The sequence below is a fragment of the Pseudomonas sp. FeS53a genome (genome assembly GCF_000931385.1).
Taxonomy (GTDB): Bacteria; Pseudomonadota; Gammaproteobacteria; order Pseudomonadales; family Pseudomonadaceae; genus Metapseudomonas; species Metapseudomonas otitidis.
This window is the reverse complement of record NZ_JYFT01000052.1, coordinates 1-113,482: the sequence shown is the minus strand read 5'-3', so window position 1 is coordinate 113,482 and position 113,482 is coordinate 1. Positions and strand designations below refer to the sequence as shown.

The window sequence follows — 113,482 nt, the reverse complement described above, 5'->3', positions numbered from 1 at the left end:
GTGCCTCCGGCGCTTCGCGGGCGATGACGATCACCGGCACGTCGCTAACCTCCGGCACCAGGTCGTTGTGGCCCCAGTGGCCGTCCTCGCCCAGGCGCTGGCCGTGGTCACCGGTGATCACCAGGTAGCGCTCGCCTTCGAGCCGGTCGAACGCCTCCAGCACCTCACCCAATAGCTCGTCCAGGTAGTGGATGGCGTTGTCGTAGGCGTTGGCCTGGTCGGCGGCGCTTTGGTCCGGCCAGGGTGCGACGCGGGCCTCGTGGCGGTAGTTGTTTGCGTAGGGCAGGTGCGCGGTGCGCAGGTTGAGCACCACGAAGTTGCGCGGCCCCCAGTGCTGCTGGGCCAGCAGCTCGAGCAGGGTGCGGTCCTGGCGCTGGAGGAAGCGCAGCGGGTGGTCCTCGCGGGTGATCGACACGTCCAGGTAGCGGCTGCCCAGGTGCGCCAGCAGCTTGGACTCCTGGGACGAGATCCAGTGGGTGCGGAAGCCGGCTTCCCGGGCGAAGCGGAACAGGTTGACCTGGCCGGTGCGCAGCAGCGGGTCCTGGCCGGGTTCGCGGATGGGGTTGAGCAGGTACGGCAGGCTCACGTCGGTGGCTACGCCGGCCGCCACGCCAGGGCGCAGCAGGGCGTCGGGGTGGTCGCGCAGGTAGGCCTGCAGGCGCGGGGTGGTGTCGCGGTCGTAGCCGAACACGCCGAGCCGGTCGCTGCGCAGGGAGTCCGCCACCACCAGCCACACATGCCTGGCGCCGCTGGGCACGGCGCTCAGGCCGTAGGGCTGGAAGGGCGCCGGGGGCAGTTGCGCGTCCTCGCGCAGGGCCAGGCGCACCGCCCAGGCGGAGAAGGCGTTCAGGCTGTTGTGCAGGCCGCTGCGGGCCGGGCTGGGGACGAAGGCGTCGAGGTTGCGGTAGGTGGCGCGGTAGGGCTTGGACAGCAGCACCACGGCGATCAGCAGCAGCGCCCAGCGGCTCGAAGGCAGGCCCAGGGCCGGGCGCACCTTCAGGTGCAGGAGCAGCAGCGCCGTGTAGGGCAGGCCGACGCACACCAGCACCGGCCAGTGCTGGGTGAAGCTGTACAGCGCGGTGTCGCGCACCTCGGCCGAGTCGTTGAGCAGGGCCTGGATGTCGATGGCGCTCAGCGGTTCGCCGAAGAAGCTGATGTTGGCCAGCTGCATCACCTGCATCAGCGCGAACAGCAGCAGGATGCCCGCCACCAGCAGCCGTTGGCCGCAGAGCCAGAGGGCGGCGCTGAACAGCCAGAGCACCGCCACGTAGCCCAGCTCCAGCTCGGCTCGGTTGCTGGGGGTGAACTGCTGCTGGAGGAGGTCATCCGCCAGCAGCAGGCTGCAGCTCAGAGTGGCGAGCGCCGGCAGGGCCAGCCAGCGGCGCGTCGTCGGGCTGAGCATCAGTCTTTGACCTCGGTCTTCACGGCCTTGCCGCTCACCGGGTCGTGGTAGATCTCCACCTTGCGGCGGTCCTTGTCGTAGCCATAGATCTCGTAGCAGTTGCCGTCGGTGACCTTGAACTTGCGGATCTCGTAGCCCTGCTCGCGCAGGCCGGCCTGGAAGCGCTCCGGGTCCTGCCAGGTACTGCGCTCGGCTTCGGTGCAGGTGGGGCCGGCAACGGCACTGGCGCTGGCCAGCAACAGGGTGGGAAGCAGCAGGTATCGCATGGGTGGGGCTCCTTTTCAGTAAGGGGCCCACCTTGTGGCGCGAAGCTTAACGAAGGCTTAGGGGGTAATGGCGCGTTACATTTGCCGGCTTTCCAAGCCGCAGCGAATTCCCATCATGGCCGCCACCGAACGATGGAGAGCGCCCCATGCGCGTGCTGCTGGTCGAAGATGATGCCGCCCTGGCCCAGGGCATTCGCGTGGCCCTGCGCAAGGAGGGTTACACCCTCGACTGGGTGGCTGACGGCGTGGAGGCCGGCCATGCCTTGCGCAGCGAGGCCTTCGACCTGGTGCTGCTGGACCTGGGCCTGCCGCGCCAGGATGGCCTCACCCTGCTGCGCCAGCTGCGCAGCCGGCCGGAGACCCAGGTGCCGGTGCTGGTGCTCACCGCCCGCGACGGCAAGGCCGACCGCATCCAGGGGCTGGATGCCGGCGCCGACGACTATCTGGTCAAGCCGGTGGACCTGGACGAACTCAAGGCTCGCATCCGCGCCCTGCTGCGCCGTTGCCAGGGGCGAGCGCAGCCGCTGCTGGAGCATGCCGGCGTCAGCCTCGATCCGGCGACCCAGGAGGTGCGCTACCACGGGCAGACGGTGGCGATGACGCCCATGGAGTACCAGCTGCTGCACCAGTTGCTGGTGCGCCCTGGGGCGGTGGTCACCCGTGAGCGCCTCAGCCACACCCTCTACGGCTGGAACGAGAGCGGCCCCGGCAACACCCTGGAAGTGCTGATCCACAACCTGCGCAAGAAGCTCGACAGCGGTCTGATCCGCACTGTGCGCGGGGTCGGTTACCTGGTGGAGCGCGCGCCATGATCGCCATTCGCACCCGCATCCTCGCGCCGACCCTGGCGCTGTTCCTGATCGGCAGCCTGGTGCTGGGCTTGCTGGCGGTGCGTGACAGCCACCGGGAAATCGAAGGCATCTACGACGCCCAGCTGCTGCAGACCGCCCGCCTGCTGCAGGGCGTGCTGCGGCAGCCGGGCCTGGAGCGCGCCGACTGGGCGAGCCTGCGCCAGGCGCTGGACCAGGCCATGGAGCGCTCCGCAGAAGGCGTGCTGACCCACCCCTACGAGATCGACGTGGCCTTCCAGATCTGGTCCCGCGATGGCCGGCTGCTGCTGCGTTCCGACGACGCCCCGGCGCTGGAGAAACCCCCGGCGGTGGGCGTGCAGGACTTCATCGTCGACGGCCACGAATGGTGCGGTGTACTGCTGGACGACGCCGAGCAGGGCCTGCTGATCTGGGTCGGCGAGCGCGACGACCTGCGCCAGGACCTGATCCAGCGCATCGTCCAGCATGCCTTGCTGCCCAGCCTGGTGGGGCTGCCGCTGCTGGCCCTGGTGATCTGGCAACTGCTGGGCTGGGGCCTGCGCCCGCTGCAGCGCCTGGCGCGGCAACTGCGCGCCCGCCCGGTGGACAGCCTGGAACCCCTGGCACGCGGCCCGCTGCCGCCCGAGCTGGAGCCGGTGCGCAGCGCCCTGGACCGCCTGCTGCAGCAACTGCGCAACCTGCTGGAGCGCGAGCGGCGCTTCATCGCCGATGCCGCCCACGAGCTGCGCACGCCCCTGGCCATTCTCGACATCCACGCCCGCAACGCCCGTCAGGCCGACAACGACCAGGAGCGTGACGAGGCCCTGGCCTTCCTCCAGCAGGGCGTGGGCCGCGCCACCCGCATCGCCAGCCAGCTGCTCACCATGGCCCGCCTGGAGCCGGAGATCGACACCCGGCAGCCCGTGGACCTGCCGGCCCTGGTGCGCGAGGAGCTGGCGGAGCTGACGCCGCTGGCCCTGCGCCAGGACGTGGAACTGGTGCTGGAAGGGGAGCCCGCGTGCCCGGTGCAGGGCGAGGAAGCCTCGCTGTCGATCCTGCTGCAGAACCTCATCAGCAATGCCCTGACCTTCACCCCGCCTGGCAGCGAGGTGCGGGTGCAGGTGGACGCCCTCGGCCAGGGCGTGCGCCTGCGGGTGCTGGACCAGGGGCCGGGGGCCAGCGAGGCCGAACTGGCGCGCCTCTGCGACCGCTTCTACAGCGCCGGCAATCCCCAGGGTGCGGGCCTGGGGCTGGCCATCGTGGAGATGATCAGCCGTCGCCTCGGCGCTTCGCTTCGCTTGAGCAACCGCGCCGAGGGCGGCTTCTGCGTGGAGTTGTTGTTCCCGCTATTGGGCGGCGCGCGGCCGGGAGCCCCGCTGGAGGGGCTGGCCGGGCGTCGCTGAGGCTCAGTCGACGCTCAGGGTGCCCCAGAAGGTGTCGGTGGACGAATAGGGGTAGGTCTTGCCGTCGTATTGCAGGGTCTTCTTCACCGTGCGCAGCGGCTTGTCGTCGTCGTCGCTCACCTGGGCGGAGAGGATCAGGTCGGCGAACCCGTGGCTGCTCTTCGGGCCGATGGCCAGGGTCATCCGCGCGTGCTCGGAGCGGAAGCGGTCGTTGTTCACGCAACTGGTGCCCTGCACGGTGATCCACTCCCGCAGGTAGCCGGTGAACACCGGGCGCAGGGTGGCGGCCTCGCCGGGAACGAACAGCGTCAGCTCGTCGAACATCCCCGCGTCCGGACAACTGGGCCCACGGGCCTGGCTGCTGATCACCACGCCGAAGGCACGCACGTCCTTGGCCAGGCGGTAGCGCGCGGTGTCCAGCCAGAGGCTGTCGGCGCTGATCTCCAGCAGGGCGTCTTCTTCCAGGTTGCCTTCGTGGCGCTCGAGGATACGCCCGCTGGCGCTGTCCACCCGTGCCACCAGCAGGTGCAGCAGGCGTTCACCGGGCGTGCTACCGCTGGCGTCGCTGTCGTAGGCCAGGGCCACCACGCTCTGCCGGGCGTCGTCCGGCCAGCGCTTGCAGGCGGCGGCCACCAGCGGGCCTTCGCTGTCGTAGCTCGGCTGTTGCCAGCCCTTCTGGCCCAGTTGCTGGGCGATGCCGTTCAGCAACGCGGGTTCACAGGGCTGTGCATCGCGGGCCCAGGCGGGGTTGGCCAGGCTGGTGGCGGCCGCCAGCAGCCAGGGCAGGGCGCGGAACAGGGGGCGATGGAGGCGACGGTCCATGTGCGGGTGTCCTGAATGGAGAGAAGGGCGGGCATTCTAGCGCCCGGCGGGGCTTGGCGGCGTAAGCCGGTCAGCCGTCGAACACCTGGCAGCCGAAGTAGAACGTCCCGGGCGGCGACGTGCTGTCGGTGCCGACGAAGAAGGCATCCGGGAAGGGGGTGTCGTCGGAGGCCTGGCCGACCTCCTTGCGGTACTGCCCGCGTCCCCAGCCGCTGGTGGCCAGGTCCTCCTTGGGCACGGGCTGCACGCCGGTCCTGCCGACGAAGGCCGCCTGGTCGCCGGTGGCTTGCGTGTAGAACACCGCGCCGCTGTCGCCCCGGTACCAGAGGGTGCTGATCGGCACGCCCAGCACCTCGACCGGTTGCGGCAGGTGGTACTCCAGGTCGATCAGGCCGTCTTCGTCGTGGTCCACGGCGACGATGCCGTTGGCCTTGAACAGCGCCTTCACCGCGTCGTCGCGGGCATCCAACGGGGCCTGCTGGCAGGTCAGCGCCTTCTCCAGCGCACCGGCCACCTGGGCATCCAGCGCGAAGGCGGGTGAGCTGGCCCAGAGCAGGGCGAAGAGGGCAATGGGATTCCTGGGCTTCACGGGACGGTCTCCTTGACGGTCAGCGGGCGGGCATTCTAGCGCGCCCATGGCCGCGTACCGTGATGCGCTGGGCGCTTCCGCAACCGCCCCCGTCAGGCACTCAGGGGCAGGGCGCTGACCGCCGCCTCGGCCGCCACCTCGCCGATCACCAGGATCGCCGGGCTGCTCAGGCGGAAGGCGCTGGCGTCCTGCAACAGGGTGGCCAGGGTGCTGCGGCGCTCGCGCTGTTCCGGGAGCGAGGCGTTTTCGATCATCGCCAGCGGCATGCCCGGCGCCATGCCGCCGGCGAGCAGCCCGGCCTGCAAGGCGGCCAGCCGGGCGACGCCCATGTACACCACCAGGGTGGTGCCGCTGGCGGCCAGGGCGGCCCACTCCGGCTCGCTGTCGTCCTGGGTGTGGGCGGTGACCAGGGTCACGCCACGGCTGACGCCCCGAAGCGTGAGCGGGATGCCGCAGGCGGTGGCGCCGGCCAGCCCGGCGGTGATGCCGTTGACCAGTTCGCAGTCCACGCCGCGCTCCGCCAGCCAGGCGGCTTCCTCGCCGCCGCGCCCGAAGATGCACGGGTCGCCGCCCTTGAGCCGCACCACGCAGCGTCCCTGGCGGGCGTAGCGCAGCATCAGGCGGTGGATGAAGGCCTGTGGCGTGGAGCGGCAGCCGCCGCGCTTGCCCACCCGCACCACCCGTGCGCCGGGGCAGTGCACGAGCAGGGCTGGGTTCACCAGATCGTCGATCATCACCACGTCGGCCGCGCCCAGTACGCGGGCGGCCTTCAGGGTCAGCAGTTCGGGGTCACCGGGGCCCGCGCCCACCAGCCAGACCTTGCCGTTCATGTGCAACCTCCTCAGGCGCTTGCCCGTTGTGGCGCCGCCAGCAGGCGGCGGATTTCCGGTACGCAGGAGCCGCAGCGGGTGCCGCAACCGAGCTCCTCCTTCAGGCCCGCCAGGTCCAGCCCCCGGGCGATGCCGGCCAGCACCGCCGGCTGGCTGACGTTCATGCAGGTGCACAGGGTGCGCGTGGCGGCGGGGGTGCCGCTGGGCGGTGTGCTCAGGGGCGCCAGCAGCCAGCGGCGCAGGCTTTGGTCGGCGCGGCCTTCCTGCCAGAGGCCCTTGAGCCAGTCCCGCGCGGCCGTTTCGCCCGCGAGGCGCAGGGCGGTGATGCGGCCGCCCTCGATGCGCACCCGCTTGCCCACCGCGCGGCGCGGGTCGTCGTAGGCCAGCACCGGGCCGTCCAGCAGCCCCAGGGCCTGGTCGATGCGCTGCAGCAACGTCGGATCGGGGGCCTCGCCGTGGGCAGCGCGGATCACCAGGGCGCCGCGCTCGTGGCCGCTGGGCACCAGGCTGGCGTAGGCAAAGGCGTCGCAGAGCGGGCGCAGGGTGGTGAAGGCGGCCTGCAGGTCGCCCTCCACCAGGGCGAACAGCTGCCAGGGCAGCGCCACCGGCTCCACCTCCACACAGGCGTGCTTGAGCTCCGGCTGGCGCGACAGCGGGTCCCGCGCCGGGCTGGTCAGGCGGTTGCTGCCCAGCCCGGAAAGGAAGCGGTCGCCCCAGTGCATCGGCAGGAAGGCCTGGCCGGGGCGCAGCGCCTCGTCGGTGACGGCAGGCAGCAGCAGTTCGCCCCGGCGGCTGCGCACCCGCACCAATTGGCCGTCGACGAGCCGGCGCCGGCGCATGTCCTCCGGGTGCAGGCCGAGTTGCGGCCCGTCCACATGGCCGAACAGCCGGGGCAGGGTGCCGGTGCGGCTCATGCCGTGCCACTGGTCGCGCAGGCGCCCGGTGTTGAGCACCAGCGGGTAGCGCGCATCGCGGCGCTCCACCGGCGGCCGGTAGGCCTCGGTGATGAAGCGGGCGCGGCCAGTGGCGGTGGCGAAGCGCCGGTCGCCGTACAGGCGCGGCGTGTCGGCCTGGGCTCCAGTGGGAAAGGGCCACTGCTGGGGGCCGAGGCGCTCCAGCAGGGCGTGGGAGAGGCCGCTGAGGTCCAGGTCGCGGCCGGCGGTCAGCCCCTTGTATTCGTCGAACAGCGCTGCCGGGCCGTCGAAGTCGAACAGGCTCGGCTGGCCGGGACGCAGGCGGCGCTCCAGGCGGCGGGCGAAATCGCAGGCGATGGCCCAGTCGGGACGCGCCTCGCCGGGCGCCGGGACGGCCTGGCGCACACGGCTGATGCGCCGTTCGGAGTTGGTCACGGTGCCGTCCTTCTCGCCCCAGCTGGCGGCGGGCAGCAGCAGGTCGGCATGGCGGCAGGTCTCGGTGGTGGCGAAGGCCTCCTGCACCACTACGAAGGGACAGGCGGCCAGGGCCTCGTGCACCTGTGCCTGGTCCGGCAGGGACTGGGCCGGGTTGGTGCAGACGATCCACAGCGCGCGGATGCGCCCCTCGCGCACTGCTTCGAACAGCTCCAGGGCGGCCAGCCCCGGTGCTTCCGGCAGGGCCGGCACGCCCCAGTAGGCGGCCACCTCGTGCCGGTGCCCGGCATCGGCCGCTTCCCGGTGGCCGGGCAGCAGGTTGCTCAGGCTGCCGGTTTCGCGGCCGCCCATGGCGTTGGGCTGGCCGGTGAGGGAGAAGGGCCCGGCGCCCGGCCGGCCGATCTGCCCGGTGGCCAGGTGCAGGTTGATCAGCGCGCTGTTCTTGGCGCTGCCGGCGCTGGACTGGTTGAGCCCCATGCACCACAGCGAGAGCAGGCGGGGCGTGCGTCCGATCCATTCGGCGCAGCGCTGCAGGTCGGCCGCGTCGATGCCGCAGGTCTGCGCCACCTGCGCCGGCCCGTAGTCGCGCACCAGCGCCTTGAGGGCGTCGAAGCCCTCGGTGTGCGCGGCGATGAAGCCGTGGTCCACCCAGCCTTCCCACAGCAGGAGGTGCAGCAGCCCGTGGAACAGCGCCACGTCGGTGCCGGGGAGGATCGCCAGGTGCAGGTCGGCCAGCTCGCAGGTATCGGTGCGTCGGGGGTCGATGACGATCACCTTCATCTCGGGGCGCTGCGCCTTGGCTGCCTCCAGGCGCCGGAACAGCACCGGGTGGGCGAAGGCCATGTTGCTGCCGACGATCAGCACGCAGTCGGCCTGTTCGATGTCCTCGTAGGAACAGGGCGGGGCGTCGGCGCCCAGGCTGCGCTTGTAGCCGACCACCGCCGAGGACATGCACAGCCGCGAGTTGCTGTCGATGTTGTGGGTGCCCACCAGGGCCCGGGCCAGCTTGTTGAAGGCGTAGTAGTCCTCAGTCAGCAACTGGCCGGAGACGTAGAACGCCACGCTGTCCGGCCCGTGCTCGGCGAGGGTGGTGGCGAAGCGCTCGGCGGCGTGCTCCAGGGCGGTGTCCCAGTCGGTGGCGCTGCGTGCCAGGCCCTTGGCCAGGCGCAGCTCCGGCCGCAGGGCGCGGGCGGCCGGGTCGCCGCTGAGGTGCAGGCTGGAGCCCTTGCTGCACAGGCGACCGAAATTGGCCGGGTGGGCCGGGTCGCCGGCGACCCCGAGGATGCGCGCGCCGTCGTGTTCGATCAGCACCCCGCAGCCGACGCCGCAGTAACAGCAGGTGGTGGCGGTGGTCCGGGTCATGGGCGGTCCTCGTCGGGTCAGGCGCAGGCAGTGCTGCGCAGGGCCAGCAGCACGCGGCCGCCTTCCACCCGCACCGGGTGCCGGTGGGCGCAGCCCTGGTCCGGGGCCACCGCCTCGCCGGAGGCGAGTTCGATGTGCCAGGCGTGCAGCGGGCAGGCCACGCGCTTGCCGTAGACCAGCCCCTGGGACAGCGGGCCGCCCTTGTGCGGGCAGCGGTCGTCGAGGGCGAAGACTTCGTCTTCGGCGGTGCGGAACACGGCGATGTCGCCGTCGGGGCCGGCGACGATGCGCGAGCCCAGCGGGTTGATCTCGTCCAGGGCACAGATGTCGAGCCAGTTCATGGGGCGTTCTCCAGGTCGGGTCGGGTGGGCGGCACGACGCCTCAGGCGTCGGCCAGTGCCTTCACGGGGATGCGTTGGAATTCCTTCTTCAGGGCCGGTTCGGCGATGCGCGCCTGCCACGGGTCCTGTTCGAAGGACAGGGCGTATTGCAGGCGCTGGTTGAGGGCGCGGCGGTTGTCGGCGTTCTCCAGCACCGCCTGGCGGATGTGCGCCATGCCCACCCGCTGCAGGTAGTGCACGGTGCGTTCGAGGTAGAAGGCTTCCTCGCGGTAGAGCTGGAGGAAGGCGCCGCTGTATTCGCGCACCTCGTCGGCGGTCTTGAGCTTGACGAAGAACTCCGCCACTTCGGTGCGGATTCCGCCGTTGCCGCCGATGTACAGCTCCCAGCCGGAGTCCACGCCGATGATGCCGATGTCCTTGATGCCGGCCTCGGCGCAATTGCGCGGGCAGCCGGAGACGGCCAGCTTGACCTTGTGCGGCGACCACATGTTGAACAGGTCGTGCTCCAGGTCGATGCCCAACTGGGTGGAGTTCTGCGTGCCGAAGCGGCAGAACTCGCTGCCGACGCAGGTCTTCACCGTGCGGATGGACTTGCCGTAGGCGTGGCCGGAGGGCATGTCCAGGTCCTTCCAGACGCCGGGCAGGTCCTCCTTGCGAATGCCCAGCAGGTCGATGCGCTGGCCGCCGGTGACCTTGACCATGGGCACCTGGTACTTGTCCGCCACGTCGGCGATGCGGCGCAGCTCGGCGGCGCTGGTGACGCCGCCCCACATGCGCGGTACCACCGAGTAGGTGCCGTCCTTCTGGATGTTGGCGTGGGCGCGCTCGTTGATCAGGCGCGACTGCGGGTCGTCGTGGGCCTCGCCCGGCCAGGTGGAGATCAGGTAGTAGTTCAGCGCCGGGCGGCAGGTGGCGCAGCCGTCCGGTGTGTTCCAGCCCAGCGCGGCCATGGTCTGGCCGAGGTGGGTCAGGTGCTGCTCGCGGATGGCCGCGCGCACCTGGCCATGGTTCAGCTCGGTGCAGCCGCACACGGCCTTTTCGCTCTTGGGCTTCACATCCGCTGCGCCGCCGACGGTGCTGATGAGGATCTGCTCCACCAGCGGTGCGCAGGAGCCGCAGGAGCTGGCGGCCTTGGTGTGCTTCTTCACCTCGTCGACGCTGAACAGGCCGTTGGCCTGTATGGCTTTGACAATGGTGCCCTTGCACACGCCGTTGCAGCCGCACACCTCGGCGCTGTCGGGCATGCTCGCAGCGCTGCTCTGGCCCTGGTGGCCGACGTCGCCCAGGGCGCTCTCGCCGAACATCAGGTGGTCGCGGATACCACTGATGTCGGCGCCCTCGCGCACCTGACGGAAGTACCAGCCGCCGTCGGCGGTGTCGCCATAGAGGCAGGCGCCCACCAGCACGTCGTCCTTGATGACGAGCTTCTTGTAGACCCCGCCGATGGGGTCGGACAGGGTGATGGTCTCGGTGCCGTCGCCACCCATGAAGTCCCCGGCGGAGAACAGGTCGATGCCGGTGACCTTGAGCTTGGTGGAGGTCACCGAGCCCTGGTAGCGGGCGAAGCCGAGCATGGCCAGGTGGTTGGCGCAGACCCGCGCCTGTTCGAACAGCGGCGCCACCAGGCCGTAGGCGATGCCCCGGTGGTTGGCGCATTCGCCGACGGCGTACACGCGCGGGTCGTAGGTCTGCAGGGTGTCGTTGACCAGGATGCCGCGGTTGCATGGCAGGCCCGCGCGCTCGGCCAGTTCGGTGTTGGGGCGGATGCCGGCGGCCATCACCACCAGGTCGGCCGGGACCACCTCGCCACCCTTGAACTGCACGGCGCAGACGCGGCCCTCGCCGTTGTCCATCAGCTCGTCGGTGACGGTGTTGAGGCGGAAGTGGATGCCTCGCGCCTCTAGCGCGCTCTGCAGCAGCTTGCCGGCGGTGCGGTCGAGCTGGCGCTCCAGCAGCCAGTCGGCCAGGTGCACCACGGTGACGTCCATGCCGCGCTGCTTGAGGCCGTTGGCCGCCTCCAGGCCGAGCAGGCCGCCGCCGATCACCACGGCGTGGCTGTGACGCTGGGCGGCGTCGATCATGGCCTGGGTGTCGGCGATGTCGCGGTAGCCGATCACACCCGCCAGGCGGTTGCCCGGCACCGGCAGGATGAAGGGGTTGGAGCCGGTGGCGATCACCAGGCGGTCGTATTCGGCCTGGGTGCCGTCGTCGGCGGTGACCACTCGGCGGCGCCGGTCGATGGCCACCACCTTGCGGTTGAGCAGCAGCTGGATGCGCTGCTCGGCGTACCAGTTGAGGTCGTTGAGGACGATGTCCTCGAAGGCCTGTTCGCCCGCCAGCACCGGCGACAGCAGGATGCGGTTGTAGTTGGGGTGCGGTTCGGCGCCGAACAGGGTGATGTCGTAGAGGTCGGGGGCGAGCTTGAGCAGCTCTTCGAGGGTGCGCACTCCGGCCATGCCGTTGCCGATCATCACCAGCTTGAGTTTCTTCATGCGGAAGGCTCCTGCATAAAAATCCGGGCAAACAAAAAAGGCGTCCCGCTGTTGCCAGCAGGACGCCTTTGTCCAGGTCCCGTTCGATCGGGAAGGGCGCCCGCTCGCCGTTGAGCAGGGGCCTGTGAATGTGTCGAAACCTCTCTAGCAGGCAGCGTGCCAACCCGTCGGAGCCCGCCCGGCGCGGCGTTGCGGCACCCGGCACGGTAAAAACGGGGTGGCGCGTGCGCCGTCCGGGGGCGTCATGCGCCGCCGTGGTGCGCCAGCAGGGCCAGCCCCAGCAGCAGGTTGCCGGCCAGGGCCAGCAGGGCGATGGCGCGCCAGGTGGCGGCCGGCGCCCGTTGCAGCAGGGGGCGCGGGCGGCTGTCGTCGCGGCGCTCGCCGCGCTCCAGTTCCAGCAACCAGTGCTCGGCGGTTTCGTGACGCTGGGTCGGGTCCAGGGCCAGGGCCTTGTCCAGCAGGGCATCGATCCACGGCGGGACGTCCGGCCGGTAGCGGCTGGCCGGCGTCGGCGGCCCCAGGCGCGGACGCTGGAAGGCCTCCACCTCGCCCTGTGGGAAGTGCTGGGTGAGCAGCCGGTACAGGGTGACGGCGGCGGCGTAGAGGTCCAGCCCCGGTGCGGGTGCTGCACCGGCGTAGGCTTCCGGCGGCAGGTAGCCGGGGGTGCCGGGCAGGCCTGCGTCCGGCTCGGCGGACAGGCCCGGGCAGTAGGCGAGGCCGAAGTCCAGCAGGCGCAGTTGGCCGTCCTCGCCTTGCAGCAGGTTCTCCGGCTTCACGTCGCGGTGCAGCACGTTGCGCCGGTGCAGGGTGCCCAGGGCCTGCAGCAGCTGGCTGGCCACCTGCAGCCAGGCGTCCAGGGGCAGCGGGCCGTCCTCGGCCAGGCGCCGGCCGAGGTCGCGCCCGGGGTATTCGCGCTGCACGTAATAGAGGTGCTGGCGCTGGGGCAGGGGGTGCACCTCGGCGAAATGGCGGCCGGCCACCCGGCGCAGGAACCATTCCTCCTGCAGCAGGGCTATGGCCGCCTCCGGTTCGTCGTGGCGCTCGTGGGGCAGGGTCTTCAGCAGCCAGTCCTGGCCAGCGGCATCGCGCACGCGGTACAGCAACGACTGGCGCGAGGCGGCCACCTGGCCCTGCACCCACCAGCCTTCGAACCGTTGGCCGGGGCGCAGCTCGGGGGGCAGGGGGCGGTCGTCCACCTCGGCCATGGCATCGGCCAGGGCCCGTTCTGGTAACTGCTGGACCTGTACCAGCAGGGCGCTGGCGTTGTCCTGGCTGCCGGCCAGGTGGGCGGCGCTGACCAGCGCGCGGGCGGCGGCTTCGGGGTCGGCTTCGTCCTGCAGCAGGTGGCGGATGCCGTCGTCGCCGAGGCTGGCCCAGACGCCGTCGCTGACCAGCAGGAAGGCGTCGCCCTCGTGCAGGTGGCCGTCGCGGTAGTCCACCACCAGGTGCTGATCCAGGCCAAGGGCGCGCTTGAGCACATGCTGCATACCGGGCTGGTCCCATACGTGGTCCTCGGTGAGGCGCTGCAGGCGGCCTGCGTGCCAGCGGTAGGCGCGGCAGTCGCCGACGTGGGCGAGGGTGAAGCGGCGCCCGCGCAGCACCAGGGCGGTGAGGGTGGTGAGCAGCGGCTGGCCGCCGCCGTTGGCGCGCAGCCAGCGGTTGTGGGCCAGCAGCAGGCGGTCCAGGGCCTGGGCCACGGCCCAGGTTTCCGGCGTGGCGTAGTAGTCCAGGGCCAGCGCCTGCAGGGTGGCGCGGGCCGCCAGGCCACCGTCGGCGCACTGGCTGACGCCGTCGGCGAGGGCGAACAGGCTGCCCTTGCTGGCCGCCAGGGGCGCGGCGGGGGTGACCACCCGCAGCGCGTCCTGGTTGTCCCGCCGGGGGCCGGTGGCGCTGGCCTGGCCGACCCGCAGGCGCAGGCTCATACCCGCGCTGCGGTGAGGGCGGCGCTGCCCCAGGTGGTGCGCCAGCGCAGCTTGACGCCGTACAGCCCGACCCAGGCCAGCAGGCCGAGGCTGGCGAACAGCCACAGGCCCAGCTGGTAGTCACCGGTGTGCTGCTTGATGGCGCCGAGCCCGGCGGTGAGGCAGAAGCCGCCGATGCCGCCGGCCATGCCGATCAGCCCGGTCATGACGCCGATCTCCTTGTGGAAGCGTTGCGGCACCAACTGGAACACCGCGCCGTTGCCGGCGCCGAGGCTGAGCATGGCGATGACGAACAGCGCCAGGGCGGCGAAGACGCTGCCGAGGTTGAAGCCCACGGCGGCGATGCAAAGCGAGGCGAGGGTGTAGACCACCAGCAGGGTGCGAATGCCGCCGATGCGGTCGGCGAAGGCGCCGCCGATGGGGCGCATCAGGCTGCCAGCGAACACGCAGGCGGCGGTGTAGTAACCGGCGGTGACCGGCTCCAGGCCGTACTGGTCGTGGAAGTAGCCGGGCAGGGTGCTGGCCAGGCCGAGGAAGCCGCCGAAGGTGACGCTGTAGAAGAACATGAACCACCAGCTGTCACGGTCACCCAGGGCCTTGAGGTAGTCGCCGAGCGCCTTGGGTGCCGGGCGGTTGGGAGCGTTGCGCGCGGCGATGGCGAAGATCGCCAGGGTCAGCACCAGCGGCACAAGCGCCAGGCCGAACACGTTGTTCCAGCCGTACAGGGCGGCCAGCCCTGGGGCGAACAGCGCTGCCAGCACGGTGCCGGAGTTGCCGGCCCCGGCGATGCCCAGGGCCTTGCCCTGGTGCTGTGGCGGGTACCACTGGGAGGCCAGCGGCAAGGCAACGGCGAACGAGGCCCCGGCGAAGCCGAGGAACAGCCCCAGCAGCAGCGCCTGCTCGTAGCTGTGGATGCCCAGCTGCCAGGCGCCGAACAGCGCGCCGATGACGATGACCTGGCCCAGCAGGCCGGCACTGCGCGGCGAGGTGCGGTCGGCCAGCAGGCCCATCAGGAAGCGCAGCACGGCGCCGGCCAGGATCGGTGTGGCGACCATCAGGGCGCGCTGCTGGGTGGTCAGCCCCAGGTCGGTGGCGATCTGCACCCCCAAGGGACCGAGCACGTACCAGACCATGAAACTCAGATCGAAATAGAGAAAGGCGGCGAACAGGGTCGGGGTGTGGCCCGCTTTCCAGAAACTCGTCATCGAACGAACTCCTCATCTGCATCAGTGGGGAACCGGACGGACCACCCCCGGCAGTGCACGGCGGTTGCGTCCCTCCGGCACATGCGCGCCGGACCGGGTCGGGCGCGCCCGGCCGGTCATGGCCGGGGCTGGATCGGGTGATGTCACACGCGCGGGCGGACTGCGCCGCGCTGCCCCTGCGCCGGGGCTGGAACGCAAAAGGCGCCGCGATCCCGCAGCCGCTGGGCTGGGGAAACGCGACGCCTTTGTCGTTCGGTGGGCAACCGCCGTTGGCTACCTGGGGGAGGCTCAGCAAGAGCCGGGCCAAGTGCGGGGGAGGGCTGGCAGGGCTGGCGATACGCCGGTTGGCAGGCTGCCGGGGGGATTCATGCCGCTGGGACGATGCCCCGAGCAGGGGCACGCGGCCCCGGCCTGCCCGGCTTCAGTGCCCGAGCATCTCGTGCATGGCGATGATCTGCTCGGCCACCTGGATGAGCTTCTGCTGCCGGCTCATGGCCTGGCGGCGCATGAGGGTGTAGGCCTCCTCTTCGCCGCATTGCTTCATCTTCATCAGCAGGCCCTTGGCCAGCTCCACCCGCTTGCGCTCGGCCAGTTGCTGCTCACGGGCGTTCAGCTGGGCGCGCAGGGCCTGGTCGCTCTCGAAGCGGACGATGGCGACGTCGAGGATCGGCGCCAGGCGCTGGGCCTGGATGCCCTCCACCACGTAGGCGCTGACGCCGGCCTGGATGGCCTGGCGCATGATGGCCGGGTCGTGTTCGTCGGTGAACATGACGATGGGGCGCGGGCGGTCGCGGCTGACCAGCACCACCTGCTCCATCACGTCGCGGCCGGGGGATTCGGTGTCGATCAGCACCACGTCGGGGCGCACCGCCTCGACCCGGCGCGGCAGGTCGATGTCCAGCCCGGACTCGTCCACCACCTCGAAACCGGCCTCGCTCAGGGCGGCCTTGAGCCGGCCCATCTTCTTCGGGGTGTCGTTGATCAGCAGGATGCGCAGCATGGCGGCCGTCCCTGGGTCAGAGCAGCGGGGCGGTCGCATCGGCGAGCGCGTGCACGGGGAAACGGCGGGCGTAGCCGGCCGGGTCGTCGCCGGTCCAGGCGACGCCATCCATCAGCACCGCACTGCGCATCGGCGCCGGCACGGCGATGCCGAGGGCCTCGGCGGCGTCGCGGTACAGCGCCAGGCATTGCACCTGGCGGGCGATGGCCAGGTAGTCCGGGTCGTCCCGCAGCAGCCCCCAGCGGCGGAACTGGGTGAGGAACCACAGGCCGTCGGAGAGGTAGGGGCAGGTGGCGCGGCCCTCGTCGAAGAAGCGCAGGGGATGGGCGTCTTCCCAGTGGTGGCCGAGGCCGTCGTGGTAGTGGCCGAGAAAGCGCGGCTCGATCACCTCCAGCGGCGCGCCGACGTAGGCCTCGGCGCTGATCAACTGGGCGGTGCTGCGGCGGTTCTCGGGGTTCTGTTCGATGAAGCGGCTGGCGTCCAGCACCGCCATCACCAGGGCGCGGGCGCAGTTGGGGTACTGCTCGACGAAGGCCCGGGTGGCGCCCAGCACCTTCTCGGGGTGGTCCGGCCAGATGGACTGGCTGGTGGCCAGGGTGAAGCCCTGGCCACGCTCCACCGCCAGCGCGCCCCAGGGCCCGCCGGCGCAGAAGCCGTCGATGCGCCCGGCCTGCAAGTGCGCAACCATCTGCGACGGCGGCACCACCTGGGTGTCGACATCGCGCAGCGGGTGGATGCCATGAGCCGCGAGCCAGTAGGCCAGCCACATGGCGTGGGTGCCGGTGGGGAAGGTGTGGGCGAAGGTGAGCCGTGCGCCGTGCTGGTGCACATGGCGCACCAGTGCCTCGGCGTGGGTCACGCCCGCCTGGCGCAACGGCTCGGACAGGTTGATGCCCTGGCCGTTCTGGCTCAGGGCCATGAGCACCGCCATGGGCGTGGCCGGGCTGCCGATGCCCAGGTGGCTGCCGTAGACCTGCCCGTAGAGCGCCTGGGCGGCATCCAGCCGGCCGCTGGTGAGCCCATCGCGCAGCCCCGCCCAGGATGCCTGCCGATGCAGGTTGAGGGTGAGGCCGTAGGGCTGGGCGAAGCCCTGGGTGGCCGCGACGATCAGCGAGGCCGAATCGGTGAGCGGCATGAAGCCGATGTCCAGCGCGCTCTTCTCGGGCGCGTCACTGCCGGCGACCCAGGCCAGGGCATCGCGGCGGGTGGTCGGGCGGGCGTGATCCATGGTGTCCCTGTCCTCGAAATGAAAAGGCGCCGCCCGACCGTTCGCACAGTGCGATGGCCGTTGGCGGCGCCGTTGCCGTCGGGCCCCGACGGTGGGGCCTGGAGGGGGGATAGCAAGGGGTGTGCCAGGGGTGTTGGGGGTTGAAGCCGAACAGCGCCCGATCCCGACGCCACAGAGCGCCCGCTGTCCCTCGGCTCGCCCTAGTGCCGCTGTGCCAGTTGACGCTCACTCGCGCCCGTCGCTAGATTCCGGCCCTCTTCGCCGCAGGGCCTGTCGCCCCGCAGCGCTCACCGTGGCAAGGAACGGCCCGTCATGCACAAGATCACCCCCTTACTGCTCACCAGCGCCCTGGCATTCATCTGCCTGCCCAGCCACGCCGAGTACATCGAGCCCTTCAGCTGCAGGAACGGCTACTTCCCCTCCGAGGGCAAGTTCACCAAGCTCTACACCGTCGTGGGCAAGCACCAGACGCACTTCTTCAAGGACACCGAGGGCTGCCCTGAATCGGAGGGGTGCATGCAGAAGGCCTACGTCATCGAGGGCGATGAGGTGCTGGTCAACAAGATCGAAGGCGACTGGGCCTGTGCCTGGTACCAGGGCAAGAAGCGCGAAACCGTGGGCTGGATCGTGCTGGAGAACCTCGCACCAGCAGCCGATCCCGCGCCCCAGCCCACCGACTGGCTGGGCACCTGGAAGACCCCGGCAAGCTCCATCACCATCGAGCAGCAAGAGCAGGGCAATGGTCTGCACGTGACCGGTGATGCCATCTGGGGCACCGGCGCCAGCGCCCACGTCGGGGAGATCGACGGCACCCTCAAGCCAGAAGGCCGCTACGCGATGACCAAGGAAGGTGACGACAAGTACGACTGCGCTGTGGAGTTCAGCCGGGTCGGCCGCTTCCTGATCGTGGATGACAACAACAATTGCGGCGGCATGAATGTGAGTTTTGATGGGGTTTACGTCAGGGAGTAGTGGGACAAGGTGAGTGCACCGGTTCAGCGGGGGCAGGCGCCGTTTCACGTCCTGCCCGCGCTCTGATTGGCCGCTCGCACCCTGCGAGAACACCACGATCGGATCGGAGCGACTCCATAGCCCGAACACTGGAGGGGTGTACGAGACGTAGGGGCGACTTCAGTCGCCAAGGGATGCGCAGCATCCCCCGGTGGCGTCCGATGGCAGGCTTGCAGCCTGCTTGGCGACTGAAGTCGCCCCTACAGGGTGTGCTCTTAAGCGTGAGGTGTTCAGTCGAGCCTTCCTCTCTACTTCGCCCTTCATCCCAACGACTTTTAAAACGCATCTTTTTCGGCTGTTGAAAAGAGGTCGGCTGAGCTAGCAAGTGCTATCAAATAAGATCTTAGTCAAGAATTAGTCCGTAATCTCCACGTAGCTCTTTGTCTACCAAGTGGAATCTATCTAGCTTTAGTTTCTTCCAATGCGACTCTTCGATGTGCTCTAGAAGTACTATTTGGAATCCACCTTCTTGATCCATTTTTTTTACAAACTCATTCATCTCAATCAAAGCTGCGTCAAGACTGACAACATCATCGCTCGGTTTTCCTTCAGTGGAGTAATAAGGCGTACTTGGCTGATCAAGAATCATAAAAGATGGCATCCATGAAACTTTGTGCCTCTTTGCAACTTCATGTATAGAGAGGAAGTAAGCCAGGTGCAGATAAAGATAGTTGGATGCACTGCCTATGTCAGGCATTTTCTCGGTAAACGATAGGTCTTCCGAAAACAAGTGTATTAGCTTTTCCCTTTCGCTGAATCTAGCGGTAAATTTATCATATCCTTTTAGTTTTAATCTTTTGAGTTTTTCATTGATAAATTCATTGAGTTTTTGTTCGGCCAGTTCGACTTTTAAATTATCTTCTTCGATTGCGCTTCTGAGTTGCTCGGTTTTAGTGTTGTATTCTTCTGGGTCAAAATTGAAGGTATGGTTGTCCGCGCCGCTGAATAGCTGAATCTTGGTATCTAGGCGGCCAATATATTTATAGTATTCTTTTGATGTTGATCGAGCTTTTTGGTTTTTTTGAATCGCGGCTAGATCTTTCTCAAGTCTTGAAATCTCTGCGGTGTTCTCAGAAATTAATTCGGTGACTTCAGCAAGAAATGGAGCTTGCTTTTTGTTTCTCAATGATGAGCGCAGGCGAGATAGCTCCCTTTGGAGATGATGAATAAGGCTATTTGCCATTTCGGATGGAAAGACCAAATTCGGGTTTTCATTTAAAAATTCAATTGGGCGAAGAGCATCTTCTGATTGCTTTGTTGAGGTTAAAAATTCAGATCTTCTATCGGCAAATGCCTCGTATTTTTTGTTTTTTGCACGAAGCAATAGCAATTTCTTTTCTATTTCATCAATTTCATTTTTTTCCCGAGGCGGTATCTCTGAATCAATTACGACCTCTTTAAGCTGCTGCAGAAGTATATCTGTATCCAGTGGGACACTATCTAAAATTCCTAGCGCCGCTGCTTCTTGACCAAGACTTTGAAGTTCATCGGAAAACGCAAGTTTGTTTTTTTCGAATATCTCTTTTTTGCGCTCAAAGGCTAAGCGCTGCTGCTCTAGTTCGAGCAATTTTGTTTTTGCTGTAGATGTCTTGACGTTTTCGACACCAAGTGCCATTCGAAAGGTTCTTTCAATTGACTCTTGATAGCGCCCGTCAGCTGGCCTGATATACAAATATTCTGGTGCAATTATAGCGTTCTGGTCTTGATAGCTATGAGGCAGAAAGCTGCGAAAAGAAACCTTTGAGCCAGTGCGTATGTGTCTTCCTCCATACGGGATCTTTAATTCAGAATCGATGCCGAAAGCATCATTTAAAATCTTCTTAAGGTTCTCTATTTTGATGTTAAAGGATGGTATTTCAGGGATTTCGTCAGATTCTGACAAGTACGCCTGAGTCGTCTCGTTGCTCTCTCCCGATGGGCGGGCAATCAAAAATTTGCGCCCATGTATATTAATTTTCAATCCATACCAAGTTATTTTTGAGTCGATATTTGCCTTGGATATGCCCTTGGTCTCACTAGCTAGCAGGCAATAATCAATAATATAAAGGATTGATGATTTTCCTTTGCCCGAGTCACCTGTTATGACATTGACGTGATTCTCCAAGAGCTCAAGATTTCTTAGAGTTCCATTTTTTTGCCAGAGGAGAATGTTATTAATCTGTATGCCGCTCATAGCACTATCCTGAAATTTTGATAAAGTTCTTCGGCGCTTTCTTGTAATATTTTTGCGAGACATGGAGCTGCGGTAAAGATCTCACTACCTAACAGCCCAATAGATCTGGAAGAAGTTGAGGTAAAGATCTCAGTGCGCAGAGATAGCGAGTCTGCGCTTAACTCAGTGATGCCCATTTCGCACGCTAATAGGATTGTATTTATTGATGTAATTGACATGTCAAGATAATGGGCATTCACAGATGAAAAATCTTTTGGAAAAGAAAGTGCTAAGTCGCGACTTCCTAAGTGAACAACTTTTTTGCTTTTAAGAATGCTCCTGACTCTTTTGTTGTATAGCAGCGGCAAAATCAATAAGATCTTGGTCAGTTCTAGTTGCCGATTTGGAAGGCATGCCAGCGTAGCTTGTATAGCTAGCGCACCAAGTATTTCATTGGTTATAAGTGGGTTCATTTAGAATATAGCTCCTTCCAGTTCGCCTTCCACCCTATAGAAGGAATATCGGAAAGTGCGATGAATTTGCCCTTGCTAAATCCGTCGGGAAGAGAAATGTTATTTAGCTTTAGTTCTTTTCTCAAAGTGGAGTCATAGCACATTTGCGCGGCAATTAATGGCTGGTATGTCTCTTCGTTAAGTTCGCTATGCGCTCTGCGATGGATATTGTTCCAAGCAAATTCACATTGCATTGCAAGGCGGGTATCATCTTTGTGAGTGAAATCCCCTTCTTTTTTTAGCTCTTGAATTAATTCCGTCGTTGCAAGCATCTCAATCCCATGCTCAATGACGTCTTCATTAGGGAGACCGATATCTTTCAATTGATTGCTAAAGGTACTGTCTAGAAATGAAAAATTGCCCAATTGCCTAAAGTGATAATATTTATCATAGAATCGATCATAATCTATTTCATTGCTTCGCGAGGATCGCAATATTCGATCAAACCCCATTCGGATTCTAAAATCCTCATACGTTATTATTGTTTTTTTGCCACTTATGATGCTTGTGATTTTATATTCTTTATAAGCTCCTAGAACAAATTTTCGTGTGTCATCTAGCTTGCTCTCTGGTATGGCTAAGTACAAAAGCTTATTGTTTATTTGCTGAGTTGCGGAGTTCGTGTCGGTATGGAATTGGAACCGCTCCAGAATAAATTCCACGTCCTCTTTCTTTGCTGTTGCTAGTGCTTCCACGTATTTAAGTATTGGATTTGCTGGGTCTTTTTTGTCTTTCAGTGATTCTTTATTTTTTATATCTTTAAAAATATTGCCGATTGCAATTATTATGTTTTCTTTATTGGTTTTTGCGGAGGTAAGCAACGCTATCAAGTTTTGGTTATTGAGGGTTTTATTTGAGTAAATTTTAAATTTTATATTTTTCCCTTGGGGTAGTTCGGGTAGTGATTTCAGCCAGTTATATAGCGTCTTCCAGAGATCGATATCCCGCTCTGTTATATTGCCGCCTAACAGGCTATGTTTTACTTGGATGAGACACAGGTCGTTGCTGATATTTTCGGTGTGAATGTCGTCAAATACTTCAAGTCCAATTGTTTCTTCGGGTTTTAACTCCAGCAAATAGTTCACGAGTACGAGGTCTTGGTACTCAAATCCTAAAGAACTTTTGTCTGCCGCGGTTTGTTCTAAGTGCCCCATAGATATCTACCTTGATCTATAACTCAAGAATTTCTAGTGCTTGCATATTTTTAAGGCGGTCTATCAGCGAGAGTTTGGCAGTAAAGCCAATGTTTGAATCTTTCACTCTCTCTCTATATATAAATCTGGTTTTTTGTGCGATGCTCATTCAGCTTTCTGTCGTACTAAATCGGCGTCAGATCTTCGCCACATAGTTCCTAAACTAGGTAGTGAAGTGTCTAGAATTTTTCCATCTTCAATGCACGAGACACACCACCTTTCGAGTGAATTGGTGGTAGCTCTTTCACTCTACAGAACACAAATAGTTTACGGGCTTTAATGGGAAGGGGCGGCCGGTTTCCCAGCACTTAATCAGCGTCTGAACCGACTCCTTCCAAGTCGCATCGCAGTTCTGGCTTGCGCGTATAGGATCGGAGAGCGGGCGTTGAGCGAGTTTGGTCATTTCCTATGCGACTTCCCTGTGCATGAACTGGCTAGATTACGAGATGAATTTGTTTTTGTTCAGTCGAAGAATAATCTCCTATTGACCAAATGCCATTACTGTTTATGCATACAGTGGAAATGTACCTTTACTAGGTCACATCTCTCCCTGCTAGCTAACTCCCTGCCATGGGGCTGCTTCTGGTCGAGAACTGCCAATCTTAAAAACGCCGCACTCCCATGCGGCGTTTTTTCATTTCTGCACCTTAGAAAAACCGCTTCCAACTCGGCCCATCCCCCAACAGCGGGTCGTCATGCACCGCCATGAAACGCGGCAGGTCCTGCCGGGCGATCCAGGTTTCGCTTTGCCAGTGCAGTGCGGCGATGCGCTGGTTGGCCCAGGTCATGAGGATGCGTCGCGGGCTGGCCTGTGGGTCGCGGTGGTAGTCGTGGAGGGTGGGGATCACTTCGTCGCTGAGCCATTGGCTGAGGGCGCAATGCTCGGGGTGGCCGAAGCGGTAGAGGGCGCGATAGAGGCCGGCTTCGCTGACCAGTTCCACTTCTTCACAGCGCCCTGTGCTGTAGCGCAGAAAGGCGAAGCGGAATTGGTGGGGGTAGAGGCGTTTGGTCAGGCGGTAGGGCCGGGTGGCGGCGATCATCAGGGCGAAGTCGAGGGCGACGAACCAGGGGCGGTTGTCGATCATGACGGCGCGCAGTTGGTGACAGTGGCGTTGGAAGGTGATGGGGGTAAATGCGTCATGCATGGCGAAGTTCCAATTAAGGTCCATTTGCTTACCGTCAGTTAGGCCAGCCGAGCCGATTACGGCTTTTCGGGTTTGGCTGAAGGCAACTCGCCTACTAATTCGGGCTGTCAACCCCGGCCACGGGATTGACCGTGACCGGCGCAGGATAGGGAGGGGCAGGTGCGAGGGCAAGAGGTTCGGGCGATGGCGTTCGCGGCGTAGCCCGGACTTCAGTCCGGGAGYGGGTTCCCTGGGCTGAAGCCCAGGCTACGGGGGCCTGGGCGTTTGGAGGGGCGGTCAGTGCGGGGCGCGGCGGATGGTCTTGAGCAGGTCGTCGGGGCTGATCTGGCCGACCACCTGGGACGCGGCGCTGCCGGGCTGGGGCAGGTCGAGGATGTGGCCCTTCATCTTGCCGATGACGTGCATTTCGCAGGGTTTGCAGTCGAACTTCAGGGTCAGCACTTCATCGCCGTGCACCAGCTGCATCGGCGCGACCTTGGTGCGTACGCCGGTGACGCCCTTGGCCTGCTTGGGGCAGAGGTTGAAGGAGAAGCGCAAGCAGTGCTTGGTGATCATCACCGGCACTTCGCCCGCTTCCTCGTGGGCTTCGTAGGCGGCGTCGATCAGTTGCACGCCGTGGCGGTGGTAGAAGTCCCGCGCCTTCTGGTTGTAGACGTTGTAAAGGAACGACAGGTGCGCCTCGGGGTACACCGGCGGCGGGTTGGTTTCGGCCTTGCGACCGCCACGGGGGTGGGCGGCGACGCGGGCTTCGGTGAGCTTTTCGATGGCTTCGCGGCGCAGGGCCTTGAGCTGGGAGTTGGGGATGAAGAAGGCCTGGGGCGCGTCCAGTTCCACGGCGTCGGCGTGGTACATCGTGGTGCCCAGTTGGCCGAGCAGGTCGTGCAGTTGCTCCAGGGCCTGCTCGGGCTTGTTGGCGGCGCCGAAGGGGCCGTCCAGGGCGACGCTGGCGCTGACGCCTTCCTCGCTGGTGGCGGTCAGTTCCAGGCGTTCTTCACGCAGCTTGGCGACCCAGGAGAGGCCGACGCGGCGCTCGGAGGAGGTCTTCTGCAGGGCCTGTTGCCAGTTGTGGTCGAGGTTGCGCGAGAGCGGGTGGTTGGGGCGCAGGCGGAACAGGCCCTCGGGCATTTCGTTGGGCTCGACGCGGTAGCGGTAGCGCTTCTCGCCGTCCTCCTCGAACTCGCCCTTGGGCTCGGCGATGTTGGCGCGGAAGCCCACCACTTCACGCTTGACCAGCACGTTGAGGCCGTCGCCGTTGGACAGGGGTTCCTGGGTTACCACCAGCAGGTCGCGCTTGTTGACCTTTTCCACATGGCCCACCAGCAGGCCGGTGAAGGTGGGGGAGTCGAAGGCGCCGATGTCGATCTTGCGGTCGGTGACGAAGTAGTCGGTGCTGCCACGGTGGAAGGTCTTGTCCGGGTCGGGCACGAAGAAGTGATCGGTACGGCCGCTGGAGGCGCGGGCCAGGTCCGGGCGGTTTTCGAGGATGCCGTCCAGGCGCTGGCGGTAGTAGGCGGTGATGTTCTTCACGTAGCCCATGTCCTTGTAGCGCCCTTCGATCTTGAAGGAGCGCACGCCGGCATCCACCAGGGCACTGAGGTTGGCGCTCTGGTTGTTGTCCTTCATGGACAGCAGGTGCTTCTCGAAGGCGACGACGCGGCCCTGGTCATCCTTCAGGGTGTAGGGCAGGCGGCAGGCCTGGGAGCAGTCGCCCCGGTTGGCGCTGCGGCCGGTCTGGGCGTGGGAGATGTTGCATTGGCCGGAGAAGGCCACGCACAGCGCGCCATGGATGAAGAACTCGATGGCGGCGTCGGTCTCGTCGGCGATGGCGCGGATCTGCTGCAGGTTCAGCTCGCGGGCCAACACCAGCTGGGAGAAGCCGGCCTGGTCGAGGAACTTGGCCCGCTCCAGGGTGCGGATGTCGGTCTGGGTGCTGGCGTGCAGCTCGATCGGCGGGATGTCCAGGTCCATCACGCCCATGTCCTGGACGATCAGCGCGTCGACGCCGGCGTCGTACAGCTGGTGGATCAGCGCGCGTGCCGGCTCCAGCTCGTCGTCGTGGAGGATGGTGTTGATGGTGACGAACACGCGGGCGTGGAAGCGGTGGGCGAACTCCACCAGCTGGGCGATATCGGCCACCTCGTTGCAGGCGTTGTGCCGCGCGCCGAAGCTCGGCCCGCCGATGTAGACGGCGTCGGCGCCATGCAGGATGGCCTCGCGGGCGATGTGCACGTCACGGGCGGGGCTGAGCAGTTCGAGGTGGTGCTTGGGCAAGGACATGGTGTTTTTTCTTTATCAGGCGACACGGGCAAGGCGCGCATTGTAGCGGCAGCCCGTGGCGCCGGCACCCGTCCCGACGAGCGCGCCTGCCGTTGCCCGCCTCAGAAGCCCTGGAAGCGGGCGAAGGCCTCCACCGGGGCGCGCTCGGAGCGCAGCTGGTTGACCGGCGCCTGCGGGTCGGCGTGGCCCAGGGCCATGCCGCAGTAGAGCACCTGGTCTTCGGCCAGGGCGAAGTGCCGGTGCAGGCTCTGGCGCACCATGCCCCAGGCCTCCTGCATGCAGGTGGAGAGGCCGCGCTCCTGGGCCACCAGGGCGAGGGACTGCATGAACATGCCCAGGTGCGCCCACTGGCCGTGGCCCATGCTGCGGTCGATGACGAAGAGCAGCCCCACCGGCGCGCCGAAGAACTGGAAATTGCGCGCCAGGGCCCGCAGCCGGCCGGCCTTGTCCTCGCGGGGGACGCCCAGCAGGGCGTAGAGCGCTTCGCCCACCTGGTAGCGGCGGGTGCGGTAGGGCTCGCCGAGGGCGGCCGGGTAGATGGGGAATTCGTCGGCTTCGCCGGCCGGGTTGCGCAGCAGGGTCTCGGTGGCCAGGCGCTCGACGGCGGCCTTCTCGGCCCCGGCCACGACGATCACCTGCCAGGGCTGGAGGTTGCCGCCGGAGGGCGACCAGCGCGCGGCATCGAGCAGGGCGTGGACGGTGGCGGCGTCCACCGGCTGGTCAGTGAAGGCGCGTATGGAGGTGCGTTGCTGGAGCAGTTCGGCGACGGACATGGAAACCTCGGCAGCAGGGCGGACCGCGCCAGTGAAGCCGCCCCGGGCGTTCGCCGCAAGCAGCAGAACCGCCAGGGACGAGGGCGCGGCTGCCGGAGCTCAATCCCTGTTCAGGGCGTCGATCCCGGCCTGCGCTACCTGGGTGTCCTGGGCGGAGGTGACGCCCGAGACGGCGATGGCGCCGACCACGGTGTCGCCGATGCGGATCGGCAGGCCGCCTTCCAGCAGGCCGGTCATCGGGGTGGCGAGGAAGGACAGCCGGCCCTGGCCGAGGATCAGTTCCTCGTAGAACTGCGTCGGCCGCCGGGTCAGCGCGGCGGTGCGGGCCTTGGCGGTGGCCATCTCCACGCTCATGGGGCTGGCGTCCTCCAGGCGTTGCAGGTGCAGTAGATGGCCGCCGTCGTCGACGATGGCCACGGTCACCGCCCATTGTTGCTGGCGGGCGAAGGCGCGGGTGGCCTGGGCCATGGCCTGGACGTCCGGGTCGCTGAGGCAGGGGCGCTGGTTCATCGCATGGGCTCCGGGGTGAGGCTGGCGAGGCAGCGGCCGAGGGGGCTGGCCGGCTCGCTGAGGTCGAAGAGGATGTCGAAGTGGTCGCGCCCCGCGCAGGGCTGCACTGCGGTGACCGGCAGGTAGCGGGCCAGGTGGCGGGCCATGGCGTGGCTCTGCTGCTGGAAGGCGTCGGTTTCCCGCTCGCCCCAGGCCAGGGCCACCGGGACTTCGCAGCTGGGCACCCGGCGCAGGGGGCTGAGGGCGGCGGTACACGCCACTGTGAGCTGCAGCGGCTGGTCGATGTAGGTGCCGATCAGCGGCGCCAGTTCATAGATGCCGCTGACCAGCAGGGCTGCCTGGAACGGCGGCGGCCCCTCCCAGGGGTGGCTGAGCATCATCGCCACCAGGTGCGCCCCGGCGGAACTGCCCGCGAGGACCAGGTGCGGTACGCGCCCCTGTGCCAGCAGGGCCGCCCGCAGGTGGAGCAGGGCGCTGGCGACCTGCTCGACGATCTGTTCCAGGCGCGCCTCGGGGGCCAGGCGATAGCCGACCGCCGCCAGGTCGTAGCCCAGGGCGTGCAGCCCGGGTGCGGGGAACAGCGAGTCCTCGGCGCTCAGCTCCTGCCAGTAGCCGCCGTGCACGTACACCAGGGTGGCCCTGGCCGCTTGGGGCGCGGGCAGCAGCAGGACCTTCTCCCGGGGCGAGGGGCCGTAGGGCAGCACCTCGGCCGGGCCGCAGAGGGCCTCGGCGGTGCGGCTGTCACGGTGGTAGCGCTGCAGCGTCTCGGCGAAGCCGGGCGCCAGGCTGCTCGGCGAGTAGGCCCGCTCGCGCTGCTCAAGGGGCAGGTGCAGGCCGAAGGGGTCGTCATGCAGGGCCGTCATGCCGCGCCCTCCAGGGGGTGCAGCGGGTCGAGGCGGTCGAGCAACTGGCGCTCGGCCTTGGCCAGGTCGATCTGCTCGAAGCGCTCGCAACCCTGCACGGCCTCCCGCAGCAGGCGGGCCTGCACCTCGCCCCGGGCGAAGGCCGTGGCGTAGGGCAGGCAGCTGAAGGTGACCATGCTGTAGCGCGGCACGAAGCGCCCCGGGTGGCGGGCCTCCAGCCACGCGGCCAGTTGGCGCTCCAGCTGGTAGTCCGCTGCGCGCACCCGTTCGCGCATTTCCACGTAGTTCTCCAGGGCCATGGCCTGGATTGCGCCGGCATTGGGCCGGCGCTCCTCGGCGTAGGCCTGCAGGGCCGCCTCCAGGGGTTGCGGCCGGGCCAGGTGGCGGGCCAGGGCCAGCACATCCTCCAGCCCGCAGTTCATGCCCTGGCCGTGGAACGGCACCATCGGGTGAGCCGCATCGCCCACCAGTACGGCGCAGCCCTGGGCGTGCCAGCGCTCCAGCCAGAGGGTGCCGAGCTGGCCGATGGGGTTGTGCTCGAAGTCCGCCTCCAGGTCCGGCAGTTCGGCGGAGAGGTCGCTGTAGTGGGTGTCGAACCAGCGTCGCGCGGTGGGGCCGTCCGGCAGTTGGGCGAAGCAGTCGGCGCTGCCGTCGTCGTGGGGCAGGAACAGCGTGGTGGTGAAGCTGCCGTCGATGTTCGGCAGGGCGATGCTCATGTGCCCGCCTCGGGGCCAGATGTGCAGGGCATCGGCCAGCAGGCGCCCGGAGGCAGGGATGTTCAGCTCCTTGTAGCCGTGGGGCTGGCGCTCGCGGCGTTCGCCCAGGGGGCCGCCTTCGGCCATGGCCCGGCGCACGCCGGAGTCGGCACCGTCGGCGCCCACCAGCAGGTCGAAGGGCCAGCGCTGGCCACCGGCGATGACCTCGCGGCGCGCCCAGTCGATACCCGCCAGCGGGGTGTCGAAGTGCAGCCGGGCGCCGGCTGCCTGTGCCGCGTCCAGCAGCAGCCGGTTGAAGCGGCCGCGCTGGATCGACCAGATGGCGTCCCCGGCTCGGCTGCTGTAGGCGTGGAATTGCTCCGGCACGCCCGGCACATGCACCCGCCGGCCGTGCATGGCCACGGCGCCGGCCAGCACGGCAGCGTCCAGGCCGGCCTGGCGCAGGGCCTGCAGGCCGCGCTCGGCCAGGGCGAGGTTGATCGACTTGCCGGCCTGGGCGGTGTGCAGGCGCGGGTCGGGGCGTTGTTCGAGCACGGTGACCTGCCAGCCCTGGCGCTGCAGCAGGCACGCCAGCAGCGGGCCGGTGAGCCCGCCGCCGACGATCAGGGCGGTGCGATGTTCTGCCATCGGGAAATCTCCTGGGTTCAGAGGACGGTGCGCAGGTTCCACAGTTCCGGGAACAGCAGCGTGTCGAGGGTCTTGCGCAGGTAGTCGGCGCCGCTGCTTCCGCCGGTGCCCTGGCGACGGCCGATGACCCGCTCGACCATGCCGATGTGACGGAAGCGCCAGTGCCTGACGTTGTCCTCCAGCGCCACCAGTTGCTCGGCCAGCTCGTAGAGGTCGCGGTGGGCGTCGGGAGCGCGGTAGACGGTGAGCCAGGCGGCCTCCACCGAGGCGTCGTAGCGGGTGGGCTCGTCGACGGCGGCCTGCAGGCGCGCGGGGTCGATGGCCAGGCCGCGCGCGGCCAGCAGGCGCACCACCTCGTCATAGAGCGAGGGCGCCAGCAGCCGGGCCTGCAGGGCGCGCAGCGCTGCCGGGTCCTCGGCGTGGTCTTCCAGGTGGCGGGCGCACTTGTTGCCGAGGAGGAATTCGATCTCGCGAAACTGCACCGACTGGTGGCCGGAGGCGCTGCCCAGGGCCGGGCGCATGGCCAGGAAGTCGTTGGGGGTGAGGGTGGCGAGCACGCTCCAGGCGTGGATCAGGTGCTCCATGATCCGCTGCACGCGGGTCAGTGCCTTGAAGGTGCGGGGCAGGTCCTGGCGGCCCACGTGGTGGGTGGCGAGGGTCAGCTCGTGGAGCATCAGCTTCATCCACAGTTCGGCGGTCTGGTGCTGGATGATGAACAGCAGTTCGTCCGGCACCTCCGAGCGTGGCACCTGGCTGTGCAGGATGTGCTGCAGGCTCAGGTAGTCGCCGTAGCGGCCGTCGCCGGTACGGGTCGCCAGGGCATTCCTGGCGCCGGAATAGGGGCATCCCATGGTCGCCGCTCCTATGCCGGGTTCCGGCAGTCCTGGCCCCCGGCGACGGCGGGCAGGATGGTGATCTCGTCGCCGGGGGCGACACGGGCCTCCAGGCCGCCGTGGAAGCGCACGTCCTGGTCGTTGACGTACAGGTTCATGAAGCGCACCAGGGTGCGGCCCTTCAGCAGGCGCTGCTCCAGGCCCGGCCAGCGGCGCTCCAGGTCGTCGATGACTTCACCCAGGCTGTCGCCCTGGGCGCTGACCTGGGCTGCGCCGGCCGTCAGGTCGCGCAGGGTGGTGGGGATGTGGATGGTGATGGACATGGCGGTTCCTCGTGGTCGGGGGCATGGGGTTCAGTCGAAGGCCAGCGGCTGCTCCAGGATTCGGCCGTCCTCGATGCGGAAGCAGCGCATCGACAGGTCGAAGCGGGGATCGGTGCTGACGATGAGGTGGAACACCTCGGGAAAGGCGGCGGCGTACTCCACATCGGTGTCGCTGGGGTAGGGCCGGGATGCGGTGTGGGAGTGGTAGAGCACCAGGGGCACTTCGCCCCGGCCGTTCATCTCGCGCCACACACGCAGTTGCTGCAGGGGCTCGAAGCTGAAGAAGTCCTCGGCCTGGGCAGCGTTGTGCATCGGCACCAGGCGCAGGCTGCCGGGCTCGCCGGGCACGGCGGCGATCAGCCCGCAGCATTCCAGCGGGTGCTCGGTGCGGGCCTGGTGGGCGATGGCATCGCGCAGGGCGGCGGGCAGGGTGAGCATCGGGCCGTCCTCAGTAGCGGGGCTGGTCGGGGGCCACGTCGCGCACCCAGGCGAGCACGCCGCCCTGCAGGTTGCGCACGTTGTGGTAGCCGGCGGCGAGCATGGCCTCGACTACCTCGCGGGAGCGGCTGCCGCCCTTGCAGTAGATCACGTAGGGCTGCTCGCGGTCGGCCAGCGGCCCCTGGCCGAGGCTGGCCAGGGCGCGGGCCTTGGGCAGCAGTTCGGCGCCTTCGATACGCACGATGTCCCACTCGTTGGGCTCGCGCACGTCGATCAGCCGGAGCGGCTGCCCGCTGCCGAGCAGGGCGTGCAGCTCCTGCGGGGTGATTACCGGCACGGGGGCGGCCGGCGCCGAGGGCTGGCCCAGGCCGCACAGCTGCGGGTAGTCCTGCAACGCGGTGATGGGCTGGCGCTGCGGATCGCGCTGCAGGGGCAGGTAGCGGTTACGCATGCGCAGGGCGTCGTAGACCATCAGCGTGCCCAGCAGGGATTCGCCGATCCCGGTCAGCAGCTTGATCGCCTCGGTGCCCATCACCGAGGCCACGGCGGCGCAGAGCACGCCGAGCACGCCGCCCTCCGAGCAGGACGGCGCCAGCTCCGGCGGGGGCGGCTCGGGGTAGAGGTCGCGGTAGTTCAGGCCGCCGCCGGGGGCGTTTTCCCAGAACACGCTGGCCTGGCCTTCGAAGCGGTAGATGGAGCCCCAGACGTAGGGCTTGCCGGCCAGGACGCAGGCGTCGTTGACCAGGTAGCGGGTGGCGAAGTTGTCGGCGCCGTCGATGATCAGGTCGTAGCCCCGGAACAGCGCCACGGCGTTGTCGTTGTCCAGGCGCAGGTCGTGCAGGTTCACCTGCACGTGCGGGTTGAGCGCGGCGATGGTGCGCTTGGCGCTCTCGGTCTTCAGCTCGCCGAGGGTGTCCATGCGGTGGATCACCTGGCGCTGCAGGTTGGAGGCGTCCACCCGGTCGAAGTCGACGATGCCCAGGGTGCCGACACCGGCCGCTGCCAGGTACAGCAGGGTCGGTGAGCCCAGGCCGCCGGCACCGATCACCAGCACGCGGGCGTTCTTCAGGCGCTGCTGGCCGGTCAGGCCGAACTCCGGCAGCAGGATGTGGCGGCTGTAGCGGGCGCGCTCCTCGGCGCTGAGGGTGGCCTGGTCGCTGACCAGGGGGCCGAGGGTGCGGGGCAGGGGAGTCGGGGTAAAGGCAGTCATGTTCAGCTCCGGGGCAGGTCGAGGGCCTGGCTCAGGGCGTGCCGGAGCCGGGTCATTTCATCGGGGGTGCCGAGGGTCACGCGCAGCCGCTGTTCCAGGCCGGGCCAGGGGCGGCCGACGCGGATGCCGCCTGCGGCCAGGGTGGCGATCACCTCTGCGGCCGGGCGCTGGCAGTCGATCAGCACGCAGTTGCTCCGGGACGGGCTGTAGCGCAGGCCCTGGTGGTCCAGCCAGGCGCAGAAGGCCTCGCGCTGGGCCGTGTTGGCGGCCTTGCGCCGGGCGCATTCGGCCTCGTCGTGCAGGCAGGCCAGCGCGGCGGCAACGGCCGGCACCGGCACGTCGTGGGCCGGCTGGGTGTGCATGCGGTCCAGCACGGCGGGCTGGGCGATGGCATAGCCCAGGCGCAGCCCGGCGAGGCCGTGGATCTTGGAGAAGGTGCGGGTGACCACCAGGCCGGGGTGGGCGCTGACTGCCGGGATCATCGAAGGCTCGTCGCTGAACTCCAGGTAGGCCTCGTCGATCAGCACCACCGGCGGGTGGGGCAGGGCGCCGGCCTGTTCCACCAGAGCCAGCAGCGCTGCGTGGGAGGTGACGGTGCCGGTGGGGTTGTTGGGGTTGGCGATGTAGATCAGCCCGCCCTCGCTGGCGGCGAGCATGGCCTGCACGTCGTGCCCGCCGTCCGCCAGCAGGGGCACCCGGCACACCGCCCGGCCATGCAGGCGTGCGGCCTGCTCGGGCACCGGGTAGCCCGGCGCGGCCACCACCAGCGGCGCATCGGCCCGGGTGAAGGCCAAGGTGGCGTAGTGCAGGGCGCGGTTGGAGCCGGGGTACAGCGAGACCCACTCCAGTGGCACGCCATGGCGCTGGGCAAGGGCCTGGCGCAGCGCCTCCACCCGCTCGAACTGGTAGCGCGAGGACAGGCCGATGGCCTCGCTGGCCGCCTGCCGCGCAGCCGGCGGTACGCCGTAGGGGGATTCGTTGAGGTTGAGGCAGAGGGGCGTTTGCAAGGCGCAGGCGTCCCCTTCGCCCGCCGCGTGGCGGGCGCTGGATAGGTGGTTCATGTCAGGTTCCCGGGTTGGGCGTTCGTGGGTGGCTAGCGGCCGCTGCGTACCGACTTCGGGGTGTAGCCGAAGAACTTGAGGAAGGCGGCGCTGAAGTTGTTCGGGTGCTGGTAGCCCACCTGGTAGGCCGTCTCCGAGACCCGGTAGCCGGCGGCGAGCAGCTCCTGTGCGCGCTGCATGCGCATCTCCAGCAGGTGGTGGGCGGGGCTGGTGCCGTAGGCGTGGCGGAAGCATTCCTTGAGCTTGTATTCGCTGATGCCCAGCGCGGCGCAGAGGCAGGCGTTGTTCAGCGGCTGGCCGAGGTTGGCACGCATATAGGCCTCGATCCGCTCCATCACGTCCAGGTCACGGCCGCTGATGCGCTCGGCCTGGGGCGTGGCGGGGGCCAGCAGGTTGAGCTGCTCGGCCAGCAGGCTCAGGGCATGGATGCGCTGGCGCAGGCCGTCGTGCTCGCCGACCCGGGGGTTCTTGAAGAAGCGCAGGTGTTCGCTGCTGCAGCTGCCGTTGTAGGCGATCTGCCGGAAGCTCTCGTTGTGGCGCAGGGCCTTGCCCAGCAGGCGGCCGCAGCGCTCGGGGCCGATGTAGCGCGTCAGGGTCGACTCCGACACCACCAGGCGCAGTTGCTGGATGGGCTCGTTGGCGGCGTAGCGACGCTCGCCGGTGCCGGCCTGGAACACCGAGACCGTGGTGTGGTTCGCCGCGAAGGGCAGGGCATTGCCGACCCGGTCGAGAAACTCGGACTGGCCGGACAGCCCGAAGGTGATGACCAAGGTGCGGTCGTTGCCATCGTGCTCGCAGACCTCCCGCAGGATGCGGCCCGAGGAGACCCGCGAGCGCACCAGGGAGAACCCGGCCTCGCAGTCCAGCCGCTCGATCAGCGCCTGGCCCTGGGCCGATGCCGTCTGGTGGCGTGTCCATTCCTTGAGTTGCTGGGCGCTGGCCAGCTTGGGTTGTGCCAAACCGTTCATAGCAAATCACTCCTCATCACTCGCCCGGTGTGCCTGTGCGGGGCTCCATCCGGGCGCAGTGATCACCGTCCTTGACTGGGTTCGCCGACGCATCAGAGCACAGGCGAAGTGGGTAAAAAACCGCCTCGCCGGAACTGCATATGAAAATCGCCGGAGTGCATATGTAATGCGAATGATTAGCATTAATCAAGGAAGTATGATCCTCCCATCGACCTGCAACGGATTGCCGCAGGCCCTGGAGATAGAGGGGTTCGGCGCTCCGGGTGCAGGAAGCGCGAACAGGAACGAAGGAGTTGTTCATGTCGATACGGCCCCTGGAAGGCGTGACCCTGCGGCTGGCCGAAGCACCGACCGGGCTGCAGGCCACCCGCGAGGCGCTGGCCCTGCGCATGGGCTTGCTGGGCGCACGGGTGTGCGCGGCAGCAGGTGTGCAAGGCCTGGATGGCCAACTGACGGCCTGGCTGGAGGATGCCGCCGGCGCGCGGGTCACCTTATATGTGCGTGGCTGGCCCTGCGGGGTGCAGCCGGTGAGCGAGGCGCTGGCCCAGGCGGCCTGCGGGCTGGTGGGCTGGCATGGGCGCAGCGCCGGTGGGCTGTTCACCCTGGGGGTGGACTACCTTGCGGTGCTGACGGCCTCCCTGGCGTCCACCGCTGCCGTGGCCGCCCTGCTCGGGCAGCGTCGGGGCAGCGGCAGCCATGAGGTGCACATCAGCCTGGGCGGCGCCGGCCTGCTGGCGATGGCCCAGTACCTGGCGATGGACGATGCCGGGCAGGTGCTGCCGGTGCCGGGTGGCGCCGATTGGCAGCACCCGCCCTTCACCAGTGGCGAGGGCCTGCGCTTCGAGCTGGAAGCCCTCGACCCGGAGGCCTGGCGCCGCTTCTGGGAAGGCCTGGGGGTGTCCCTGGCGGACATCGCCGCCGGCTGGCCGCCGTTCATGCAGCGCTACACCACCGCCACGGCGTGGTTGCCGCCCTCGCTGTTCCGCGCCTGTGCGCGCTATCGCCTGGCCGACCTGAACTGCCTGGCCCGGGATGCCGGGGTCAACCTCTGCACCCTGCGCCTGGCGCCTCGGGAAGACTGCGCCCAAGGCCCCTGGGCCTTTGACCCGCCCGTATCGGCCGCTGTCCTGGCGCGCGCGCCCTCCAGCGCGGCCCAGCCCCTGGCCGGCCTGGCGGGGCTGGAGGCCTGCCGGCTGATCCAGGGGCCGCTGGCGGGGCACTTGCTGCGTGAGCTGGGCATGCAGGTCATGCGCATCGAGCCGCCGGGCGGTGATCCGATGCGCGGCATGGCGCCTTTGGTGGGCGGCCTGTCCGTGCACTTCCAGGCCATCAACCGGGGCAAGCCCTGGGTCGAGCTGGACGTGCGCAGCGAAGCCGGGCAGGCCCGGCTGGGGCAGTTGCTGGAGGGCTGCGATGCCTTCCTGCACAACTGGGCGCCCGGACGCGCCGAGCGCCTGGGGCTGACCGGCGAGGCGCTGCGCCGCCATGCCCCGGGCCTGGTGTACGGCTCGGCCTCCGGCTGCGGGCGCCACCCTGGAGCGGACGACCCCCTGGGCACCGATTTCATGATCCAGGCCCACAGCGGCCTGGCCGCCCGCATCCAGCAGCACGACCGGCCGGCCGGCGCGCTGCTCACCCTGGTGGACGTGCTGGGCGGCGCTGCCCTGGCCGAGGGCCTGGTTGCCGCGCTCTACCAGCGCCACGTCCACGGCCTGGCCGGCGGCCTCGATTCCAGCATGAGCGGCGCCGCCGGCCTGCTGCTGGAGGCCGCCACTGCCGACGCGGGGCAGGTACTGGCCTGCACCGACGGCCACCTGATGCTCGACGGTGCCGACCCCTCCGAGGTGGCGAGCCTTGGGCACCTGGCCAGTGGCGAAGCCCTGGCCCACCTGGCGGCGCGGGGCATTCCCGCCAGCCGCATCTCCCGCTGCGCCGCCGATGTCGGCGCCCACCCCTGGTTGGGCTGTGCCCTGGGCCGTGACGAATACGGCCTGCGTACCGCCAGCCCCTGGATCATCAACGCTTGAGGTCGATACACCATGGCAAACGAACACCTGTCCGCCGTGCAGCCCCCTGTCACCGGTGACCGCTACACGGCGCCGGACTGCGTCCCCGCGCACCTTCGCGCGCACTGGCGGGCCGAGGGCATCTATCCCCACAAGAGTCTGTTCGAGTCCTTCCTCGACATTGCCCGCTCACGGCCCCTGGCGGTCGCCGTCACCGAAGGGGCGGCGAGCCTGAGCTTCGCCCAGCTGCGGGCGCGCAGCCTCAGCCTGGCGCAGGTGCTGCACCAGCTCGGCGTCGGGCCTGGCGTGGTGGTGGCGGTGAACCTGCCCAATGGCTGGCGCGCCTGCGCCGTGGACCTGGCCGTGGCGGCCCTGGGCGGCATCGTGCTGCCGTACCCCCTGGGGCGGCGCAAGCGCGACACCCTCGCCATGCTCGGCAAGTCCGCCGCACGGGTGCTGATCTGCAAGCGCCAGGTGGGCGAAGCCGACTACGCCGCGCTGGTGGACGGCCTGCGCCCCGCGTTGCCGGCGCTGGCCCATGTGCTGGTACACGGCGAGCGCTACCAGGACTGGCCGGATCTGGACCAGTGCTGGGAGGGGCCGGCCTGGAGCACCGAAGGCCAGCGGGTGGACCCGGATGCCGGCGCCCGGCTGATCGCCTCCTCGGGCTCCGAGTCCGAGCCCAAGCTGGTGCTGTATTCCCACAACGCCCTGGTGGGCGGGCAGAGTGCCTACCTCAACGGCCTGGCGCGCCAGCCCGAGGCCATGCGGGCGCTGTTCGCCGTGCCCCTGGCGTCGCCCTTCGGTTCCCTGGGCACGCCTTGCACCCTGGCTTCCCTGGGTGGCGCGCTGATCTGCCTGGACCGCTTCGAGGCCGATGCGGTGCTGCGGCTGGTCGCCCAGCAGCGCGTTACCCACCTGTTCGCCGGGCCCAACATGGTGGACATGCTGCTGGCCAGCCCCCTGCTGCAATCGGCGCAAGGGCAGGCGCTGGATTTCAGCGCGCTGGAGGCCATCGTCAGCGGCGGCTCGGCCCTCAGCACCCAGACCCTGGCCGGCGTGCGCCGGCACTTCGGCTGTGCCCTGGTGCAGTCCTACGGCTCGGCGGACGGCGTGGCCAGCCACACCGCTCTGGACGACGCCCCCGAGGTGACCGTGCAGACCGTCGGGCGACCCGACCCTGCAGTGGTCAGCCTGAGCATCCGCGACGAGCAGGGGCACGAATGCGCGCCAGGCGAGGTGGGGGAGATCTGGGCACGGGGGCCGATGACCCCGCTGTGCTACTACCGCGCCCCCGAACTGGACCGCCAGTACCGCCACCCGGACGGCTGGGTGCGCCTGGGCGACCGTGGCCAGCTGGACGCCGATGGCCGGCTGCGCATCGTCGGGCGCCGCGCCGACACCGTGATGCGCGGCGGGCACAAGGTGAACCTGGTGGAGGTGGCGCACCTGCTGCGCGAGCATCCGGCCATCGCCCAGTGCGTGGTCCTCAATGCCCCGCTGGAGGACGGCGCCACGCGCATGCACGCCTTCGTGGTGATGAAGGCGGGGCAGCCGCCGCTGACCCTCGCCCAGGTGCGCGGCTTCCTCAATGACGAAGTGGGCGCCCAGCCCAGCCAGTTGCCCGACGCCCTGGCCTGCGTGCCGGAGCTGCCGCTGGCGCCGTCCGGCAAGGTCGACCAGGCGGCTCTGCTGCAGAGCCTGCAGGCGCCACGCCCGGCGGTCTCCGCGCAACCGGTGATCGACCTGCTGATGGGCGTCGAACGGGCCGGCGTGCTGCGGGCCGCCATCGAACTGCAGGTGTTCGACCACCTGGGCGAGGGCGCCAGCGCCCGCACCGTGGCCGAGCGCACCGGGGCCAGCGAGCGCGGCACCCGCATCCTGCTGGACGCCCTGGCCGGCCTGGGCCTGCTCCGCCAGGAGCCGGGGCAGGCCTACTACCGCCTGGGTGAGCTGGCCGAACGCTTTCTGCGGCGCAGCTCGCCGCACTACGTGGGTGGGCTGGCGCAGGTCTACACCGCCGACCTGATGTGGGATGCCTTCCGCCACTTCAAGGACGCCGTGGTGGCCGGTGGCAGCGTCCTGCCCCAGGGCCTGGAGGCCGCCAACCATCCGTACTGGGGCGAATTCTCCCGGGGCATCGCCAACACCGCGCGGGTGACCGCCCAGCGCCTGGCGCAGCAGGTGCTGCCGTGGCTGGCCCAGCGGCAGCAGCCGAGCGTGCTGGACCTGGCCTGCGGCAACGGCACCTACGGCTTCACCCTGGCGGCCGAGTGCTCGACGGCGAGCCTCTGCGGGGTGGACTGGCCAGCCAGTGCCGAGCTGTTCTGGAGCACCGCCGAGACCTTCGGGGTGCGCGAACGCACACGCTTCATCGGTGCCGACATCTTCACCGTGGAGCCGGGTGAACCGGTGGACCTGATCATCCTCAGCCAGGTCCTGCACCACTTCGACGAGGCCGAATGCCGGCGCCTGCTGGGCCGCCTGCAGGCCTGGCTGAAACCGGGCGGGCGGTTGCTCATCGCCGGCTTCATGCGCTCGGACGCGCCGGCGGAGCAGGAGCCCATTCCGCGCCTGTTCGCCGCGCAGATGCTCAGCCTGACCGAGGCCGGCGACTGCCATGCCCTGGGCGCGGTGCAGCGCCTGCTGGAGGAGCAGGGCTGGCAGCAGATCGAGTCCGCGCCGCTGCGCGGCCTGCCCATCCAGCGCATCTGGGCGGTGCGCGGCGATGCTGGGGAGGTCGCATGAGCCGTGTGCTGTGGAACCTCTCGCGGCCATTGCGCCCGGCCATCGCCCTGGCTGCTTGCGGCCAGCTCGCGGTCAGCGCCTGCAACGCCGGCCTGGCCCTTTGCCTGGCCTGGGCCCTGGCCGGCCTGTTCGAGGGCCAGCCGCTGGCGGCGCTGTGGACGCCCCTGGGTGCCTTCCTCGGCCTGACGCTGCTGCGCATCGCCCTCAACGGCGGGGCCGAGGTGCTGGCCATGCGGGTCGCCGGGCTGACCCGGCAACACCTGCGCCAGCGCCTGTTGCCCCAGGTGCTGCGGGTGGCCGGGCAGGCGCCCGGCGAGCATGACAGCGCCGGGCTGAGCACCACCCTGATCCACAACGTCGAGGCCCTGCAGGCCTACTACAGCCGCTACATCCCGGCGGTGATCGGCGCGGCCCTGGGGGGCAGCGGCCTGCTTGCGCTGATGGCGCTGTTCGACCCGCGCTCGGCCCTGGTTGCCGCCGTGGGCGCCTTGTCGCTGCCCTTCGTGGATCGCCTCTGGCTGCGCTGGCGGCGCCCCTCGGCCGGTGGGCTGTTCGCCAGCATCGGGCGCTTCTCGGCGCACCTGCTGGATAGCCTGCGTGGCGTCACCACCCTCAAGGCCTTCAACGCCCAGGACCGGCGCCGCGACGCCCTGCGCGACCAGGCTCGCGACCTGCGCCGGCAGGCGATGGAGGTGCTGCACGGCATCCTGATGCGCAATGGCGTCACCGGGTTGCTCAGCCTCGGCGGCCTGGCGCTGGTCACGCTGCTCAGCGTCCAGCGCGCCGGTGCCGGCGAGCTGTCGGCCTTCGCCCTGTTCGCTGCTGTGCTGCTGGCCCGCGAGGCGTTCCGCACCCTGGAGAAGCTGGACAAGACCTTCCACGTCGCCTGGTCGGGCAACGGCGCCGCCGCCCCGGTGGCCGAGCTGCTGGCAGCGCAGCCGCCGGTGCCCGAGCCGGCCCGGCCCGAGCCGTTGCCGGCCGGCCATGAGGTGGCCTTCGAGGGCGTCACCTTCCGCTGGCCTGGCAGCCAGGCCCCGGCCTTGCAGAACCTCAGCTTCACCCTGGAACCCGGCCAGTGCGTGGCCGTGGTGGGCCCCTCCGGGGCGGGCAAGTCCACCCTGGCAGCGCTGCTGATGCGCTTCATCGCCCCCCAGGAAGGGCGCGTCACCCTCGACGGCGTGGACATCCGTCACCTGCGCTCAGCCGACCTCTACCAGCGCGTCAGCGGGGTGTTCCAGCAGAGCGTGCTGCTGCACGGCAGCCTGGAGGACAACCTGCGCATGAGTGCGGCGGACGCCAGCCCTGAGGCCCTGGCCGAAGCCTGCCGGCTGGCCTCGCTGGAGCCCTGGGTCGCCAGCCTCCCGCACGGCCTGGCGACCCCGGTGGGCGAGGGCGGCAACCGGCTCTCCGGCGGCCAGCGCCAGCGCGTGGCCATTGCCCGTGCCTGGCTCAAGGGCGCGCCGATCCTGCTGCTCGACGAGGCCACCGCCAACGTCGACGTGGCCAGCGAGGCGCATATCGGTGCGGCCATCGAGCGCCTGCGCGGGCAGCGCTCGATGCTGGTGATCGCCCACCGCCTGGCCACCGTGCGCCATGCCGACCGCATCCTGGTGCTGGACCAGGGGCGCCTGGTGGAAAGCGGCGACCACCGCAGCCTGCTGGCCCGCCAGGGCCTGTATGCGCGCCTCTGGGCCCTGCAGCACGCCCACGAAACCCAACCCCTGAGCGAAGGAGCCCTGGCATGAAAGGCAATCCCCATGCGATCCGCGCCGGCGAAGGCAGCCGCTGGAGCGACCTGCTGCGGCTGTCGGCCGGGCAGCCGGCGCTGTTGGCGCAAACCCTGGTCGCCACCCTGGTGGCCCAGGCCGGCATGGTGGGCAGCCTGGCCCTTGGGGGCTGGTTGATCGGCCTGGTGCTGACCGATGCCCCGGCCAGCCTGTGGCAGCCGGTGGCGGCGGCGATGCTCGCCTGTGCCCTGGCCGGTGCCGGTGGACGCTGGTGGCAGGCCCATGTCTCCCATGTGTTCGCCTTCCACCTGATCGAGACCCTGCAGGTCGGCAGCTACGAGGGATTGGAGCGGGCCGCACCGGACGTGCAGGCCGGGGTGCGGCGAGGGGAGCAGGCCAACGTAGCGCTCAACGACGCCCAGGCCCTGGAGCACTTCTTCGCCCACACCCTCACCGATGCCATCGGCGCCGTGTTGGTGCCGCTGTTGGCGCTGCTGGCCCTGGCCGCCATCCAGCCCTGGCTGACCCTGGCGCTGCTGCCGTTCCTGGCGGCCCTGGCCAGCGTGCCGTTCTGGCTTGGCGGGCGCGCCCTGCGCCAGGGTCGGGCGATGAACGAGGCGCTGGCCGGGCTCAACGCCGAAGTGCTGGAAGGCATCGAGGCGCGCCGGGAGATCCTCCTGTTCAACCAGGAGGCGGCCTGGCACGCGCGGTTGGGTCGCCTGCTGGCCCGGCTGCGGCTGGAGCAGCGCCGCTATGCCCTGCGCAGCGGCGCCGAGCAGGGGGTGATCGAGCTGATCCAGGCCCTGGCCCTGGTGAGTGCGCTGGCCTGTGGCGCCTGGCTGCTGCAGATCGGCCTGCTGGACCTGGCACAACTGCCCCTGGCGGTGATGCTGGTCGGCGCGGCCCTGCTGCCCATGGCCGACGTGGCCCGCGAGGCCGGCCAGCTCGGCGCCGTGCGCGCCAGCGCCGGGCGGGTCCTGGGGCTGTTGCGCCAGCCGCCCCGGGTGCGTGACCAGGGCTGCCAGCAGCCCCAGGGCGCGCGCCTGGAGTTCGATCAGGTGCGCTTCAGCCATGGTGGTCGCCCGGTCCTGCAGGGCGTCGACTTCCTGGTCCGCCCTGGCGAGATGGTGGCGCTGGTGGGGGCCTCGGGGGCCGGCAAGACCACTTGCGCCAACCTGCTGATGCGCTTCTACGACGTCGAAGGCGGGGCCATCCGCGTCGGCGGCGTGGATGTGCGTGACATCCCCCTGGCCGGGTTGCGCCAGGGCATCGCCTGGGTCGGCCAGGATGCCTACCTGTTCGACGACAGCATCGAGGGCAACCTGCGCCTGGCTCGCCCTGATGCCACCGCCGAGGAGATCGAAGCCGCCGCCCGCCAGGCCCAGGCGCACGACTTCATCCAGGCCTTGCCGGAGGGCTACCAGACCCGCTGCGGCGAGGGCGGCGCGCGCCTGTCCGGCGGCCAGCGCCAGCGCATCGCCATCGCCCGTGCGCTGCTGTCGCAGGCGCCGGTGCTGGTGATGGACGAAGCCTCCTCCAGCCTCGACGCCCACAGCGAGCACGCCCTGCAGCAGGCCCTGCTGGGCCTGCGCGGGCAGCGCACGCTGCTGCTCATCGCCCACCGCCCCAGCACCATCGCCCAGGCCGACCGGGTGGTGCTGCTCGAAGACGGGCAGGTGCGCGACCAGGGCACCCATTCGACCCTGCTGGCCCGCTGCGATGCCTACGCGCGGCTGCTGGCCCAACCCACTCAGTAACGGCGCCAGGCGCCAACAAGGAAGATTCGCGATGGTCAGAAGTCGTCGTACCCCCACCCACGTCTGGGTCAGCACCGCGCTGGCGTTGTCCTGCCCGGCCCTCCAGGCCGCAGAGGCATTGAGCCTGCCCGAGGTCAGCGTCAACGCCGAAAAGGTCCCGCGCAGCCTCGACGCGGTGCCGACCAGCGTCAAGGTGATCGATGGACAGACCCTGGAAGACGAGCACATCACCGGCTTCGAACAGCTGGAAGGGCGAGTGCCGGGGCTGTCGTTCCAGCCCTTCGGCCAGTCGGGCATCAACTCCCCGGTGATGCGGGGCCTCACTGCCAACTTCAATGCGCTGTCCACCTCGACGCTGATGCTGGTGGACGACGTGCCGACCCTCACCGCCCAGGGCTTCGAGAACCGCTTCATCGACATCGACCGCATCGAGGTGCTGCGCGGGCCGCAGTCGACCCTCTACGGGCGCAATGCCGAGGCCGGGGTGATCGCGGTGTACAGCAAGCCGATGGACGAGCTGGCGCGGGCCAGCGTGTCCGCCGAAGCGGGCAGCCGCGACAAGCGCGCCACGCGATTCGCTCTGAGCAGCCCGCTGGTGGACGAGCGGCTGTTCGGCAGCGTCTCGGGCGAGTGGCAACGCCAGGACGGTTTCATCCGCAACGACACCCTCGGCAAGCAGGCCGATGACCGCGAACGCTACAACCTCAACGCCGGTCTGCGCCTGGTGCCCCAGGAGGGCACCGACATGGTGCTGCGCTATGCGCGCCAGGCCTATGACGACGACGCCTCGCTGTGGGGCGCGCCCACGGCGCGGCGCAACCACGTGGCCTCGGGCACCGACAGCTGGAACCGCTCATGGGGCCAGACCCTGTCGCTGAACATCGGCCACAGCCTGGGGGATGACCTGAACCTGCGCTCGATCACCGCCTACAACGACTTCCACGACCGCATCCAGCAGGACACCGACTTCCTGCCGGCCAACCTGTCGATGATTGCCCGCGACCTGCGCCTGCGCACCCTGTCCCAGGAACTGCGCCTGGAAGGGCAGTGGGGCCTCGCCGACTGGTTGGCCGGGGTCTACGCCGACAGCTCCGAAAACGACCTGCGCAACGTCAGCCAGCGCGGCCCCTTCGTCCAGGAACTGCGCCTGGACCAGAGCAGCCGCACGCTGGCCGCCTTCAGCCATTGGAACCTGCACCTGACGCCGGACTGGACCCTTTCCCTGGGCGGGCGGGTGGAGCGCTACCGGGTGGGCATCGACCCCCGTGGCGATGCCAACCAGTCCCGGAGCTGGTCGTCGTTCTCGCCGAAGGTGGCGCTGCAGTACGCCTTCGCCGAGCAGAACCAGGTCTACCTCAGTGCCAGCAAGGGCGTACGCAACGGCGGTTTCAACGTGCTCTCGGCCGCCACCCACTACGCCGCGTTCGAGCCGGAGAAGGTCTGGTCCTATGAACTCGGCATCAAGGGCCGGACCCTGGAGGAGCGCCTGCGCTACTCGCTGGCGGCGTACTACATGGACGTCACCGACATGCAGGTGATGCAGATGCCCAGCCCGGGCGTGCAGTACATCACCAGCGCCGCCAGTGCTACGTCCAAGGGGCTGGACCTGGATGCCGAGTACCTGCTCAGCGCCCGCTGGAGCGTACAGACCGGGCTGGCCTGGAACCGCACGCGCTTCGACAGCTTCCAGGACGGCCGCGCCCGCTACGACGGGCACCACAACCCCTTCGCCCCCGACCTCACCGGCTACCTGGGCCTGCGCTACGACGACCCGGAAGGCTGGTACGTGCAGGGCAACCTGGTGGGCAGCGACAAGGTCTACCTGGACGCCGCCAACCAGTACACCCGCAACGGCTACGCACTGGTCAACCTCAGCGCCGGCGTGCGCTACGAGCAGTGGGAGCTGAGCGGCTACGTGAACAACCTGGCTGACCGCGAGTACGACGCGGTGGGCTACCAGAACGGTTTCATCACCGTCTACAGCCCGCCTCGCGAACTCGGCGTGCGCGTGACCTGGAAGCTCTGACATGGACCGCCCGAACCCTTCCCACTGGCCCCTGCAACTGCTGCTGGGCTGGGTCAACTTCGCCATGACCGCGCCGTTGATCTACCTCTACCTCGGCTTGCCGCTGGTGATGCGCCAGCACGGCTGGAGTGGCACCGAGATCGGCCTGTTCCAGCTGGCCGGGCTGCCGGCGGTGCTCAAGTTCGTGCTTGGCGCCCCGGTGGACCGCTGGGCCCGGGGCGCGCCCGGCTATCGCCACTGGAGTTTGGTGCTGATGGCCGGTTATGCCGCCAGTCTCGTCGGTCTGGCCTGCCTGGGCATCGAGCAGGCCGGCTTCGTGCCGCTGTTCGCCCTGGCCATGCTGGCCAGCCTGCTCGGCACCTGGGCCGATGCGCCGGTCAACGCCCTGGCGATCCGCTGTTTGCCGGCGGAGGAGCGCCAGCGCGCCGGTATCATCCGCTCCGCCGCCAGCTCCCTGGGGGCGGTGGTGGGTGGCGGGGTGATGCTGATGCTGCAGGCGCGTGCCGGCTGGGCCTGGCCGTTCTGGGCGCTGAGCGGCGGGCTGCTGCTGGCCGCCCTGGGCCTGTGGCTGATCCCGCGGGCCACCCTGGCGCAGGCGGATGGCGTGCAGGCCCGGCAGGTGGGCGTCGGCCAATGGCTGGCCTATTTCAGCAGCACCGAGCGGCGCCGCTGGGTGGTGATGCTGATGCTCTACTTCCCCTTCATCGGCGCCGCCTGGGTCTACCTCAAGCCCTTGCTGCTGGACCATGGCCTGCCGCCCGAGCAGGTGGCGCTGGTCGCCGGCGTGCTTGGCGGTGTGGTGGGGGCCGTGGGCAGTGCGCTCGGCGGCCACCTGGCCCGGCGCAGCGGATTGCAGCGGGCCCTGCCGGCCTGCGCCCTGGCCGGCGTGGCAGCCCTCGGCGCCCTGGCCGGCACGGTGACCAGCGGAGCGGGCGTGCCCTGGCTGGTAGCCTGCACCCTGCTGCTGGCACTGGTGATGGGCGCCTCGGCCGGCCTGCTGTTCGGGATGATGATGAACCACACCCGCGCCGGCCTGACCGCTGTCGACTACGGCCTGCAATCGAGCCTGTTCGTGCTGACCCGCACCCTGGTGCCGATGCTCGCCGGTATCCTGCTCGACCGCTTGGGCTACCTGGGCATGCTGGCGGGGTTGATCCTCTGCATGGCCGGGGTCTGGGCCTGGAGCCGGCACTTCGTCCGACACGGGCAGGACCTTGCCGAGCGGTTGCCGGCGCAGTCGGTGCCCTAGCCGGCTTGTCGCTCCAGCCCCAGGGCGCGGCTCACCAGGTGGTGGTAGACCCGCTGGCGCAGGGAACGGCGTTGCAGCACCAGGGGTTCGTCGAGGCCGGGGGCGTGGGTCAGTGGCTCGAAGCCGTCCTCGGTGATCAGCAGCGTGTCGGAGTGGCGATAGCCGCCCACGCCTTGCAGGTAGATGCCCGGCTCCATGGAAACGACCATGCCGGCGGCCAGCACGTCGTCCGAGCCCTCGGCCAGCCAGGGGCCTTCATGGTTGCCCAGGCCGAAGCCGTGGCCGCAGCGGTGCAGGCGCTGCGCCGGGCTGCCGACGCCCTCGCGGGCGAGGAAGGCGTTGATCTGCGCGTCGATCTCCGCGCAGGCCACGCCCGGTCGCAACAGCCCGAGGCCGATGCGCCGGGCCTGGACCATCAGCGCGAACAGCTGACGCTCCTGGCGCGTGGGCGGGGCGGTGAAGTAGGTGCGCTCGCTCTCGGCGGCGTAGCCGTTCACTCGCGTCAGCACCAGGGTCACGTGGGGGCCTGCCAGCAGGCGGTCGCCAGGCGACGGCACGGCGTGGGGCATGGCGCTCAGCGGGGCGGGGAAGCTGGCCATCAGCACGCGGGTGGCGAGGGCGTCCCAGTTCGGCGTCTCGCGGATGATGGCCTGGGTCACCTGGCTGGTGCGGGCGAAGCCTTCGGCCACGGTGGCGCCGTAGTAGGAATGGGCGAACAGCTCGGCCACGCCCCGGTCGGCGTAGTGGGCGGCGCGGCGGATCAGGGTGATCTCGGTGGGGGACTTGACCAGCCGCAGCTGCTCCACCGGTTCGCCCGGCCGACCCCCCTGGTCCCGCAGCCAATCGGCGACCCGTGCGGGGCATCCGGCTTCGTAGAGGAACCCGCGCGTCAGGCCGCCGTGCTCGGCGAGCACCGATTGCCAGCACTGGCCGCTCGGGGCGGGGTAGTCCCGGTAGCAGTGAAGGGCGTCCGGCCCGATTCCTCTGGCCTTGCGCAGGTGCTCCCGCTCCAGCTCCGGCAGCACCAGGCGCACCGGGCCGCGTGCCGGCAGGATGAGGAAGAACGGCCGCTCCAGCGCCTCGTAGGTGGCGCCGCACAGGTAGTAGATGCTCTCGGCCTGGGTGGCGACGAACTGCGCGGCGTCCAGCTCCCGGAGCAGCGCTTGCAGGCGTTCACGGCGGGCCAGGTATTCCTCGGTGCTGATGGACGGGGCAGGGGACATGGGCAGTTCCTTGTTGTGATTGAAGTGCGTACCAAATGGTACGCACTTTATCGCGCCGCGCAAGTTGTCCCTTGCATGGTGGGGTGGGCGGTGGAATAGTCGCGGCCTTCATTGCCACGAGAGCCCCCATGAGCGATCCGTCTGCCGCCTCGCCGCCCAGCATCAAGCGCCCGCCCATCGATGTGCTGCAGAAGGTGCTGGCCGATGTGCTGGAAAACGGCTTCGCCTACCGCTCCCTGCGGGCCATCGCCGAGACCAGCGGCATCAGCCACCGCATGCTGATCTACCACTTCGGCAGCCAGGACGGCGTCTGGGCGGCCATCATTGAGCACGCCCGCAGCACCGAGCAGGCGGCGTTCGCCGAAGGCAGCGAGGCGGTGCAATGCCTCGTGACGCTGCGGACCTTTCTGGACGGGTTGTGGCAGCGCTACAGCTCGGCGGAGGCCCTGCGCTTCTACCAGCTGCACATCGAGGTCTACGGCTATGCCTTGCGTCACCGCGAGGCCGCCGGGGCCTTCCTCGACGGCGTGGTGACGGGGTGGCTGGAACGCCTGCAGCAGGTCTTCCAGCGCGCCGGCTTCGACCTGCCCACGGCCCGCCAGCGCACCCGCCTGCTGCTGGCCGCCACCCGTGGCTTCCACCTGGACCTGCTCACCACCGGTAACCGCGAGGGGGTGGAGGCGGCCGTTACCGCGATGCTGGAGGCGGTCACTGCGCCTTGAGTGCGTGATCGGCTCGCGCCAGCGAACCGGGAACAACACCGAAGTGGAGGCCTGCGAGTGCCTATTCTGCAGGCGCTGATCTGTACATCCTTAAAAAACCGGAACGAACAAGGCCCCCATGCGGGGGCCCTGGATGGAGCGGTGGAGGGTCAGCCGGCGGTGCGCAGGCTGCCCTGGCGGGTGGCTTCGTACTGGTGCTTGTCCATCGGCTGGGCGTCGGGCTTGCCGAGGTCGTCCATGGCCAGGCGGTGGGTTTCCGGCGCCAGGTAGGCGGCCAGGGCGCAGACGCAGGTGATGAGGAAGGCGAGGCTGCCGATCACCACCGGGATGTTGTCCGAGCCGGGCGGAGCGACGGCGGCGAACAGGGCCGGCAGCATGGCGGTGAGCATGGTGCCGATGTTCTGTGCGATGGCCATGGCGGAGACGCGGTAGCGGGTCTGGAACAGCTCCGGGTAGAAGCTCGGGAACACCGCGTTGTAGCCCTGGTAGACCATGCCCCACATGAGGATCGACAGGGCGAAGGCGAGTGGCACGTTCTGGATGCTGATGGCGTAGAGGTAGCCGAAGGCGAGCAGGCCGGAGCCCAGGCAGCCGGTGATCATGGTCGGGCGGCGGCCGATCTTGTCGGAGAGGTTGCCGACGAAGGGGATGACCAGCACGGCAACGATGTTGCCCACCACCGGGATCCACAGGTAGACGCTCTTGTCGAAGCCGATGCCATAGGCTGGCTGCACGGCATAGGCGGCGCCGAAGATGGTGGCGACCACCGGGATCACGTTCATCAGGGCCATGAACATCACCAGCACCATGTGCTTCCAGCTGTGGCGGAAGGCCTCGGAGACCGGCGACTTGGCGACCTTCTGCTGGTTCTCTTCCTGGACGAAGGCCGGGGTTTCGTGAACCTCGCGGCGGATGATGAAGCCGGCCACCAGCACGAACGCGCTCATCAGGAAGGGAATGCGCCAGCCCCATTCGTTGAAGGCCTCACTGGGCATGAAGTAGGCCAGCGGCAGGAACACCGCGGCGGCCATCACCTGGCCGGCCTGCACGCCCTGCAGGGTGAAGCTGGCGTAGTAGCCGCGCCGGCCGAAGGGGGCGTGCTCCATGATCATCGAGCTGGCGCCGGAGATCTCGCCGGCCACTGCGAAGCCCTGCACCAGGCGCAGGATCACCAGGGCGGTGGGCGCGAGGATGCCGATGTCGTGGTAGGTCGGCAGCAGGCCCACCGCCATGGTGGAGATGCCCATCAGGAACATGCAAAGCAGCAGGACGTTCTTGCGGCCCCGAGTGTCGCCCCAGTGGCCCAGCACGAAGGCACCGATTGGGCGGGCCAGGTAGCCGACGCCGTAGGTGGCCAGGGAGGCGATGATTGCCATCTTGGGGTCGCTGTTGGGGAAGAAGATCTGCGGGAAGATCAGGGCCGCAGCCTGGGCGTAGATGAAGAAGTCGTAGTACTCCAGGGCGGAGCCGATCCAGCCGCTGGCCGTCGCTTTCTTGGCCTGGTTCGAGGAGGAAGTCGCCATCGTTGTCTCCGTTTTTATTGTGCTGTCGCCCCTGCGCTTCGCCCTTGGACAGGTCCGGGGCGGCACGCGCGCAGTGGGGCGGAGTCGGGTCGTGGCCGGCGCGTCAGGTGACGTCCGGTCGGGGCCATTCTCGGTGTCGGGGATGCGGGGTCAGACGGGCTCGGCAGGTCGCGCTGGGCGGGGCAGGGCCGGGGTGCAAGGGATGCGGATGGAGTGCAGGGCGGAGGTGAGCATGAGCAGGTACCCGTTCTTGAAATTGTTATGTCGTGACGCGTGTATGCCATCGCAGGGCCAGCCGGGCGGCGGGTTCGGCAGAGGCGCCGACCGGCGGGGAGACCTGCAACATGGGAGGCATGTTGCGCAGTGATCGAAAAAGCGTCAATTCGATTACCGGCCTTCTGTTCGATGATCGAACACAAAACTAACCAGTTCGTACATTTTGATTGAGGCGCTGACTTTACGCGCGAATAATCCATCCGGCCACAAGAACGAAAGGGTTTTGCGTGTGCTCACGCAGCGACCCGGGTCCGCCGCTGGCCATTGTGCCGGCCCTCTACCAGGAGCTGAACATGCAGCGTTCCATTGCCACCGTCTCCCTGAGCGGTACCCTGCCGGAAAAACTCGAAGCCATCGCCGCTGCCGGCTTCGATGGCGTCGAGATCTTCGAGAACGACCTGCTGTACTACGCCGGCAGCCCCCGGGAAATCCGCCAGATGTGCGCGGACCTGGGGCTGGCCATCACCCTGTTCCAGCCGTTCCGTGACTTCGAGGGCTGCCGCCGCGAGCGCCTGCAGAGGAACCTCGACCGCGCCGAGCGCAAGTTCGACCTGATGCAGGAGCTGGGCACCGACCTGGTGCTGGTGTGCAGCAACGTCCAGGCCGATGCCCTGGCGGACGAACGCATCCTGGTGGACGACCTGCGCCTGCTGGCCGAGCGGGCCGGCGCGCGAGACCTGCGCATCGGCTACGAGGCCCTGGCCTGGGGCCGCCACGTGAACAGCTGGCAGCAGGTGTGGGACATCGTCCGCCAGGCCGATCACCCGGCTCTCGGGGTGTTGCTGGACAGCTTCCACACCCTGTCGATCAAGGAGGACCCGGGCGGCATCGCCGACATTCCGGGGGACAAGATCTTCTTCGTGCAGATGGCCGATGCGCCGCTGCTGAACATGGACGTGCTGGAGTGGAGCCGGCACTTCCGCTGCTTCCCGGGGCAGGGTGAATTCGACCTGCCGGGCTTCCTGGCGTCGATCCTGCGCAGCGGCTACACCGGCCCGCTGTCCCTGGAGATCTTCAACGATGGTTTCCGCGCTGCGCCGCCCCGTGCCAATGCGGCGGACGGCCTGCGCTCGCTGCTCTACCTGGAGGAGAAGACCCGCGCGCTGCTGCAGAAGGACCCGGTACCGCCGGCCAACCTCGACATCCTCTTCGCGCCGCTGCCGGCCAGCCATTACGCCGGGGTGGAGTTCCTCGAGTTCGCCGTGGACGAGGCCCAGGGCGCGAAGCTGGCCGGCTGGCTGGAACGCCTGGGCTTCGCCCGCGCCGGGCGGCATCGCTCCAAGGATGTGAGCCTGCTGCGCCAGGGGGACATCAACATCGTGCTCAATGCCGAGCCCTATTCCTTCGCCCATGGCTACTTCGAGGCCCACGGCCCTTCGCTGTGTGCCACCGCGCTGCGGGTGGACGACAGCAGCCACGCCCTGGAGCGTGCCCGGGAGTACCGGGGCCAGCCGTTCCGTGGGCTGGTGGGGCCCAACGAGCGGGAAATCCCCGCCGTACGCGCCCCCGACGGTAGCCTGCTGTACCTGGTGGAGCAGGCTCCGGCCGGGCAGACCATCTACGACAGCGACTTCGTGCTCGACGCCCATGCCACTCAGAGCGGCGCCCTGCAGCGCATCGATCACATGGCCCTGGCGCTGCCGGCGGACGGCCTGGACAGCTGGGTGCTGTTCTACAAGAGCGTGCTGGACTTCGAGGCCGACGACGAGGTGGTGTTGCCGGACCCGTACGGCCTGGTGAAGAGCCGGGCGCTGCGCAGCCGCTGCAGCAGCATCCGCCTGCCGCTGAACATCTCGGAGAACCGCAACACCGCCATCTCCCACGCGCTTTCCAGCTACCGGGGCTCGGGTGCCCACCACATCGCCTTCGCCTGCGAGGACATCTTCGCCGAGGTGAGCCGGGCCAAGGAGGCGGGGGTGCCGCTGCTGGACATTCCGCTGAACTACTACGACGACCTGGCCGCGCGCTTCGATTTCGATGACGAATTCCTCAGCGAACTGGCCTATTACAACGTGCTCTACGACCGCGACGCCCAGGGCGGCGAGCTGTTTCACGTGTACACCGAGCCGTTCGAGGGGCGCTTCTTCTTCGAGGTCCTGCAGCGCCGCAACGGCTACGCCGGCTACGGGGCGGCCAACGTTGCGGTGCGCCTGGCGGCCATGGCCAAGGCCCGCAGCGGGGCGCCGGCGAAGGTCAGGCTCTAACCCAGGCAGCCTGGCGCCGCGTGCGCCAGGCTTCCCCCTCCGGGTTGAGCCGCCCATAATCGGCCGGTTTCCGCAGGCCGTGAGCCCACCATGACAATAACGACAGAACTGCCAGACACCCCCGCCGAGGCCCCCCGCAAAGGACGCAAGAACAACCCCGAGAAGACCCGCGAGGACATCCTCAAGGCGGCCATCGTCGAGTTCGTCCAGCAGGGGCTTTCGGGCGCCCGGGTCGACGCCATCGCCGAGCGCATGCAGACCTCCAAGCGGATGATCTACTACTACTTCGGCAGCAAGGAGCAGCTCTACCTGGAGGTGCTGGAGAAGCTCTACGGCGATATCCGTGGCACCGAGGCGCAGCTGCACCTGGCCGAACTGCCGCCCCGCGAGGCGATCCAGCGACTGGTGGAGTTCACCTTCGACCACCACGACCGCAACGTGGATTTCGTGCGCATCGTCTGCATCGAGAACATCCACTACGGGGAGTACGTGCGGCAGTCCAGGACCATCCGCACCATGAGCAGCACGATCCTCGATGCCATGGGCGAGATCATCCAGCGCGGCCAGGCCGAGGGTGCATTCCGGCCGGGCATCCAGGCGCTGGACCTGCACCTGCTGATCAGTTCGTTCTGCTTCTACCGGGTGTCCAATCGCAACACCTTCGGGCAGATCTTCGAGATCGATCTCACCGACGAGCAGGTGAAGGCGCGGCACAAGGCGATGATCTGCGAGTCGGTGCTGCGCTTCCTCGCCCAGCCCTGACGCATCTCACCGACATGAACGGGGCGGCATTGGCCGCCCCGTTTCGCTTCAGCCGTTCAGGCTGGCGAAGTGCGCCATCATGCGGTCGGCGTCGGCCGTGCGGCCGCTGAACAGCTCGAAGGCCTTCACCGCCTGGAACACCGCCATGGTGCTGCCATCCAGCGTCTGGCAGCCGATGGCGCGGGCGTCGCGCAGCAGCTCGGTCTCCAGCGGGAAGTAGACGATCTCCGCCACCCACAGGTCGGCGCGCAGCAGTTCGGCCGGCACCGGTGTACCCGGCAGCTTGGCCATGCCGATGGGAGTGGTGTTGACCAGGCCGTCGGCCTCCGCCATGGCGCTGGGCAGGTGGCTGCCCAAGGCGGCGCGGCCGGGGCCGAAATGCTGGTTGAGGCTGTCCACCAGGGCCTGGCCACGGGCAGCGTCCACCTCGAACAGGGTCAGGCGCTCGACGCCTTCGGCCAGCAGGGCATGGGCCACGGCGGAGCCGGCACCGCCTGCACCCATCTGCACCACCTGGCGGCGCTGCACACCGGGCAAACCACGGCGGAAGCCTTCGGCAAAGCCGAGGCAGTCGGTGTTGTGGCCGACGCGCTTGCCGTCCTTCAGCACCACGGTGTTCACCGCGCCGATGCCGGCGGCTTCGGGGGACAGCTCATCCAGCAGCGGGAGGATGGCCTGCTTGCAGGGGAAGGTGATGTTCAGCCCGGTGAAGCCCATCTGCTCGGCGCTGCGCAGCAGGTCGGGGAGGGCGCCGCTGTCCAGCTTGAGGGCATCGAGGTCGATCAGTCGGTAGAGGTAGCGCAGGCCCTGGGCGTCGCCCTCGTGCTCGTGCAGGGCAGGGGTGCGGGAAGCCTGGATGCCGGCGCCGATCAGGCCGGCGAGTACGGAATTGGACGGGTTGGACATGGCATTCACTTGTTGTTGAGCAGTTGGCCGAAATGCTGGAGTGCCAGGCTGTAGCCCTGGCTGCCGAGACCGCAGATGACACCCACGGCAATGGCGGAAACGAAGGAGTGGTGACGAAAGGCTTCGCGCTTGTGCACGTTGGACAGGTGCACCTCGATGACCGGCAGCTCGACCGCCGCCAGGGCGTCGCGGATGGCCACCGAGGTGTGGGTCCAGGCTGCCGGGTTGATCAAGATGCCGGCGCAGCGGCCACGGGCTTCGTGGATCCACTCGATCAGCTGGCCTTCGTGGTTGGTCTGCCGGAAGTCCACCGTCAGGCCCAGCCCGGCAGCGGTGCGGGCACACTGGTCGGCGATGTCGGCCAGGGTCTCGTGGCCGTAGGTGGCGGGCTCTCGGGTTCCCAGCAGGTTGAGGTTGGGGCCGTTGAGCACCAGGACGATCGGGGGCATCTCATTCTCCAGGTCATTCACGGCGGGGTGGTCTCCACCGTGTGCGAGGAAAATGTACTAACTGGTTAATTCGGTCAATCTGCACCGCACCGGTGCAGGGATGCACCGGGATTTAGTGTTCGATTATCGGCTGTCAGCAGCCGAGCTGACGGCACGTGCTCTAGGCGGTATTGCGACGGGAACACGGCGTAGTCGCGCAGGCCGGCGAGAAATCCGGCCCCTTCGGCGTGTTGGTCGAGGACGATGGGGATCATCAGTCGATCCGGGTCCAGGTCTGGCCGTCGAAGGCCAGGATGTCCTTGGCCGAAATACTCCAGAGCACGCCGTCGGCGGCGCTCAGGTGGAAACAACTGGCCGATTGCTCATCGCCGAAGTCGACCAGGGTCAACTGGTCGTTCACCAGCTTGTAGACGCCCAGATTACTGGAGGCATACAGCTCGCCGTCGAACCAGGCGAGGCTCCAGAGATCTTCTTCGACAGCATCCTGTTCGAGCACTTCCCAGTTGGCATTGCGGCCGCGCAGCAATGTCCCGCCTTGGCCGGCAATGTAGACGTTGTCATCTTCAGCGCAGCAGATTGCCGTGAGGATCAGGTTGGTAGGGCTGTCACGCTGCACCCATTTCTTGCCCCCGAACTCCCAGATCTCACCATTCCAGCCTGCGGCATAGATTTCCTTGCTGGAGAAGCCAGCAATCGCTTCGAAACCCACGACTTCCTCGCTTTCGGCGGGAGGGCGGGCTCCGGCGTCCATGGCGCGCCAGTCATTCTCGTCGTGGCGCTTGTAGACCTTCCGATTCATGCCGCACGCGTAGGCGATGCCATCCACCGTGCAAACGCCACGGACATCGCCCCGTCCTTCGATGCCGTCCTCGCCATCGGGTAGCTGTTCTTCGTGGGTGTCCCCCGACCCCAGCATCAGTACCTGGCCGCGAGACCCCAGGAACAGCGCCTGCTCCAGCGGCTCTTGCACCACGATGGCGCTCACCACGTCCCAGGGCAGCGCGTCATCGTCGTCTCCAACCCGCCAGGTACCCGCATCCCATTCGGTCACGTAGCTATGGGTAATCCGGTTGTTGCGCATCTCATCAGATACCGAGGCGACATAGGCGAGGTCGTTGTAGCGCACCACGCCTGTCACATAGGAGAAGAGATGGGTCCATTGCTTTGCCAAGCTGGTCTCCATGCACTGAATCAACAGCTGCTGTCTCGGCTGCCTTTATCGCGGTGCGATCGTTCATGCCGCACTGGTTCTAGTGGTAGTGATCCAACTGCGCCTCGATGCGCTACTTGGAGCACTTGGACTTCGGGAACACCTTGGCCATCGCCTGGATGGACTGGGTTTTGGCCGTCTTGTAGGCGGTGAACGTGTTGCCTTTGCTGTCCGTGAGTTGGCCATTGCGCGCCCGGACGCGATGGCACTCTTTCGGCGTGTTGGTCGAGGACGATGGGGAGGGTGTTCATCGTCCTTCGGTCCGTACACCCTAGGCGTAAGCCACAGCGCTATCAGCCAATTTTCAGGATCCGCTTCCAGGTGGAGCCGTTGAATTCCATGACGTCCTTCGGGCCGATGGACCACATGATTCCGTCCGCTGCGCTCAGGTGGTAGCAGCTGCTCGGAACGTCATCGCCGAAATTGACAGCCTTCAGCTTGCCGTCCACCAGGCGGTAGACGAAGTGGGTGGACGACACGTAGACCTCGCCGTTGAAGATTTCCATGCCCCAGAGGTCTTCGGTGGTGCTGCCGTGCTCGATCACTTCCCACTGGTCGCCTCGGCCGCGCAGCAGGGTGCCGAGCTGGCCGCAGGCGTAGACGAAGCCGTCCGGCGCGCAGCGCACTTTGTACAGCGCCAGGTTGGTGGGGCTGGTCAGCTGGGTGAAGGTAGCGCCGTCGTATGTCCAGATCTCGCCTTCCCAGCCGACGGTATAGATTTCCTGTTCGTCGAAGCCGTCGATGGATTCGAAACTGGTGTCGGTGATGTCCACGTCGCCGACCTGGGCGGACTGGTCAATGCACTTCCACTGGCTTTCATCGGTGCGGACATAGGCCTGTCGGCAGGTACCGACCGCGTAGGCGCGGCCTTTTGCGACGGCGCGGATCTCCCGCAGTGGGCCGCGCTTCTTCGGGTCTACGCCGCAGCTGCCGATGGGCGATTCTTCTTTTACCGAACCACCTCCGCTGGTACGGACCGAGCCATCGGTACCCAGCACCAGGTAACGCTCGGCGGGTGTGTGGCAGACAGTTCCGGAACATGCCAGCCAGTCGACGACGCCTGCGCCCCAGGTTCCACGATCCAGAGTGCACAGCAGGGAGCCGGTATGCCCTTCAGTCATAGCCTGGTCATGTGTTGTCACTAGGTAGGCAAGGTCGGAATAGCGGACGGTACCCGAGGTGATGCTGTAGCCCTGGAGTGCTGCTTTGGTATCCATTTGGGTTTCCGGTACTGGCGAGCGGTAATCCGGCTGCGGGCCGCCGGCCATGGTCAGGTTGGTCTTGTCAGCAGCCCAGCAACTGACGCTGCCGCAGGGCAGGGGCGCTGGTGGGGAAGACGGGGCGGGTCGGTACGAAGCGTGCCAGGGCGTTGGCGGCTGCCACGCGCTGGCGCTGGTAGCCGCTCTGCAGCACCGCCAGGCAGCGTGCTTCGCTGAGAGGTTCGCCCAGCAGGTAGGCCGTGCCGTTTGCGAAGCGTGGGCGGTTGGCCTGCCACCAGGCCTCGACGCGCGCCGGATCGGGCCAGGGGAGGTCGGTGTCCGGGTCCATGTCCACGTTCGGGTCTTCAGGATCATCGGTGGGGCCGGCGTCATAGTCGGGGACCTGGCGCCGCTCCAGGTCCAGATCGGCGAGGTCCGCCCCGGTGATCAGGGTGAAGGCTTCGCCGGCCGCCCGGGCAAGGGGCAGTTCGTGCATGCGCTGGATCAGCCAGGGCACCGCCACTGGGTCACCGAAGGGCCCGGTGGCCTGGATCACCAGGCGGTGGTGACGGGCATCGCCCATCAATGCGCGCAACCACTGGATGCTGGCCTCCCGGGGCTGCCAGCACAGCAGCACGCCCAACGCCCGCAGGCGGAACGGGCCGGGGTGCTCTGCCAGCAGGCGCAGCGGGCCGAGGGCTTCCTCGTCGCCCATCTGCACCGTGGCCCAGTTGGCCCAGAAACGCACCGCCATGTCGTCGTGCAGGCGGTGGGCACGGATGGCGGGCATCAGGTCCCGCCGCCGCAGTTCACCGGCCGTACGCGCCGCGCGCGCCAGCACGCCCGGGTCGCTGTGGGCGAGGCCGGCCAGCAAGGCCGGGCCGGGATCGCGCCGATGCATGCCGCAGGCCGCCAGGCCCATGCGCCGGAACAGCGGCTCGGGCGAGGCCAGGAGGCGCTCGATCCAGGGTTCGACGGTCGCCCACTCCAGCCATCCCAGTGCCGAAGTGAAGCCACGCTCGCCGTCCGGCGCCTTGCGCAGGTGCTCGGCGAGGCTCGACAGCGCCGGGCCGTTGCCGGCCATGAAGGCCAGTGCCGTGGCGGCGAACACTTCGCCGGTGGCGTGGGGCGACAGCGCCTTGAGCAGCAGGTCGAGCCCCTTGAGCCCGGCGATCAGCAACCCGTCCAGGTGTGCTTCGATGCGACTGTCGAGGGTGCGCAGGTGCTTGAGGTCGTAATGTGGCGCACGCACAGCGTAGTCGCGCAGGCCGGCGAGGAAGTCGGCTTCTTCGGCGTGTTGGTCGAGGACGTTAGCAACTTGCAAGGATCAGGACCTCCATATCCATCAGGCATTGTCCGGATGGATAATCTCCTGCCATTTCTGCCCGTCGAATACGACAATGTCGTCTTCGCCAAACGACCATAAAAGGCCGTCTTTTACATGCAGTTTATGGGTGGAGACGGAGCGGCCAATGCCGATATCTATGGGCACAATCTTGTCATTCTCGACCTTCGCCAGTTGGTTGTTACCGGCCAAGTAGATGGTATCGCCATAGACTTCGATGTCATACCAGTTGCCATTCAATCCATTATCGTCAACTACCTCCCAAAGGTTGAAGGCACCACGCAAGACCACCCCCTTGTGCCCGCAAACAACAACCTGGCCATTCTCCAGGCAACGCACACCCGTCAGGTGTGCTGTAGTCGGGCTGTCGTCCTTGTGCCAGCGGCGTCCATCGTGGAAGTAGATTTCTCCGCCCCAGCCCACGGCGTAGACCTGATCTTCCGAGATTCCGGCAATGTCCATGAATCCTTTTGCTGTCTCGCGGGTAAGGATGTCCGTGGCGATGGATATCCAGTCGTCACCCACCCGCTTGTAGACCTGTCGCCCGTATCCGCATACGTAGAGTTGCCCCGCGATGTTCCGGATCACCTCTACATACCCGTAAGGTTCGGCCACATTGAGGCCTGCTCCAGGTATCTGCTCATCCACTTTTCCGCTGGCTGTCAGTTCAGTGGTTTCGCCATTTTTTCCTAGCAGCCACCATGCTCTGTAGCCTCTCGACGCATCAGTAAGGCTGGTTAGCGACTTGCCTTGGTACTCCAGATCTGATGCACCCCAGTTGCCGTCGATGTAGGTGAAGAAGCGAGTGAACTCGGCTCGTTTGTCGAGCCCGTGTGGAAAGCCAAGCACCCCGATCACCCCATTTCGCGGGGAAAATCCATTGAGGAAGCTGACGGGGACCTTAGAAGATGACATTGGAGCTCCTTAAAAGAATCAGAACATGCCTGCGGGGGCACTTACAGCTCCCTGAGGAACGAAACCTGGTGGTGTACGATTGCCCGATGAGTCAGCGCGTAGCATGAGTTTGTCCGATTTGCCCTTGCCTACATCGAGTCCCATTTTCTTATGGGCTGCTTCACTCTGGGCCTTCATGCATTCTTTGTCGCACTTCTGCTTCACCTTGGAAACCGCGTCGCAGCCTGCGTCGTTGGCTTGCTCGAAGCTCCATGACCCGGCTGTCTTCTTGATGACCTCTTCGCCCTTCTTCATTTTCGGTTTGCCGGTGGGCGTGAACTGCTTTTCGCTTTTCATGAACTTGTCTTCGGCGACATCGACGATAGCGTGCACCTGGCCGTGTTCTTTGAGTTTGCCGTCAGCGCTGTCGCTTTTGGTTGCACCTTCAAGACATATGCAGGGCGCCTTTGTGTCGTCGTAGCTGTCTGTACCGGGGTAACGATCCCCAGAGCCGCTCTTGCGCTCGCCAGAGGGCAGGAAGCAGTGGGCGGGAACCACATGGTGCGGAGTCTTTCCAGCGCAGCACCCGTGGTCGAATGGCACTAGGCTGCAGTCGAACTGATCCTTACAGTCCTTGTCCTCACACATGTCGTTGAGCGCGCCAGTCTTGTTGTAGAACTCACCTTTGCCAGCATCGGCTTTCAGAAGGGCATTCCAGTCCACCTGACTGTTGTCGCTGACGGCGGCCGCTTGCGTGGCACCCGGTTTTCGGTGGTCTTTACGCTTCTGCTGATGGGTATTGTTCTTGGCGTGCTTTTCCATGCAGTCCTGAGTCTTCTTCGACTCTGCCTTGCATTGCTCGGATGCACTGGCCAACGCCATCTCGTCCATGTACATCCAAGGTGGGGTATTGGGGCCTTGGGATGCATGGTTGTGGGTCATGAGATCCATGTGACGAACCACATTCTCGCCTTCGAATTTCACATCCATGGACCAAGCGGTGAAGTAGACCTTGCCCTTGATCTTGCTGGTAATAATGCCTTTCTTGGGCGCGCAGCCAGCCTCATCCCCTGTGCTCGTCTTGAAGTAGCTTTTATCTTTGAGCATGACCTCCTTGCCGGTGATCTTGACGGTCCTGCTGCCGTTACTTGTGTCACTGGCCATCCCCGTATTCGGATAGGGGATAGGCACGCCCGTGGGGGTGGGAGGGGCCTGCGGTGGTGTAAAGCAAACGTCCGGGAAGGCCGCGATCGATTTTCCGTTTGCGGACTTGCAGGACACCTCCATTCCGTTGGCGAAAACCTGGTTGGCCATCAGTTCACCCTTACAGTCTGATAGCTGAGCAACATCGCTGCGCGTTCACCCGCATCGTTGCCCAGGTGGCAGAAAATATTTGCTCCTTCACCGTACCCCTTCCTGCAGGCCGCCAACGCGACCACGAGCATTGCAGGGCCGATTGCCGCACCACATTCGCCGATACAGTCTGCAGGGTGGTAGAGGTGAAAATGCTCTTTGCGAACACGCAATACACGGCTGAGAGCCAGGGCTGCTTCTTTGAAGTAATACTGTTCACCTGAAAGGTCAGTCAGCCGGTAGTCCATGGCTTCCAAGCCACAGTTCGCCTCGACAAGGGCGTTGCGAATTGCCTGAGTGAGTCCTTCTGCCCGATGAGCAACGTCCTCAGCGGTGACCGTGGCTTCCTCGACACCGAATCCCAATCCAATGCAACCCAACTGGGGGGCTGGGCTTTGAGTCGGTGCCGAGAGCAGGACGGCAGCAGCGCCTTCGCCTGGGATGAAACCATTCGAGTTGCGGCTTGTGAGCAGTCGTTCCTGGCTGTCGAGAAAGGCAAGGGTTTCGCCGTTGAGAAAGGAGTCGACACCGGCGATCAGCACATGCTGGTGACCAGCTTGGTAAATCAGCTTCCTTGCGTTGAGTAAGGCTATTGCTCCGCTGACTCTTCCTCTGGGGATTACGGCAGATGATGTGTGGAAACGAACGTTCAGTTCTCGTTCGATATCCTTGATGAGGGACTCGTCTAGATTGGCGAGTCGGCCTGGCCGTTCCTTTTCCGCGACGCCTAGTAGCAGAGGTACCAAGGACGCATCTTTAACGGGGCTGTTGGACAATGCTTCGAGGATGGCGGCTGCCGCCATCTTCACCAGTTTGGTGCGCCCTCGCCAGGGCTGTTCGTGTTGAACCTCCGCCACCATTTGCCATTCGCCGCCACTATCAAGAAAGCGGCTTTCCTGAAAGTTGTCTATCGCACAGCGTATGGCCGCACAACTGGATGGCGCGTTATGGCCTACGGCACTAATCATGCCGGAGCTGATGATGCAGACCGCCTGGCTCATTCGCTTTCCTTGGTTAGCCGAGAATCTACCAGCCGATCCAGGGATGGATAGTAAGTCTTGCCCAGCTCACGGGCACGCCACCAGGCGGAGGACTTAGTGCCCAACAGCACACTGTTGATCTCGAACATATTTTTTTTCAGTACGCGGCTCGCGCGCCAGGTGATCTCCACCTTGCCGGCGTCGGTGTCCACCACCAGCGTGTCGATCACCGCCTGCACCGTCTCGTGGCCGCCCTTCTTCAAAAAGAACGTCACCGGCACCTGCATCTTCGGCACCTTGAAGCCGGCGCGTTCCTGTTGGGTGAGGTTGAGCAGCAGCACGTCCTCGCCACCCTGCAGGTACTCGGTCTGCTGGTCCGGCGGGGCGGCCTGGTAGTAGCGGGTGTCGAAGTCCGGCGGCAGGAAGGGGAAGTGGTCCGCCAGCCAGGCGTCGTCATAGGTGCCGGCGTGGCCGATGCGCGGCGGCCAGTGGCGGCCGATGGGGCCGAGGGCCATGGGGGTGAAGTCGCCGTAGGGGCTGTCGATGGGGTGGCCGAGGGCTTCGGTGTTGGGCATGGGCATGCCGACGATGTCGGCGGTGCTGGCGCTCCTCGGGTACCAGCCGCGGCCGGCCGGGTTGGCCAGGTAACTGTCGGCGAAGTCGGGGCGGTCGGCCATGGCGTGGCTGCCGCCGAACGCGTGGGCGTAGCCGATGTCCTGCTCGATGAAGGGCTGCGGGGCTCCCGGGGCCGCACCGAGGGCGCCGGGCACCCACTGGCGGGGGCCGAGCACGCTGAAGGCCTTGCTGACCCGGCCGACGCGGATGCCGGCGGTGATCTGCGTGGTGGGGCGCCCGTTGGGTGCATGGGCCTTGCCCATCACCAGCACGTCGCAGAAGGGTTTGACCGGGGCGAAGTCCATCTCCTGGCGGGGTGCCGAGAGGCCGGGTTCGCCGACGTATTCGTCGGCCATCAGCAGCGGGCGCTGGACCTCCGCCAGGCTCGCCTCGCGGCCGTCCAGGGGCAGGTCGAAGGTGCCCTTGGCGACCACCACCAGGGATTCCCGGCCATCCGGGGCCAGGCCCTGGGTATAGGCAGCCATCAGGCGTGTGGCGTTGAGCAATTCCATGGGCGCGGCTCTGTCAGTTGATCTGCACCGAACCGCCCTTGATGCGGTTGACGCCCGAGGAGCGGCTGGAGAGGTAGGCGCCCTTGATCAGCACCTTGCCTTCGCGGGTCAGGGTGATGCTGGCCTTGCCGCAGCGCAGGACGATCTCGCGCTCGGCGGAGAACTCCAGGCGTTCGCCGTCGATGTGGGCCACCGCCGGCGCCTGGCGGACTTCCGGCAGACGCTGGATGCGGCCGATGACCAGCGGGCGGGACGGGTCGCCGCCGACGAACATCAGCGCCACCTGGGTGCCGATGTCTTCGCGGGCGAGCACGGTGGTGGTGGTCGCGGCGATGCCGGTTTCCGATGGGCAGCCGGGGAAGGCCACCACGGGGCTGGACGCTTCGGGGACATCGAGGAGGACGCCGATCACCACGCCGTCGAGGCGGGTGGCGGCCGGGGTGTGGGTGTGGACTGTCATGTGCTACTCCCTGGCCGCAGGGCCTAGTTCTGCAGGATCTTCTGGCCTTTCACCACGACGTTCTTGCTGGCCTTGACGTTGATCGCACCGGAGCCGTCGATGGTGATGTTCTTGCCGCTGATGACGATGGTGCCGTCCTTCTTCATGATGAGGCTGGCGGAGCCGGTGACCAGGGTGATGGAGTCGCCGGCGTTCAGCGAGAAGTGCTTGCCCACGTCCAGGCTGTCGCTCTGGCCCACGCTGGTGCTGCGGTTCTGGCCGACGCTGCGGGACTCGTTCTTGCCGATGCTGGTGGTCTGGTTGGCACCGATGTCCACGCTCTCGTTGCTGCCCACGCTTTCGGTGCGGTTGCTGCCGATGGTGATGTTCTCGTTGCTGCCGACCTGCTCGGTGCGGTTGGCACCGATGGTGATGCGCTCGTCGGCGCCGACGCTCTCGGTGCGGTTGCTGCCGATGGTGATGTTCTCGTTGCTGCCGACCTGCTCGGTGCGGTTGGCGCCGATGGTGATGCTTTCGTTGCTGCCGACCTTCTCGGTGCGGTTGACGCCGATGGTGATGGTCTCGTTGTTGCCGACCTGCTCGGTGCGGTCGACACCGATGGTGATGGTCTCGTTGTTGTCCACTGTCTCAGTGCGGTCGTGCTTCACGTGCACCGTTTCGTCGTGGTCGATGGTCTTGGTGCGGTCGTGGCCGACCCAATGGGTCTCGTCGTTCTCGACCTCGATGTCCTGGTTCTTCTCCGCGTGGATGAAGAGCTGCTCCTCGCCCTTCTTGTCCTCCATGCGGATCTCGTTGAAGTTGGCCGGCGTGCCGCCCTTGCTGGAACGACTCTTGACCCCGCTCTGGGTGGCGTTGGCGGGCAAGTCGTAGGGCACGGTCTGCTCGGCGTTGTACACGCGGCCGGTGATGATCGGGCGGTCCGGGTCGCCTTCGAGGAAGCTGACGATCACCTCCTGGCCGATGCGCGGGATCTGGATGTGACCCCAGTTCTTGCCGGCCCAGGCCTGGGACACGCGGATCCAGCAGGAGCTGTTCTCGTTGGACTGGTCGTGCCGGTCCCAATAGAAGTGCACCTTCACCCGGCCGTACTGGTCGGTCCAGATCTCCTCGCCCTTGGGCCCGACCACCATGGCCGTCTGCGGCCCCTGGACGATGGGCTTGATGGTGGTCGGCATCGGCCGGAAGGCCTGCCCGGCGTCGATGCATTCCAGGTCGCTTTCGTACTGCAGGCCGCCACCGGAGCCGGTCTCGTAGGCCTCCTGGCTGACCGCGTAGCGGGCACCGATGATCAGGTACTCGCGGTTCTGGTCGTCCCGGGGGTAGCCGGTCATCTTGAACAGGTGGCCGGCTCCCAGACCGCGCGCGTTGGTGCGCAGCTGCACGCGCTCGTACTGGGTCTGGATGGCCTCGATGCGGTTGCGTGCGTACTGCTCGCCATCGCTGGTCTGCACGTATTCGCCGGGGTAGTCGTAGAGCGGATGGTCGGCGTTGCTGTGGCTGCGGCTGACGCTGGAGCGCACCTCCAGGCGTGCGCTGGGACGCTTGAAGTCGTAGTCGTTGAGGGCCAGGGAGCCGGGCTGCACTTCCTGCGCCAGGTGCCAGTCGTAGACGTGGTCACGCTCGCGCATCTGGTCTTCGAGGGGGTAGAAGGGCACCGACGCGTAGCCGGGGGCCGGGCTGTGGGCTCCATAGGCATCCGAGAGCACCAGTACATGGCGCGATTGCTCGTGGCGGAAGTAGTAGTAAATGCCTTCCTGCTCCATGAGCCGGCTGACGAACTCGAAGCTGGTCTCGCGGTACTGAACGCAGTATTCCCACTCGTGGTAGCTGCGGGTGAGGGCGTCTTCGAAGTCGGAGAAACCGAGGTCGCGGAACACCTGCTTGATGATGTCCGGCACCGTCTTGTTCTGGAAGATGCGGCAGTCGGAGGTGCGTGACAGCAGCCACAGCCAGGGCCGCAGGGTGACGCGGTAGCCGGCGAACTGGCCGGTACCGGAAGACTGGCTGCAGCGTGCGGCGATGCCGTGGAAGTAGCGCTTGCCACCGTCGGGCAGCTCCACCGAGAGCCCCATGGGCTTGCCCAGCAACGCGTCGAGCTTGATGGCGGGGTTTTCTGAAACCAGACTCAGTTCGTAGTCGAACAGGCGACCCAGCTGTTCGTGGCCGTCCAGCCGTTCCAGCACCAGGACGTTGGCGCCCAGGGGGCTGCTGACTTTCGCCATGCGGGTCGATTGAGTGATTTGCATCGCCTTCCTTGCCTCGTATGCCACCGCCGGGGCGTGGTTCCGCGTCAGCGGCCCGTCGCCAGGAAATCGACTTGCCCGGCGAGCCGGGAGGGCGGGAAAACCCTGGGTCGAAGTTGTAGCAGACGAGGCCGTTGCCGAGCGCTTTTTCCGATATCCGCGAATCCTTGCGTAACCCCGACCGCACGGCGGCGGGCAGGGCCGGCGAACTTTTTAGAACAGTCCCCGGAGGCTGTCCATCGGTTGCCGTCAAGGCTGCGTGGCGTGTCTCAGTTCCGGCACGGCAGGTTTCAGGCTGCTAACCTCCGCGCCCTTCACAGAGGAGCCCAAGGAATGAATACCCCACTGGAAACCGCCATTGCCCTGGCTTGCCGTGTCCATGCCGGTCAACGGGACAAGGCCGGTCGGGCCTATGTGCTGCACCCCCTGCGGTTGATGCTGCGCTTCGAGGATCCCGAGGCGCAGATGGCAGCCGTACTGCACGACGTGGTCGAGGATGGCGACGTCAAACTCGAGGACCTGCGCATCCTCGGCATCCCCGAGTCCGTGGTGCAGGCCGTCGACTGCCTCAGTCGACGTGAAGGCGAGACCTACGAAGCCTTCATCGAACGCATCCGGCCCAACGCCCTGGCCCGGCGGGTCAAGCGCGAGGACATCCGCGACAACCTCGATGTCACCCGCCTGCCCGAACTGGGTGAAGCCGACCTGGCCCGCGTCGCCCGCTACCACCGCGCCCTGGTCGCACTGGAGCGCCCCGAGTGAGTTGGCGTGACGTAGTGTTCAGCCCCCGGCACCGGTTCGCCCTGGGGGTCGAAGAAGGTGGTGACCGTTACTACCTGTCCATCCCGGTGAGCAATGGCCTGGTCGATTACGAAGAGCGCTACGCCATCACCCGCGAATCCTTCGAGCGCTACCGCCGCGACCTGGAAAGCGCGCTGCCCATGGTCCGCGCCTGCCGCGCCCGTACCCTGGATCATCTGCTGCTGGAGCCCGCGGGCACGCCTCGCGGCGAGCCGACGTGAGCGTGCTGGAGCCCCTGGATCACGCCCTGGTCCTGGTGCGCGAGCGCAAGCAGCGACTGCCGGGTTTCGCCCCCTACGCCCAGGCTGAAGCGGAGCTGGTGTACCTGCGCCGCGCAGTGCAGGACCCGACGCTGGATCGCACCCCGCTGCACCAGGGCAGCCTGGGCGCACTGGCGGTCAAGGAGTTCGAGGAGACCGATCCCGAGCTGGCCCGTGCGCTGAAGGACGCCCATTGGATCGCTGCCCAGCTGGCGCGTGGCGTGAAGGTACAATGGCCGTGAGCCAGCCGGACCTGCTGAGCCAGGCGCTGGCCCGCGACGCCCTGGGTGCCTTCCTGCTGGGCGAGCCGCCGTATTTCCACGAGGCACGTGCCGAGCATGAGGAGCCTCAGAACTTCGGTGCCGCGTTCGAGGCGCTGCTGCTGCCGTACTGGCGCGAGACCGCTGACCCGGAACTGGGGGCGCGCCTGACGCATGCCTGCCTGGCGCTGCTCGCTGGGCATCCCGATCACAACCGCGCGATCTATTGCATACACGCCTGGATCTGGGAGTACCGCTATGCCCAGGTGGGGAAGGGCATTCCGCTGTTCGACTGGAGGCTGGAGCCCGTCGTCGTGATGCTCAAGGCGTGCATCGAGCGGGCACGCACGTCTCTGGTGGCTGATACCCGCTGGGCCGGCGCCTCCTGGAACGGCGCTGACGGGATTTGGGGAGCGCTGCTGCGTGCCTCGCTGCACCTGCGAGACCGTCTGGGCGGGCCGGACCTGGTGCCTAGCGAATCGGAATGAACGCGGCGCGGCCAATCAGGCCTTGATCGCCACCGCCTTCCAGCTGGCCGTGCGCTTCTTGCCGGCCCAGTCCGCCAGCTTCTCTGGCGTAAGCCGCCCGGCGCGGGGATAGCCCATGGGCACCAGCAGCAACAGCGTCACCTCGCCTTCGGTCGCGCCCTCGGTGGCGGGCGGAAAGCGGTAGTCCACCGCCACCATGGCATCGACACCCTCCGGCCAGGGCAGGTCGTGGAAGCGCTCATCCCCGCGTTCGGCCAGCCAACCCTCGTGGATCGCCCCGCCTTCGAGGCGTGCCTGCGCTGCGCGCCAGAGCAGCTGGGCGGGGAAGGCGCAAGGCAGGTCGGAGGTGATGGCTGCCTGGTTCAACGGCCAGTCGTAGGGCAGGGCGATCATCAGCTCGATGCGCGGCTGGGAGAGGTGTACCCCCAGGGTGAACAGCAGCTTGTGGGCCCGGCCGTTGCCGACCAGTGCCGTCCGCAGGTCGATATCCTGCCCGCACAGCCTCTGGCTGGGGCAGGGCGTGAGGACGAAGCCGACCCGCTCGAAGATGTGCTCGAAGATCCCGCTGCCACGTACCCGCGTGTAGTCCATCTGTTCTTGCGCGCAGTGCCCGCCCTGTTCAGCCAGCCACTCCGCCAGCGCCGCATGACCCCAGATCAGCGCCGTATCGCGAGCGGTCTGGTTGAAGCGCAGGTGCAGGCGGTCGAGGTCGGCACCGTGCTGCACCAGCAGCTCAGCCACCTCACTGTGGCCGCCCACGGCCGCGGCGATGAGCGGCGTGAGGATGCCCCTGCAATCGCCATCCACCGCCGCGCCGTTGTCCAGCAACCAGCGCACCGTCGCGAGGTGGCCCGCGCCCGCCGCATCGACCAGCGGCGTGCCGTGGCTGCCATCGAGAACCCCCGTGTCGAGCCCCTTCTTCACCAGGTAGTCGACGATCTCCAGGCAGCCATGGCGAGCCGCCAGGTGCAGCAGCGTCCCCTGGCTGGCCAGGCCGAAGAGGGGCACGGCCAGCCACTGTGGATGAGCCTCCAGGGCGGCGCGCACGGCCTTCAGGTCGGCCTCTTCGACGTGCGTGTAGAGCGCGGCGAGGGCAGGGGCGTTGTCGTCGTAGAAGGTGCTTGGAGCGGTCGTCATGGGGTGTTTGTCCGAAAGCGGGTGGGGCGTTCTGCGGCAAAGGTAGAGCTGCACGCCGTGAGGTGTCCTTGAAGGTGATCCCGTTTCCACCGCTCCAGGCCAAGAAGCGAGACCAAGCGCAAGCCCTGAGCATCGCGTGGGGGGTTGTCCTTGATTGTTGGGCCCGGTTGCCTGAAGATTTTCGCCCGCCGGGCGTAGGATGATGTGCCGTGGTCAATAAGGCAGTTCCTACGCAGAGCCCATCACCTAGGGAAGGCCTTCAGTACAGTGACTCTCTACCGACTCAATGAGGCGGACCTGGACGTCCCCGATGCCTGGCAGGACCAGAGCATCAACATCTTCAAGCTGCCCGCCACCGGCAGCGCCAAGGAAGCCAGCTTCGTCATCAGCCGCGACCCCAGCCAGGGCGACATGCCCTTCGCCGACTACATCGCCCAGCAGCTCGCCAATGCGCGCCAGCAGTTGCCCGGGTTCACCCTGGTCAAGCAGTGGGACATCAACCTGAACGGTGCCCCTGCGGTGCTGCTGGACTACACCTGGCAGCGCGATGGCCGGGTGCTGATGCTTCGCCAGGTGTTCATCGAGCGCAAGCCGGCGGTGCTGATCACCACGCTGACCACCACGCCCCAGGACCTGCCGTTCCACGAGCCGGCCTGGAAGCAGGCGATGCAGACCCTCAAGCCGCTGCCTCCGGCAGCCTGACCGGGGCCGCCGACGGCCCGAGCAAGGAAGTGAAGTACCTCGATGGATGCGCAGGCAGCAGCACGGCTAGGGGATGAGATCGCCCACGGTTTCGGCCTGGCGGCCATGGTCGCCGGGGCGGTGGCGGGGGCGTTGATCGGTGCGGCGGTGATCGCCGCGACGGCCGCCACAGGCGGTGTCGCATTGGCGGTGATGGCCGGCTCCATCGCTGCCGGTGGCCTGTCCATGTTCCAGGTGGTCAAGGGACTCAGCACCATCTTCAACCTGCCGGAGCCGACCACCGGGGTGCTCATACGTGGCAGCCCCAACGTCTTCGTCAACGCCCGCAACGCGATGCGCGCCGGCGAGGATGCCGCGTCCTCCTGCAGCGGCCTGCCATGCAGCCACCCCTACTGGCCGTTCGAAGTGGTCATCGCCGAAGGCAGCGCCACGGTCTACATCAACGGCAAGCCGGCGGCCCGGCTGACCAGCAAGATGAGCTGCGGTGCGCACATCAAGACCGGCAGCGAGAACACCTTCATCGGCGGCCCGACGGAGCGCGTGGCCTTCGTGCTGGACATCGAAGGCTGGGTGCACAGCGGCCTGGAGATCCTCGGCCTGGCAGCCCTGGGCGTCGGTCTGGTGGTGGCGGCCATGGCGGGGCTCGCCGTGCTGGCGACGACCGTTGTGATTGGTGGCGCCATGTTTGCCGGCATGGAGCTACTGGGCCAATTGGGGGATCGGCTGGGCCCCGGCTACCGCGACCTGCTGCAGGGTGTTGCGGGTCTGGCGCTGCTGGGCATGGGGCCGAAAATGGCCAAGTTGGGAGCCCCGAAGACGCCGAAAACCTTCGAGGAGGTCTACGCCAAGGCGCCTGCGGCAAAAGCCGAGATCGATGCCGTTGCCGACGCCCTCGCAGCCAAGCATCAGGGAACGGTAGCCAAGGCGCCTATCAAGTCGCGTGAGCGTGCGTTGCAGAAAATTGAGGGTGAGTATGAAGGTGATGCCACCAGAATCAAGGATCTGGCGCGGAACACGGTGATAGTTCCAGAGGAAAAGATCGCGACGGTTGCGGCCGAACTGAAGGAGATGGGTGCCAAGGTCAGGGTCATCGACGGCGCCGAAGACCCACTGGGCTATAGCGGTATCAACGCGACGATGAAAACCAAGGCAGGTATCACAGCTGAGATTCAGGTGAACTCGCCCGAAATGATCTACGCGAAAGAGTCCGAACCGCTGGCGCGGCAGCTGCTGGGGGACGACGTCTACAACGCTGTGGCTGAAAAAGCCGGTGTCCCGGGTGGCAAAGGCCACAAATATTACGAAGACTGGCGGGTGCTGGGCAGCGATAGCCCAGAAGCCCAGGCAATCGCAGAACAGAGTCGTGCTTATTACGAAGCCGTGAGGAACAGCATTGGGAATTGAGAAGGGGAAAGCCTTTCAACAGCGGGATATCTACATCGACTATGACTTCGAGGATGTCATGTTTCGTTGGGACCATCGCCAGGGCCAGGTATTCGTGAAGTTCTATGGTCAATCGGAGAGCGTCGAGCCTGTACCTCAGGACAGCCGCCTCTACAACGAAGCACTCCGTTTCGGTGAGGAGATCACCCGGGAAGCCTACGAAGCCGGCAAGCCACGCGAGTAGCTGAACAGGTTGAAGCAGCTCGCCATTTTCTAGTGGCTGCAAGCTGGTTAAAAAAGGGCCGTCCCTGGCCCATTAACCGGTTAGCGCAGCCTAGGCCGCACGTTTGTCGAGCGCCTGGGCGATGTATTCCGCCTGGCGGATCGCCAGGCTGACGATGGTCAGCGTGGGGTTCTCCGCCGCGCTGGTGGTGAACAGGCTGCCATCGGAGATGAACAGGTTGGGCACCTCGTGGCTCTGGCCGTAGCCGTTGCAGACGCCGTCCGCCGCCTTCTCGCTCATGCGGCAGGTGCCCAGGTTGTGGGTGGAGGGGTAGGGCGGGACGCGGTGGGTCTTCAGCGCGCCGACTGCCTCGTAGAGGGCCTGGCCCTGGCGGTAGCCGTGCTCGCGCATGGCGATGTCGTTGGGGTGGTCGTCGTAATGCACGTTCGCCACGGGGATGCCGAAGCGGTCCTTCACCGTATCGCTGAGGGTCACGCGGTTGCTCTCCCGAGGCATGTCCTCGCCCACCAGCCACATCCCCGCCAGGTGGGTGTAGCGGTCCATCACGCGGGTGAAGTCCCGTCCCCAGGCACCCGGGTCGAAGAAGGCCGCCATGAAGGAGGGGCCGAGGGAGATCGTCTCCATCTCGTAGCCGCCGACGAAGCCCCGGTCCGGGTCGAAGCGTGATTCGTCACTGACGATGCCCGCCATGATGGTGCCGCGGTAGAAGTGCACCGGATCGGCGAATTCGGCGAAGACCGAGCCCGTGGTGTGGCGCATGTAGTGCTTGCCCACCATGCCGGAGCCATTGCCCAGCCCATGGGGAAACAGCGTGCTGCTGGAGTGCAGCAGCAGGCGTGGGGTCTCGATGGCGTTGCCGGCCACGGCGACCGCCCGCGCACGCTGCCGGTGGAGCTGCCCCTTGGCGTCGGCATAGACCACGGCGCTGGCGCGGCCACGGGCGTCATGCTCGATCAGCACCGCCTGGGATTGCGGGCGCAGGTCGAGCCGCCCGGTCGCCTCGGCCTGGGGAATCTCGGTGTACAGCGTCGACCACTTCGCGCCCATCTTGCAGCCCTGGAAGCAGAAGCCCAGCTGCATGCATTGCGCCCGGCCGTCCCGTGCCCGGCTGTTGATCGCCATGTGGCCGGTGGAGCACTGGGTGTAGCCCAGCTTGCGGGCGCCGTTGTACATCACCTGGAAGTTGTTGTTGCCCGGCAGGCCGGGCAGCCCGTGGGTGCGGGTCACCCCCATGCGCGCTTCCGCCTTCGCGTAATAGGGTTCGAGCGTTTCCAGGCTCAGCGGCCAGTCCAGCAGGTTGGCGCCGGGCAGGTTGCCGTAGGTCTGCCGGGCGCGGAACTCATGGGCCTGGAACCGCAGGCTGGCGCCGGCCCAGTGGGTGGTGGTGCCGCCGACGGTCTTGCAGATCCACGCGGGCAGGTCGGGGAAGTCCCGTGCCACCTGCCAGCTGCCGGAGGTGGTGCGCGGGTCGCTCCAGGCGAGCTGTTCGAAGGAGGGCCACTCATCGTTGATGAAGGTCGCCGGGGATTCGCGCTTGCCCGCCTCCAGCAGCACCACGGGAAGCCCCCGCCGGCACAGCTCGTTGGCCAGCGTGCCGCCGCCGGCACCGGAACCGATGATCACGATGACCGAGTCATCATTCAGGCTGAACGTCGTCATGGGAGTACCTCGTCAGGTGGCGGAGGGGCTGGCATCGGCGGGCGCAGCGGGCAGCCAGCGCAGGTCGTTGAAGCCCCGCATCAGGTAGCCGCCCTTGCCGAAGGAGGCGCCCTCGTAGCCGAAGTGGCGGTAGGCCAGCTCGTTGCTGTACAGCGCCCGTGACGCCTGGGCACGTACCTGCCTGAAGAACGCCGTGTGCTGGATGGCGCGCAGGAGCGCCTCCTGCTCGGCCTCGCTGCGCGAGGACCAGTCTCCCCCCGCATCCCGGTCGAGGGCATCGAGCCCGTCCCGCAGCAGGCCGCCCAGGGCGGGGTCCTGCCCGGCCTGCCTGTCCAGCGCCTGCACGGCGAAGGCGTAGACCGCGTCCTCCATGCCGTCGTGGGGGTAGAGGCGCTTCACCACGGCCATCAGCCTGAGCGCCAGGGCACTGTCGAGGTGGTGCAGGTCCAGGGCCCAGGTGAGTGATGGGGCGACCAGGGCGATGGGGCCGGAGGTGAACAGCAGGGTGCCGAGGAGGGCACCGCTGCTGCCCTTGAGGAAGTGGCGTCGATTGAGGGTCGCGTCGAACATGCGGATCTCCTTGTTGTTGTCGTCGGATCAGCAGGGGGACGGAGCGGGAACGGCTGGCTACTGGTAATGGCCCCCGCGCTGCAGGACTTCGATCTTGTAGCCGTCTGGGTCCTGCACGAAGAAGAAGCGGGCCAGCAGCTCGCCGTCGCGCTCGAAGGCCTTGATGGGCGCCGGCGCGTAGCCGAGGCCCTGCAGCCGCTCGAAGTGGGCCTCCAGGTCGTCCACCACGAAGGCCACATGGCCGTAGCCGCTGCCGTGGGTGTACTGCGCCTGGCCCTTGTTCCAGGTCAGCTCGATCTCGGCGCCGCTGTTGGCGTCGCGCAGGTAGACGAGGGTGAAATCCTCGAACTCCAGGCGGTGGCTTTCGGCCAGGTCGAAACCCTGCTGGTAGAACGCCAGGGAGGCGGCGAGATCACCGACCCGGATCATGGTGTGGATGAACTTGGGCATTGCGTGCTCCGTGTTGGGAAGGGAGCAGGCAGCTTGGCCGCGAAGCGGCAGGCGGGGGTAATAGGGGACTACTACAGGCCCTTCGCGCGGCTGGCTGTAGGCCGGCGCCGGAAGGCCGAAGGCGAGGCCGGGTGCGGGTTTGACGAGCAGGAAGGGCAAAGACCGGCGTGGGCGCCTTCGCGCTTGCCTACGGCTACATGGGGCTTTGCTTCGGGCCGGCGCGGCGTGTCGAGCCGGGAAAGACCGGGGCCGCCTTGCACGGCCCCGGCAGATTTCAGCTCTTGGGTGGCGGCGGGAAGAGGGCGTTGACCTTGCCGTCGATGGCGCCCTTGTCGCCTTCGCCATTGGTGGGCATGGCGCTGGCCACGCCGGAGTTCAGGTCCAGCCGGCCGCCGGTGTCGATGGCGGTGTTGCCGGCGGTGAACAGGTTGAAGGCGGTGCCGGAGATGTTGATCACGCCGTCGGCGTTGAACTCCACCACGCTCTGCCCGCACACCAGGCGGATCTGCGCACCGGCCTCGATCAGGTAGCGGGTGCTCACGCTGTCGCTCTTCGCACCGCCCACCACCAGGGTGTCGTGGCGCTTGGCGGCGCGCAGGCGGTCCTGGCCGATGCGGGCGGTCTCGTCGTTGCCGATGCTCTTGGTGCGGTTGTGGCCCACGGAGTGGGTCTCGTCGTTCTCCACGACGATGTCCTGGTTGCGCTCGGCATGGATGTAGAGCTGCTCGGCGCCCTTCTTGTCCTCCATGCGGATCTCGTTGAAGTTCGCCGGTGTGCCGCCCTTGCTGGAGCGGCTCTTGACCCCGCTCTGGGTGGCGTTGGCGGGCAGGTCGTAGGGCACGGTCTGCTCGGCGTTGTACACGCGGCCGGTGATGATCGGGCGGTCCGGGTCACCTTCGAGGAAGCTGACGATCACCTCCTGGCCGATGCGCGGGATCTGGATGTGGCCCCAGTTCTTGCCGGCCCAGGCCTGGGACACGCGGATCCAGCAGGAGCTGTTCTCGTTGGACTGGTCATGCCGGTCCCAATAGAAATGCACCTTCACCCGTCCGTACTGGTCGGTCCAGATCTCCTCGCCCTTGGGGCCGACGACCATGGCTGTCTGCGGGCCCTGGACGATGGGTTTGATGGTGGTCGGCATGGGACGGAACGGCTGGCGTGCCTCGATGCACTCCAGGCTGCTGTCGAACTGCAGCGTGCCGCCGGCCGAGCCGCTTTCGTAGGCTTCCTGGCTGACCGCGTAGCGGGCGCCGATGATCAGGTACTCGCGGTTCTGGTCGGCGCGGGGGTAGCCGGTCATCTTGAACAGGTGCCCCGAGGCCAGGCCACGGGCGTTGGTGCGCAGTTGCACGCGCTCGTACTGGGTCTGGATGGCCTCTATGCGGTTGCGCGCGTACTGCTCGCCGTCGCCGGTCTGCACGTATTCGCCGGGGTAGTCATAGAGGGGGTGCTCGGCGTTGCTGTGGCCCCGGCTGATGGTGGAGCGCACCTCCAGGCGCGCGCTGGGGCGCTGGAAGTCGTAGTCGTTGAGCGCCAGGGAGCCCGGCTGCACCTCGCGGGCCATGTGCCAGTCGTAGACGTGGTCACGTTCGCGCATCTGGTCTTCGAGGGGGTAGTAGGGCACCGAGCCATAGCCGGGAGCGGTGGTGTGGGCCCCATAGGCATCGGAGAGCACCAGCACGTGGCGCGACTGCTCGTGGCGGAAGTAGTAGTAGATGCCTTCCTGCTCCATGAGCCGGCTGACGAACTCGAAGCTGGTCTCGCGGTACTGCACGCAGTACTCCCACTCGCGGTAGCTGCGGGTGAGGGCGTCTTCGAAGTCGGAGAAGCCGAGGTCGCGGAACACCTGCTTGACGATGTCCGGCACCGTCTTGTTCTGGAAGATGCGGCAGTCGGAGGTGCGCGACAGCAGCCACAGCCAGGGGCGCAGGGTGACGTGGTAGCCGGCGAACTGGCCCGTACCGGAGGACTGGCTGCAGCGCGCGGCGATGCCGTGGAAGTGACGCTGGCTGCCGTCCGACAGCTCCACCGAGACGCCCATGGGCTTGCCCAGCAGGGCGTCGAGTTGCAGGTTGTGGTCTTCGGAGACCAGTTCCAGTTCGTAGTCGAACAGCCGGCCCAGCTCGTCGTGGCCGTCCAGTCGGTCGAGCAGCAGCACATCGCCGCCCAGCGGGCTGCTGACCTTGGCCATGCGTGCCCGTTGCGAAATCGCCATCCCACACTTCCTTAGCGCTGTACGCGTCACTGCCGGGTTCCGACGCGCCGGAACCTTCCACATTCAGGCGGCGCACCCCGTGGCGGGGCGCGCCGCATCGCTTCACTCGAAGCGGTAGGTGAACTCGCCGTTCTCGGCGCTCACCTGCACCTTCTCCACCTTGCGGCCTTCCAGCATGCGGTTGAGGAACTCGCGGCTGAGGTCCGGCAGCATGCTGTTGGTGAGGATGGCGTCGATCTGGCGACCCCCGCTCTCGGTCTCGGTGCAACGGGAGACCACCAGGTCCACCACCTTGTCGTCGAACTCGAACGGCACCTTGTGGCCCGACTCGACGCGCTTCTTGACCCGGCCCAGTTGCAGGCGGGTGATGCTCTTGAGCATCTCGTCGCTCAGCGGGTAGTAGGGGATGGTCACCAGGCGGCCCAGCAGCGCCGGCGGGAAGATCTTCAGCAGCGGCTCGCGCAGCGCCTTGGCGATGCCCTCGGGTTCGGGCATCAGCTCGGGGTCGTTGCACAGGCTGGCGATCAGGTCGGTGCCAGCGTTGGTGGTGAGCAGGATCAGGGTGTTCTTGAAGTCGATCACCCGGCCTTCGCCGTCTTCCATCACGCCCTTGTCGAACACCTGGAAGAAGATCTCGTGCACGTCCGGGTGGGCTTTCTCCACCTCGTCCAGCAGCACCACGCTGTAGGGCTTGCGCCGTACCGCCTCGGTCAGCACGCCGCCTTCGCCGTAGCCGATGTAGCCGGGCGGAGCACCCTTGAGGGTGGAGACGGTATGGGCTTCCTGGAACTCGCTCATGTTGATGGTGATGACGTTCTGCTCACCGCCGTACATGGCCTCGGCCAGGGCCAGCGCGGTCTCGGTCTTGCCCACGCCCGAGGTGCCCGCGAGCATGAACACGCCGATCGGCTTGCTCGGGTTGTCGAGCCCCGCGCGGGAGGTCTGGATGCGCTTGGCGATCATCTCCAGGGCATGGTCCTGGCCGATGATGCGTTTCTTCAGGTGCCCGCCCAGGTTGAGCACGGTCTCGATCTCGTTGCGCGCCATGCGCCCGACCGGGATGCCGGTCCAGTCGGCCACCACCGAGGCCACGGCCTGGTAGTCCACGGTCGGCAGGATCAGCGGGTCCTCGCCCTGCAGCGTGCTTAGGCGCGCCTGCAGGTCGGTGAGCTGGGCGCGCAGGGCGTCCAGTTCCTCGGGGGCCAGCGGCGGGGTGTCGGCGCCGCCTTCGCGGCTGGTGCCGTCCACCGGCTCGGCGGCGGCACGCAGGCGGGCGCGGGTGGCCAGCAGCTCGTCCACCAGGGCCTTCTCCTCGGCCCAGCGGGCTTCCAGTTCGCCCAGGCGGGCGCGCTCGGCCTCCAGGGCGGCCTGGGTGTCCACCTGGCGGCTGCCGATGGCCACGCCGATGGCGTGTTCGCGGCCGATGATGGCCAGCTCGGTCTCCAGCGCCTCGATGCGGCGGCGGCTGTCGTCCACTTCCGCCGGCACGGCGTGCAGGCTGATGGCCACGCGGGCGCAGGCGGTGTCCAGCAGGCTCACGGACTTGTCCGGCAGCTGGCGCGCGGGGATGTAGCGGTGGGACAGCTTGACCGCCGCCTCCAGTGCCTCGTCGAGGATCTGCACCTGGTGGTGCTGCTCCATGGTCGAGGCCACGCCGCGCATCATCAGGATGGCGCGGTGCTCGGAGGGCTCGTCCACCTGCACCACCTGGAAGCGGCGGGTGAGGGCGGGGTCCTTCTCGATGTGCTTCTTGTATTCGGCCCAGGTGGTGGCCGCCACGGTGCGCAGGGTGCCGCGCGCGAGGGCCGGCTTGAGCAGGTTGGCCGCGTCACCGGTGCCGGCGGCGCCACCGGCACCGACCAGGGTGTGGGCTTCGTCGATGAACAGGATGACCGGCTTCTCGGAGCTCTGGACGTCCTCGATCACCTGGCGCAGGCGCTGTTCGAACTCGCCCTTCATGCTGGCACCGGCCTGCAGCAGGCCGACGTCCAAGGCGCGCAGCTCCACGTCCTTCAGCGAGGGCGGCACGTCGCCGGCGACGATGCGATGGGCGAAGCCCTCGACCACCGCCGTCTTGCCCACACCGGCCTCGCCGGTGAGGATCGGGTTGTTCTGCCGGCGGCGCATGAGGATGTCCACCAGCTGGCGGATCTCGTCGTCACGGCCGACGATCGGGTCCAGCTTGCCGCTGCGGGCCTGCTCGGTGAGGTCCACGGTGAAGCGCTTCAGGGCTTCCTGCTTGCCCATGGCCGCCGGGGCCATGGCGCCGCTGGCTTCGCCCGGGGCGCCGGCGTTGAAGCCGTCGGTGGCGGTCAGGGCGTTCTCGGGAGAGGCGCCGACCACTTCGTCGAAGCGCTCGGTGAGGGTGTCCACCTTCAGCTTCTCGAACTCGCGGGAGATGGACAGCAGCGCATTGCGCAGGCTCGGGGTCTTGAGGATGCCCACCACCAGGTAGCCGGTGCGCACCTGGCTCTCGCCGAACATCAGGCTGCCGTACACCCAGCCGCGCTCCACCGCTTCCTCGACGTGGGAGGACAGGTCGGTGATGGAGGTGGAGCCGCGCGGCAGGCGGTCCAGGGCCTCGGTGATGTCCTTGGCCAGGCGCGCCGGCTCGATGCTGAACTGGCGGATGATCTGGTGCAGGTCCGAGTCCTGCAGCTGCAGGATCTGGTGGAACCAGTGCACCAGCTCCACATAGGGGTTGCCCCGCAGCTTGCAGAACACCGTGGCGGCTTCGATGGCCTTGTAGGCCAGGCTGTTCAGCTTGCCGAACAGCGCGGCGCGACTGATTTCTCCCATTTTCACTCTCCTCGATCCGGGTATTGGCGCGGCGTGGCGTCAGCGTAGTGGCGTGCCAGCAGCAGGTCCTTTGCGTCCTGGCCGGGGGTGCCGAGCCAGGTGTTGAAGCCGAGTCGGTCCCCGCCGGACAGCGTCAGCGGCGGAACGTCCTCACGTTTGAGGACCAGGTTGGCGTCCCAGTCCAGTTCTTCTCCCAGGTATTCGGCCACCCAGGCGGCCAGTTCGTGGAACAGTTCGCCGCCCGGCAGGAAGCGCTGGTACTGCGACAGGTCCAGTGGGCCGATGCAGATGCGGAACTTGTGCTGGCGATCCCACACGTGGGTGCCCAGGCACAGGTCGATCCCCAGGGTGCTGGCAGCCGCGCCCAGGCGGCTGCGCTCGGGCAGCTCCAGCCACTGGCCGACGTATTCCTCGATGGCCACCGGCACGCCGAAGAACTCCGCGAGGATGGTGCGCAGGCCGTCCGGGTAGCGCGTCTGCGCCGCCAGGTGGCCGGTGTAGTAGTAGCGCGCGGCGTCGTCGATGGGCCCCTGGCCGAGCAGGCTTTCCATGCCCCGGCCGGAGAGGGCGCCCAGGCGCGGCGACCAGTAGTCCTGGTCGGGGCGGTCCATGCTCACCGTCGGCCGGGCTTCGGCCCAGGAGCGGTAGAACAGCGTCAGCAGGCGGTGCGTGAAGACGTCGAGGAAGCGCTTGAAGGTGGCGTCGGCGCTGTTGCGCTGGCGCTCCCGGGCGTACTCGGTCAGGTGCAGCGGCAACGGCCCGTTGGGCCCGGTGAGGCCGAAGAAGTACTGCTCGATGCGCGGCGTGCCGTCGGGGTTGTGCTCGACGCTGGCCAGGGTCGCCGGGGCGAAGCCGCAATCGGGCTTCTGGCCCAGGCGCAACGGGTCGTCGGCCAGGCGCAGGGAATGGCCCAGGCGCGGCCGGTCGGGGTATTCGCACTCGATGCGGCGCAGCGCCTGGAAGAAGTCGTAGTTCCAGGGCGCGGCTTCCATTTCCGCGAGGGTGTCTACAGATTCGGACGACGTCCGGGCTTCGCCCGCCATCGCATCACCTCGCCCCGTTCAGTGGTCCGCAACACCGTTTCGGTGAAGCTGTTGATCGACACGTAGCGTGTCAGGAAACGTTCCAGCACCGAGGCCAGCACGAACACGCCGGTGCCGCGGAAGGCGTTCTCGTCGAACTCCAGGTCGATCTCCAGGCCGCGCCCGAAGACGATCGGCCCCGGCATCGGCAGGCGCCGGGTGCAGGGTTTGCTGGCGACCTTGCGCAGCCCTTCGATCTGCATCTGCAGGGCCTGGTCGTTGGACTCGCCGTACAGCCGCAGCATCTCGCGCAGGGCGGCAGCGCCCTGGCCGTCCTGGCTCAGCGACAGGTAGTTGAGCGACAGCTGGCTGATCAGCCGCCAGGCGCTGGCGTCATGGGCGCGGCTGGCCTTGGGCCGGCTCGGGCCCGCCAGGCAGCGCACGGCCTGCACCGGGGCGCTGTCTTCCAGGGTGAAGTCGCTGCGCCCGGTGCCCACCGGCATGAACAGCGGCAGGTCACGGTTGGTGCACAGCGCGCCGATGCCCAGCTGGCGCAGGTCGTGGCGGTGGGGKGCCTGCTTGGCGTCCACCAGGGAAATGAAGGTCTCGCTGCCGATGTAGGTGGAGCGTGGCCCCTTGCGACGCTGGTTGCTGGAGAGCACGCGGGGTTCGCGGCGTACCGTGTACCAGGCCTGCTCACGGCCGTAGCGCGAGGGGTCGCGCACCGCATAGAAGGGCTGGAACGGCTGCTCCGGGCCGGCGCCGTGGCCGGTCACCTCGGTGAGGCTGTGCACTTCGAAGTCCAGCGGGCGGGTGCGGTCGACGATCACGTGGTGCTCGTTGACCCGCTCGTTCACGTGGATGCGGTCCGCCCGGCGCGGGAACAGGTTCACCGCCGGGGTGCAGAACAGGCGGAACAGGTCGGCGCCGATGCTGCCTTCCAGGGTGCTGTCCAGGCGGTTGAACAGGACGATGATCTCCAGTTCCTGGCCGGCGCAGCGCTTCACGGGGCGGCGCAGGTTGGCCAGGTCGACGAACAGGAAGCGGTTGGGCAGGGCGAAGTATTCCTGCAGCAGGCGGTAGCCCTGGAAGGCGCGGGGCACCACCGGCAACACCGCGTCCTCGTCGTCGAAACCGCGCGAGCGCAGGCTGTCCGGCGGCAGGCGCTCCACCCACTCGCCGCCGGGGGCCTGGGCGAACACGGCGCAGGCGTTGGCCATCAGCTGCTCGTAGAGGCGGAAGGGCTGCTCGTCGGCGCCGTGGAGGAAGAAGGTCAGGTCTTCCAGCGACAGGCTGTTGAACGGCAGGCCCGCCCCGGTACGCAGGCGCAGGCGCAGGCCGGCCTTGGCGGTGGGCTCGCTGGCGGCCAGGCGGCCGAGGGCGGCGGCGGGGTTGCCGAAGTATTCGGCCTTGGTCACTTCCAGCGGCCACAGGTTGACCGGCTGGGCGGTGCGGTATTCGCAGGCGGTCTGCGCGTCGGCGCCCAGGCTGGCCCGCAGCGAGGCGTTGCGCGGCACCACGAAGCCGCTGGCCAGCGACCCCTCGTTGGGATCGGCCTGCAGCTGCACCACGGTCATCGACGGGGTCGGCGCCAGGTAGTGTGGGTAGGCGATCTCCAGCAGGTTGTGGGTGAAGGTCGGGTACTCGGCGTCGAGCTTGAGCTGCACGCGGGCGGTGAGGTAGGCGAAGCCTTCCAGCAGGCGCTCGACGTAGGGGTCGGCGCAGTCGATGCCGGAGAGCGTCAGGCGCCCGGCGATCTTCGGGTACTCGCTGGCGAACTCGGCGGCACTCTCGCGGATGTGCTGCAGCTCCTGGTTGTAGTACTCCAGCAGGCGCGGGTTCATTTGCGCCTCCTGACCTGTTCGGCGGGCACCACGCGGACGTGGCCGGTCTCCAGGTCGAGGTCGGTGGTGAGCAGCATGCGCAAGGGCACGGGCTCGGCCCACAGGTCGCCCTCGATCTCGAAGGACAAAGCGTTGTGGTTCATCTGGTCGGCTGCCAGCTGGGCGCGTATGCGCAGGGTGGAGCGGATGATGCGCGGCTCGTAGCCGGCGATGGTCTCGGTGAGCAGGGCCTCGATGGCCTGCACGTCGACGCTGGAGGCGGTGTGCCCGGCCAGCGGCGGCAACCCGTAGTTGACCACCGAGCTGCCGGCCTGGATCTCGCCGGAGGTGTCGCTGTCGAGCGGCGCAATGGTGTTGAACAGCCAGGCCAGGTCACGCAGGACCGAGGCCTTGAGCTGGGTGAGGGAGAGCACGCGCTTGTCGGCGCTCTCCTTCGGGTTGCCCGGATCGTCGTCGGTGAGGCGATCGAGCAGGGACGGTTGCAGGCGTTCCTGCAGCGTCAGGTCGGCCATGTTCAGGCGCTCGGCTGCTCGAAGGCGAGGGTGCGCACCTCGAACAGCGCGACGTCGCCTTCATCGGTGACGAACAGGCGCTGGCCCAGGGGCAGGCCGCTGTCCAGCCAGTCGGTCTTGCGCGCCAGGCGGATGGCGCCGTCGGCGTCGTCCTGGCTGCCCGGGTAGCGGCTGGGGATCAGGCCCACGGTGGTGCCGCCGTTGACCAGGGTGATCTCCACCGGCAGCCACACCAGGTCGCGCAGGTCGGTGGGGGCTTCGATGGCCAGGTGCTGGATGTTGTGCATCGGCAGCCACACGTAGCGGCCGTTGACGATCAGCTCCAGCACCGGGCCCAGGCGCGGGTCGGCGTCGGCCAGCCACTGGAAGGGCTGCTCGTTGATCTGCCCGGCCACCGCCGGTGCGGCGTCGAAGGCGGCGTCACGCAGGGCCTGGGCGGCTTCGGGCTGGCCGTCGGCGTCGTGCTTGAGGGCCTGGATCAGCGGGGCCACCCAGTCAGCGGGTTCGCCCAGCACCACCGGGGTGAGGCGGCCGGCGAACACTTCGGCACGCAGGGCCTCGCATTCCAGGGCGGTGCGGTAGGTCTGCACCATGGCCAGGGCGCCGGCATCCAGCTCGCCGGCCACCTTCAGCTGGTTGTTGGCGCGGCTCCATTGGCCGAGCACGGCCAGCAGCTGGAACAGGAAGACGCGCAGCTCGGCATTGGCCGGCTGGGTGCGGACCTGGTCCTGGAGGGCCTTGAGGGCGTCGTCGACGCGGCCGGCGCGCAAGAGTTCTTCAGCGTTCATGGTCGTCCTGTCTGCAGCGTGGCTGCATTGAATGGGGCTCTTGGGGAATCCGGGTCACCAGTCGAAAGGTCCGGTGAACAGTTTCTGGTCCCATGGCCCGCGCGGGCAGCTGGCGTTGGTCATGGGGGCCGAGGCTTGCAGCGTGCCCTGGCGCAGGCGCACGGCCTGCAGGCGGGTCACGCAGCCCTGGCCGGGGGGCGCCTCCGGCTGGCTGTGCTGCACCAGCAGGATGGGCACCGCGCCCTGGTGTTCGATGCGCGGCGCGCCCTCGGCGTTGCGGTGGAATTCGCAGGGCGAGGGCAGGGCCAGTTCAAGGCGGCCGGCGGGGTGCACCAGGGTGCAGCGGCCGGCCTGGTCTTCGAGGTGCAGGGCCTGGTCGCCCAGCATGGCCTGCTCGGGCGCGGCCGGTCCGGGCGGGGTGGCGGCGCAGGCGTTCAGGCTGGGGAGCAGGGCACAGGCGAGGAGCAGGGTGGGGCGGGTCATGCCAGCTCCCAGAACCAGACCTGGGCGGCGCGATTGGCCGGGTCGTCGTAGGTCTTGGTCAGGCCACGGTTCCACAGGTCGATGTGGTCGCCGGTGGCGCGGGTCTCGCCGCTGCGGGTGAAGCAGTCCTTGAAGAAGATGATGCCGGTGCGCTCGTTGAGCGTGCGCTTGGCGGCGGCACCGTCAGTGAAGATCTGCGGACGTCCCAGGTGGTTTCGCCACAGCCAGTTGGCCAGCGACTCGGCTCCACGGGCGTGGCCGTGTGCGCACTTGGGTTCCGGGTAGGTGTTGCGGTCGATGGTGATGGACCGTTCGGCGTTGAGCGTGAGGCTCATGCGGATCGCGCACTGGTTGTCCCAGCCGCCGTCGCACGGGTGCTGCTCGGTGGGGTAGTTGTTCCAGAGGTTGATGAACGCAGGCTTTGCCATGGGGGTTCGCCTCGCCGGGAGGAGGGTGGAGCAACAACGGTCCCGGCAGGGCCGGGACCGTTGGCGAAGACATCAGATCTTCACGTTCTCGCGGATGTTCCAGCCGTACTTGACCGGGCCGCCGTCCTTCGCGCCATCCGCTTTCTGCGGCTGGTAGTCCACCTGGACCTGGGCGAAGTTGAGGCTGATGTTCTCGGTCAGACGGTCTTCACCGCCGCTGCCACCGGTGCTCACGGAGGAAATCAGGACTTCCTTCATGGTGATGATCACGTACTCCACCGGGTTCTCGCCGCCGGCCTTGCGGATGGTCAGCTTGGCTTCCGGGAAGTGCTTGCCGTTGGAGCAGGCCATCATCAGGTTGGGGCTGGACTTGTCGATGTACTTGGTCAGGGACAGGTCCTGGACGCTCACCTTGCCGGCGCCGCCACCACCACCCTGGTGCATGTTGCCGGACTGGGACATGCCCCAGCTCCAGGCCAGTACGTCGATTTCCTTGGCGTGCACCTTGTCGGCGGACTCACCCTCGATGTCCCCGATCTTGATGAACATATCAACAGCCATCTATTCCTCCTTCGTGGCTTTCGCCACCTTGTCAGACGCGCCCGCCACCTGGCAGGCGCTTAAAGTGACGCGCCTCAGGCCCCCTTGGCCGAAGGCAGTTTGGATACCAGGCGCAGCGACACGGTAAGCCCTTCGAGCTGGTAGTGCGGACGCAGGTAGAACTTGGAGCTGTAGTAGCCCGGGTTGCCTTCCACTTCCTCGACCACCACCTCGGCGGCGGCCAGCGGGTGCTGGGCCTTGGTGGTTTCGGTGGAGTGCGCCGGATCACCGTCGACGTAGTTGAGGATCCAGTCCTGCAGCCAGCGCTGCATGTCGTCCTTCTCCTTGAACGAGCCGATCTTGTCGCGAACGATGCACTTCAGGTAATGCGCGAAGCGGCAGGTGGCGAACAGGTACGGCAGGCGCGCGGCCAGGTTGGCGTTGGCGGTGGCGTCCGGGTCGTCGTACTCGGCCGGCTTCTGCAGCGACTGGGCGCCGATGAAGGCCGCCAGGTCGGTGTTCTTCTTGTGCAGCAGGGGCATGAAGCCGTTTTTCGCCAGCTCGGCCTCACGGCGGTCGGAGATGGCGATCTCGGTCGGGCACTTCATGTCCACGCCACCGTCGTCGGTGGGGAAGGTGTGCGCCGGCAGGTTCGGCACTTCGCCACCGGACTCCACGCCACGGATGCGCGAGCACCAGCCGTAGAGCTTGAACGAGCGGTTGATGTTCACCGCCATGGCGTAGGCCGAGTTGGCCCAGGTGTACTTGCTGCTGTCGGCGCCGGCGGTGTCTTCCTCGAAGGCGAACGCCTCCACCGGGTCGGTCTTGGCACCGTAGGGCAGGCGGGCCAGGAAGCGCGGCATGGTCAGGCCGATGTAGCGCGCATCCTCGGACTCGCGCAGCGAGCGCCAGCCGGCGTATTCCGGGGTGGTGAAGATCTTGGTCAGGTCACGCGGGTTGGACAGCTCCTGCCAGGAACCCATGCCCATCACGGTGGGGGAGGCGGCGGAGATGAACGGTGCGTGCATGGCGGCGGAGACCTTGGCGATCTCGCCCAGCAGCTCCACGTCCGGCGGGGACTGATCGAAGTAGTAGTCGCCCACCAGGCAGCCGTAGGGCTCGCCGCCGAACTGGCCGTATTCCTCTTCGTAGAGCTTCTTGAAGATCGGGCTCTGGTCCCAGGCGGTGCCCTTGAACTTCTTCAGGGTCTTGTGCAGCTCGCCCTTGGAGATGTTCAGCACGCGGATCTTCAGCTGCTCGTCGGTCTCGGTGTTGTTCACCAGGTAGTGCAGGCCGCGCCAGGCGCTTTCCAGCTGCTGGAAATCGGCGTGGTGCATGATCAGGTTGACCTGATCGGTGAGCTTGGCGTCGATCGCGGCAATGATCGATTCGATCGACTTGATCGCGTCATTGGAGATCAGGTTGGTCTGCTGCAGCGCATGCTCGGCCAGGGTGCGCACGGCGGTTTCCACCGCCTCGCGGGCCCGGTCGGTCTTGGGCTTGAATTCTTGCAGCAGCAGCGAGGCGAACTCGCTGGTCTGCTCGGTGGTCTGGCCGGCCTGGGGCGCGGCGTCGGTCATCAACTCGGCCATCTGGTTGTCCTCTTAGGCTTGCGGCTCGTTGTCCTGCGGCTTCGGCGCGCTGGCCAGAGCCTGCAGCAGGGCCGGGTCCTTGATCGCTTTCATGATCAGTTCTTCAGCGCCGGTCTTGCCGTCCATGTAGGTCAGCAGGTTGGCGAGCTGGGTGCGGGCTTCGAGCAGCTGGTTCAGGGAGTCGACCTTGCGCGCCACGGCGGCCGGGCTGAAGTCGTCCATGTTCTCGAAGGTGATGTCCACGGAGAGGTTGCCTTCGCCGGTCAGGGCGTTGGGCACGTTGAACGCGACGCGCGGCTTCATGGCCTTGAGGCGCGAGTCGAAGTTGTCGACGTCGATCTCCAGGAACTTGCGGTCGGCGACGGCGGCCTGGGGCTCGGCCGGCTTGCCGGCGAGGTCGGCCATGACGCCCATGACGAAGGGCAACTGCACCTTCTTCTCGGCGCCGTAGAGCTCCACGTCGTACTCGATCTGGACGCGGGGTGCGCGGTTGCGCGCGATGAATTTCTGACTGCTGGTGCTACCCATGGTTGCTCCTCCTTCGCTGCCTTTACGGCTGTTGGGGCGTCATCGGCCGCTAGCCGGTAACGGATGCACGGTCTGCCGGATCGGGGTTACTCGGACTCGGGGCCGCGCAAATTCTCGAATTGCGACATCCCATCGGGGATGAGGTTGCGCACGATCTCGGCGAAATCCGCCGTGACCAGCTTCCGGGCGCGCTTGAGCAGCATCGGAACCGGGCTGGAGGGCTCCTGGCGCTCGTAGTAGGCGAGGATGCGGTCCAGCGTGCGCAACACGTCGTCGCGGTTGTTGATCTCGTGGGCGGCGGCGCGCGGCGCGCTGGCCACGGCGACCGGGCTCTCGCCGGCACTGCCGTCGCCGTCGCCCGTCGCGGCGTCTTCGGCCGGCGCGCTGTCGTCCAGGGGCGCGTGCTCCTTGACGATCTGCAGGGCCTGGCGGATCAGCTGCTTGAGCGGGGCGAGGTCGGCGCTCTGGGCCGAGCCGACCTGGTCGGACAGCGTCGACTCGATGGCCGCCAGTGCGGACTGGGCGTCGGTGAGGGCCTGGCGGGTGCTTTCCAGCAGCGCCGGGTCGGTGTCGCGGAAGGCGCCCTGGAGCTGCTCGGCGGTCAGCGTTTCGCTGGGGAACCGCTGCAGGTCGAGGGCGTTCAGGGCAGCACGCAAAGTGACCGCTCCGAAGGCACGGGAGCTGGTCAGGTTCGCCTCGCGCACCAGGCGGATCACCGGCTCGGAGGCGAGGCCGGTGAGGGCATTGATGCGGAAGGTCGGGTCGTTGTCGTCGTCGGCGTCGAGCTGCGGGTACACGCCATCCCAGAACTGGGTCAGCAGCTCGCGCACCAGCGTCAGGCTCTGGGCCAGGCCGGCGAGGCCTTCCAGGGCGATGGCGCTCTGCAGGAAGTAGTTGGCGATGCGCAGGTCCTTGCTGCGGCCCAGCAACTGGCTGGACAGCTCGCGCACGTCGCGCCACGCGGGCGGTTCGGCAGGCAGCACGGAGTCGCCCATCTGACGTTCGGGCTGGCCTTGGGCGATTCGTTCGAGTTCGAGATACGAGGCGTCGTATTCGAGGTCGTCACCGCACGGGGACTCGGCGGAAACGGGGGAAAGCAGGTGCGACACGTCCACCACGGTGGGTGTTCTCCTTGTCAGGGCTGGGGCGAGCATGGTTCTGGAGCAGACGTACGACTTGATCACAGTCCCTTGGATCAACGTCTTGGTGACGCCATTTTTCTGGCCTCAACCGCTGCAACTCCTATCCATTTTTCGGGTCGTATTTTGCCCTTGTCAAGACAAACGCGAACCACAACCGACAGATGTGCGCTAGTCGACGCTAGCCTCTTCGGATTGTAAAAGTTTACTTTTTTCGTTCTAAGATAAGTCGGCTAAAGCCATCAGATTTTTCTTCGCTGAGAGTGTTCGCGCGGCTTGGCGAAACAGGGGCACGTGCAGGGTCCGGACCGGCGCGCTGTTGCACGGCATCGAAGGGTTCGGTGTTCGCGCCCCTCTCCAGTGAGATGTGCAAGGAGTCGCAATGCCACTGCGTTTGACCATCACCAGTTATCACAAGCTCACCCCCGGGCAACGTCCCGACGCCGAGCTGGACCGTGGTGAACTGAGGATAGGTCGTGGTACGGAAAACGACTGGGTGCTCCCCGATCCCGAGCGCCTGGTGTCCAGCCAGCACTGCACCATCCAGAGCCGTGACGGCGTCTACTACCTCACCGACACCAGCACCAACGGCGTGATGCTCGCGCAGTCGGGCATCCGCCTGCGCCGGGGCAACAGCGAGCGCCTCAATGATGGCGAAGTGCTCAAGCTCGGCGAGTACGAGATCCTCGTGCAGATCACCGCGCCGGCCACCTCGCAGCCGTTCTCCAGCGGCCCGGCCGCTGCCCCGTCGGTGGGCGGTGCGGACCCGTTCAGCAATTTCGATGCGCTGATGAGCCGACAGGTCGCCTCCAGCGCCATCCCCGAACCCTACGCCGCGCCCTCGGCCACCCAGATGCCCATGGGCGGCTCGCCGCTGGACACCAAGCCGGACCTGTTTGATTTCCTCAACCCGGCGCCACCGCCGGCGGCCGCGATTCCCGATCACGTGCCCGCCGAGCGCCATGACTTCCGCCCGCCGACGCCGGTGGCTCCGCCCGCGCCGCCGCCGCTGCCCAGCGTGACGCCGCCCCCGGCCGCCGCTGCCGAGGCCCATGCGATCCCGGCCGACTGGGACCCCTTTGCCGACCTCGGCCTCTCCACCCCGTCGGCGGCCCCGTCGATTCCGGTGCCGATGCCCACGGCCGCCACGCCCCAGGTGCCCGAGCCGGCGCCGATGCAAGTGCCCGAGGATTTCTTCGCCGGGATCGGCACGCCTGTCAGCGATGCTCAGGCCACGTCCGTGCCGCCGCCCCAGGCTGCCGCCCAGCCGGACCCGATGGCCGTGCTGTTCGGCAGCACCCCGTTCGAGCCGAGCCCCCAGGCCGAGGCGCCGGTGGCCGTGTCCGTGCAAGCGCCTTTGGACGTGCCCGTCGCCCCGGCGCTGACACCCACCGCCCAGGCCACCCACGCCGCCATTGCCACGCCGCCGCTCGAACCCCTGGCCGCGGCCATGCCGGTGCCGACGCCGCCTGCCGCCACGCCGCCCCAGGCGGTTCCCCCGGTTGCCGCGCCGCCCCAGGGGGCTGTCCAGGCGCCCCAGGGCGAGTTGCTGGAAGCCTTCCTGCGCGGCGCCGGGTTGTCCCAGCTGCGCATCGACCGTGCCGAGGCGGCCGCGCAGATGGAGGCCATCGGGCGCAGCTACCGGCTGATGGTGGAGGGGCTGGTGGACGTGCTGCGCGCGCGCTCCAGCCTCAAGGGTGAGTTCCGCATGTCGCAGACCATGATCCGCCCGGTGGAGAACAACCCGCTCAAGTTCGCCCCCAATGCCGACGAGGCGCTGCTGCTCCTGCTGCGCCACGGCAACGCCGCCTTCATGCCGCCGGACCAGGCGGTGAAGGAGAGCTTCGATGACGTCAAGGCGCACCAGCTGGCCGTCATGGCCGGTGTGCAGGCTGCCATCAAACACCTGCTCAAGCGCTTCGAGCCCGCCACCCTCGAAGCCCGCCTGAGCAAGCCATCGGGCCTGTCGGCCCTGCTGCCGGGTTCCCGGCAGTCGCAGTACTGGGAGTTGTTCACCGACCTCTACGCGAGCATCTCGCGGGAGGCCGAGGACGACTTCCAGGACCTGTTCGGACGCGAGTTCAGTCGCGCCTACGAGGAGCACAGCGCCAGGTTGCGCGGTGGCTAGCGCCGCCCGCCTGCCGGGGCGTGGCCAGGCCCGTCCCGCCGTCGCTTCCGTGGATCAACAGCAGTCAACGAGGACGTACCGAATGCCAAGGATTCTTCTGCTCGCCATGGCCGCGCTGCTCAGCGCCTGTGCCTCCGAGCCGGAAAAGGAAGCCCCGCCGCCGCCCACCGTGGTGCAGCTGCAGATCGAAGCCAGTGCCGACCTCAACGCGCTGCCCGGCGGTGCCGGCACGCCGGTGCGGGTGCGCCTGTACGAGTTGCGCAACGCCACCACCTTCAGCCGTGCCGATTACTTCTCCCTGGTGGACAAGGCCCAGGCGACCCTCGCCGCCGACCTGGTCGCCCAGGACGAACTGCTGGTCAAGCCGTCCGATCGCCAGATGCAGGAGCGCACCCTCGACGAGGGCACCCGGCAGCTCGGCATCGTGGTCGGCTACCGCGAACTGGATGCCGCCGTCTGGCGTGACGTCATCACCGTTCCGCTGAACCAGACCAGCGCCTACAGCCTCAAGTTCGGCGCACGCGGCGTGACCGTCGCGCCGGCGCCCATCACCGAACACTGAAAAGCGGAGACAGCCCATGTCATGGAACAACCGTGTGGTCTGGTCGGAAGGGATGTTCCTGCGTCCGCAGCACTTCCAGCAGCATGACCGTTACCTCGAAGCCCTGGTGGAAGGGCGCTGCCGTTCGCTGCGCCCCGGCAGCTGGGGGTTCTCCGAGCTGAAGATCGACGAGTCGCTGCTCTCCCAGGGCAAGCTGGCGATCCTCTCCGCCCGTGGCCTGCTGCCCGACGGCACCCCGTTCGACATCCCCGGCGACGACGTGGCGCCGGAGCCGTTCGACGTGGAAGAGAGCCTGCGCGACGGCATCATCTACCTGGCCCTGCCGCTCAAGCGGGCTGGTGCCCGTGACACGGTGGAGGAGGGCGAGGAGCTGGGCGGTGCCCGCTACCGCAGCCAGGTGCGCGAAGTGCGCGACGACAACGCCGCCTTCGAAAGCCGTGCCCCCGTGTCCATCGGCGGTCGCGCCCTGCGCCTGGTCACCGAGCGCGACGGCCTGGGCGAATACGCCGCCGTGGGCGTGGTGCGGGTGCTGGAGAAGCGCGCCGACCGCGCCGTGGTGCTGGACGAGTCCTACATCCCGCCGCTGCTGGACGTGGCCGTGTCCAAGCCGCTGGCGGCCTTCCGCAGCGAGCTGCTGGGCCTGCTGCACCAGCGTGGCGAAGCCCTGGCCGGCCGCGTGGTCGCCTCCGGCGCGGGCGGCGCCTCGGAAATCGCCGACTTCCTGCTGCTGCAACTGGTCAACCGTGCCGAGCCCCTGGTGGCGCACCTGGCGCGCATCGCCCCGCTGCACCCCGAGGACTTCTACCGCGAGGCCGTGGCCCTGGCCGGCGAGTTCTCCACCTTCACCGCCAGTGGCCGGCGCCCGGCCGAATACCCGGCCTATGAGCACGACGACCTGGCCAACAGCTTCGCCCCGGTGATGCTGGCCCTGCGCCAGGCCCTGTCGATGGTCATCGACAGCCGCGCGGTGCCGATCCCCATCGTCGAGAAGGCCTACGGCGTGCACGTGGCGATGCTGGCCGACCGCACGCTGCTGGAGAACTCCGCGTTCATCCTCGTGGTGCGCGCCGACGTGCCCGGCGAATCCATCCGTGGCCACTTCCCGCAGCAGGCCAAGGTGGGTTCGGTGGAGCACATCCGCGACCTGGTCAACCTGCAGCTGCCGGGCATCGGCCTGCTGCCGTTGCCGGTGGCGCCGCGCCAGTTGCCGTACCACGCCGGCAGCACCTATTTCGAACTGGACCGCGGCAGCGACCACTGGAAGCAGCTGGTGCATTCCGGCGGCTTCGCCTTCCACATCGCCGGCAAGTTCCCCGGCCTCAACCTGGCCTTCTGGGCCATCCGGAGTTAATTCGCGATGCACCCGATCGACGATCCCTTCGGCGGCCCGCCCATCGGTGGCGGCAGTGGCGGCAACAACAACGACCGCACCATGATCATGCCGCGCCCGGGCGGGCGTGGCCCCGAGCCGACGGCGCCGCGCCCTGATGCACCGCCGCCCGGCCCGGCCCCGGCCAGCGGGCCGATGCTCACCGCGCGCGGCCTGGGCCTGAACCCCCTGGAGAACGCCGCCGGTCCGATGCTGGCGCTGCTCACCCGGCTGCGCAACACCATCGCCCACCCGATGCCCGCCAGCCTGCGCGCGCAGCTGCTGGGCTACCTGCGCCAGTTCGAAGAGAAGGCCCGCGCCGCCGGCGTCCCCCAGGACGAGGTGATGCTCAGCCGCTACGTGCTCTGCACCGCCCTCGACGAGGCGGTCATGAGCACCCCCTGGGGCAGTGCCAGCGAGTGGGGCAAGCAGAGCCTGCTGATCACCCTGCACAACGAGGCCTGGGGTGGCGAGAAGGTGTTCCAGCTGCTCGACCACTGCCTGCAGAACCCGCGCCAGCGCCTGCACATCCTCGAACTGCTGTACCTGTGCATCAGCCTCGGCTTCGAAGGCCGCTACCGGGTCATGAACGACGGCCGCAGCCAGCTGGACGCGCTGCGTGAGCGGGTGGCCGCCACCATCCGTGCCACCCATGGCGAGATCGAGCGCGAGCTGTCGCCGCACTGGCGCGGCCTGGTGGTCGCCCGTGACCGCCTGCGCCAGTTCCTGCCGCCCTGGGTGGTGATCGCCATCGGCGCGGCGCTGCTGCTGGCCCTGCTGTTCGGCATGCGGCTGAAGCTGGCCGCCGAGGCCGAGCCGGTGTTCAAGAACCTGCATGCCCTGGGCGACATCCCGGTGCAGACCATCGACCGTCCGCCGCAGAAGCCGAAGATCGTCGAGCGCCCGCGCCTGGCCGGCTTCCTCGCCGACGAGATCCGCCAGCAGAAGGTGGCCGTGGAAGACGCCGTGGACCGCTCCGTGGTGACCATCCGTGGCGACCAGCTGTTCGCCTCCGGCAGCGCCAGCATCGATGACGACTTCCAGCCGCTGCTGCTGCGCATCGCCGAGGCGATCCGCAAGGTCAAGGGCCAGGTGCTGGTCACCGGCCACAGCGACAACCGGCCCATCGCCACGCTGCGCTACCCGTCCAACTGGAAGCTGTCCCAGGACCGCGCCCAGCAGGTCATGGACGTGCTCGCCGCCAAGACCGGCCAGCCCGAGCGCTTCCGCGCCGAAGGCCGCAGCGACACCGAGCCGGTCGCATCCAACGACACCGCCGACGGCCGTTCGCGCAACCGCCGGGTGGAGATCACTGTTTTCGCGGAGGGCGTCGAGTGAAGGCGTTTTTCAGTTTCCTGGCCCGCTGGGTCATCCCGGTGCTGGGCCTGATCGCCCTCAGCCTGGTGATCTGGTTCGTCGGCCCGCTCATCGCCATCGGCGGCTTCGAGCCCCTGGCTTCGGCCACCGTGCGCTGGGTGATCATCATCCTGCTGTTCGCCGTGTGGATCGGCTGGCGCGTGCTGCGCCTGATCCAGGCCCGGCGCAACGCGGCCAAGGTCATGCAGGGCCTGGTGGCCGTCGCCCCCGACGCCGCCACCGTGGCCACCAGCGAAGAGCTGGCCACCCTCAAGCAGCGCATGGACGAGGCCCTGGCCCTGCTCAAGCGCGCCAAGCTCGGCGGCCATGAGCGGCGCAACCTCTATGAGCTGCCCTGGTACGTGATCATCGGCCCGCCGGGTTCGGGCAAGACCACTGCGCTGGTCAACTCCGGCCTCAACTTCCCCCTCGCCGAGCACATGGGCTCGGGCGCCATCCGTGGCGTCGGCGGCACCCGCAACTGCGACTGGTGGTTCACCGACGAGGCCGTGCTGCTGGACACCGCCGGACGCTACACCACCCAGGACAGCCACGCCGAAGTGGACAAGGCCGCCTGGCTGGGCTTCCTCGACCTGCTCAAGACCCAGCGCAAGCGCCGCCCCATCGACGGTGCCTTCGTCGCCATCAGCCTGTCCGACCTGCTGCTGGGCAGCGAGACCGAGCGTGCCGCCCACGCCCGCGCCATCCGCGCCCGGGTGCAGGAGCTGTACACCCAGCTCGGCGTGCGTTTCCCCATCTACGTGATGCTCACCAAGCTCGACCTGGTGCCGGGCTTCATGGAGTTCTTCGACGCGCTGAGCAAGGAAGAGCGCGCCCAGGTCTGGGGCATGACCTTCGCCCTGGACGACGGCAAGAGCGCCGAGGGCCCGCTGTCGGTGTTCGGCAGCGAGTTCGCCCTGCTCGAACAGCGCCTCAACGAGCGCCTGGTGGAGCGCCTGCAGCAGGAGCGCGACCCCGCCCGTCGCGACCTGATCTACGGCTTCCCGCAGCAGTTCGCGGCCCTGCGTGATGCGCTGTCGGGCTTCCTCGACGGCGTGTTCAAGCCCAACCCCTATGAAGAGCGCCCGCTGCTGCGCGGCGTGTACTTCACCAGCGGCACCCAGGAAGGCAGCCCCATCGACCGCCTGATCGGTGCCATGGCCCAGAGCATGAACCTGGACCGCCAGCACCTGGCGCGCCAGACCGGCACCGGACGCAGCTACTTCATCGAGCGGCTGTTCCGCGAGGTGGCCTTCGGCGAACGCGGCCTGGTGGGCGCCAACCCGAAGGTGGAGCGCCAGCGCACCTGGATCGCCCGGGGCGTGCTTGCCGCCACCGTGGTGCTGGTGCTGGCCGTGCTGGGCGTGTGGATCGCCAGCTTCCGCGCCAACCAGGCCTACATCGCCGAAGTGGATGCGCGGGTGAAGCCGCTGCACGGCCAGTTGCAGGCCCTCAGCCCGGCCCAGCGCGATGTGCTGGCGGTGCTGCCGCTGCTCAATGCCATCCGCAATGCGCCGGGTGACGCGCCGTCGTGGGCCGAGGGTTTCGGCCTCTACCAGGGCGACATGCTCGGCGCCGAGGGCGCCAGCGTGTACCGCAAGCTGCTGATCGCGGTCATGGCCCCCCGGGTCATGGCACGCCTGGAAGAGCAGCTGCGCGGGGGCGGCAGTTCCGACTTCCTCTACGAGGGCCTCAAGGCCTACCTGATGCTGGCCGACCCGGAGCACTACGACGGCGACTTCATCAAGGCCTGGATCGCCCTGGACTGGGACCGCAGCCTGCCCCGCGACCTGGCGCCGGAACAGCGCCAGGCCCTCAACGACCACCTGGCCGCGCTGTACGACCGCGCGCCGCCGGCCGTGCGCCTGGACGACGACCTGGTGCAGGACACCCGTCGCCAGCTGCAGCAGCTGTCCGTCGCCCAGCGCGTGTACGACCGCGTCAAGCGCCAGAAGCTGCCGCAGAACGTGCCGGACTTCCGTATCAGCGAAGCCGCCGGCCGCGACGCCGCGCTGGTCTTCGCACGCAAGAGCGGCAAGCCGCTGAACGACCCGCTGCCCGGCTTCTTCACCCAGCGTGGCTACCGTGAGGTGTTCATGGTTTCCAGTCTGAGCCAGGCCGGGACCCTGGCCGAGGAGCAGTGGGTGCTCGGCCGCACCGTGGAGGACGCCCAGGACGCCGCCAGCCTGGCCCTGGAAGTGCGCCAGCTGTACTTCCAGGACTACCTGCGGCAGTGGGATGCGCTGCTGGCCGACATCGACTTCGTGCCCATCACCAGCACCGGCCAGGCGGCCGATGTGCTGCGGGTGCTGTCCGGCCCGCAGTCGCCGCTGAAGAAGCTGCTGGAAGCGGTGGCCAAGGAGACCGACCTGCAGAAGGAAGAGCGCCTGGCCGCCGCCAAGCTGGCGAAGGAAGGCAACGGCGCCGTCGACAAGCTCAAGGCCCTGGTGGGGCAGGGCGGGGACGACACCCAGCAACCGGCCCAGCCGGGTGCGGACGACCCCATCAGCCGCCACTTCGCCGAGCTGAACAGCCTGGTGGACAAGGGCGAGGGTGACACCGCCGCGCCCATCGAGGCCCTGCTGGCCGACCTCAACGCCCTCTACGTGCAGCTCAGCGCCATGAGCGGCGCCAGCGGCGACCAGCTGCTGGGCGAGGCGAAGAACCAGGCCCAGGCCGCCGCCCAGCGCGTCAGCCTCGGCGCCGAGCGCCAGCCGCCGCTGGTGCAGGGGCTGGTCAAGTCGGTGGTCAGCGCCTCCACCAACACCATGATGGGCGGCATCCGCAACCAGCTGAACGCCGCCTGGACGGCCGAGGTGGTCAACGTCTACCGGCAGTCCCTGGCCGGTCGCTACCCGCTGGACCGCAACAGCACCCGCGACGCCACCCTGGACGACTTCGGCGCCTTCTTCGGCGTCGGCGGGGTGATGGACAGCTACTTCCGCAAGTACCTGCAGCCCTACGTCGACACCTCCGCCACCACCTGGCGCTGGCAGCCGGGCGCAGCGGAGAAGCTGGGCATCAGCGCCGGCGTGCTGGGCACCTTCCAGCGTGCGGCGCAGATCCGCGATGCGTTCTTCCGCTCCGGCAACACCACGCCGATGGTGCGCTTCGAGCTGAAGGCGGTGGCCATGGACGCCGCCATCGACCAGTTCCAGCTGGACCTGGACGGCCAGCAGTTCAGCTATGACCACGGCCCGAGCCGCCCGGTGGCCATGCAATGGCCGAGCCCCAACAGCCTGGGCGTGGTGCGCCTGAGCGTGACCCCGCCCACCAGCGCCGGTCGTTCCGGCCTGACCCTGGAGGGCCCGTGGGCCTGGTTCCGCCTGCTGGACCAGTCCGACCTGACCCAGGGCAACGCGCCGGACCGCTTCACCCTGCGCATGCGCGTGGACAACCTGAGCATCTCCAGCGAGCTGCGTGCCAGCAGCGCCTTCAACCCGTTCCGCAGCCGCGTGGTGAGCGGTTTCGGCCTGCCGGAGCGGCTATGAGCGCAGCGGGTTTCTACGGCAAGCTCGCCGGCCGCGGCGACTTCATCCATCGCGGCCTGACCCCGGCCTTCATCGAGGCCTGGGACCGCTGGCTGGCCGCCGGCATGGCGGAAAGCCAGGCCGAGCTGGGCGGCGCTTGGCTCGACGCCTACCTGATCAGCCCGCTGTGGCGCTTCAGCATCGCCCCGGGCCTGCTGGTGCCCGAGGCGGTGGCCGGCGTGATGATGCCCAGCATCGACCGCGTGGGCCGCTATTTCCCCCTCACCATCGCCGTGGCGCTGGAGCCGTCGTGCAACAGCGGCGCGCTGGTGGGGGGCGCCGATGCCTGGTTCGAACAGGCCGAGGCCTTGTTGCTGTCGACCCTGGAGCCGGAGGCGGACGTCGATGCCTTCGAGCGCGGGGTCCAGGCCCTGGGCGCGCCGGAGGCAAGCCCACGGGTGACGCCCCGGGTCAGCGACCTGGGCGCACTGGCCTACCCGGTGGAGGGCGAGGCGGCGCGTCGCGCGGTGCTCGGCCAACTGGCGGGCGAGGGCTGCAGCTTCTTCTGGGGACGGGGATCACAACGGGTGGAGGCGCAACTGGTGAGGTTCCAGGGGCTGCCGCCGACCCGCTACTTCAGTCGCCTCCTGGTGGGCGAGGGCGCCGTCGGCCAGCCCCCGGCCATCGGGCAGATCGATTTCGGGAGCCTGTGATGCCGCTGCCTCCTGTCACGCAGTACCAGTCGGCCAGCCACAGCCATGTGGGGATGGTCCGCCAGGTCAACGAAGACGCCTGCCTGGACGCCTGCGAACGCGGGCTCTGGGTGGTGGCCGATGGCATGGGCGGACACGCCGCCGGTGACTACGTCAGCAACCTGATCGTCGATACGCTCCGTGGCGTGCCTTGCACCGATGCGCTGGACCTCTACGTGGAGGCCCTGCGCGCGGCGCTGGTGCACGTCAATACCCTGGTGCGGGCCGAGGCGGCCCAGCGCGGGGTGAACATGATGGGCAGCACCGTGGTGGTGCTGGCCGCGCGCGGGGGCGAAGGCACCTGCCTGTGGGCCGGCGACAGCCGCCTGTACCGCTTGCGGGAAGGGCGCCTGGAAGGCATCAGCCGCGACCACAGCTATGTCCAGGACCTGGTGGACAGCCACCTGCTCAACGAAACGGAGGCCAGGGCGCACCCCATGGCCAATATCGTGACCCGGGCCATCGGCGTGCAGGATGACCTGGAGCTGGAGGAATCGCGGTTCGTCGTGCTGCCGGGAGACAGTTTCCTGCTCTGCAGCGACGGTCTGAACAAGACCGCCGACGACCACGAACTGTGCGAAGTGCTGGGCCACGCGGACCCCTACCAGGTGGTCCGCAGCCTGGTGCATCTGGGCTTGACCCGGGGCGCGCCGGACAACATCACGGCGGTAGTCGTCAAAGCATCCTGAGAAAGAAAAAAAGACCAGCATGGACATTCAGATTCCGGGGTACGAGATCGAGCGCGAACTGGGCGATGGCGCGATGGCCGTCGTCTACCTGGCGACCCAGCGCTCGCTGGAACGCAAGGTGGCGCTGAAGGTGATGGCCGCTGCGCTGGCCAACGACGCCAGCTTCTGCGAGCGCTTCCTGCGCGAGGGCAAGACCCTGGCGCGGCTGTCGCACCCGCACACCGTGACCATCTACGACATCGGCAACGTCGGCAGCCTGTACTACATGGCCATGGAGTACCTGCCCAACGGCACCCTGAAGGAGCGTATCGCCGCCGGCCTGAGCCCCGAGCAGGGCCTGGTGTGGTTGCGCCAGATCGCCTCGGCGCTGGGCTACGCCCATGCCCAGGGCCTGGTGCACCGTGACGTCAAGCCGGCCAACATACTGTTCCGCGCCGACGGCGGCGCGGTGCTCTCCGACTTCGGCATCGCCAAGGCGCTGGACGACCGCACCCAGTTCACCCAGGCCGGCTTCGCCGTCGGCACCCCCAGCTACATGAGCCCCGAGCAGGCCCGTGGCCAGGAGATCGACGGCCGCGCCGACCTCTACGCCCTGGGCGTGGTGCTCTACGAGATCCTCACCGGGCAGCTGCCCTACGTGGGCACCGATTCGCTGTCCACCGCCCTGGCGCACATCACCCAGCCGCTGCCGGAGCTGCCCATTGCCCAGGGCCGCTACCAGGAGATCCTCACCCGGCTGCTGGCCAAGGACCCGAACGACCGCTACCCCGACGCCGCCGCGCTGATCGCCGCCCTCGACCGCCTGCCGGCTGCGCCCGTGGCGCCGGTTGCCGACGACAACGAAGCGACCCAGTTCCGCCCGCTGGACCTGCCCGGCACCTCCGCCAGTGCGGTGAACCCGCCAGCCGCCAGCGGCATGACCGGGCTGACCCCGGTCACCGTCTCCTTTCCCGACGCCGCCACCCAGGTGCCGCCCGCACCGCCGGTGGCGGACAGCGGCGCCGGCCGCAAGCGCGAATCGGTACTGGACACCGAGATGGTCGCCACGCAGAAGCCCGAAGGGCAGAGCCGTGCGCCGCTGATCGTCGCCGCCGGCCTGGCCGCCCTCGGCGTTGCCGCCCTGGGGGGCGGTGGCTACTGGTGGCTCAACCGCGGTGGCGAGAGCGCGCCGCCGGTGGTGCAGGTGCGGGATGACAGCAACACGGCGCCGACCACCGGCACCCCGTCCACGCCCGATACCCCCACGGCCACGGTAGCGACCCAGGCCACCCCGGCGACCGACGTGCAGGGCGGCGACCGCCCGCTGCTGATGGCCGGCAAGAAGACCCTCTTCGAACGCGTGCTGAGCAAGCCCGGCGCACGCTTCGCCAGCCAGGCCGGTGGCCAGGGCGACGGCGAGGCGGTGCCGGCCTTCTCGGTGTTCTACGTGTATGCCCGCCAGGTGGTGAACGGCACCCCCTGGGTGGAAGTGGGCGCCTCCAGCGATGGCCACCGCGACGGCTGGCTGCCCCTGGACAAGGTCAGCGACTGGAAGCAGAGCCTGGTGCTGAAGTTCACCGAGCGTTCGGGCCGTTCGCCGGTGATGTTCCTGCGTGATGCCAACCAGGTGGAGCAGTTCCTCATGGACTCGGCCAAGGCCCGCAACGCGGTGCACCAGGCCCAGTTCGGCGACGCCACCGACCCCGAGCTGGTGGCCATCGAGCCGCCGGCCAGCGCCGTGCCCCAGGACCAGTTCTACCTGCTGCCGATCTTCGACGCGCGGGAGAGCTTCGACAGCAACGGCCAGCCGGTGCAGGTGCTCAACGTCGCCTCCATCGACCCGGGCGACACCCCGCGCAAGCAGGGTGACGGCAAGCCCGCCGCAGCGGCCTCGTCGGACGCCTTCCGCACCGGCATCGTGCTGGTGGTGGACACCTCCGTTTCCATGCAGCCCTACATCGACCGCGTGCGTGATGTGGTCCACCAGCTCCACGGCGAGATCGCCGCGCGGGGCGAGCTGGACAGCGTCAGCTTCGGCATGGTCGGGTTCCGCAACAACACCGACAAGACGCCGGGCCTGCAGTACACCGCCAAGACCCTGGTCAGCCTGGAGGAGGGCCGCGACCCGGCGCGCTTCCTGGAACTGGCCCAGCAGGTCAAGGCCACCAACGTCTCCAGCCACGACTTCAACGAAGACGCCTTCGCCGGCGTGATGCAGGCCGTCGACGGCATGGACTGGAGCGGCTACGGCGGCCGCCTGATCCTGCTGGTCAGCGATGCCGGCGCACTGCGCAAGAGCGACCCGCTGGGCCAGACCCACATGAACGAGGCCGAGGTGCGCGAAGCGGCGCTGCGCAAGCAGATCAAGATCTACGCCCTGCACCTGAAGACCGACGCCGGCAAGAAGAACCACGGCTTCGCCGAGCAGCAGTACCGCGTGCTCACCGCCGACGCCAACCCGCAGATCGGCGACCTGTACATCCCCGTGGGCGGCGGCGACGTGAAGAAGTTCGGCGAGAGCGTCAACGAGATCGCCAGCACCTTCGCCGACCTGGTGCACAAGGTGCGCAGCAACGCCGAGCTGGAGGCGCCCACCGGCGGCGCCAGCATCGCCGCCAAGACCGAGGCGGTGGGCTACGCCATGCACATGGACTTCCTCGGCCACCGCAACCAGGCCCGTGCCCCGCAACTGGTCACCGCCTGGACCTCCGATCGCGACCTGACCAACCCGCAGCTGCCGGCCTTCCAGGTCTGTGCGCTGCTCACCAAGCTGCAGCTCAACGACCTGCAGCAGGCGCTCAAGGTGATCGTCGACGCCGCGCGCCGCACCCAGAGCTCGCCCAAGGACTTCTTCCAGGAAATCGCCAGCGCCAGCGCCTACATGAGCCGCGACCCGGCCAAGCTGACCCAGGGCGGCAACCTGGCCGAGAGCGGCCTGCTGGGCGAGTACCTGGACGGCCTGCCGTACCGCAGCAAGGCGCTGAACATGAGCCAGGACCTGTGGCTGTCGCTGTCGGTGGCCGAGCAGGAAGACTTCATCGACGAGCTGGAATCGAAGATCCGCCTCTACGAGACCTTCCACAACGACACCGCCAACTGGGTGCGCTTCGGCGACGCCGCCCCCGGTGACGCCCTCTACCGCGTGCCGCTGTCGACGCTGCCCTGATGCTGCGCATCCGCGACCTGCGCAAGACGCGCGGGCAGGGCAGCCAGCGCTACAGCCTGGAGATCCCCCGGCTGGACCTGCGCGGCGGCCAGCGCCTGGCCCTGGTCGGCCCCAGCGGCAGCGGCAAGAGCACCGTGCTCGACCTGCTGGCCCTGGTGCTGTCGCCGGAACCGGGCGCGCTGATGGAGTTCGACGACGCCGGCAGCCAGCACGACCTCGCCGCGCTCTGGCGTGACGGCCGGCAGGACGCCCTGGCGGCCCTGCGCGGTCGCGCCATCGGCTACGTGCTGCAGACCGGTGGACTGCTCGGTTACCTCGACGTGGCCGGCAACATCGGCTTGCCTCGGCGTCTGCTGGGCCTGCCGGAGAACGGCAGCGTCGAGCGCCTGGCCAAGCAGCTGGAGATCGCCGACCAGCTGCACAAGCGCCCGGCGGCACTCTCCGTCGGCCAGCGCCAGCGGGTCGGCATCGCCCGTGCCCTGGCGCACCAGCCGCGCCTGCTGCTGGCCGACGAGCCCACCGCCTCGCTGGACCCGCTCAACGCCGAGCGGGTCATGCACCTGTTGGTGGAGCAGGCCGAGTACCGCGAGTTGTGCCTGGTGGTGGCCACCCACGACCACGCCCTGGCCGAACGCGCCGGGCTGGTGCCGCTGCCTATCGGCCTGCAGCGCGGCGCTGATGGTGGCGTCACCGCGACCCTGGCGGAGGCCCGCTGATGCGCGGCGCGCTGCTGGCCGGCCTGGCCTGGGACGACTACCGCGACGAGGCGCGCCTGTCGCTGTGCGCGGTGCTGGCGCTGGTGGCCGTGGTGGCGCCCTTGCTGGTGCTGTTCGGCCTCAAGCACGGCCTGGTCAGCACCCTCACCGAGCGCCTGGAGCGTGACCCGGCCGTGCGCGAGGTGATCCCCCTGGGCGGTGCGCGGTTCAGCCTGGCGGGCATCGCCGAGCTGGCGGCCCGGCCCGACGTGGCCTTCGTGGTGCCCCGCACCCGGCAGATCGCTGCCACTGCCGACCTCTACGCCGACGACAGCGCGCAGCCGCTCACCGTGGAGATGGTTCCCAGCGCCGAGGGCGACCCGCTGGTGAATGCCGCGCAATTGCCCGGCGCCGACGAGGTGGTGCTCAGCCAGCGCGCCGCCGAGCGCCTCGGGGTGCAGGCCGGGGCGCTGCTCACCGCCGCCTTCGGCCGCGCCAGCAACGGCCAGCCGGAATTCCAGCGCACGCGCCTGCGGGTCAAGGCGGTGCTGCCCCTGGAGGCCTACCCACGCCCGGCACTGTTCGCCCGGCTCGACCTGCTGGAAGCGGTGGAGGACTACCGCGACGGCCTGGCCGTGCCGCGCTTCGGCTGGCCGGGCGTCGAGGCCGGCGCCACGCGGGCGCGGGTCTACCCCGGTTTCCGTCTCTACGCCCGCGACCTGGATGCGGTGGAGCCGCTGCGGCTGTACTTCGCCGAGCGCGGCCTGGAGGTTTCCACCCAGGCCCAGGCCATCGCCCAGGTGCGCGCCCTGAGCCGCAACCTGACCCTGGTGTTCTGGGTCATCGCGGCGCTCGCCCTGGCCGGCGCCTTCGCCGCCATGGCGGCGAGCACCCTGGCGGCGGTGGAACGCAAGCGCCGCGACCTCTCGGTGCTGCGCCTGCTGGGCTTCCCGACCTTCGGCCTGGTGCTGTTCGTGGTGCTCCAGGCGCTCTATACGGGGCTGATCGCCCTGGTGCTCGCCGGCCTGCTGTACCTGGCGGCCGAGAGTGGCTTGAACCAGCTGTTCCAGTCGGCCGAGGGCGAACAGGCCTGCCGGCTGGAACTCTCCCATTACCTGCTGGCGCTGCTGGCGACCCTCGGCTGCAGCGCCCTGGCCGCTGCCACCGGTGGGTGGCGCGCGGCCCGCATCGAAGCCTCGGAAGGACTACGTGATGTCTAAGCTGCTGACAGTCGCATTTTCACTGTCCCTGGTCGCCGCCGTGGCCCAGGCCGACCCGGACCCGCTCTACAACCCCAAGCCGATGGACGACGACGTGCTGCTGCCGTTGCCCTGCGAGGGGCACATGGCCTTCCGCTACGTCTACGTGCTGGCCAAGGGCGCACTGGACGACCGCGAGGTGAGCCTCGGCTACCCCTTCAGCGAAGGCGAGACGGGCTACCAGCAGTCGTTCATCTCCGGCTACCGGCGCGACTACATCAACGGCCAGTTCACCCTCAACGACCTGCCCAAGCCCTGGCAGGCGAAGGTCGGCCCCGGCCTGCCCAAGCCGGAGAAGGGCACGCTGCTCAAGCCCATGCTGTATTTCGTCGGCAAGTACGAGGTGACCCAGCGCCAGTACGACCTGGTGATGGCCCAGGCGCCGTCCCTGGCCGGCCAGGGCGAGCCGCCGGCGTGCGAGCCGGCCCAGCCGGGCATGGCGGCGCGGCTGCCGAAGGTCAACCTGTCGCACTTCGACGCCGAGCGCTTCGCCGCCGTCTACAGCGCTTGGCTGCTGAAGAACCACCGCGACCTGCTGCCGGTCAGCGGCCGGGGCACCAAGGCGGAAGAGGGCGGGGTCGCATTCGTGCGCCTGCCCACCGAAGTGGAATGGGAATACGCCGCCCGTGGCGCCCATGCCGTCAGCCGCCAGGAGCTGGAAGCCCGGCTGTTCCCGCGCAAGCAGGAAGGTGCCGAGGGGGACGGCCCGCTGGCCGACTGGGCGGTGTTCAACCAGGTGGCCGGCGGCACCGGCCAGGCGGCGCGGCTGTTGCCGGTGGGCCTGAAGAAGCCCAACCCGATCGGCCTGTTCGATGTGATCGGCAACGCCGCGGAGATGGTCCAGGAGTCCTTCCAGCTGGTGCATGCGGGGCGTCGCCAGGGAACCTACGGCGGCTTCGTGGTCAAAGGCGGCAACTACCTGGAAGGTGAAATGACGTTGTTCACCGGCATGCGCCGCGAGTACCCCCTGTTCGCCGCCGACGGCACCGAGCAGCGCAACGAGACCACGGGCTTTCGCGTGGCCATCGGCGCACTCTCGGCCCCGCGCTCGCGCTACAAGGAGCTGTTCGAGCAATGGAAGGCCGAAGGCCGCTCCTCGTCCCTCACCGACGAGATCAGCGAAGACCAGGACCCCACCCGACTGCTCGACAGCGTGATCGCCAGCAGCACCGACCCGGAGCTGCAGGGGCGCCTGGCGCTGGTCAACGAGGAGCTCAAGCGCAACATCTCGCTGATCGCGAAACAGCGTGAGGAGGCCGCGGGCAACCTGATACAGTCCGCCGCCCTGGTGGCCGAGACCATCAACAACTACAACATCCGCCTGACCAACCTGAAGAAGAGCCGCGACCAGGCCCAGGCGGCCAAGGACGAGAACGCCGCCAAGCTCTACGAGAGCGCGATGACCAACGGACGTACGGCGCTCGACGGCGCCCTGGCGATCTATATTGACAACCTGGCCACCGGCACCCGCTATACCGACGCGGTGATCCAGGCGCAGTTCCAGCGAACCAAGGAGGAACTCAACCGAAACCCGGTATTGGGCAAGAGCCTCGTGAACCGGGCCACGCTTTTCGTCAAGCATGTCAGCCAATATCGGCAACAGCGCAAGGCGGACAAGGACGTGATTCTGAAAGAACTGCTCGGCCCCTGAGCGTCGGTCGGCAACGACCCGGTACCCAGGCAGGGCACAGGGATGAAGATCAGGCGGACGACCGTGCGTTCGCATGAACCAGGACAACTCATAGAACGAGAGCAATGACCATGGCTATGGCTACTCCACGCAACATTCCGGCTTTCTCCGCGGTGCGCACTGCGCTGATCACCGCCGTCACCTGCACCAGCGTCCTGCTCACCGGCTGTGCCGGCATGGGGTCGCCCAGCTCCAAGGTTGCCGCCACCACCAAGGCGGAGTACTACCCGCAGTGCTACCAGCCGGTGAGCCAGCTGCGTGCCTCCGACCAGGCAGTGACCCAGTCCGTGGCCACCGGCGCCATCGCCGGCGGTGTGATCGGCGCTCTGGCGGGCGGCCTGTCCAGTGACGAGCACGCCGGTCGCAACGCCCTGATCGGTGCCGCCGGTGGCGCACTGGTGGGTGGTGCAGCCGGTTACTACACCGCGCGCCAGCAGCAGATCGCCGACGACAACGCGCGCATCGCCTCCTACGCCGCCGACATTGACAGCAGCAGCGGCGAACTGGACCGCAGCATCCGCTACGCCAGCGCCGCCCAGAGCTGCTACCAGCGCGAATTCAACAACCTGATGAGCGCCCGCAAGTCGAAGAGCATCAGCGACAGCGAAGGTCGCCTGCGCATGGCCGAGATCGTGGCCGGCCTGCAGGAAACCAACGCCCTGATGGCTGCCGTGGACGGCCGTGCCGGCGAGAACATCAACACCTACACCCAGGCCTACGAGCGTGACCTGCAGACCGTGGGCGTCGAGCGCCAGACCGTGACCCAGGTGGTCGCCGCCGAGAACCCGGTGAGCGTCGCCAGCCAGGGCGGCAAGGCCACCGGCACCAAGGCGTCCGGAAGCAAAACTTCCACCAGCAAGGCGTCCACCACCAAGACCGGCACCAAGGCGACCACCGCCGCCGCGAAGAAGGTGCCGAAGGAAGCCGTGGCCACCGAGCGCACCCTGCAGAAGGCCGAGGCCAAGCGTGCCGAAAGCCAGAAGGTCGCCAGCCAGGGCGCGACCATGGTCAGCGACGTGTGCAACAGCCCCGATATGGGTGACTGGGCGCCGGCCAGCTGCTCCAAGGCCTGAGTGTGAGTGGCGGGCCTTTGGCGGCCCGCCCTTTGGCCGCTGCCTGCGTGCAGGAGGTTTGCATGCAGGCAGCGGGATAGGCGGGTTGGGGTGAGTGTCAGGGTGTTTGTTGCGAGTGCTGCTTGAGAATCTCGTACAGCTCTTCTTTCAGTTTGAGTTTCTGTTTTTTCAGGTCTCTTACTTCGTTGCTGTAATCACTGGCGTTGTGTTTTTCCAGTTTCGTTATCTCCTCATCCAACGCATTGTGCTGGTCGAACTTCTTCTGGAAGTGAGCATCGGTGTGTTTGAGTTTCGTGATCAGCGTTCTGTATTCGGGAAACATGGACGGCGAATCTCCTGGGTTCGTTTGAGGGCAGCTGTTACCACGCTATGCCTTCGCCACCGAGGATTTGCTGACCCTTGTCAACGTGCCCATTTCCAATGAGGCTGTATTCGTCACTCTTAGTGGGTTCTGCTCGGGTTGGTGCGGCTGTGCCGGTCCTGTAGGGTTGCGCACGGAGAATGGCTCCTCCTGAGTCCATCGCCTGATTTCTTTTGGTAAAGCCATGGCATTGCTCGACTTCCTCTTCAACCGCAAGCCCTCGCCGGATGCCTTCGCCGCGCTGTTCGAGTCCGCGGCCCGCAAGGCCGGCTTCAAGGGCGAGATGCACTACAGCCCCCGCGACTTCCGCCTCAACTACGGCGAGAGCGCCTTCTTCAACCTGCACAACGCCTACCGCGAGTACTGCAACGCTCGGGGGCCGGGCCGGCGCAAGGCGCTGCAGGGCTACATCGCCGCCTTGTGCGACAACCAGCGTTCCCTGGTCATGCCGCTGGACGAGGCACGCCCGCTGCTGCTGCCGGTGGTGCGCAGCCTCGGCACCCTGGAAGAGGTGCGCCTGCACCACGTGCGCACCGACGGCCACGACAATGACTTCCACCCGGCCTACCTGCCCCTGGGCATGGACGCTGCCGTGCTGCTGGCCATCGACCACCCCGAGTCCACCGCCACCCTGGTGAAAGGGCCGGACCGCAGCTGGGACATCCGCCTGGAGGAGGGCATCGCCATCGCCCTCACCAACCTGCGCGACACCACCGCAGACAGCTTCATCCAGCCGGCACCCGGGGTCTTCCAGGGCGCCTGGGGCGACGGCTACGACACCAGCCGCATCCTCCTGCCCGACGTGCTCGAGCGGCTGCCGCTCAAGGGCCGCCCGGTGTTCATGATCCCCACCCGCGACGTGCTGCTGGTCACCGGCGACCGCGACGGGCATGGTCTGGCCAGCCTGGTGACGCTCAGCCTGGAGGCGATGGAGAAGGGTCGGATCCTCTCGGCGGGCCTGTACTGCTACGAAAACGCCAAGGTAGTGCCCCACAGCGTGCACAACCCATTGCTCCAGGCCAGCCTGGAACGGCTGCGCAAGCTCTACACCAAGAGCGAGTACGACGCCCAGAAGCAGTCACTGGACCTGATCAACGAAGACAACGCCGTGGACATCTTCGTCGCCAGCTACCTGCTGTTCGCCAGCCAGCAGGACCCGGAGCAGCTGTTCTCCCTCAGCACCTGGACCCGTGGCGTCGACACGCTGCTCCCGGTCACCGAGCGCCTCATGCTGGTCCGCCCCGAAGGCGACACCGGCAACGCCCAGACCCGCATGGTCGCCTGGGACCAGGCCCTGGAACTGCTGGGCGAGTACCTGGAGCCCGTGCCCGGCTACTACCCACCGCGTTACCGCACCCTGGGCTTCCCCGAACCGAGCCGCGCCGAGCTGCTGGACGAGCTGAGCTGACGCGCAACCCCCAGGCCACGTCCAATCGGCCACTCAAAAAAATCCCGCACCCGAGTGGCTCGGGGCGGGATGAAATGCCGACCGGGGGGCGGTCGGGCAAGGGCAACACTCAGGCCTGGGGCTGCCAGCCGCCGCCGAGGGCCTTGTAGATGGCGACGATGCCGCTGTAGAGCTCCACTTCGGCCTGGGCCTGGGCGTCTTCGGCGGCCAGGCGTTCGCGTTCGGCGTCCAGCAGCACGAGGAAGTCCACGGTGCCTTCGCGGTAGCGCACGGCGGCCTGTTCGGCGGCTGCGCGGGTGGCTTCCGACTGGCGCACCAGGGCGACCAGGCGTTGCTGGCGCTTGCCGTAGTCGCTGAAGGCGTTCTCGGACTCTTCCAGGGCCAGCAGCACCTGCTGTTCATAGCTGGCCAGGGCGCCGTCGGCCTCGGCTTCGGCGCCGCGCAGGCGGGCGCGGACGCTGCCGAGGTCGAAGGCGGCCCAGCTGATGGTGGGCGCCACGCCCCAGGCGCGAGCGGCGGAGGAGCCGATCTGCGAGCCGCGTCCGGCGGTGAAGCCGAGGAAGCCGGAGAGGCTGACCCGGGGGAACAGATCCGCCGTGGCCACGCCGACGTTGGCGGTGGCAGCGGCCAGGCGCCGTTCGGCGGCGGCGACATCCGGGCGGCGACGCAGCAGTTCGGCGGGGTCGCCGATGGGCAGTTGCTTGGCGATCACCGGCAGCGGCTTGGGCGACAGGTCCACGCTGAGTTGGTCCGGGCGCTGGCCGAGGAGGGTGGCGATGCGGTTGCGGGCGCGGCTGGCGATGGCCTGCAGTTGCGGCAGGGTGGCTTCGGTGGCGGCCAGGCGGCCGTCGGCGCGCAGCACGTCCAGCTCGCTGCCGACGCCGGCGTCGCGCAGTTGCTCGGTGAGGCCACGGGACTCCTGCTGGTTCTTCAGGTTTTCGCGGGCGATGCCCTCGCGCAGCTGGGCGCCGCGCAGGGTGCCGTAGGCGTCCACCAGTTCGGCGATGAGGCTGACCTGCAACTGCTGCAGGTCGGCCTGGGCGGCGCCGGCTTCGGCGTCGCTGGCCTCGATCTGGCGCTGGATGCGGCCGAACAGGTCCAGTTCCCAGGCCATGTCCAGGCCCAGGTCGTAGCGCTCGGTGGTCACCCGGTCCTCGGTCTGGCCGGGCTGCTGGGCCTTGCCGCCCTGAGCGGCGGCGCGGCTGGTGATCACCGGCAACTGATCGTTGCCGACGTCGTCACGGATGGCACGGGCAGCGCGCAGGCGGGCGAAGGCCACGCGCAGCTCGCGGTTCTGTTCGAGGGACTGCTGCACCAGCTGGTTCAGGGTCGGGTCGTCGAACTGCTGCCACCAGAGGCTCTCGAAGTGCGAACGGTCGACCGGGGTGGCCTCGGCCGAGGCGAGCCGCGCGGGCTCGCTCTCGGGGGCCTTGTAGTCCGGGCCCACGGCACAGGCGGATAGCGCCAGTGCCAGCAGGGCAGGGGCGAATGCCTTGTTGATCATGCGTGCAGTTCCTTGAGTTTCTGGGCCTTGGCCGCCTTGCGCGCTTCACCTTTCTCGACGAAGCCGCGGATCAGCACATAGAACACCGGGGTCAGCAGCAGGCCGAAGAAGGTCACGCCGATCATCCCGCTGAACACCGCGACGCCCATGGCGTGGCGCATTTCCGCGCCGGCACCGGAGGACAGCACCAGGGGCACCACGCCCATGATGAAGGCGATGGAGGTCATCAGGATCGGGCGCAGACGCAGGCGGCAGGCTTCCAGCACCGCGGCCAGGCGGTCGAGGCCTTCTTCCTGTTTCTCCTTGGCGAACTCGACGATGAGGATGGCGTTCTTGCACGCCAGGCCCACCAGTACGATCAGGCCGATCTGGGTGAAGATGTTGTTGTCGCTGCCGGCGAGGATCACCCCGACGATGGCGGAGAACAGCACGGTCGGAACGATCAGGATCACCGCCAGCGGCAGGCTCCAGCTTTCGTACTGGGCGGCCAGCACCAGGAAGGCCAGCAGCACGCAGAGCGGGAAGATGAAGATCGCGGTGTTGCCGGCGAGGATCTGCTGGTAGGTCAGGTCCGTCCACTCGTAGGTCATGCCGTTGGGCAGTTCTTCCTTGAGCAGCTTGGCGATGGCGTCCTCGGCCTGGCCGGAGCTGTAGCCGGGGGCGGCAGCGCCGTTGATCTCGGCGGTGATGAAGCCGTTGTAGTGCATGACGCGGTCCGGGCCCGAGCTGTTGTCGACCTTGACGAAGGTGGACAGCGGGATCATCTCGCCCCGGTTGTTGCGCACCTTCAGCTGGCCGATCTGCTCGGGCTCCAGGCGGAACGGTTGGTCAGCCTGGACGTTGACCTGGTAGGTGCGGCCGAAGCGGTTGAAGTCGTTGGCGTACAGCGAACCCAGGTACACCTGCATGGTGTCGAAGATGTCGCTGATGGCCACGCCGTGGGTCTTGGCCTTCTCGCGGTCGATGGCGGCATCCACCTGGGGCACGTTGACCTGGTAGCTGGTGAACACCGACATGGGGTTCAGCTCCTGCAGCTGGCGCGCCTTGGCGATGATGTTCTGGGTCTGCTTGTACAGCTCCTCGTAGCCCAGCCCGCCACGGTCCTCCACCTGCAGGCGGAAGCCGCCGATGGTGCCGAGGCCCTGCACGGGCGGCGGCGGGAAGATGGCGATGTAGGCGTCCTGGATCCCGGCGAACTCCTGGTTCAGCGCGGCGGCGATGGCCCCGGCGGACATGGACGGGTCCTTGCGCTCATCGAAGGGCTTGAGCGGGGTGAACACGATGCCGCTGTTGGGGCTGTTGGTGAAGCCGTTGATCGACAGGCCGGGGAAGGCCACGGTGTTCTCCACGCCCGGGTGCTTGGCGGCGATCTCGGACATGCGCTTGATCACCGCTTCGGTGCGGTCCAGGGTCGCGGCGTCCGGCAGCTGGGCGAAGGCCACCAGGTACTGCTTGTCCTGCTGCGGCACGAAGCCGGTGGGGGTGCTGGAGAAGCCCAGGTAGCCGCCCAGCAGCAGGCCGCCGTAGACCAGCATGGCGATGCTGCTGCCGCGCAGCACACGGCGCACGGTACCGACGTAGCCCTTGCCGGCGCGGTCGAAGAAGCGGTTGAACGGGCCGAACAGCCAGCCTCCGAAGAGCCGGTCCAGCAGGCGCGAGAAGCGGTCCTTGGGTGCGTGGTGGTCCTTCAGCAGCACGGCGGCCAGGGCCGGCGACAGGGTCAGGGAGTTGAACGCCGAGATCACCGTGGAGATGGCGATGGTCAGCGCGAACTGCTGGTAGAACTGCCCGGTGAGGCCGGAGATGAAGGCGGTGGGCACGAACACCGCGCACAGCACCAGGGCGGTGGCGACGATGGGGCCGGTCACTTCCTTCATGGCCTGGCGGGTGGCCTCCACCGGCGACTTGCCGAGGCCGATGTTCCGCTCGACGTTCTCTACGACCACGATGGCGTCGTCCACCACGATGCCGATGGCCAGCACCAGGCCGAACAGCGACAGGGCGTTGAGGGAGAAGCCGAACAGGTGCATCACTGCGAAGGTGCCGATCAGCGACACCGGCACGGCGGCCAGCGGGATGATCGAGGCGCGCCAGGTCTGCAGGAACAGGATCACCACCAGCACCACCAGCACGATGGCTTCGAGCAGGGTGTGCACCACCGCCTCGATTGAGCCGCGCACGAAGATGGTCGGGTCATAGACGATTTCGTAGTCCATGCCCTGGGGGAAGCCCTGCTTCAGCTCGGCCATGCGCTGGCGCACCGCATCGGAGATGGCGATGGCGTTGGAGCCAGGGCGCTGGAACACCGGGATGGCCACCGCCGGCTGGTTGTTCAGCAGCGAGCGCAGGGCGTACTGGTTGGAGCCCAGCTCGACCCGGGCGATGTCCCGCAGGCGGGTGATTTCGCCGTCGTCGCCGGCGCGGATGATGATGTTCTCGAACTCTTCCTCGGTGACCAGGCGGCCCTGGGTGTTGATCGAGAGCTGGAAGCTGTTGCCGGCATCCGACGGCGGTGCGCCGAGGGCACCGGCGGCGACCTGGCGGTTCTGTTCGCGGATGGCGTTGACCACGTCAGTGGCGGTCAGGTTGCGCGAGGCCACCTTGTTCGGGTCCAGCCACACGCGCAGGGAGTAGTTGCCCATGCCGAACAGCTGCACGTCGCCCACGCCGTCCAGGCGCGCCAGCTCGTCCTTGACGTTGAGCGCGGCGTAGTTGGACAGGTAGAGCATGTCGTAGCGCTGATCCGGCGAGGTCAGGTGCACCACCATGGTCAGGTCCGGGGAGGCCTTGTCCACGGTCACGCCGAGCCGCTGCACTTCGGTGGGCAGGGTGGGCATGGTGCGGGTGACGCGGTTCTGCACCTGCACCTGGGCGTTGTCCAGGTCGGTGCCGAGGGCGAAGGTCACGGTGAGGGTGAGCTTGCCGTCGTTGGTGGACTGGGAGGACATGTAGAGCATGCCTTCCACGCCGACGATGGCCTGCTCCAGCGGCGAGGCCACGGTTTCACCGATCACCTTGGGGTTGGCGCCGGGGAAGTTGGCGCGCACCACCACCGTGGGCGGCACCACTTCCGGGTATTCGCTGATGGGCAGCTGGAACAGCGAGATGGCGCCGCCGATCAGGATCAGCAGCGACAGCACGGCGGCGAAGATCGGCCGCTTGATGAAGAACTGGGAAAAATTCATGGCGTACTACCTCAGCCGCGCGGGCTGACGGAGGGTTTTGCGTTCTGTTCGGCCACGCGCGGGGCATCGCGGCCTTCCACCGAGCGGCGCAGGTCGTCCAGGCGGGCGAGGGTCTTGTCGTCGGCCATGGGCACCGCCTGCGGGTCCACGGTGGCGCCGGGCATGGCGCGCTGCAGGCCGTTGACGACGATCTTCTCGCCCTTGGCGAGGCCCGTGCGGATGATGCGCAGGCCTTCCACCTTCGGGCCCAGCTCCACCGGGCGGTAGCTCACGGTGTTGTTGTCGCCCAGCACCAGCACGTACTTCTTGCCGAGGTCGGTGCCGATGGCTTCGTCCTTCACCAGGGCGGCGGGGTAGGTGTCGCTGCCCACCAGCTTGACCCGGGCATAGAGGCCGGGGGTGAACTGGCCGTCGGCGTTGTCGAACACGGCGCGGCCACGGATGGTGCCGGTGCGCGGGTTGACCTGGTTGTCGAGGAAGTCCAGCTGGCCCTGGTGCGGGTTGCCGGCCTCGCTGGACAGGCCCAGGTACACCGGGCTGGCGCCACGGGCGTCGGCGCCGGCCTTGCGGGCCAGCTCCACGTACTTGAGGAACACGCGCTCGTCGGCGTCGAAGTAGGCGTAGACCTTGTCGGTGGAGACCACGGAGGTCAGCAGCGATTCGCCGGCGTTGACCAGGTTGCCTTCGGTGATCTCGGCACGGCTGACGCGGCCGTCGATGGGCGCGGTGACGCGGGTGAAGCCGAGGTTGAGGCGGGCGTTGTCCAGTTGCGCCTGGATCGCGGCGACATTGGCCTGGGCCTCGGCGGCGGCGCTGGTGCGGGCGTCGGCCAGCTCGGCGGAGATGGCGTTGCTCTGGCGCAGGCGGTCACCACGGCGGGCTTCGTTCTGGGCGCGGTTGAGGCCGGCGCGGGCCTGCTGCAGCTGGGCTTCCAGGCGTTTCACTTCGGCCTGGAAGGGGCGCGGGTCGATCTGGAAGAGCAGGTCGCCCTTCTTCACCAGGCCGCCTTCGTGGAAGGCCACCTTGTCGATGTAGCCGGAGACGCGGGGACGGATCTCGACGGATTCGGGGGCTTCCAGGCGCCCGGTGAATTCATCCCATTCGTTGATCGGCTGCTGCAGCACTTCGGCAACGCTGACCTTGGCGGCGGCCTGGTTCATCGGGGCCTCGGGCGTCTTGCCGCAGGCCGCGAGCACCAGCATTGCGGCGAGGGTAAGGCCGGTGCGCCAGGGTTTGTGGGGGGTCTGTTCCATGTGTAGCTCCGCCAGTTGGACTTGTGAGTGGGCGGAGTCTGCGTCGCGGGGCTGAGCGGAACGAATCGAACGCTACGAAGGTGACTATCACTCTCAGTGATGAATGGTTCCGGGAGCGCCTCCGGGCGTCGCCGGAGGCACTGGCATCAGTGCCCCGGCTCCACCAGCAGGCGGGCGCGGGCGAGGGCGTCGGGGTTCACTTCAAGGCCCAGGCGGGTGACCCGGGCGCCGGCCCGCTCCACGCTCTGCAGCCAGCCCAGCAGGGCGTCGAGGCTGCCTTCAAGGGTGAGGTGGATGGCGCCGCCGGCTTCGTTGTCCATGCGCTCGATGTTCAGCTGCGCTTCGGCGCCGGAGCGGGCCAGCAGGCCGGGCAGGGCCTTGGCGTCCAGGCTGGCGCGGGGGGCGCTGGCGGGCAGGCGGGTGAGGTCGAAGCGCAGCATCTGCGCCTGCTGGTACTGCTGCTGGGCGTGCTGCAGGGCGGCACGCTCCGGTTGCAGGAGCAGGGTCCAGGCCAGCACGGGGGTGAGGAACAGCACGAGCAGCAGCAGGGCGCGGCGTTCACGGGGTGGCAACTGGTCCCAGCGCTGGCGCAAAGGGGCGGTGAGGGTGGCGGGCGACATGGGGGCTCCTCGGGTCAGGGGGTGGCGATCTGCAGGCGCGCGCTGACGCCCTGGGCGTCACGGGCGCCGGCGTCGGACTGCACCGCCAGGCCCTGGCCGGTGAGCCCTTCGCGCAGGCGTTCGAGGTCGGCGAAGGAAGCGCTGCCGACCCGCAGGGTCCAGCCTTCGCCAGCCTGGTAGTCGAGCCGCTGGACCTTGGCCAGGGCGCCGCCGCCGGCACTCCAGGTGCGCGCCAGGTGCTCCAGGCTGCGGGCCAGGTCGGCGTCGGGCTGATCGGCCTTGGCCAGGCGGGCGCGCACCTGGCGCTCCAGGTCCACCACGCGGGGCTCGTCGGGCACGCGGGCCTGCCACTGGGCGAGGTTCTCGGCCTCCAGGGTGGCGGTGGCCTGCTCCAGGGCCTGGCGCTGCATGCGGTCATGCAGCCATTGGCCGCTGCCGGCGAGCACCAGCAGCAGGGCCAGGGTGCCCCAGGGCATGGCACGGCGGTCGCCACCGGCGAACTCGCCCTGGCGCAGGTCGATGGCCTGGCGGCTGCCTTCGGCCAGCAGCGCCCAGGGTTCGTCTTCCCGCTGCTGCAGGTCGCTGGGCAGCAGCGCGGCGCTGGCGGCCAGGGTTTCGTCGTCCAGGGCATCGCAGAGGCCGGGGGCGCCGCCCACCAGCCAGCGACCGGCACAGCGCAGGGCCAGGGGTTGGCCGGGGGGCAGGCAGTCGGCGTCGAGGTGGATGCGCCGGGGCGTCAGCCCCACGGCGGACAGGCGTTCCAGGCAGGCGCTGAGCCAGGCGCGGTCGAGGGCGATCACCCGGCACTGGCGACCCTGTTGCAGCGGCCCCTGGGCCAGGTGCAGGCGGTCCAGGTCGTCCAGCAGGCGTTCTTCCAGGGCGGAGCGCACCGCTTGGCGCAGCCAGCGACCGCTGCGCGCCGGGACCTCGACGCTGTGCAGGCTGGCAGCCTCGGCGGGCAGCAGCAGGGTCAGGGCGTGGCCGGCCAGTGCCTCGGCGGCCTGCTCCAGGTTGCCCTGGGCGGGGGCGCCGGTGGCCGTCCACCAGGTGGCGGGGCTGTCGGCGGCGGGGGTGGACAGGTGGAGCCAGGCGTGCACG

General features: G+C 67.7%; 95 protein-coding genes (1 of these 95 cut by a window edge). 32 read left to right on the top strand and 63 right to left on the bottom strand.

All coding sequences use genetic code 11. The annotated features are described in order from the left end of the window. Nucleotides 1–1,402 carry the 5' portion of a phosphoethanolamine transferase gene (locus SZ55_RS15305; protein WP_044407697.1) on the bottom strand. 254 nt of this gene lie to the left of the window's left edge, so 1,402 of the gene's 1,656 nt are visible here — the first part of the coding sequence; the start codon lies at nt 1,400–1,402; its stop codon lies beyond the left edge, outside the window. Continuing rightward, the gene (locus SZ55_RS15300; protein WP_044407694.1) at nt 1,402–1,668 is read right to left on the bottom strand and encodes a PepSY domain-containing protein; all 267 of its coding nucleotides are present in this window, start codon (nt 1,666–1,668) and stop codon (nt 1,402–1,404) included. Before SZ55_RS15300 ends, SZ55_RS15305 begins: the two co-directional genes overlap by 1 nt. A 146-nt stretch (nt 1,669–1,814) precedes the next feature. On the opposite strand from SZ55_RS15300, the gene SZ55_RS15295 reads away from it, so the two are divergent. Continuing rightward, a complete protein-coding gene (locus tag SZ55_RS15295) occupies nt 1,815–2,480 on the top strand; it encodes a response regulator (RefSeq protein WP_044407692.1) in 666 nt (221 codons plus the stop codon). Continuing rightward, the gene (locus SZ55_RS15290; RefSeq protein ID WP_044407681.1) at nt 2,477–3,880 is read left to right on the top strand and encodes an ATP-binding protein; all 1,404 of its coding nucleotides are present in this window, start codon (nt 2,477–2,479) and stop codon (nt 3,878–3,880) included. Before SZ55_RS15295 ends, SZ55_RS15290 begins: the two co-directional genes overlap by 4 nt. 3 nt (nt 3,881–3,883) lie before the next feature. On the opposite strand, the gene SZ55_RS15285 is transcribed toward SZ55_RS15290, so the two are convergent. From SZ55_RS15285 to SZ55_RS15240, 10 genes are all read right to left on the bottom strand, one after another. Next, nucleotides 3,884–4,702 carry a hypothetical protein gene (locus tag SZ55_RS15285; RefSeq protein ID WP_044407677.1) on the bottom strand — a complete coding sequence of 273 codons (819 nt, stop codon included), beginning with the start codon at nt 4,700–4,702 and terminating at the stop codon, nt 3,884–3,886. Nucleotides 4,703–4,772: 70 nt separating this feature from the next. Continuing rightward, a complete protein-coding gene (locus SZ55_RS15280) occupies nt 4,773–5,291 on the bottom strand; it encodes a hypothetical protein (protein WP_044407672.1) in 519 nt (172 codons plus the stop codon). A gap of 92 nt (nt 5,292–5,383) precedes the next feature. Then, on the bottom strand, nt 5,384–6,121 hold the full coding sequence (gene cobA / locus SZ55_RS15275; RefSeq protein ID WP_044407669.1) for a uroporphyrinogen-III C-methyltransferase: 738 nt from the start codon (nt 6,119–6,121) through the stop codon (nt 5,384–5,386). Nucleotides 6,122–6,132: 11 nt separating this feature from the next. Continuing rightward, nucleotides 6,133–8,832, bottom strand: coding sequence for a nitrate reductase (locus tag SZ55_RS15270; RefSeq protein WP_044407666.1), 2,700 nt, complete (start codon nt 8,830–8,832; stop codon nt 6,133–6,135). 17 nt (nt 8,833–8,849) lie between these two features. Beyond that, entirely contained in the window at nt 8,850–9,173 is a 324-nt protein-coding gene (gene nirD / locus SZ55_RS15265) for a nitrite reductase small subunit NirD (protein ID WP_044407664.1), read from the bottom strand. Nucleotides 9,174–9,214: 41 nt separating this feature from the next. Then, nucleotides 9,215–11,665: a nitrite reductase large subunit NirB gene (gene nirB / locus SZ55_RS15260; RefSeq protein WP_044407662.1), complete on the bottom strand. Its 2,451-nt coding sequence runs from the start codon at nt 11,663–11,665 to the stop codon at nt 9,215–9,217. A 242-nt stretch (nt 11,666–11,907) separates the two neighbouring features. After that, nucleotides 11,908–13,587: a bifunctional protein-serine/threonine kinase/phosphatase gene (locus SZ55_RS15255; RefSeq protein ID WP_044407661.1), complete on the bottom strand. Its 1,680-nt coding sequence runs from the start codon at nt 13,585–13,587 to the stop codon at nt 11,908–11,910. Continuing rightward, nucleotides 13,584–14,792, bottom strand: a complete 1,209-nt coding sequence (locus SZ55_RS15250; protein ID WP_044407659.1) for an MFS transporter — start codon at nt 14,790–14,792, stop codon at nt 13,584–13,586. Before SZ55_RS15250 ends, SZ55_RS15255 begins: the two co-directional genes overlap by 4 nt. Nucleotides 14,793–15,213: 421 nt before the next feature. Next, nucleotides 15,214–15,792 carry an ANTAR domain-containing response regulator gene (locus SZ55_RS15245; protein WP_044407657.1) on the bottom strand — a complete coding sequence of 193 codons (579 nt, stop codon included), beginning with the start codon at nt 15,790–15,792 and terminating at the stop codon, nt 15,214–15,216. A gap of 16 nt (nt 15,793–15,808) precedes the next feature. Further along, on the bottom strand, nt 15,809–17,020 hold the full coding sequence (locus SZ55_RS15240; protein WP_044407655.1) for a CmpA/NrtA family ABC transporter substrate-binding protein: 1,212 nt from the start codon (nt 17,018–17,020) through the stop codon (nt 15,809–15,811). Nucleotides 17,021–17,332: 312 nt separating this feature from the next. On the opposite strand from SZ55_RS15240, the gene SZ55_RS15235 reads away from it, so the two are divergent. Beyond that, on the top strand, nt 17,333–17,992 hold the full coding sequence (locus tag SZ55_RS15235) for a hypothetical protein (protein WP_044407653.1): 660 nt from the start codon (nt 17,333–17,335) through the stop codon (nt 17,990–17,992). Nucleotides 17,993–18,374: 382 nt separating this feature from the next. Here the strand turns inward: SZ55_RS15235 and SZ55_RS27450 are convergent, their stop codons facing one another. From SZ55_RS27450 to SZ55_RS15175, 15 genes are all read right to left on the bottom strand, one after another. Beyond that, nucleotides 18,375–20,204, bottom strand: a complete 1,830-nt coding sequence (locus tag SZ55_RS27450) for a DUF3732 domain-containing protein (RefSeq protein ID WP_082078242.1) — start codon at nt 20,202–20,204, stop codon at nt 18,375–18,377. Next, on the bottom strand, nt 20,201–20,656 hold the full coding sequence (locus SZ55_RS28060) for a hypothetical protein (protein WP_152644492.1): 456 nt from the start codon (nt 20,654–20,656) through the stop codon (nt 20,201–20,203). Before SZ55_RS28060 ends, SZ55_RS27450 begins: the two co-directional genes overlap by 4 nt. Then, the gene (locus SZ55_RS28055; RefSeq protein ID WP_152644491.1) at nt 20,653–21,780 is read right to left on the bottom strand and encodes a hypothetical protein; all 1,128 of its coding nucleotides are present in this window, start codon (nt 21,778–21,780) and stop codon (nt 20,653–20,655) included. The genes SZ55_RS28060 and SZ55_RS28055 overlap by 4 nt, the downstream gene beginning before the upstream one ends. 755 nt (nt 21,781–22,535) lie before the next feature. Then, nucleotides 22,536–23,033, bottom strand: coding sequence for a BRO-N domain-containing protein (locus tag SZ55_RS15230; protein WP_044407651.1), 498 nt, complete (start codon nt 23,031–23,033; stop codon nt 22,536–22,538). A gap of 276 nt (nt 23,034–23,309) precedes the next feature. Next, nucleotides 23,310–25,310, bottom strand: coding sequence for a peptidase U32 family protein (locus tag SZ55_RS15225; RefSeq protein ID WP_044407649.1), 2,001 nt, complete (start codon nt 25,308–25,310; stop codon nt 23,310–23,312). A 101-nt stretch (nt 25,311–25,411) separates the two neighbouring features. Beyond that, complete coding sequence (locus SZ55_RS15220; protein WP_044407646.1) at nt 25,412–26,083, bottom strand: nitroreductase; 672 nt, start codon at nt 26,081–26,083, stop codon at nt 25,412–25,414. Nucleotides 26,084–26,182: 99 nt separating this feature from the next. Further along, nucleotides 26,183–26,593: a GlcG/HbpS family heme-binding protein gene (locus tag SZ55_RS15215; RefSeq protein ID WP_044407643.1), complete on the bottom strand. Its 411-nt coding sequence runs from the start codon at nt 26,591–26,593 to the stop codon at nt 26,183–26,185. Continuing rightward, nucleotides 26,590–27,456: an alpha/beta hydrolase gene (locus SZ55_RS15210; protein WP_044407642.1), complete on the bottom strand. Its 867-nt coding sequence runs from the start codon at nt 27,454–27,456 to the stop codon at nt 26,590–26,592. The genes SZ55_RS15215 and SZ55_RS15210 overlap by 4 nt, the downstream gene beginning before the upstream one ends. Then, the gene (locus SZ55_RS15205; protein WP_044407638.1) at nt 27,453–28,799 is read right to left on the bottom strand and encodes an FAD-dependent oxidoreductase; all 1,347 of its coding nucleotides are present in this window, start codon (nt 28,797–28,799) and stop codon (nt 27,453–27,455) included. The genes SZ55_RS15210 and SZ55_RS15205 overlap by 4 nt, the downstream gene beginning before the upstream one ends. Nucleotides 28,800–28,816: 17 nt before the next feature. Then, complete coding sequence (locus tag SZ55_RS15200) at nt 28,817–29,650, bottom strand: tryptophan 2,3-dioxygenase (protein WP_044407632.1); 834 nt, start codon at nt 29,648–29,650, stop codon at nt 28,817–28,819. Between the two features lie 11 nt (nt 29,651–29,661). Continuing rightward, nucleotides 29,662–29,955, bottom strand: coding sequence for a MoaD/ThiS family protein (locus SZ55_RS15195; RefSeq protein ID WP_044407630.1), 294 nt, complete (start codon nt 29,953–29,955; stop codon nt 29,662–29,664). A gap of 30 nt (nt 29,956–29,985) precedes the next feature. Further along, on the bottom strand, nt 29,986–30,393 hold the full coding sequence (locus tag SZ55_RS15190; RefSeq protein WP_044407628.1) for a Mov34/MPN/PAD-1 family protein: 408 nt from the start codon (nt 30,391–30,393) through the stop codon (nt 29,986–29,988). A 10-nt stretch (nt 30,394–30,403) separates the two neighbouring features. Next, nucleotides 30,404–31,603: a molybdopterin-synthase adenylyltransferase MoeB gene (moeB, locus tag SZ55_RS15185; protein WP_044407625.1), complete on the bottom strand. Its 1,200-nt coding sequence runs from the start codon at nt 31,601–31,603 to the stop codon at nt 30,404–30,406. A 2-nt stretch (nt 31,604–31,605) separates the two neighbouring features. Further along, nucleotides 31,606–32,664, bottom strand: coding sequence for an aminotransferase class I/II-fold pyridoxal phosphate-dependent enzyme (locus SZ55_RS15180; RefSeq protein ID WP_052807612.1), 1,059 nt, complete (start codon nt 32,662–32,664; stop codon nt 31,606–31,608). Nucleotides 32,665–32,696: 32 nt separating this feature from the next. Then, on the bottom strand, nt 32,697–33,632 hold the full coding sequence (locus SZ55_RS15175; RefSeq protein ID WP_044407622.1) for a helix-turn-helix transcriptional regulator: 936 nt from the start codon (nt 33,630–33,632) through the stop codon (nt 32,697–32,699). A 299-nt stretch (nt 33,633–33,931) separates the two neighbouring features. Here SZ55_RS15175 and SZ55_RS15170 point away from each other — a divergent pair, with 299 nt between their 5' ends. From SZ55_RS15170 to SZ55_RS15145, 6 genes are read left to right on the top strand one after another with little or no spacing between them, the layout of a single operon-like run. Further along, nucleotides 33,932–35,659 (top strand): CoA transferase, encoded by a 1,728-nt coding sequence (locus tag SZ55_RS15170; protein WP_052807611.1) that lies wholly within the window; start codon nt 33,932–33,934, stop codon nt 35,657–35,659. Between the two features lie 12 nt (nt 35,660–35,671). After that, the gene (locus tag SZ55_RS27130) at nt 35,672–38,386 is read left to right on the top strand and encodes an AMP-binding protein (RefSeq protein ID WP_052807610.1); all 2,715 of its coding nucleotides are present in this window, start codon (nt 35,672–35,674) and stop codon (nt 38,384–38,386) included. Continuing rightward, a complete protein-coding gene (locus tag SZ55_RS15160; protein ID WP_044407619.1) occupies nt 38,383–40,131 on the top strand; it encodes an ABC transporter ATP-binding protein in 1,749 nt (582 codons plus the stop codon). Before SZ55_RS27130 ends, SZ55_RS15160 begins: the two co-directional genes overlap by 4 nt. Further along, a complete protein-coding gene (locus tag SZ55_RS15155) occupies nt 40,128–41,870 on the top strand; it encodes an ABC transporter ATP-binding protein (RefSeq protein WP_044407616.1) in 1,743 nt (580 codons plus the stop codon). The genes SZ55_RS15160 and SZ55_RS15155 overlap by 4 nt, the downstream gene beginning before the upstream one ends. A 31-nt stretch (nt 41,871–41,901) precedes the next feature. Then, nucleotides 41,902–43,896: a TonB-dependent receptor gene (locus SZ55_RS15150; protein ID WP_052807609.1), complete on the top strand. Its 1,995-nt coding sequence runs from the start codon at nt 41,902–41,904 to the stop codon at nt 43,894–43,896. A gap of 1 nt (nt 43,897) precedes the next feature. Beyond that, nucleotides 43,898–45,145 (top strand): MFS transporter, encoded by a 1,248-nt coding sequence (locus tag SZ55_RS15145; RefSeq protein ID WP_044407613.1) that lies wholly within the window; start codon nt 43,898–43,900, stop codon nt 45,143–45,145. Here SZ55_RS15145 and SZ55_RS27125 read toward each other — a convergent pair. After that, on the bottom strand, nt 45,142–46,368 hold the full coding sequence (locus SZ55_RS27125) for a M24 family metallopeptidase (RefSeq protein ID WP_052807608.1): 1,227 nt from the start codon (nt 46,366–46,368) through the stop codon (nt 45,142–45,144). The two genes, SZ55_RS15145 and SZ55_RS27125, sit on opposite strands and share 4 nt — an antisense overlap. 128 nt (nt 46,369–46,496) lie before the next feature. Between SZ55_RS27125 and SZ55_RS15135 the strand changes: the two genes are divergently transcribed. Then, complete coding sequence (locus SZ55_RS15135; RefSeq protein ID WP_052807607.1) at nt 46,497–47,090, top strand: TetR/AcrR family transcriptional regulator; 594 nt, start codon at nt 46,497–46,499, stop codon at nt 47,088–47,090. A gap of 149 nt (nt 47,091–47,239) precedes the next feature. On the opposite strand, the gene SZ55_RS15130 is transcribed toward SZ55_RS15135, so the two are convergent. After that, nucleotides 47,240–48,613, bottom strand: coding sequence for an MFS transporter (locus SZ55_RS15130; protein WP_044407610.1), 1,374 nt, complete (start codon nt 48,611–48,613; stop codon nt 47,240–47,242). Between the two features lie 569 nt (nt 48,614–49,182). Here SZ55_RS15130 and quiC point away from each other — a divergent pair. Together quiC and SZ55_RS15115 are read left to right on the top strand one after the other, a co-directional pair. Further along, a complete protein-coding gene (gene quiC, locus SZ55_RS15120) occupies nt 49,183–51,093 on the top strand; it encodes a 3-dehydroshikimate dehydratase QuiC (RefSeq protein WP_044407778.1) in 1,911 nt (636 codons plus the stop codon). A 90-nt stretch (nt 51,094–51,183) separates the two neighbouring features. Next, nucleotides 51,184–51,855, top strand: a complete 672-nt coding sequence (locus tag SZ55_RS15115; protein ID WP_044407605.1) for a TetR/AcrR family transcriptional regulator — start codon at nt 51,184–51,186, stop codon at nt 51,853–51,855. Between the two features lie 48 nt (nt 51,856–51,903). Here the strand turns inward: SZ55_RS15115 and SZ55_RS15110 are convergent, their stop codons facing one another. From SZ55_RS15110 to SZ55_RS15060, 12 genes are all read right to left on the bottom strand, one after another. Then, the gene (locus tag SZ55_RS15110) at nt 51,904–52,761 is read right to left on the bottom strand and encodes a shikimate dehydrogenase (protein WP_044407601.1); all 858 of its coding nucleotides are present in this window, start codon (nt 52,759–52,761) and stop codon (nt 51,904–51,906) included. A gap of 5 nt (nt 52,762–52,766) precedes the next feature. After that, nucleotides 52,767–53,210: a type II 3-dehydroquinate dehydratase gene (gene aroQ / locus SZ55_RS15105; RefSeq protein WP_044407598.1), complete on the bottom strand. Its 444-nt coding sequence runs from the start codon at nt 53,208–53,210 to the stop codon at nt 52,767–52,769. A gap of 74 nt (nt 53,211–53,284) precedes the next feature. Continuing rightward, nucleotides 53,285–53,464: a hypothetical protein gene (locus SZ55_RS28050; RefSeq protein WP_152644490.1), complete on the bottom strand. Its 180-nt coding sequence runs from the start codon at nt 53,462–53,464 to the stop codon at nt 53,285–53,287. After that, nucleotides 53,464–54,381, bottom strand: coding sequence for a hypothetical protein (locus tag SZ55_RS15100; RefSeq protein WP_044407775.1), 918 nt, complete (start codon nt 54,379–54,381; stop codon nt 53,464–53,466). Before SZ55_RS15100 ends, SZ55_RS28050 begins: the two co-directional genes overlap by 1 nt. Nucleotides 54,382–54,713: 332 nt before the next feature. Then, nucleotides 54,714–55,637, bottom strand: coding sequence for a WD40/YVTN/BNR-like repeat-containing protein (locus SZ55_RS15095; RefSeq protein ID WP_044407595.1), 924 nt, complete (start codon nt 55,635–55,637; stop codon nt 54,714–54,716). A 67-nt stretch (nt 55,638–55,704) separates the two neighbouring features. Further along, nucleotides 55,705–56,943 carry a TIGR02270 family protein gene (locus SZ55_RS15090; RefSeq protein ID WP_044407592.1) on the bottom strand — a complete coding sequence of 413 codons (1,239 nt, stop codon included), beginning with the start codon at nt 56,941–56,943 and terminating at the stop codon, nt 55,705–55,707. A 21-nt stretch (nt 56,944–56,964) separates the two neighbouring features. Beyond that, entirely contained in the window at nt 56,965–57,879 is a 915-nt protein-coding gene (locus tag SZ55_RS15085) for a hypothetical protein (protein ID WP_044407589.1), read from the bottom strand. Nucleotides 57,880–57,897: 18 nt separating this feature from the next. Continuing rightward, nucleotides 57,898–59,172 (bottom strand): PAAR-like domain-containing protein, encoded by a 1,275-nt coding sequence (locus tag SZ55_RS28305; RefSeq protein WP_044407586.1) that lies wholly within the window; start codon nt 59,170–59,172, stop codon nt 57,898–57,900. Continuing rightward, entirely contained in the window at nt 59,172–60,212 is a 1,041-nt protein-coding gene (locus tag SZ55_RS27445; RefSeq protein WP_082078241.1) for a 3-oxoacyl-ACP synthase, read from the bottom strand. The genes SZ55_RS28305 and SZ55_RS27445 overlap by 1 nt, the downstream gene beginning before the upstream one ends. Further along, nucleotides 60,209–61,318, bottom strand: a complete 1,110-nt coding sequence (locus tag SZ55_RS15070) for a DUF2169 family type VI secretion system accessory protein (protein WP_044407580.1) — start codon at nt 61,316–61,318, stop codon at nt 60,209–60,211. The genes SZ55_RS27445 and SZ55_RS15070 overlap by 4 nt, the downstream gene beginning before the upstream one ends. Nucleotides 61,319–61,331: 13 nt before the next feature. After that, complete coding sequence (locus SZ55_RS15065; protein ID WP_044407577.1) at nt 61,332–61,778, bottom strand: DUF6484 domain-containing protein; 447 nt, start codon at nt 61,776–61,778, stop codon at nt 61,332–61,334. Between the two features lie 23 nt (nt 61,779–61,801). Continuing rightward, complete coding sequence (locus SZ55_RS15060; RefSeq protein WP_044407574.1) at nt 61,802–64,024, bottom strand: type VI secretion system Vgr family protein; 2,223 nt, start codon at nt 64,022–64,024, stop codon at nt 61,802–61,804. A 330-nt stretch (nt 64,025–64,354) separates the two neighbouring features. On the opposite strand from SZ55_RS15060, the gene SZ55_RS15055 reads away from it, so the two are divergent. Genes SZ55_RS15055 through SZ55_RS15040 form a run of 4 tightly spaced genes read left to right on the top strand, consistent with a single transcriptional unit; the run spans nt 64,355 to nt 65,830 of the window. Further along, nucleotides 64,355–64,783 carry a GTP pyrophosphokinase gene (locus SZ55_RS15055; RefSeq protein ID WP_044407571.1) on the top strand — a complete coding sequence of 143 codons (429 nt, stop codon included), beginning with the start codon at nt 64,355–64,357 and terminating at the stop codon, nt 64,781–64,783. Continuing rightward, entirely contained in the window at nt 64,780–65,043 is a 264-nt protein-coding gene (locus SZ55_RS15050; RefSeq protein WP_044407568.1) for a hypothetical protein, read from the top strand. Before SZ55_RS15055 ends, SZ55_RS15050 begins: the two co-directional genes overlap by 4 nt. Continuing rightward, complete coding sequence (locus tag SZ55_RS15045; protein ID WP_044407565.1) at nt 65,040–65,324, top strand: immunity protein Tsi6 family protein; 285 nt, start codon at nt 65,040–65,042, stop codon at nt 65,322–65,324. Before SZ55_RS15050 ends, SZ55_RS15045 begins: the two co-directional genes overlap by 4 nt. After that, a complete protein-coding gene (locus SZ55_RS15040) occupies nt 65,315–65,830 on the top strand; it encodes a hypothetical protein (RefSeq protein WP_052807604.1) in 516 nt (171 codons plus the stop codon). Before SZ55_RS15045 ends, SZ55_RS15040 begins: the two co-directional genes overlap by 10 nt. Before the next feature lie 15 nt (nt 65,831–65,845). Here SZ55_RS15040 and SZ55_RS27120 read toward each other — a convergent pair whose 3' ends face one another. Continuing rightward, nucleotides 65,846–66,967, bottom strand: a complete 1,122-nt coding sequence (locus tag SZ55_RS27120) for an ankyrin repeat domain-containing protein (protein WP_052807603.1) — start codon at nt 66,965–66,967, stop codon at nt 65,846–65,848. 267 nt (nt 66,968–67,234) lie between these two features. On the opposite strand from SZ55_RS27120, the gene SZ55_RS15030 reads away from it, so the two are divergent. Genes SZ55_RS15030 through SZ55_RS15020 form a run of 3 tightly spaced genes read left to right on the top strand, consistent with a single transcriptional unit; the run spans nt 67,235 to nt 69,296 of the window. Beyond that, complete coding sequence (locus tag SZ55_RS15030) at nt 67,235–67,669, top strand: DcrB-related protein (RefSeq protein WP_044407562.1); 435 nt, start codon at nt 67,235–67,237, stop codon at nt 67,667–67,669. A gap of 42 nt (nt 67,670–67,711) precedes the next feature. After that, entirely contained in the window at nt 67,712–69,073 is a 1,362-nt protein-coding gene (locus SZ55_RS15025; protein ID WP_044407559.1) for a PAAR domain-containing protein, read from the top strand. Next, entirely contained in the window at nt 69,063–69,296 is a 234-nt protein-coding gene (locus SZ55_RS15020) for a hypothetical protein (protein ID WP_044407556.1), read from the top strand. Before SZ55_RS15025 ends, SZ55_RS15020 begins: the two co-directional genes overlap by 11 nt. Nucleotides 69,297–69,386: 90 nt before the next feature. On the opposite strand, the gene SZ55_RS15015 is transcribed toward SZ55_RS15020, so the two are convergent. The 15 genes from SZ55_RS15015 to tssA form a co-directional block, all read right to left on the bottom strand. Further along, the gene (locus SZ55_RS15015) at nt 69,387–70,955 is read right to left on the bottom strand and encodes a GMC family oxidoreductase (RefSeq protein ID WP_044407553.1); all 1,569 of its coding nucleotides are present in this window, start codon (nt 70,953–70,955) and stop codon (nt 69,387–69,389) included. Between the two features lie 12 nt (nt 70,956–70,967). After that, nucleotides 70,968–71,525 (bottom strand): gluconate 2-dehydrogenase subunit 3 family protein, encoded by a 558-nt coding sequence (locus tag SZ55_RS15010; RefSeq protein ID WP_044407550.1) that lies wholly within the window; start codon nt 71,523–71,525, stop codon nt 70,968–70,970. A gap of 57 nt (nt 71,526–71,582) precedes the next feature. Then, on the bottom strand, nt 71,583–71,975 hold the full coding sequence (locus SZ55_RS15005) for a VOC family protein (protein ID WP_044407547.1): 393 nt from the start codon (nt 71,973–71,975) through the stop codon (nt 71,583–71,585). A gap of 274 nt (nt 71,976–72,249) precedes the next feature. Next, nucleotides 72,250–74,190, bottom strand: a complete 1,941-nt coding sequence (locus tag SZ55_RS15000; RefSeq protein ID WP_044407544.1) for a type VI secretion system Vgr family protein — start codon at nt 74,188–74,190, stop codon at nt 72,250–72,252. Between the two features lie 102 nt (nt 74,191–74,292). After that, the gene (gene tssH / locus SZ55_RS14995) at nt 74,293–76,989 is read right to left on the bottom strand and encodes a type VI secretion system ATPase TssH (protein WP_044407541.1); all 2,697 of its coding nucleotides are present in this window, start codon (nt 76,987–76,989) and stop codon (nt 74,293–74,295) included. A 2-nt stretch (nt 76,990–76,991) separates the two neighbouring features. Further along, nucleotides 76,992–78,032 (bottom strand): type VI secretion system baseplate subunit TssG, encoded by a 1,041-nt coding sequence (tssG, locus tag SZ55_RS14990; RefSeq protein WP_044407538.1) that lies wholly within the window; start codon nt 78,030–78,032, stop codon nt 76,992–76,994. Further along, nucleotides 77,996–79,855, bottom strand: a complete 1,860-nt coding sequence (tssF, locus tag SZ55_RS14985) for a type VI secretion system baseplate subunit TssF (protein WP_044407535.1) — start codon at nt 79,853–79,855, stop codon at nt 77,996–77,998. Before tssF ends, tssG begins: the two co-directional genes overlap by 37 nt. Next, on the bottom strand, nt 79,852–80,367 hold the full coding sequence (gene tssE, locus SZ55_RS14980; protein WP_044407534.1) for a type VI secretion system baseplate subunit TssE: 516 nt from the start codon (nt 80,365–80,367) through the stop codon (nt 79,852–79,854). Before tssE ends, tssF begins: the two co-directional genes overlap by 4 nt. A 2-nt stretch (nt 80,368–80,369) precedes the next feature. Further along, entirely contained in the window at nt 80,370–81,155 is a 786-nt protein-coding gene (locus tag SZ55_RS14975) for a type VI secretion system accessory protein TagJ (RefSeq protein WP_044407532.1), read from the bottom strand. A gap of 54 nt (nt 81,156–81,209) precedes the next feature. Next, nucleotides 81,210–81,638, bottom strand: coding sequence for a hypothetical protein (locus SZ55_RS14970; RefSeq protein WP_044407530.1), 429 nt, complete (start codon nt 81,636–81,638; stop codon nt 81,210–81,212). Beyond that, a complete protein-coding gene (locus SZ55_RS14965) occupies nt 81,635–82,066 on the bottom strand; it encodes a type VI secretion system amidase effector protein Tae4 (protein ID WP_044407525.1) in 432 nt (143 codons plus the stop codon). The genes SZ55_RS14970 and SZ55_RS14965 overlap by 4 nt, the downstream gene beginning before the upstream one ends. A gap of 72 nt (nt 82,067–82,138) precedes the next feature. Continuing rightward, the gene (locus SZ55_RS14960; protein ID WP_044407523.1) at nt 82,139–82,627 is read right to left on the bottom strand and encodes an Hcp family type VI secretion system effector; all 489 of its coding nucleotides are present in this window, start codon (nt 82,625–82,627) and stop codon (nt 82,139–82,141) included. Nucleotides 82,628–82,701: 74 nt separating this feature from the next. Then, complete coding sequence (gene tssC, locus SZ55_RS14955) at nt 82,702–84,198, bottom strand: type VI secretion system contractile sheath large subunit (RefSeq protein WP_044407522.1); 1,497 nt, start codon at nt 84,196–84,198, stop codon at nt 82,702–82,704. Between the two features lie 12 nt (nt 84,199–84,210). Then, nucleotides 84,211–84,726, bottom strand: a complete 516-nt coding sequence (gene tssB, locus SZ55_RS14950) for a type VI secretion system contractile sheath small subunit (RefSeq protein WP_044407521.1) — start codon at nt 84,724–84,726, stop codon at nt 84,211–84,213. Nucleotides 84,727–84,812: 86 nt separating this feature from the next. Beyond that, nucleotides 84,813–85,844: a type VI secretion system protein TssA gene (tssA, locus tag SZ55_RS14945; protein ID WP_044407519.1), complete on the bottom strand. Its 1,032-nt coding sequence runs from the start codon at nt 85,842–85,844 to the stop codon at nt 84,813–84,815. 403 nt (nt 85,845–86,247) lie between these two features. Here tssA and tagH point away from each other — a divergent pair, with 403 nt between their 5' ends. The 12 genes from tagH (at nt 86,248) to tagQ (ending at nt 104,053) form a co-directional block, all read left to right on the top strand. Then, the gene (tagH, locus tag SZ55_RS14940; protein WP_044407517.1) at nt 86,248–87,993 is read left to right on the top strand and encodes a type VI secretion system-associated FHA domain protein TagH; all 1,746 of its coding nucleotides are present in this window, start codon (nt 86,248–86,250) and stop codon (nt 87,991–87,993) included. Between the two features lie 82 nt (nt 87,994–88,075). After that, nucleotides 88,076–88,555 (top strand): type VI secretion system lipoprotein TssJ, encoded by a 480-nt coding sequence (tssJ, locus tag SZ55_RS14935; protein ID WP_044407514.1) that lies wholly within the window; start codon nt 88,076–88,078, stop codon nt 88,553–88,555. A gap of 16 nt (nt 88,556–88,571) precedes the next feature. Next, on the top strand, nt 88,572–89,906 hold the full coding sequence (gene tssK / locus SZ55_RS14930; RefSeq protein WP_044407511.1) for a type VI secretion system baseplate subunit TssK: 1,335 nt from the start codon (nt 88,572–88,574) through the stop codon (nt 89,904–89,906). A 6-nt stretch (nt 89,907–89,912) separates the two neighbouring features. After that, nucleotides 89,913–91,262: a DotU family type VI secretion system protein gene (locus SZ55_RS14925; protein WP_044407508.1), complete on the top strand. Its 1,350-nt coding sequence runs from the start codon at nt 89,913–89,915 to the stop codon at nt 91,260–91,262. Next, a complete protein-coding gene (gene tssM, locus SZ55_RS14920; RefSeq protein WP_044407505.1) occupies nt 91,259–94,771 on the top strand; it encodes a type VI secretion system membrane subunit TssM in 3,513 nt (1,170 codons plus the stop codon). Before SZ55_RS14925 ends, tssM begins: the two co-directional genes overlap by 4 nt. Continuing rightward, nucleotides 94,768–95,463, top strand: coding sequence for a type VI secretion system-associated protein TagF (gene tagF / locus SZ55_RS14915; RefSeq protein ID WP_044407501.1), 696 nt, complete (start codon nt 94,768–94,770; stop codon nt 95,461–95,463). The genes tssM and tagF overlap by 4 nt, the downstream gene beginning before the upstream one ends. Next, nucleotides 95,463–96,191 carry a PP2C family protein-serine/threonine phosphatase gene (locus SZ55_RS14910; RefSeq protein WP_044407498.1) on the top strand — a complete coding sequence of 243 codons (729 nt, stop codon included), beginning with the start codon at nt 95,463–95,465 and terminating at the stop codon, nt 96,189–96,191. The genes tagF and SZ55_RS14910 overlap by 1 nt, the downstream gene beginning before the upstream one ends. Before the next feature lie 19 nt (nt 96,192–96,210). Continuing rightward, a complete protein-coding gene (locus tag SZ55_RS14905) occupies nt 96,211–99,336 on the top strand; it encodes a serine/threonine-protein kinase (RefSeq protein ID WP_044407495.1) in 3,126 nt (1,041 codons plus the stop codon). After that, a complete protein-coding gene (locus SZ55_RS14900; RefSeq protein WP_044407492.1) occupies nt 99,336–100,052 on the top strand; it encodes an ABC transporter ATP-binding protein in 717 nt (238 codons plus the stop codon). The genes SZ55_RS14905 and SZ55_RS14900 overlap by 1 nt, the downstream gene beginning before the upstream one ends. Next, nucleotides 100,052–101,251: an ABC transporter permease gene (locus SZ55_RS14895; RefSeq protein ID WP_044407489.1), complete on the top strand. Its 1,200-nt coding sequence runs from the start codon at nt 100,052–100,054 to the stop codon at nt 101,249–101,251. The genes SZ55_RS14900 and SZ55_RS14895 overlap by 1 nt, the downstream gene beginning before the upstream one ends. After that, the gene (locus SZ55_RS14890; protein ID WP_044407486.1) at nt 101,244–102,941 is read left to right on the top strand and encodes a formylglycine-generating enzyme family protein; all 1,698 of its coding nucleotides are present in this window, start codon (nt 101,244–101,246) and stop codon (nt 102,939–102,941) included. The genes SZ55_RS14895 and SZ55_RS14890 overlap by 8 nt, the downstream gene beginning before the upstream one ends. Before the next feature lie 116 nt (nt 102,942–103,057). Continuing rightward, complete coding sequence (gene tagQ, locus SZ55_RS14885; RefSeq protein WP_044407483.1) at nt 103,058–104,053, top strand: type VI secretion system-associated lipoprotein TagQ; 996 nt, start codon at nt 103,058–103,060, stop codon at nt 104,051–104,053. Nucleotides 104,054–104,150: 97 nt separating this feature from the next. On the opposite strand, the gene SZ55_RS14880 is transcribed toward tagQ, so the two are convergent. After that, the gene (locus SZ55_RS14880) at nt 104,151–104,375 is read right to left on the bottom strand and encodes a YdcH family protein (protein ID WP_044407480.1); all 225 of its coding nucleotides are present in this window, start codon (nt 104,373–104,375) and stop codon (nt 104,151–104,153) included. Between the two features lie 223 nt (nt 104,376–104,598). Here SZ55_RS14880 and SZ55_RS14875 point away from each other — a divergent pair, with 223 nt between their 5' ends. Beyond that, a complete protein-coding gene (locus tag SZ55_RS14875; RefSeq protein ID WP_044407477.1) occupies nt 104,599–105,822 on the top strand; it encodes a hypothetical protein in 1,224 nt (407 codons plus the stop codon). A gap of 109 nt (nt 105,823–105,931) precedes the next feature. On the opposite strand, the gene SZ55_RS14870 is transcribed toward SZ55_RS14875, so the two are convergent. The 5 genes from SZ55_RS14870 to gspL form a co-directional block, all read right to left on the bottom strand. Beyond that, the gene (locus SZ55_RS14870; protein ID WP_044407474.1) at nt 105,932–107,326 is read right to left on the bottom strand and encodes an efflux transporter outer membrane subunit; all 1,395 of its coding nucleotides are present in this window, start codon (nt 107,324–107,326) and stop codon (nt 105,932–105,934) included. Then, nucleotides 107,323–110,511 (bottom strand): efflux RND transporter permease subunit, encoded by a 3,189-nt coding sequence (locus SZ55_RS14865; protein WP_044407471.1) that lies wholly within the window; start codon nt 110,509–110,511, stop codon nt 107,323–107,325. The genes SZ55_RS14870 and SZ55_RS14865 overlap by 4 nt, the downstream gene beginning before the upstream one ends. 11 nt (nt 110,512–110,522) lie before the next feature. Further along, the gene (mexE, locus tag SZ55_RS14860) at nt 110,523–111,764 is read right to left on the bottom strand and encodes a multidrug efflux RND transporter periplasmic adaptor subunit MexE (RefSeq protein WP_044407468.1); all 1,242 of its coding nucleotides are present in this window, start codon (nt 111,762–111,764) and stop codon (nt 110,523–110,525) included. Between the two features lie 146 nt (nt 111,765–111,910). Continuing rightward, nucleotides 111,911–112,384: a type II secretion system protein GspM gene (gene gspM, locus SZ55_RS14855; RefSeq protein ID WP_044407465.1), complete on the bottom strand. Its 474-nt coding sequence runs from the start codon at nt 112,382–112,384 to the stop codon at nt 111,911–111,913. A gap of 14 nt (nt 112,385–112,398) precedes the next feature. Further along, nucleotides 112,399–113,482 (bottom strand): type II secretion system protein GspL (gspL, locus tag SZ55_RS14850; RefSeq protein ID WP_236692430.1); only part of this gene is annotated, 1,084 nt, incomplete at its 5' end.

Bases quoted from the DNA above. Each gene is read 5' to 3' on its own strand.
- SZ55_RS15300 (WP_044407694.1), bottom strand. From the start codon at position 1,668: ATGCGATACCTGCTGCTTCCCACCCTGTTGCTGGCCAGCGCCAGTGCC.
- SZ55_RS15295 (WP_044407692.1), top strand. From the start codon at position 1,815: ATGCGCGTGCTGCTGGTCGAAGATGATGCCGCCCTGGCCCAGGGCATT.
- SZ55_RS15290 (WP_044407681.1), top strand. From the start codon at position 2,477: ATGATCGCCATTCGCACCCGCATCCTCGCGCCGACCCTGGCGCTGTTC.
- SZ55_RS15285 (WP_044407677.1), bottom strand. From the start codon at position 4,702: ATGGACCGTCGCCTCCATCGCCCCCTGTTCCGCGCCCTGCCCTGGCTG.
- cobA (WP_044407669.1), bottom strand. From the start codon at position 6,121: ATGAACGGCAAGGTCTGGCTGGTGGGCGCGGGCCCCGGTGACCCCGAA.
- SZ55_RS15270 (WP_044407666.1), bottom strand. From the start codon at position 8,832: ATGACCCGGACCACCGCCACCACCTGCTGTTACTGCGGCGTCGGCTGC.
- nirD (WP_044407664.1), bottom strand. From the start codon at position 9,173: ATGAACTGGCTCGACATCTGTGCCCTGGACGAGATCAACCCGCTGGGC.
- nirB (WP_044407662.1), bottom strand. From the start codon at position 11,665: ATGAAGAAACTCAAGCTGGTGATGATCGGCAACGGCATGGCCGGAGTG.
- SZ55_RS15255 (WP_044407661.1), bottom strand. From the start codon at position 13,587: ATGAGCCTGCGCCTGCGGGTCGGCCAGGCCAGCGCCACCGGCCCCCGG.
- SZ55_RS15250 (WP_044407659.1), bottom strand. From the start codon at position 14,792: ATGACGAGTTTCTGGAAAGCGGGCCACACCCCGACCCTGTTCGCCGCC.
- SZ55_RS15245 (WP_044407657.1), bottom strand. From the start codon at position 15,792: ATGCTGCGCATCCTGCTGATCAACGACACCCCGAAGAAGATGGGCCGG.
- SZ55_RS15240 (WP_044407655.1), bottom strand. From the start codon at position 17,020: ATGGATCACGCCCGCCCGACCACCCGCCGCGATGCCCTGGCCTGGGTC.
- SZ55_RS15235 (WP_044407653.1), top strand. From the start codon at position 17,333: ATGCACAAGATCACCCCCTTACTGCTCACCAGCGCCCTGGCATTCATC.
- SZ55_RS27450 (WP_082078242.1), bottom strand. From the start codon at position 20,204: ATGAGCGGCATACAGATTAATAACATTCTCCTCTGGCAAAAAAATGGA.
- SZ55_RS28060 (WP_152644492.1), bottom strand. From the start codon at position 20,656: ATGAACCCACTTATAACCAATGAAATACTTGGTGCGCTAGCTATACAA.
- SZ55_RS15230 (WP_044407651.1), bottom strand. From the start codon at position 23,033: ATGCATGACGCATTTACCCCCATCACCTTCCAACGCCACTGTCACCAA.
- SZ55_RS15225 (WP_044407649.1), bottom strand. From the start codon at position 25,310: ATGTCCTTGCCCAAGCACCACCTCGAACTGCTCAGCCCCGCCCGTGAC.
- SZ55_RS15220 (WP_044407646.1), bottom strand. From the start codon at position 26,083: ATGTCCGTCGCCGAACTGCTCCAGCAACGCACCTCCATACGCGCCTTC.
- SZ55_RS15215 (WP_044407643.1), bottom strand. From the start codon at position 26,593: ATGAACCAGCGCCCCTGCCTCAGCGACCCGGACGTCCAGGCCATGGCC.
- SZ55_RS15210 (WP_044407642.1), bottom strand. From the start codon at position 27,456: ATGACGGCCCTGCATGACGACCCCTTCGGCCTGCACCTGCCCCTTGAG.
- SZ55_RS15205 (WP_044407638.1), bottom strand. From the start codon at position 28,799: ATGGCAGAACATCGCACCGCCCTGATCGTCGGCGGCGGGCTCACCGGC.
- SZ55_RS15200 (WP_044407632.1), bottom strand. From the start codon at position 29,650: ATGGGATGCCCCTATTCCGGCGCCAGGAATGCCCTGGCGACCCGTACC.
- SZ55_RS15195 (WP_044407630.1), bottom strand. From the start codon at position 29,955: ATGTCCATCACCATCCACATCCCCACCACCCTGCGCGACCTGACGGCC.
- SZ55_RS15190 (WP_044407628.1), bottom strand. From the start codon at position 30,393: ATGCTCACCCTGCCCGCCGCCCTGCGCGATGCCATCGCCCACCAGGCC.
- moeB (WP_044407625.1), bottom strand. From the start codon at position 31,603: ATGACTGCCTTTACCCCGACTCCCCTGCCCCGCACCCTCGGCCCCCTG.
- SZ55_RS15180 (WP_052807612.1), bottom strand. From the start codon at position 32,664: ATGAACCACCTATCCAGCGCCCGCCACGCGGCGGGCGAAGGGGACGCC.
- SZ55_RS15175 (WP_044407622.1), bottom strand. From the start codon at position 33,632: ATGAACGGTTTGGCACAACCCAAGCTGGCCAGCGCCCAGCAACTCAAG.
- SZ55_RS15170 (WP_052807611.1), top strand. From the start codon at position 33,932: ATGTCGATACGGCCCCTGGAAGGCGTGACCCTGCGGCTGGCCGAAGCA.
- SZ55_RS27130 (WP_052807610.1), top strand. From the start codon at position 35,672: ATGGCAAACGAACACCTGTCCGCCGTGCAGCCCCCTGTCACCGGTGAC.
- SZ55_RS15160 (WP_044407619.1), top strand. From the start codon at position 38,383: ATGAGCCGTGTGCTGTGGAACCTCTCGCGGCCATTGCGCCCGGCCATC.
- SZ55_RS15155 (WP_044407616.1), top strand. From the start codon at position 40,128: ATGAAAGGCAATCCCCATGCGATCCGCGCCGGCGAAGGCAGCCGCTGG.
- SZ55_RS15150 (WP_052807609.1), top strand. From the start codon at position 41,902: ATGGTCAGAAGTCGTCGTACCCCCACCCACGTCTGGGTCAGCACCGCG.
- SZ55_RS15145 (WP_044407613.1), top strand. From the start codon at position 43,898: ATGGACCGCCCGAACCCTTCCCACTGGCCCCTGCAACTGCTGCTGGGC.
- SZ55_RS27125 (WP_052807608.1), bottom strand. From the start codon at position 46,368: ATGTCCCCTGCCCCGTCCATCAGCACCGAGGAATACCTGGCCCGCCGT.
- SZ55_RS15135 (WP_052807607.1), top strand. From the start codon at position 46,497: ATGAGCGATCCGTCTGCCGCCTCGCCGCCCAGCATCAAGCGCCCGCCC.
- SZ55_RS15130 (WP_044407610.1), bottom strand. From the start codon at position 48,613: ATGGCGACTTCCTCCTCGAACCAGGCCAAGAAAGCGACGGCCAGCGGC.
- quiC (WP_044407778.1), top strand. From the start codon at position 49,183: ATGCAGCGTTCCATTGCCACCGTCTCCCTGAGCGGTACCCTGCCGGAA.
- SZ55_RS15115 (WP_044407605.1), top strand. From the start codon at position 51,184: ATGACAATAACGACAGAACTGCCAGACACCCCCGCCGAGGCCCCCCGC.
- SZ55_RS15110 (WP_044407601.1), bottom strand. From the start codon at position 52,761: ATGTCCAACCCGTCCAATTCCGTACTCGCCGGCCTGATCGGCGCCGGC.
- aroQ (WP_044407598.1), bottom strand. From the start codon at position 53,210: ATGCCCCCGATCGTCCTGGTGCTCAACGGCCCCAACCTCAACCTGCTG.
- SZ55_RS28050 (WP_152644490.1), bottom strand. From the start codon at position 53,464: ATGATCCCCATCGTCCTCGACCAACACGCCGAAGGGGCCGGATTTCTC.
- SZ55_RS15095 (WP_044407595.1), bottom strand. From the start codon at position 55,637: ATGGATACCAAAGCAGCACTCCAGGGCTACAGCATCACCTCGGGTACC.
- SZ55_RS15085 (WP_044407589.1), bottom strand. From the start codon at position 57,879: ATGTCATCTTCTAAGGTCCCCGTCAGCTTCCTCAATGGATTTTCCCCG.
- SZ55_RS28305 (WP_044407586.1), bottom strand. From the start codon at position 59,172: ATGGCCAACCAGGTTTTCGCCAACGGAATGGAGGTGTCCTGCAAGTCC.
- SZ55_RS27445 (WP_082078241.1), bottom strand. From the start codon at position 60,212: ATGAGCCAGGCGGTCTGCATCATCAGCTCCGGCATGATTAGTGCCGTA.
- SZ55_RS15070 (WP_044407580.1), bottom strand. From the start codon at position 61,318: ATGGAATTGCTCAACGCCACACGCCTGATGGCTGCCTATACCCAGGGC.
- SZ55_RS15065 (WP_044407577.1), bottom strand. From the start codon at position 61,778: ATGACAGTCCACACCCACACCCCGGCCGCCACCCGCCTCGACGGCGTG.
- SZ55_RS15060 (WP_044407574.1), bottom strand. From the start codon at position 64,024: ATGCAAATCACTCAATCGACCCGCATGGCGAAAGTCAGCAGCCCCCTG.
- SZ55_RS15055 (WP_044407571.1), top strand. From the start codon at position 64,355: ATGAATACCCCACTGGAAACCGCCATTGCCCTGGCTTGCCGTGTCCAT.
- SZ55_RS15040 (WP_052807604.1), top strand. From the start codon at position 65,315: ATGGCCGTGAGCCAGCCGGACCTGCTGAGCCAGGCGCTGGCCCGCGAC.
- SZ55_RS27120 (WP_052807603.1), bottom strand. From the start codon at position 66,967: ATGACGACCGCTCCAAGCACCTTCTACGACGACAACGCCCCTGCCCTC.
- SZ55_RS15025 (WP_044407559.1), top strand. From the start codon at position 67,712: ATGGATGCGCAGGCAGCAGCACGGCTAGGGGATGAGATCGCCCACGGT.
- SZ55_RS15015 (WP_044407553.1), bottom strand. From the start codon at position 70,955: ATGACGACGTTCAGCCTGAATGATGACTCGGTCATCGTGATCATCGGT.
- SZ55_RS15010 (WP_044407550.1), bottom strand. From the start codon at position 71,525: ATGTTCGACGCGACCCTCAATCGACGCCACTTCCTCAAGGGCAGCAGC.
- SZ55_RS15005 (WP_044407547.1), bottom strand. From the start codon at position 71,975: ATGCCCAAGTTCATCCACACCATGATCCGGGTCGGTGATCTCGCCGCC.
- SZ55_RS15000 (WP_044407544.1), bottom strand. From the start codon at position 74,190: ATGGCGATTTCGCAACGGGCACGCATGGCCAAGGTCAGCAGCCCGCTG.
- tssH (WP_044407541.1), bottom strand. From the start codon at position 76,989: ATGGGAGAAATCAGTCGCGCCGCGCTGTTCGGCAAGCTGAACAGCCTG.
- tssG (WP_044407538.1), bottom strand. From the start codon at position 78,032: ATGGCGGGCGAAGCCCGGACGTCGTCCGAATCTGTAGACACCCTCGCG.
- tssE (WP_044407534.1), bottom strand. From the start codon at position 80,367: ATGGCCGACCTGACGCTGCAGGAACGCCTGCAACCGTCCCTGCTCGAT.
- SZ55_RS14975 (WP_044407532.1), bottom strand. From the start codon at position 81,155: ATGAACGCTGAAGAACTCTTGCGCGCCGGCCGCGTCGACGACGCCCTC.
- SZ55_RS14970 (WP_044407530.1), bottom strand. From the start codon at position 81,638: ATGACCCGCCCCACCCTGCTCCTCGCCTGTGCCCTGCTCCCCAGCCTG.
- SZ55_RS14965 (WP_044407525.1), bottom strand. From the start codon at position 82,066: ATGGCAAAGCCTGCGTTCATCAACCTCTGGAACAACTACCCCACCGAG.
- SZ55_RS14960 (WP_044407523.1), bottom strand. From the start codon at position 82,627: ATGGCTGTTGATATGTTCATCAAGATCGGGGACATCGAGGGTGAGTCC.
- tssC (WP_044407522.1), bottom strand. From the start codon at position 84,198: ATGGCCGAGTTGATGACCGACGCCGCGCCCCAGGCCGGCCAGACCACC.
- tssB (WP_044407521.1), bottom strand. From the start codon at position 84,726: ATGGGTAGCACCAGCAGTCAGAAATTCATCGCGCGCAACCGCGCACCC.
- tagH (WP_044407517.1), top strand. From the start codon at position 86,248: ATGCCACTGCGTTTGACCATCACCAGTTATCACAAGCTCACCCCCGGG.
- tssJ (WP_044407514.1), top strand. From the start codon at position 88,076: ATGCCAAGGATTCTTCTGCTCGCCATGGCCGCGCTGCTCAGCGCCTGT.
- tssK (WP_044407511.1), top strand. From the start codon at position 88,572: ATGTCATGGAACAACCGTGTGGTCTGGTCGGAAGGGATGTTCCTGCGT.
- SZ55_RS14925 (WP_044407508.1), top strand. From the start codon at position 89,913: ATGCACCCGATCGACGATCCCTTCGGCGGCCCGCCCATCGGTGGCGGC.
- tagF (WP_044407501.1), top strand. From the start codon at position 94,768: ATGAGCGCAGCGGGTTTCTACGGCAAGCTCGCCGGCCGCGGCGACTTC.
- SZ55_RS14910 (WP_044407498.1), top strand. From the start codon at position 95,463: ATGCCGCTGCCTCCTGTCACGCAGTACCAGTCGGCCAGCCACAGCCAT.
- SZ55_RS14905 (WP_044407495.1), top strand. From the start codon at position 96,211: ATGGACATTCAGATTCCGGGGTACGAGATCGAGCGCGAACTGGGCGAT.
- SZ55_RS14900 (WP_044407492.1), top strand. From the start codon at position 99,336: ATGCTGCGCATCCGCGACCTGCGCAAGACGCGCGGGCAGGGCAGCCAG.
- SZ55_RS14895 (WP_044407489.1), top strand. From the start codon at position 100,052: ATGCGCGGCGCGCTGCTGGCCGGCCTGGCCTGGGACGACTACCGCGAC.
- SZ55_RS14890 (WP_044407486.1), top strand. From the start codon at position 101,244: ATGTCTAAGCTGCTGACAGTCGCATTTTCACTGTCCCTGGTCGCCGCC.
- tagQ (WP_044407483.1), top strand. From the start codon at position 103,058: ATGGCTACTCCACGCAACATTCCGGCTTTCTCCGCGGTGCGCACTGCG.
- SZ55_RS14880 (WP_044407480.1), bottom strand. From the start codon at position 104,375: ATGTTTCCCGAATACAGAACGCTGATCACGAAACTCAAACACACCGAT.
- SZ55_RS14875 (WP_044407477.1), top strand. From the start codon at position 104,599: ATGGCATTGCTCGACTTCCTCTTCAACCGCAAGCCCTCGCCGGATGCC.
- SZ55_RS14870 (WP_044407474.1), bottom strand. From the start codon at position 107,326: ATGATCAACAAGGCATTCGCCCCTGCCCTGCTGGCACTGGCGCTATCC.
- SZ55_RS14865 (WP_044407471.1), bottom strand. From the start codon at position 110,511: ATGAATTTTTCCCAGTTCTTCATCAAGCGGCCGATCTTCGCCGCCGTG.
- mexE (WP_044407468.1), bottom strand. From the start codon at position 111,764: ATGGAACAGACCCCCCACAAACCCTGGCGCACCGGCCTTACCCTCGCC.
- gspM (WP_044407465.1), bottom strand. From the start codon at position 112,384: ATGTCGCCCGCCACCCTCACCGCCCCTTTGCGCCAGCGCTGGGACCAG.